The organism is Kitasatospora sp. NPDC049258, assembly GCF_040678895.1.
Classification (GTDB): Bacteria; Actinomycetota; Actinomycetes; order Streptomycetales; family Streptomycetaceae; genus Kitasatospora.
The window spans coordinates 114,525-226,969 of sequence record NZ_JBFAQT010000004.1; the positions used below are offsets into that span (position 1 = coordinate 114,525).

Below are 112,445 nucleotides of genomic sequence, written 5' to 3' on the forward strand. Positions count from 1 at the left end.
AGCTGCGCGGTGAGGCCGACCTGGTGATCGACACCTCCAACCTCAACGTTCACCAGCTGCGCGCCAAGCTGGACGCCCAGTTCGCCGACCACGACGAGCCCGAGCTGCGGGCCACCGTGATGTCCTTCGGCTTCAAGTACGGCCTGCCGGTCGACGCCGACCTGGTGGTGGACTGCCGGTTCCTGCCCAACCCGCACTGGGTGCCCGAGCTGCGGGCCCGCACCGGCACCGACCCCGATGTGGCCGAGTACGTCTTCCAGCAGGTCGGCGCCCAGGAGTTCCTGGACGGCTACACGGACCTGCTGCGGGTCATCACCGAAGGCTATCGCCGCGAGGGAAAGCGCTATATGACTCTTGCCGTAGGCTGCACCGGTGGCAAGCACCGGAGCGTCGCCATGTCGGAGCGGCTGGCCAAGCGTCTGATCGCGGACGGGGTCGAAACGGTGCTGGTCCACCGTGACATGGGCAGGGAGTGACCGGCCGGGAGTGACAGCAGCGCCCCGTCCGTCGCTCGGAGGAGCATGAGACAGGAACATGGGGTCGGTGTGACCGGGTACTCGCCAGCGCGGCAGCTCCAGCACAGGCCCTCCGAGCGGGCCCTGGCCACCGGGCCCGCCCAGGCGGGGCAGAAGTCACGTCCGGGCGCGCCCAGAATCACCGCCCTCGGTGGCGGCCAGGGCCTGTCCGCCTCGCTCTCCGCGCTGCGCCGGCTGACCAACGAACTGACCGCCGTGGTCACCGTCGCCGACGACGGCGGCTCCAGCGGCCGGCTCCGCAGCGAGCTGGGCGTGCTGCCGCCGGGCGACCTGCGCAAGGCACTGGCGGCGCTGTGCGGGGACGACGACTGGGGCCGGACCTGGTCCGAGGTGATCCAGCAGCGCTTCACCGGCAACGGCGGGCTCGGCGGGCACGCGGTCGGCAACCTGCTGATCGTGGCGCTCTGGGAGAAGCTCGGCGATCCGGTCGAGGCGCTCAACTGGGTCGGCCGGCTGCTGAACGTGCAGGGTCGGGTACTGCCGATGTCGGCCGTCCCGCTGGACATCGAGGCCCAGGTCCGCGGCCACGACCCGGCCCGCCCGGCCGAGGTCACCGCCGTCCGCGGCCAGGCCAGCGTCGCTGTCACCCCCGGCACGGTGCTCTCCATCAGCCTGCTGCCGGACGGCCCGCCGGCCGTCCCGGAGGCCGTCTCGGCGGTGCAGGAGGCGGACTGGGTGGTGCTCGGCCCCGGATCCTGGTTCACCAGCGTGCTGCCGCACCTGCTGGTGCCGGAGCTCGCCGCCGCCCTCACCGAGACCCGGGCCCGCCGCCTGCTCACCCTCAACCTGGCACCCCAGCCGGGCGAGACCGAGGGGTTCACCCCGCAGCGCCACCTGGAGGTGATCGCCGACCACGCCCCCGAGCTGGCCGTCGACGCGATCCTGGTGGACGAGCGCGCGGTCACCGGCGGGGCCTTCGGCCAGGCCGACCTGGCCGGCCTGGAGAAGGCGGCCGAGCGGATGGGCGCCGCACTGGTGCTCGACCGGGTCGCCCGGGCGGACGGCTCGCCGCGACACGACCCGGAGCTCTTGGCGGCTGCGTACGACCGGATTTTCCGGACACATGGAAGGATCGGCCCATGGCGATGACGGCAGCGGTCAAGGATGAAATCAGCCGGCTCCCCGTCACCCGTGCCTGCTGCCGTAAGGCGGAGGTCTCGGCGATCCTGCGTTTCGCGGGCGGACTGCACATCGTGAGCGGTCGCATCGTGATCGAGGCGGAGCTGGACACCGGCATTGCGGCGCGGCGGCTGCGCAAGGACCTGCTGGAGATCTTCGGGCACTCCTCGGATCTGGTGGTGATGGCCCCCGGCGGGCTGCGCCGCGGCAGCCGGTACGTGGTGCGGGTGGTGAAGGACGGCGAACTGCTGGCTCGGCAGACCGGGCTGGTGGACGGCAGGGGAAGGCCGATCAGGGGTCTGCCCCCGGCGGTGGTCTCGGGCGCGACCTGCGACGCGGAGGCCGCCTGGCGCGGCGCCTTCCTGGCGCACGGCTCGCTGACCGAGCCCGGCAGGTCCTCCTCCCTGGAGATCACCTGCCCCGGCTCCGAGGCGGCGCTGGCCCTGGTCGGCGCGGCCCGCCGGCTCGGCATCCCGGCCAAGGCCCGCGAGGTCCGCGGGGTGGACCGGGTGGTGATCCGGGACGGTGACGCGATCGGCGCCCTGCTCACCAGGCTCGGCGCGCACGAGTCGGTGCTGGCCTGGGAGGAGCGCCGGATGCGCCGCGAGGTGCGGGCCACGGCCAACCGGCTGGCCAACTTCGACGACGCCAACCTGCGCCGCTCGGCCCGGGCGGCGGTCGCGGCCGGCGCCCGGGTGCAGCGCGCGCTGGAGATCCTCGGCGAGGAGGTGCCCGAGCACCTGGCGGCCGCCGGCCAGCTGCGGATGCAGCACAAGCAGGCCTCGCTGGAGGAGCTCGGCGCACTGGCCGACCCGCCGCTCACCAAGGACGCGGTGGCCGGCCGGATCCGCCGTCTGCTGGCGATGGCGGACAAGCGGGCCGCGGAGCTGGGACTGCCCAACACGGAGGCCAACCTGACCGAGGAGATGGCCCTCAGCTAGGCGCCGCCGAGGCACCGGACGACCAGGGGCGCGCGCAGCCGCGCGACCCGCTCACCCGCCGTGGTGAGCGGCTCGCGGCAAGGCTTCGCGCGCCCCTTCGGGCGCTGTGGCGACGGAGAGGCGATGTGCCCGTGCAGCCCTTGGGGAGGTAGGGTCAGTGCTGGTCGGGGACATCCCATTTCCACCCCGTCGGGCTAGGTCCGGCGTACCTAACAAGGAGATCGGTTCGTGACGATCCGGGTAGGCATCAACGGATTCGGCCGCATTGGCCGCAACTTCTTCCGTGCGGTTCGGGCCCAGGCCGCAGACATCGAGATCGTCGGTGTCAACGACCTGACCGACACCAAGACCCTGGCGCACCTGCTCAAGTACGACTCGATCCTGGGCACCCTGCAGGCCGAGGTGTCCCACACCGCCGACAGCATCACCGTGGACGGCAAGACCTTCAAGGTCATCGCCGAGCGCGACCCGGCCAACCTCCCCTGGGGCGAGCTGGGTGTCGACGTCGTGATCGAGTCCACCGGCATCTTCACCAAGGCCGACCAGGCCAAGAAGCACGTGACGGCCGGTGCCAAGAAGGTCATCATCTCCGCCCCCGCGACCGACGAAGACGTCACCATCGTGATGGGTGTCAACGACGAGAAGTACGACCCGGCGAACCACACCGTCATCTCCAACGCCTCCTGCACCACCAACTGCGTGGCGCCGCTGGCGAAGGTGCTGAACGAGAACTTCGGCATCGTCAAGGGCCTGATGACGACGGTGCACGCGTTCACCAACGACCAGGTCACGCTGGACTTCCCGCACAAGGACCTGCGTCGCGCGCGCGCCGCCTCGCTGAACATCATCCCGACCTCGACGGGTGCCGCCAAGGCGACCGCCCTGGTGCTGCCCGAGCTCAAGGGCAAGCTGGACGGCACCTCGCTGCGCGTCCCGGTGCCGACCGGTTCGATCACCGACCTGGTCGTCACCCTGGAGCGCGAGGTCACCGTCGAGGAGGTCAACGCGGCCTTCCAGAAGGCCTCCGAGGGCTCCCTCAAGGGCATCCTGCAGTACACCGAGGACCCGATCGTCTCCTCCGACATCGTCAACTCGCCGTTCTCCACGATCTTCGACTCGCTGATGACCATGGTCCAGGGCAACCAGGTCAAGGTCTTCGGCTGGTACGACAACGAGTGGGGCTACTCCAACCGCCTCGTCAACCTGACCACCCTCGTCGGTGGACAGCTCTGACCCCAGCGGGCGCTGAAGTGACGTAAGGGGCAGGGCCCGGAAGGCACTTGAGCCGTCCGGGCCCTGCCGCTGCGCACCGCACCCTCACTCGAACTCGGCGGCCCGCCGCCGTGCCGCTGCCTCGCGCCACCTTCTCCCCAGGAGATTCGAAGACCGTGAAGACCATCGAAGACCTCGACGTCGCCGGTAAGCGCGTGTTCGTCCGCGCCGACCTGAACGTGCCGCTGTCCGACGGCAGGATCACCGACGACGGCCGGATCCGCGCCGTCGCCCCGACCATCGCCAAGCTGGTGCGGGCCGGCGCGAAGGTCGTCGTCGCCTCCCACCTGGGCCGCCCCAAGGGCGAGCCCGACCCGCAGTTCTCCCTCGCACCGGTGGCCGTCCGCCTCGGTGAGGTGCTCGGCACCCCGGTCGCGTTCGCGACCGACACGGTGGGCGAGAGCGCGAAGGCCACCGTCGCCGCCCTGGCCGACGGCGAGGTCACGCTGCTCGAGAACCTGCGCTTCAACGCCGGTGAGACGGCCAAGGACGACGCCGAGCGCGGCGCCTTCGCCGACCGGCTGGCCGAGCTGGCCGACCTCTACGTCGGTGACGGCTTCGGTGCGGTGCACCGCAAGCACGCCTCGGTCTACGACCTGCCGGCCCGCCTGCCGCACGCCGTCGGCGACCTGATCGCCACCGAGGTGGCCGTGCTCAAGCGGCTGACCGAGGAGGTCGAGCGCCCGTACGCGGTGGTGCTCGGCGGCTCGAAGGTCTCCGACAAGGTCGGCGTGATCGACAACCTGCTGGGCAAGGCCGACCGGATCCTGATCGGCGGCGGCATGGCGTACACCTTCCTCGCGGCCCTGGGCCACGAGGTCGGCATCTCGCTGCTGCAGAAGGACCAGATCCCGGTCGTCCTGGAGTACCTGGAGCGGGCGAAGGAGAACAACGTCGAGTTCGTCCTGCCGGTGGACATCGCGATCTCCGGGAGCTTCCCCGACACCAAGACCCACGCCCCGGTCACCGACTTCGCGGTCGTCGACGCGGATGGGATCCCCGCGGACAAGGAGGGCCTGGACATCGGCCCCAAGACCCGGGAGCTGTTCGCGGCCAAGCTGGCCGACGCGAAGACCGTGTTCTGGAACGGCCCGGTGGGCGTCTTCGAGCACCCCACCTTCGCCGAGGGCACCAAGGCCGTCGCGCAGGCGCTGCTGGACAGCGAAGCGTTCACCGTGGTCGGTGGCGGCGACTCCGCCGCGGCCGTCCGCATCCTGGGCTTCGACGAGACGAAGTTCGGGCACATCTCGACCGGCGGTGGCGCGAGCCTCGAGTACCTGGAGGGCAAGACCCTTCCCGGACTCGCCGCCCTGGAAGGCTGATCGCATGAGTGACCGTCTCCCGCTGATGGCGGGCAACTGGAAGATGAACCTCAACCACCTCGAGGCCATCCAGCACACCCAGAAGCTGGCCTTCGCGCTGGCCGACAAGGACTACGCGGCCGTCGAGGTCGCGATCCTGGTGCCCTTCACCGACCTCCGCTCGGTGCAGACCCTGGTCGACGGCGACAAGCTGAAGATCAAGTACGGCTCGCAGGACGTCTCGGCGCACGACTCCGGTGCCTACACCGGTGAGATCTCCGGCCCGATGCTCGCCAAGCTCAAGTGCAGCTACGCGGTGATCGGCCACTCCGAGCGCCGCCAGTACCACGGCGAGAACGAGGAGATCGTCAACGCCAAGGTGAAGGCGGCCTACCGCAACGGCATCACGCCGATCCTGTGCGTCGGCGAGCCGTTGGAGGTCCGCAAGGCCGGCACCCACGTCGAGCACACCCTGGCCCAGCTGGACGGCGCGCTGTCCGAGGTGCCGGCCGCGGACGCCGAGTCCGTCGTGGTCGCGTACGAGCCGGTGTGGGCGATCGGCACCGGCGAGGTGGCGACCCCCGAGGACGCCCAGGAGGTCTGCGCGGCGATCCGCGCCCGCCTGGCCGAGCTGTACTCGGCCGAGCTGGCCGGCAAGGTGCGGGTGCTGTACGGCGGTTCGGTCAAGTCCTCCAGCGCGGCCGGCCTGATGGCCAAGCCCGACGTGGACGGCGCCCTGATCGGCGGTGCCTCCCTGGACGCCGACGAGTTCGTCAAGATCGTGCGGTACCGTGACCAGGCAGTAGGCTAACGCCGCCGCAGCAACGTAGGCTTTGGGGCCGGACCGCTTCCACGCGGCCCGGCCCCTTCGCCGAAGATACGAGAGAGTTGGTCCCGTCGTGGTTCTCGGGTTCTCGATTGCCCTGATCATCCTGAGTCTGCTGATGATCCTCCTGGTGCTGCTGCACAAGGGGAAGGGCGGCGGCCTGTCCGACATGTTCGGCGGTGGCGCGATGTCGACCGGCGGCGGTTCGGCGGTGGCCGAGCGCAACCTGGACCGGATCACCATCCTGGTGGGCGGCGCCTGGTTCGCCTGCATCGTGGTCCTCGGCCTGGTGCTCAAGTACAAGAACTGAACCGGCTTCACCACGGATCTGACGGGGCGTCGCCCGGCCGCCTATCCTGGTGAGGCCCGGTGGCGGAGGCGGTGGTGGCAGATCCTTAACTCCCGCTTACACTAGGACGACTTCGCCACCGTCCGCAGGCCGCGGCCGGGCGGCAGTGGGTACCGGCCGCAGTCCCGGCCGGATCCCGGGCATCGGTCGAGGTCGCATCGCACCAGCACGCAGGGAGTCAGACCGTGGCAAGTGGCAACGCCATCCGAGGAAGCAGAGTCGGCGCCGGCCCGATGGGCGAGGCGGAGCGCGGCGAGTCCGCCCCCCGCAACCGGATCTCCTTCTGGTGCGCGAACAGGCACGAGACGCGCCCCAGCTTCGCGGCCGAAGCGGCCATCCCGGACACCTGGGACTGTCCCCGCTGCGGCTTCCCTGCCGGTCAGGACGAGGACAACCCCCCGGCCCCGGCCCGCAACGAGCCGTACAAGACCCACCTCGCCTACGTCCGCGAGCGTCGCACCGACGCCGACGGCGAGGCGATCCTCGCCGAGGCGCTGGCCAAGCTCCGCGGCGAGATCTGAGCAGACTTCTCCTCTGGAGAAGGGGCCGGGCCGATGGCCCGGCCCCTTCTCCCGTTCACCCCGGGCCCCACCGTCGCGGTTTGACGGTGGGGCCTCTCTTCCACCACTATTCCACTAACTACTTAGTGGAATAGTGGTGGAAGTGCTCGAGTACCGGATCGACCGCCGTAGCGGTGTGGCCACCTACCTCCAGATCGTCCAGCAGACCGAGCACGCCCTGCGGCTCGGCCACCTCCGGCCCGGGGACCGGCTGCCCACCGCCAAGGAGGTGGTGGCCGCCACGGCCGTCAATCCCAACACGGTCCTCAAGGCCTACCGCGAGCTGGAGCGGCGGGGCCTGGTCGCGCCGAGGCCCGGGCTCGGCACCTTCGTGCTGCGCTCGCTGGCCCGGGAGGAGTCCGCCGCCGGCTCCCCGCTCCGCACCGAGCTGGCCGCCTGGGCGGCCCGGGCGAGGGCGGCCGGGCTCGGCCGGGCCGATGTCGAGGCGCTGGTCGGATCGGTGGTCGACGAGGAGTTCACAGGTCGCCCGGAGGGCGCGGCCGAGGCACCGGAGGGGAACGGATGAACGGGCTGTATCCCGCCGGCACCGCGCAGAGCGGGCCGGCAGCACTGGAGGTCAGCGGCCTCGGCCGCCGCTACCGGAGCGGCTGGGCGCTGAAGGACTGCGGCTTCCGGCTCCCGGCCGGCCGGATCTGCGCGCTGGTCGGGCCGAACGGGGCGGGCAAGAGCACCCTGATGTCGCTCGTCGCGCAGCTGCTCGCGCCGACCGAGGGCACCGCCGAGGTCTTCGGGCGCCCGGCCGGCGACCCGGCCAACCACGGCCGGGTCGGCTTCGTCGCCCAGGACAAGCCGCTGTACCCGGGCTTCAGCGTGGCCGAGACCCTGCGGCTGGGCCGTGAGCTCAACCCCCGCTGGGACCAGGCCAAGGCCGAACTGGTGGTGGCCCAGGGCGGGATCCGGCCCACCGCGCGGATCGACACCCTCTCCGGCGGGCAGCGCACCCGGGTCTCGCTGGCCCTGGCCCTGGGGGCGCTGCCCGACCTGCTGGTCCTCGACGAGCCGATGTCCGACCTGGATCCGCTGGCCAGGCACCAGCTGATGGGCCTGCTGATGGCGGAGGCCGCCGAGCGCGGGATCACCGTGCTGATCTCCTCGCACGTCATCGCCGAGCTGGCGGAGTCCTGCGACTACCTGGTGCTGCTCTCCGGCGGCGGTGTGCTGCTGGCCGGTGACATCGACGAGCTCGTCGCCGGCCACCAGCTGCTGATCGGTGACGACGGCGCCGAGGCCCCGGAGCCCGGCCGGGTGGTCGAGATCAGCCGCACCGGCCGCCGGATCACCGCACTCATCCGCTCGGACGGCCCCGCGCCGGAGGGCTGGGAGGTCGCCGAACCCACCTTGGAGGAAGTCCTGCTGGCCCATCTGCGCACCCCCGGCGTGCCCGCCCTGCTCACCGCCGAGGCCCGGCCGGCCGAGCGGACGGTGGCGGCATGACCACCGTGGACACCGCCCGCCCCGCCGCCGGCCCCACGGCCCGCCGCCGGTTCGCCCCGACCGGCATCTGGTGGCTGATGTGGCGCCAGCAGCGCCTGTTGATCCTGATCGCTCTCGCCGCGGTGGTGACCGCGGCCGTGGTCTTCCCGATCCTGCGCGCCGCGATGACCGGGTACATCGACAGTCACCACATCGCCGGCTGCGCGGCGATCAGCCTCGACCCGGCCTGCCAGAGCGACGGCGTGCAGCGCGCGGTCGACGACTTCCGCGGCCGGTACGCCCCGATCCTGCAGGGTGTCGGCTACCTGCTGCTGATGCTCCCGGCCGCGGCCGGCGTCATGGTCGGCGGCCCGCTGTTCTCCCGCGAGTACGAGCAGGGCACCTGGCGCCTGGTGCTCGGGCAGTCCGTCAGCCGTACCCGCTGGCTGGCGGCGAAGCTCGCCACGGTCGGGGCGGTGGCGCTGCTCGGCTCGGCCGCGCTGATGGGCCTGTACCGCTGGATGTGGCTCCCGTCGGCCGACTTCGTCTCGGGCGTCGCCTGGTGCAGCAGCGCGTTCATCGTCTCCGGCGGCCCGGTGCTGGTGGCCACCACGCTGCTGGCGCTGGCGGTCGGTGCCACCGCGGGCAGCGTGACCCGCCGGGTGGTGCCGGCGATGGGGATCACCTTCGGTGTCGTCGTGCTGCTGCAGATCGCGCTGGCGAGCGTGCGGCCGTACCTGGTGCCGTGGCAGACCCGCTTCGGGTCGCGCTCCGAACTGCCCAACGACGTCTGGAGCTTCGGCCAGGGCTTCCTGACACCGGACGGCAAGCGGCTGCCGTACGACGTCTGCGTCGACTCCGACCGCTACACCTCCTGTCTGGCGGGCACCGACGGCGCCCGCGAGTACGCCGAGGTGCACAGCGCCGCGGACTACTGGCCGTTGCAGGGCGTCGAGTCCGCCCTGTGCCTGGTGCTGACCGCCGCCCTGGTCGTCCTCCTGTTCCGGCGGGACCGCCGCGCGGACTGAGACCGGACAGCCGAAAGGGGCGGGGTGGACGCGCATCGTGCGTCCACCCCGCCCCTGCGGGTCGGTGGGCCCTACGCCGCGCGGGCCTTCGCCGCGGCCGTCCGGTCGAGCAGCCACAGGGTGCGCTCGGTGCCGTACGCGCCGCAGGCCGGGGCCTGCTGCTCGCCCGGGTCGGTCAGGGCGAGGGCGACCGCGTCCGCCTTGTCCTCGCCGGCCGCCAGCAGCCAGACCTCGCGGGCCGCCCGGATCGCCGGGAGGGTGAGCGAGATCCGGGTGGGCGGCGGCTTCGGGGCCTCCCGCACACCGATCACGGTCAGCTCGGTCTCCCGCACGCCCGGGTGGTCGGGGAAGAGCGAGGCGACATGGGTGTCCGGGCCGACGCCGAGCAGCAGCACGTCGAACGCCGGCAGCTGCCGCCCCGGCTCCGCGGCCTTGGCCAGCTCCTCGGCGTAGCGGGCGGCGGCCGCGTCGAGGTCGGAGCCGTCCGGACCGTCGGAGGCGGGCATCTCGTGCACCCGCGCCGGGTCGAGCGGCACCTGTGCCAGCAGCTCGGCCCTGGCCTGGACGGCGTTGCGGTCCGGATCCGCGGCGGGGACGAAGCGCTCGTCGCCCCACCAGAGGTCCAGCCTGGCCCAGTCGACCGCGTCGCGCGCCGGGGAGGCGGCGATCGCGGCCAGCAGGGCGTTGCCGTTGCGGCCGCCGGTGAGCACCACCGAGGCGGTGCCGCGGGCGGCCTGGGCGTCCACGATCCGGGTGATCAGCCGGGCCGCGGTCGCCTGCGCCATCAGCTCCTTGTCGTGGTGGACGACGAGCTGCCGGCCGCCCGCCGTCATGAGCCGCTGCGCTTGCGCGGTGCGGACTTCTTCGCCACGGCCTTCTTCGCCGTGGACTTCGCCACCGACGGCTTCGCCGCGGTCTTCTTCGGCCCGGCCGCCTTGACGGCCGCCTGCTCGGTGGCGGGCGCCTCGGTGACCGGCACCTTGGCCGTCACCCGGGCGGGGGCGGCGACCGAGGCGGCCACCGGCTCCGCCGACGGCCGGGCGCCGGCGTCGGCCGGCTCCCGGAGCCGGTCGACCGGGGTGCGGACGGCCGCCGCGTAGATGTCGTCCGGGTCGAGCCGGCGCAGCTCCTCGGCGATCAGCTCGGCGGTGTCCCGGCGCTTGAGCGCGACCATCCGGTCCGGCGCGCCGGGCATGGCCAGCGTGCCGAGCAGGCCGTCGGGACGGTCGAGGGTGATGTCGCCCTCCTCCGCCCGCAGCCGGACGGCGGTGATCCCGGGGCCGGCCGTGACGACCCGCTCCACCGGGACCCGCAGCCGGGAGGTCAGCCACAGGCCGAGCAGCTCCACGCTGGGGTTGTAGGACTCGCCCTCGACCACCGCAGAGGTGATCTTCGCGGGCCGCTGGTCCAGCGCGGCGGCCAGCATCGAGCGCCAGCCGGTGATCCTGGTCCAGGCCAGGTCGGTGTCGCCCGGGGTGTAGCTGGCGGCGCGCTGGGCGAGCTGGGCGACCGGCGACTCGGCGGTGACCGCGTCGGTGATCCGGCGCTGGGCGAGGGCCCCGAGCGGATCGTGCGCCGGGTTCTCCGGCGCGTTCTCCGGCCACCAGACCACCACCGGGGCGTCCGGCAGCAGCAGCGGGAGCACCACCGACTGCGCGTGGCTGGCGAGCTCGCCGTGCATCCGGAGGATGACGGTCTCGCCCGGGCCGGCGTCGGAGCCGACCAGCAGCTCGGCGTCCAGCCGGGTCTCGGCGCGGGCCCGGGGGGAGCGCCCGGCCCGCTTGATGACCGCCAGGATCCGCGAGGGGTGCTCGCGGGAGGCGTCGTTGGCGGCCTTGAGCGCGTCGTAGGCGCTGCCCTCGTCGGTGACGATGACGAGGGTGAGCACCATCCCGGCGCCGCCGGCCCGGCGGGCGCCCATCAGGGCGGCGTTGATCTTGCTGGACGTGGTGTTCGTCAGGTCGATTTTCATGGCCGCCGCCAGCTCCTGCCGTCTCGTGCGAGCATCTCGTCCGCCTCGGCCGGCCCCCAGCCGCCCGCGGGGTACTGGGCGGGCTTGCCGTGGGTGTCCCAGTAGTTCTCGATCGGGTCGAGGATCCCCCAGGACAGCTCGACCTCCTGGTGGCGCGGGAAGAGGTTGGCGTCACCGAGCAGGACGTCCAGGATGAGCCGCTCGTACGCCTCGGGGCTGGACTCGGTGAAGGACTCGCCGTAGGCGAAGTCCATCGTGACGTCGCGGACCTCGAAGGAGGTGCCGGGCACCTTGGAGCCGAACCGCACCGTGACGCCCTCGTCCGGCTGCACCCGGATGACCAGGGCGTTCTGCCCCAGCTCCTCGGTCGCGTAGGAGTCGAACGGCAGGTACGGGGCGCGCTGGAAGACCACCGCGATCTCGGTCACCCGGCGGCCGAGCCGCTTGCCGGTGCGCAGGTAGAACGGGACGCCCGCCCAGCGGCGGTTGTTGATCTCCAGCTTGATGGCGGCGTAGGTGTCGGTCTTGGACTTGGGGTTGATGCCGTCCTCCTCCAGGTACCCGATCACCTCCTCGCCGCCCTGCCAGCCGGCCGCGTACTGGCCGCGCACGGTGTGCTTGCCCAGGTCCTCGGGGAGCTGGACGGCGCTGAGCACCTTGAGCTTCTCGGCGACCAGGGCCTTGGGGTGGAACGAGGCCGGCTCCTCGATGGCGGTGAGCGCCATCAGCTGGAGCAGGTGGTTCTGGATGACGTCCCGGGCGGAGCCGATGCCGTCGTAGTACCCGGCCCGGCCGCCGATGCCGATGTCCTCGGCCATGGTGATCTGCACGTGGTCCACGTAGGACCGGTTCCAGATCGGCTCGAACATGGTGTTGGCGAAGCGGAGCGCCAGGATGTTCTGGACGGTCTCCTTGCCCAGGTAGTGGTCGATCCGGAAGACCTCGTCCCGGGGGAAGACCTCGTGGACGATCCGGTTCAGCTCCTGGGCGCTCTCCAGGTTGTGGCCGAACGGCTTCTCGATCACCGCGCGGCGCCAGGAGCCGGCCGGCGGGTCGGTCAGCCCGTGCTTCTTGAGCTGCTGGACCACGATCGGGAAGGCCTTCGGCGGCACCGAGAGGTAGAAGGCGAAGTTGCCGCTGGTGCCCTGCGCCTGGTCCACCTCCTCGATGGTCTTGCGCAGGGTGTCGAAGGCGTCGTCGTCCTCGAAGGTGCCCTGGACGAACCGCATGCCCTTGGCCAGCTGCTGCCAGACCTCCTCGCGGAAAGGGGTCCTGGCGTGCTGCTTGACCGCCTCGTGGACCTCCTTGGCGAAGTCCTCGTCCTCCCACTCCCGTCGGGCGAACCCGATCAGTGAGAAGCCCGGGGGCAGCAGGCCGCGGTTGGCCAGGTCGTAGATGGCGGGCATGAGCTTCTTGCGCGACAGGTCACCGGTCACGCCGAAGATCACCAGGCCGGACGGCCCGGCGATCCTCGGCAGGCGCCGGTCGGCGGGGTCACGCAGCGGGTTGGCGGGGACGAGCGGGGCGTCGCCCTGCTCGGTGTCCGCCCCCTCGACGTCCGGGTACGGCTGGGTGTTGCTCACGTGGTGGGCTCCGCTTCCAGTGCGACGGTGGCGAGCGGGGTCACTTCTCGTTCGCGAACGAGGCCAGCGACGCCGTCACGGTGTCGAGCAGCTCGTTCCAGGAGGCCTCGAACTTCTCGACGCCCTCGTCCTCCAGCACCTGGACGACGTCGTCGTAGTCGACGCCGGCGGCGGCGATGGCCGCCATCACGGACGCGGCGTCGGCGTAGTTGCCGGTGATGGTGTCACCGGTGATCACGCCGTGGTCGTCGGTCGCGTCCAGGGTGCCCTCGGGCATCGTGTTGACGGTGCCGGGGGCGACCAGCTCGGTCACGTACAGGGTGTCCGGCAGGGCCGGGTCCTTGACGCCGGTGGAGGCCCACAGCGGGCGCTGCGGCTTGGCGCCGGCGGACTCCAGGGCCTTCCAGCGCTCGCTGCCGAAGACCTCCTCGTACGCCTGGTAGGCGAGGCGGGCGTTGGCCAGCGCGGCCTTGGAGCGGAGGTTCTTGGCGTCGCCGCCGATCTTCTCCAGGCGCTTGTCGATCTCGGTGTCCACCCGGGAGACGAAGAAGGAGGCGACCGACTCGATCGAGGACAGGTCCAGGCCGGTGGCCTTGGCCTTCTCCAGGCCGGAGAGGTAGGCGTCCATCACGGCGCGGTAGCGCTCCAGCGAGAAGATCAGCGTGACGTTGACGCTGATGCCCTTGCCGAGCACCTCGGTGATGGCGGGCAGGCCGGCCTTGGTGGCGGGGATCTTGATGAACACGTTCGGCCGGTCGACCAGCCACCACAGCTGCTTGGCCTCGGCCACGGTCGGCGCGGTCTCGTGCGCCAGGCGCGGGTCGACCTCGATGGAGACCCGGCCGTCGCGGCCGTTGGAGGCGTCGTAGACCGAGCGCAGCACGTCGGCCGCGTCCCGCACGTCGCAGGTGGTGATCATACGGACGGCCTCGTCCGTGGTGACCTTGCGGACGGCGAGGTCGCGCAGCTGGCCGTCGTACGCGGTGCTGCTGCCGCCGATGGCCTTCTGGAAGATGGTCGGGTTGGTGGTGACCCCCACGACGTGCTTGTTCTGCACCAGCTCGGCCAGGTTCCCGCTGTTCAGCCGGTCACGGCTGAGGTCGTCCAGCCAAATCGCCACGCCTTCGTCGCTGAGGCGCTTCAGTGCGTCAGTCATGGTGCTCAGTCCTCTTCTTTTCGTCTTCGTTCGTCTGCTGTGGGGTCGTCAGACGGGCCGGGGCACCCGATGTGCGGTCGGCTGCCCCGGCCCCGGTGGTGCTAGCGGGAGACGGCCTCGACCGTGCGCAGCGAGGCGCGGGCGGCGCCCGCGACCGCGTCGGCGGTCAGGCCGAACTCCTGGAAGAGCACCTTGTAGTCGGCGGAGGCGCCGAAGTGCTCCAGGCTGATGATCCGACCGGCGTCGCCGACCAGCTCGCGCCAGCCCTGGGCGATGCCGGCCTCGACCGAGACCCGGGCCCGGACGTTCGGCGGCAGCACGCTGTCGCGGTAGGCCTGGTCCTGCTCGTTGAACCACTCGATGGACGGCATCGAGACCACCCGGGTCGGGATGCCCTCGGCCTCCAGGGCCTCGCGGGCCTGGACGGCCAGCTGGACCTCGGAGCCGGTGCCGATCAGGATCACCTTCGGGGCGCCGTCGGAGGCCTCGGCCAGCACGTAGCCGCCCTTCGCGGTGCCCTCGGCGGAGCCGAAGACCTCGCGGTCGAAGGTCGGCACGTTCTGCCGGGTCAGGGCCAGGCCGACCGGGCCGGGGTGGCTGGTGTGCCGCTCCAGCACGGTGCGCCAGGCCACCGCGGTCTCGTTGGCGTCGGCCGGGCGGACCATGGCCAGGCCCGGGATGGCCCGCAGCGCGGCCAGGTGCTCGACCGGCTGGTGCGTCGGGCCGTCCTCGCCGAGGCCGATCGAGTCGTGCGTCCAGACGTAGGTGACCGGCAGCTTCATCAGCGCGGCGAGCCGGACGGCCGGGCGCATGTAGTCGGCGAAGACCAGGAAGGTGCCGCCGAACACCCGGGTGCGGCCGTGCAGCGCGATGCCGTTCATGGCCGAGCCCATGGCGTGCTCGCGGATGCCGAAGTGGATCGTGCGGCCGTAGGGGCTCGCGGACTTCAGCGGGTTGCCCTCGGGGAGGAAGGAGCTGTCCTCGTCGATCGTGGTGAGGTTGGACTCCGCGAGGTCGGCCGAGCCGCCCCACAGCTCCGGGATCACCGCGCCGAGCGCCTTGAGGGTCTCGCCGGAGGCCTTGCGGGTGGCCACCTCCTTGCCGGCCGGGAAGGTCGGCACGGCCTTCTCCCAGCCGGCCGGGAGCTCGCCGATCTGGATCCGGTCGAAGTCGGCGGCGCGCTGCGGGTTGGCGGCGTGCCAGGCGTGGAAGCCCTGCTCCCACTCGGTGCGGGTGGCCTTGCCGCGCTGGATCACGTGCCGGGCGTGCTCCAGGACCGCATCGGAGACCTCGAAGGTCTTCTCCGGCGAGAAGCCGAGGACCTTCTTGGTCGCGGCGATCTCGGCGTCGCCGAGCGCGGAGCCGTGCGCCTTGGCGGTGTTCTGGGCGTCCGGGGCCGGCCAGGCGATGATGGTGCGCATCGCGATCATCGACGGGCGCCCGGTCTCGGCCTTCGCGGCCTCCAGCGCCTCGGCGAGGGCGAAGACGTCGACGTCGCCGTCGGACTTCGGGGTGATCCGCTGGACGTGCCAGCCGTAGGCCTCGTAGCGGGCCAGGACGTCCTCGGAGAAGGCCGTCGCGGTGTCGCCCTCGATCGAGATGTGGTTGTCGTCGTACAGCGCGACCAGGTTGCCCAGCTTCTGGTGGCCGGCCAGCGAGGAGGCCTCCGCGGAGATGCCCTCCTCCAGGTCGCCGTCGGAGACGATGGCCCAGATGGTGTGGTCGAACGGGGACTCGCCGGCGGGGGCCTCGGGGTCGAACAGGCCGCGCTCGTAGCGGGCCGCCATCGCCATGCCGACCGCGTTCGCGATGCCCTGGCCGAGCGGGCCGGTGGTGGTCTCCACGCCCGCGGTGTGGCCGTGCTCCGGGTGGCCCGGGGTGCGGCTGCCGGCGACCCGGAACGCCTTCAGGTCGTCCAGCGAGAGGCCGTAGCCGGACAGGAAGAGCTGGGTGTAGAGCGTCAGCGAGGTGTGCCCCGGGGACAGCACGAAGCGGTCACGACCCACCCAGGACGGGTCCGTCGGGTCGTGGCGCAGGAAGCGCTGGAAGATCACGTAAGCCGCGGGGGCCAGGGACATCGCCGTGCCGGGGTGGCCGTTGCCCACCTTCTGCACGGCGTCCATGGCCAGGACCCGGGCGGTGTCCACCGCCCTCTGGTCCAGTTCGGTCCACTCGAATACGTTCGGCGTCGTGCTCACCCTGACTCAGGGCTCCTTCCATAGTGAAGTGTGACCCCGTGAAGGGGACCGGGTCGGCCACGTCGCTGTGGGCCTGACGCATCGATGGTGCCGGTCACGGAGGGTTGATCCCGCTTCTCTGTGCGAGCCTACCGCTCTGGGAGCCCCTCACCCTGCGTGGTGGGACAACCGGGGATCGCGGGGCCCCATTCCCGTGGCACTGTGTCAGCTCCTCTGTCCTACCTTCATGGAAATTCCCCCGTTTCGCCCGTCCGAGGGGCAAGACGGGGGAGTGGTGCAAATGGGGGCATCGACGGTCATATCTCCTGTCCGGTCTGCGGTGATTCACCCGGCGGTGTGCGGTTCGGCTCGCCGGGGTACCCCGGGGCCGGTCGGGAGATATGGAGCGTCTAAGGTGGCGTGGTACGCGCAGAGCGGACGTATCGGTACCCCAGGGGTCCGGTGGACGCCTGTGAAGGTTCATCGTGAGTTGGGGTGTTCGTGACCGCCGTCGAATCCCGCCCCGCCGGGGCGGTCGGAGCGACGCCTGCGCATCGGCCGTTCGGGGCCCGTGTCGGGGCCTTCGTCGCACTGACCAAGCCTCGGATCATCGAGCTGCTGCTGATCACCACCGTACCGGTGATGTTCCTGGCGCAGCGCGGTGTGCCGGATCCGCTGCTGGTGCTCTGGGTCGTGGTGGGCGGCTACCTGTCCGCGGGCGGTGCCAACGCTCTGAACATGTACATCGACCGCGACATCGACGCGGTGATGTCCCGCACCGAGCGCCGGCCGCTGGTCACCGGCATGGTCTCGCCACGCGAGGCGCTGGTCTTCGGCATCGCCCTCGCGGTCGGCTCGACCCTCTGGCTGGGCCTGCTGGTCAACGCGCTGGCCTCGGCGCTGGCGCTGGCCGCGCTGCTCTTCTACGTCTTCGTGTACACCCTGGGCCTCAAGCGCCGCACCGCGCAGAACATCGTCTGGGGCGGCATCGCCGGCTGCATGCCGGTCTTCGTCGGCTGGGCCGCCGTGACGAACTCGCTCTCCTGGTCGGCCCTGGTGCTGTTCCTGGTGATCTTCTTCTGGACGCCGCCGCACTACTGGCCGCTGTCGATGAAGGTCCGCGACGACTACGCCCGGGCCGGCGTGCCGATGCTCCCGGTGATCAAGGGCAACCTGGCGGTGGCCCGGCAGATCGTCGCGTACTCCTGGGTGATGGTGCTGGTCTCGCTGGCGCTGTGGCCGCTGGCGGACACCAGCTGGCTCTACCCGGTGGCCGCGGCGGTGCTGGGCGTGGCCTGGCTGAAGGAGGCGCACGGCCTGCACACCCGCGCCAAGGCCGGGATGGTGGGCGCCAAGCTCAAGGAGATGCGCCTGTTCCACTGGTCGATCACCTACCTGACCCTGCTGTTCGTGGTCATCGCGGTCGACCCCTTCGTCAAGTAGGCCCGGCTCCGCCCGAAGGGCCCCCACCGGTACGCCGGCGGGGGCCCTTCAGCGTGCCGGGAGCTCGCTCGGGCCGACGTGCGCGTCCAGCCAGTCCTTGAGCGGCTGCGAGACCCGCAGGAAGGCGGTGATCCGCCGGTACGCCTCGGGGGTGCCCAGCCAGTCGGCCGGCTCCCACTCCTGCCAGGCGACCAGGCCCTTGTTGCGCAGCAGGCCGATCCGCGGGTGGTCCTTGGGGTAGCCGCGCGGCGCGGTCTTCAGCGCGTCCCGGCCGGAGACCACCGGGCCGGCCTTGCCCACCCGGGCGATCACCCGCTCCAGCTCGGCCCCGCTGAGATCCTCGGCCACCGCCGCCCGGTACCGCTCCAGCTGGTCTGCGGCCAGCCGGTACATCCCGTTGCCGCAGGCCAGGCCGTCGGCGGAGAGCTGGATGTAGCCGCCGGCCGACAGGTAGCCGCCGATGTGGGTCTTGTAGGGGGCCTTGTCGGCGCTGAACCGGACGTCGCGGTTGGGCCGGAAGATCTTGCCGGGCCCGAACTCCGGCTCCAGCTGCTCCAGCAGCTCGGCCATCGGCTCGCGCACCGCGCGTTCGTACCGCTCCTTGTGGGCCGTCCAGAAGTCCTTGGAGTTGTCGGCCTCCAGCCGCTCGTAGAACTCCAGCGCCTCGTCCTGCCAGCCTCGGAAAGTCACCGGTCCAGGCTATCCGCCGCAGGTGTGGCCCGCCGCACACCGCGCCCCCGTCGCGGGCCGGTCTACCGATCGGTAGCATGCGGGCATGACCAGCGCAGAGAACGCCACCACCGCCGCGCCCGACGCCCGCGCCGAGCGGCGGGCCAAGCGCATCGCCAAGCACCTGACCCGCTTCGCCGCCCAGCACGGCGGCAGCGCCGAGGGCGTCGTCGAGTACGTCGGCGCCGTCGCCACCCGGATCGTCGTGGTGGGCGCGGACGGCGCCTGGGGCGACCAGGTCGCCCCGACCCACGCCGTCGGCCTTCGTGCCGCGGAGCTGGCCGGGGTGAAGGTGCACGACACCTTCGAGGGTGAGCTCGGGCTGAAGGTCAGGACCGGCGCCTACGAGTGGAAGCGGATGGCCGGGATCCAGATCGGCGGCTGATCCGCCCCGCGTACGACGAAGGGCCCCCGAGCAGCGCTCGGGGGCCCTTCGGTCCGCTTCGGCGCCGGCCTCAGACCGCGGCGGCCTGTGGGGCCTGCGCCGCCTCCGCCTGCGCCGCGGGTTCGGCGAGCTCGGCCCGCGCGCGCAGCGCGAACGGGATCCGCAGGGCGGCGATCCAGGTCAGCGCGGCCCCGAACATGTGCACGCCGACCATCACCTCGGGCGCGTCGGTGAAGTACTGGACGAAGCCCAGCAGCCCCTGCAGCAGCAGGACCGCCATCAGCTCGCGGACCCGGGCCCGGGCGGCCGGCGGCGCCTTCACGGCGGCGAACACGAAGACCACCGCGATGGTCAGGCCGACCGCGACGAAGGCCAGGTCCGCGTGGGCCTGGGCGAGCCGGTCGTAGTCCAGCATGATCCGCCGGACCGGCTTGTCCAGCGTGCCCGAGGAGCCCGGGTGGTGGCCCGCGCCGGTGACCAGGGTGCCGGCCAGCACCAGCAGGCCGACCACCAGCACCAGCACCCGCGACAGCCGCAGGATCGGCCCGGCGACCAGCGGCCGCGGCGCGCCGTCACCCTCCTTCGAGCGCTCCCACATCAGCACCGCGACCCAGACCAGGCCCATCGCCGCCACCATGTGCAGCGCGACCACGTACGGGTTCAGGTGGGTCAGCACGCTGAGGCCGCCGATCACGGCGTTGCTCACCACCAGCCAGAACTGCGCCCAGCCGAGCCGGGTGAGCTCACGCCGCCAGGGCCGGGCCGAGCGGGCCGCCAGGGTGGCCCAGGCGATCGCCGCGCACAGCACGTAGGTGAGCATCCGGTTGGTGAACTCGATGATGCCGTGCACGCCCATGGCGGGCGTCGGGGTCAGGCTCTCGCCGGTGCAGCTGGGCCAGGTGGTGCAGCCGAGGCCGGAGGCGGTGAGCCGGACGGCGCCGCCGGTGATCACGATGACCACGCTCATCACCAGCGCCGCGAGGGCGGCCCGCCGGACGGTCTCGGCGGTCGGGTGCCAGCGGTCGGCGAGGAGGGAGGTGGGGGTACGCACCCGTTCATCCTAGGTGGGCTTATGTCCGATCTTGGGGCGGGTCCGGCCCCCGCCGGCCGGCGTCGTGACCGGCGGGGGCCGGACTCACTCCCAGCGGAAGAAACGTGCCGCCAGGCCCAGGCCGAGCACCGACCAGCCGGCCAGCAGGCCCAGGTCGGACCACGGCACCGAGCCGCCGTACTGGAGCACCGAGCGCAGCCCGTCGGACAGCGCGCCGATCGGCAGCAGCTCCAGCGCCGGGCGGACGGCGGCGGGGAACCTCGACAGCGGGACCACCACGCCGCCGGCCAGCAGCAGCAGGATGAACACCAGGTTGGCGGCGGCCAGCGTGGCCTCCGCGCGCAGGGTGCCGGCCATCAGCAGGCCGAGCCCGGAGAAGGCGGCGGTGCCCAGCACCAGCAGGGCCACCACGCTGAACGGGTCGCCCTGCGGCGACCAGCCCAGGGCCAGCGCGATCGCCGACAGCAGCAGCACCTGGAGCACCTCGGTGACCAGCACGCAGCCGGTCTTCGCGGTGAGCAGCGCCCAGCGCGGCAGCGGCGTGGAGCCCAGCCGCTTGAGCACCCCGTAGCGGCGCTCGAAGCCGGTGGCGATCGCCTGGCCGGTGAAGGCGGTGGACATCACGGCCAGCGCCAGCAGGCCCGGTGCCAGGAAGTCGACCCGCTTGCCGGGGCCTTCCACCGCGACCACGTCCACGGCGCTGAACAGCACCAGCAGCACGGTCGGGATGATCACCGTCAGCAGCAGCTGCTCGCCGTTGCGCAGCAGCATCCTGGTCTCCAGCGCGGTCTGCGCCAGCAGCATCCGGCCGAGGGGCGCGGCGCCGGGCCGGGGTTCGTAGGTGGTCACGAGCGCAGGTCCCGTCCGGTGAGATCGAGGAAGACGTCTTCGAGGCTGCGCCGCTGCACGGCCAGCTTCTTGGGCATCACGCCGGCCTCCGCGCACCAGGCGGTGACGGTGGCCAGCAGCCGGGGGTCCATCGGCGCCTCGACGCGGTAGGAGCCGGGCACGGGCTCGGTGGCCTGCGCGCCCGAGGGCAGCACCTTCAGCAGGGCGGCCAGGTCCAGGCCGGGCGGGCCGTCGAAGCGCAGGCTGCTCTCGGCGCCGCCGCGGCAGAGCTGCTCGGGGCTGCCGGTGGCGATCACCCGTCCGTGGTCGACGATGGCGACCTCGTCGGCCAGCTGCTCGGCCTCGTCCATGTGGTGGGTGGTCACCACCACGGTGACACCGCTCTCCCGGAGCTCGCGGACCAGTTCCCAGGTGGCGCGGCGGGCCTGCGGGTCCAGGCCCGCGGTGGGCTCGTCCAGGAAGACCAGCTCGGGGCGGCCGACCACGGCCATCGCCAGCGCGAGGCGCTGCTGCTGGCCGCCGGAGAGCCGGCGGTAGGTGGTGCGGCCGCAGGAGCCGAGGCCGAGCCGCTCCACCAGCGGCTCGACCGGGAGCGGGTCGGCGTAGAGCCGGGCGGTGTGCCGGAGCATCTCGACCGCCCGCGCTCCCGCGTAGATGCCACCCGATTGGAGCATCACGCCGATGCGGGGTCGGAGCCGGGCCGCGTCGGCCACCGGGTCGAGCCCGAGCACCCGCACGGTGCCCGCGTCGGGGCGCCGGTAGCCCTCGCAGATCTCGATGGTGGTGGTCTTGCCGGCGCCGTTGGGCCCGAGCACGGCGGTCACCGTGCCGCGCGAGATGGCCAGGTCAAGACCGTCGACGGCGACGTCGGCGCCGTAGCGTTTGACCAGTCCGGCCACCTCGACCGCGGGTTCTGTCTGCATACCGGGGAGTCTAAGAGGGCCGGTCGGGGAGGCCGTGGGCGGCCTCCTTTGATCGTTTTCGCAGGTCAGGTAAGGCTTACCTGCGTGATTGAAGCCACGGATGAGGCCTGGATCACGGCTTGTCCTTCTCGAGGGAATTACGCAACAATCGTGTTGTGAAATACCTGCGCGAGCACGACCAGGAGCCGGAGGCCGAGCCGGCCGCCGCGCCGACGGTGCCCGCGCCGGCGGCCGAAGCCGTGGTGGACGGACATCGGGCGACCCGGGACCGGGTCGCCCGCTCGATCCTCGACCACGGCCCCTCCTCCGCCGCCGACCTGGCCAGCCGCCTCGGGCTGACCGCGGCCGCCGTCCGTCGGCACCTGGACTCGCTGGCCGTCGCCGGCCTGGTGGAGTCCCGGGAGCAGCGGGTCTACGGCAGCCGCGGCCGGGGCCGTCCGGCCAAGGTCTTCGCCCTGACCGAGTGCGGCCGGGACGCCTTCTACCAGGCGTACGACCAGCTCGCCGCCGACGCGTTGCGCTGGATCTCCGACGCGGTCGGCGGCGGCAAGGCGGGCGAGGAGGCGGTCGCCGCGTTCGCCCGGGCCCGCTTCCACCAGCAGGGTGAGAAGTACCAGCGGCTCCTGGCGCAGGCCGAGGACGGCATGCGCGCGGAGGCGCTCGCCCAGGCGCTGAGCGCCGACGGGTACGCTGCCACGGTGCGGCGGGTGCCCGCCGCGTCGGCGGCGAAGGCCCCGGTCGGAGCCCAGCTCTGCCAGCACCACTGCCCGGTCGCGCACATCGCCGAGCAGTTCCCGCAGCTCTGCGAGGCGGAGACCGAGGTCTTCTCGCAGCTGCTCGGCACCCATGTGCAAAGGCTGGCCACCATCGCCCACGGCGACGGGGTCTGCACCACCTATGTGCCGGCACCCGGTGCCGCACCGTCCTCCGCGTTGCGGGGGCCCGGTGCCGTGCCGACTGTCGGTACGTCCCGACACGAATCGGCTCGTCCGCGCGGAGGAACCTCGCATGACTGACATCGCACACCCGGAGCTCGAGGGCCTGGGCACCTACGAGTACGGCTGGTCGGACTCCGACGCCGCGGGTGCCGTCGCCAAGCGCGGCCTCAGCGAGGACGTCGTCCGGGACATCTCGGCGAAGAAGAACGAGTCCGAGTGGATGCTGAACCTGCGGCTCAAGGGCCTCAAGCTGTTCGGCAAGAAGCCCATGCCGACCTGGGGCTCGGACCTCAGCGGGATCGACTTCGACAACATCAAGTACTTCGTCCGCTCGACCGAGAAGCAGGCCGAGTCCTGGGAGGACCTGCCCGCCGACATCAAGGCGACGTACGACAAGCTGGGCATCCCGGAGGCGGAGAAGCAGCGCCTGGTCGCCGGTGTCGCCGCGCAGTACGAGTCCGAGGTCGTCTACCACCAGATCCGCGAGGACCTGGAGGAGCAGGGCGTCATCTTCCTGGACACCGACACCGCGCTCAAGGAGCACCCGGAGCTCTTCAAGGAGTACTTCGGCACCGTCATCCCGGTGGGTGACAACAAGTTCGCCTCGCTGAACACCGCGGTGTGGTCCGGCGGATCGTTCATCTACGTGCCGAAGGGCGTGCACGTCGACATCCCGCTGCAGGCCTACTTCCGGATCAACACCGAGAACATGGGCCAGTTCGAGCGGACGCTGATCATCGTCGACGAGGACGCCTACGTCCACTACGTCGAGGGCTGCACCGCGCCGATCTACTCCTCGGACTCGCTGCACAGCGCCGTGGTGGAGATCATCGTCAAGAAGGGCGGCCGCTGCCGCTACACGACCATCCAGAACTGGTCGAACAACGTCTACAACCTGGTCACCAAGCGCGCCGTGGCGTACGAGGGCGCGACCATGGAGTGGGTCGACGGCAACATCGGCTCCAAGGTGACGATGAAGTACCCGGCCGTCTACCTGATGGGCGAGCACGCCAAGGGCGAGACCCTGTCGATCGCCTTCGCGGGCGAGGGCCAGCACCAGGACGCCGGCGCCAAGATGGTGCACATGGCGCCGAACACCTCCTCCAACATCGTCTCCAAGTCGGTGGCGCGGGGCGGCGGCCGGACCTCCTACCGCGGCCTGATCGAGATCGGCGAGGGCTCCAAGGGCGCCAAGTCCAACGTGCTCTGCGACGCGCTGCTGGTCGACACCATCTCCCGCTCGGACACCTACCCGTACGTGGACGTCCGCGAGGACGACGTGTCGATGGGCCACGAGGCGACCGTCTCCAAGGTCAGCGAGGACCAGCTCTTCTACCTGATGAGCCGCGGCATGACCGAGTTCGAGGCGATGGCGATGATCGTCCGCGGCTTCGTCGAGCCGATCGCGCGCGAGCTGCCGATGGAGTACGCGCTGGAGCTGAACCGGCTGATCGAGCTGCAGATGGAGGGCTCCGTCGGCTGACGCGCAGCCGCACGCAGTCCAGTCCACACCCTTAGGAAGAGAGCACCACGACAGCCATGGCTGACGTCAACAACAGCACCGGCTCCACCACCGCCGGTTCGATCGAGGTCGGTACCGCGGGCGCCGGCGCGCAGCTGGCCGGTCCGGGCACCGGCCGGGCCACGGTCAAGCAGCCGATCGACGCCCGCGTCTCGGTCAAGCCCTCGTACGACGTGAACGACTTCCCCGTGCCGCACGGCCGCGAGGAGGACTGGCGGTTCACCCCGCTGCACCGGCTCGGCGGACTGCACGACGGCACCGCCGCCGAGGCCGTCCGGGGCGAGGACAAGGTCGACCTCGGCCTGCCCGAGGGCGTCAGCGCCTCGCTGGTCGGCCGGGACGACGAGCGGATCGGCAAGGCCGGCAAGCCGGTCGACCGGGTCGCCGCGCAGGCGTTCAGCTCCTTCGAGCAGGCGCTGGTGGTCACCGTCCCCAAGGAGACGGTGCTCACCGAGCCGGTCCGGATCGACGTGCACGCCGAGGGCGGGGTCCGCTTCGCCCACGTGGTGATCGACGTCAAGCCGTTCGCCGAGGCGGTCGTGGTGGTCAACCACACCGGCACCGGCACCCGGGCCGCCAACGTCGAGCTGCTGGTCGGCGAGGGCGCCAAGCTGACCTTCGTGTCGATCCAGGACTGGGAGCGGGACGCGGTGTACGCGGCGCAGCACACCGCGCTGGTCGGCCGGGACGCCTCGTTCAAGTCCGTGGTGGTCACCTTCGGCGGCGACCTGGTCCGGCTGCACCCGCGGGTCAACTACGCCGGCCCCGGCGGCGAGGCCGACCTGTTCGGCCTGTACTTCGCCGACGCCGGCCAGCACCTGGAGCACCGGCTGGTCATCGACCACGACACGCCGCACTGCCGGTCCAACGTGGCCTACAAGGGTGCGCTGCAGGGCCAGGACGCGCACGCGGTCTGGGTCGGCGACGTGCTGATCCGCGCCGCCGCCGAGGGCACCGACACCTACGAGCTCAACCGGAACCTGGTGCTGACCGACGGCGCCCGGGTGGACTCGATCCCGAACCTGGAGATCGAGACCGGCGAGATCACCGGCGCCGGCCACGCCTCGGCGACCGGCCGCTTCGACGACGAGCAGCTGTTCTACCTGCAGGCCCGCGGCATCCCGGCCGACGACGCCCGCCGCCTGGTGGTCCGCGGCTTCTTCGCCGAACTGGTCCAGCAGATCGGTGTCACGGAGATCCAGGACCGCCTGATGGAGAAGATCGAAGCGGAGCTGGAAGAGAACGTCGCATGAGCTTTCTCCGCGCCTGCGCGCTGACCGACCTCGCGGAGGACGAGCCCAAGCGGGTCGAGCTCAACGGGGTGCCGGTCGCGCTGGTCCGCACCGAGGGCGAGGTGTTCGCGATCAACGACACCTGCTCGCACGCCAACGTCTCGCTCGCCGAGGGCGAGGTCGAGGACTGCATGATCGAGTGCTGGCTGCACGGCTCCAGCTTCGACCTGCGCACCGGCAAGCCCTCCGGTCTGCCCGCCACCAGGCCGGTCCCCGTCTACCCCGTCAAGATCGAAGGGGACGATGTGCTCGTCTCCGTCAACCAGGAGTCCTGAGTACCCATGGCAACCCTTGAAATCCGCGACCTGCACGTCTCCGTCGAGGCCGAGAACGGCCCCCGCGAGATCCTCCGCGGCGTCGACCTGACCGTGAAGCAGGGCGAGACCCACGCCATCATGGGCCCCAACGGCTCCGGCAAGTCGACCCTGGCGTACTCGCTGGCCGGCCACCCCAAGTACACCGTCACCGGTGGCGAGGTGCTGCTGGACGGCGAGGACGTGCTCGCGATGTCGGTCGACGAGCGTGCCCGCGCCGGCGTCTTCCTGGCGATGCAGTACCCGGTCGAGGTCCCCGGTGTCTCGGTCTCCAACTTCCTGCGCACCGCCGCCACCGCCGTCCGCGGCGAGGCCCCCAAGCTGCGGCTGTGGGTCAAGGAGGTCAAGGAGGCGATGGCCGGCCTGCAGATGGACCCGGCGTTCGCCGAGCGCAACGTGAACGAGGGCTTCTCCGGCGGCGAGAAGAAGCGCCACGAGATCCTCCAGCTGGAGCTGCTCAAGCCGAGGATCGCGATCCTCGACGAGACCGACTCGGGCCTGGACGTGGACGCGCTGCGGGTGGTCTCCGAGGGCATCAACCGGGTCCGCTCGACCGGTGAGGTGGGCACCCTGCTGGTCACCCACTACACCCGGATCCTGCGGTACATCAAGCCCGACCACGTCCACGTCTTCGCGGCCGGCCGGATCGTCGAGTCCGGCGGTGCGGAGCTGGCCGACAAGCTGGAGAACGAGGGCTACGAGTCCTACGTGAAGGGCGGCGCTTCCGAGTGACAACCCATCCCGGCTCGGCGCTCGCCGGGCTCCTGGCCGAGGCGCAGGGCTTCGGCGACGCGATCCGCAAGGACTTCCCGATCCTGCAGCGGGTGCTGCACGACGGCAAGCCGCTGGTCTACCTGGACAACGCGGCGACCTCGCAGAAGCCGCGCCAGGTGCTGGAGGCGCTGAACGCCTACTACGAGCAGCACAACGCCAACGTCCACCGCGGCGTGCACGTGCTGGCCGAGGAGGCCACGGCGCTGTACGAGGGCGCCCGTGACAAGGTCGCGGCGTTCATCAACGCGCCGAGCCGGGACGAGGTGATCTTCACCAAGAACGCCTCGGAGTCGCTCAACCTGGTCGCCAACATGCTCGGTTGGGCCGACGAGCCGTACCGCGTGGACGCGGACGCGGAGATCGTCATCACCGAGATGGAGCATCACTCCAACATCGTCCCGTGGCAGCTGCTCGCGCAGCGCACCGGCGCGAAGCTGAAGTGGTTCGGCCTGACCGACGACGGCCGGCTCGACCTGTCGAACATCGACGAGCTGATCACCGAGAAGACGAAGATCGTCTCGTTCACGCTGGTCTCCAACCTGCTGGGCACGGTCAACCCGGTCGAGGCGATCGTCCGCAAGGCCCAGTCGGTCGGTGCGCTGGTGCTGATCGACGCCTCGCAGGCCGCCCCGCACATGGTGCTGGACGTGCAGGCGCTGGAGGCCGACTTCGTCGCCTTCACCGGCCACAAGATGCTGGCCCCGACCGGGATCGGCGTGCTCTGGGGCCGGCAGGAGCTGCTGGAGGACCTCCCGCCGTTCCTGGGCGGCGGCGAGATGATCGAGACCGTCACCATGGGCGCGTCCACCTACGCCCCGGCGCCGCACAAGTTCGAGGCGGGCACCCCGCCGATCGCCCAGGCGGTCGGTCTCGGTGCGGCCGTCGACTACCTGTCGGCGATCGGCATGGACCGGATCGCCGCGCACGAGCACGCGATCACCGAGTACGCGGTGGAGCGCCTGCTGGAGGTCCCCGACCTGCGGATCATCGGTCCGCGCACGGCCGTGGACCGCGGTGCGGCGATCTCCTTCGTGCTCGGCGACATCCACCCGCACGACGTGGGGCAGGTGCTGGACGAGCAGGGCATCGCGGTCCGGGTCGGCCACCACTGCGCGCGGCCGGTCTGCCTTCGGTACGGAATTCCGGCGACCACCAGGGCGTCGTTCTACCTGTACTCCACGCCGGCCGAGGTCGATGCCCTGATCGACGGCCTGCACCACGTCCGCAACTTCTTCGGCTGAGGAGACGGGGCCCGCGATGAAGCTCGACTCCATGTACCAGGAGATCATCCTGGACCACTACCGCAACCCGCACGGCAAGGGGCTGCGGGACGGTGACGCGGAGGTGCACCACGTCAACCCCACCTGCGGTGACGAGATCACCCTGCGGGTGCGGCTGGACGGCTCCACCGTCGCCGACGTCTCCTACGAGTCGCAGGGCTGCTCGATCAGCCAGGCCAGCGCCTCGGTGCTGAACGACCTGGTGGTCGGCCGGTCCGTGGGCGACGCGCAGGCGATCCAGGAGGCCTTCCTGGAGCTGATGCAGAGCAAGGGCCAGGGCGAGGGCGACGAGGAGGTGCTGGAGGACGCGGTCGCGTTCGCCGGCGTCTCCAAGTACCCGGCCCGGGTCAAGTGCGCGCTGCTGAGCTGGATGGCCTGGAAGGACGCCACCGCCAAGGCCCTGGCCGAGCAGCCCGCCATCAACGACTGACGTGCCCGAGGAGGGCGTACACATGAGCGACACCGAGAGCGGCAGCCCCGCCGAGGCCACCCAGGCCGCCGAGGGCCCCACCGTGATCGTCGGCACCACGGCCGGCACCGTGTCCGTCGAGGACCTCACCGAGGCCCTGATGGACGTCGTCGACCCCGAGCTGGGGATCGACGTGGTGAACCTGGGCCTGATCTACGGCATCCACATCGACGAGTCCGACGTGGCGACCATCGACATGACGCTCACCTCGGCGGCCTGCCCGCTGACCGACGTCATCGAGGACCAGGCGAAGACGGCCACCGACGGCCTGGTCAAGGACCTGCGGATCAACTGGGTCTGGATGCCGCCGTGGGGCCCGGACAAGATCACCGACGACGGCCGCGACCAGCTCCGCGCGCTCGGCTTCAACGTCTGAGACCCGCTTTCGAGATCTGGGCCCCGCAACGCACCGCACCCCCGCAGCAGGATCGCTCCTGCGGCGGGGGTGCGGTGCGTTCCGGGGCCCTCGGCCGCGGTCAGCCGGGGCGGCGCAGCACCGCCGCGGCCAGCGCCAGGCAGGCCACGGCGGCCAGGCCGACGAAGCCGCTGACGGCGGGCAGCAGGCCGAACCGCTGGGTGAGCGCGCCGACCGCGACCACCGGGGCGGAGCTGCCCAGGTAGACGATCACCCAGAGGGCGGAGAGCTCGCTGCCGCGGCGCTCCGGGTCCATCGCCGCGGAGGCGGTGGTGAACAGCGAGCGGAACGCCACGCCCTGGCAGGCGCCGCCGAGGACGCTGCCGATGAAGAGCAGCGCAGGGGTCCCGGTGTACTGGGCGGCGACCACCAGGGCCAGCCCGGCCGCCAGGCCGGCCATCCCGAGGGCGATCACCAGGCGGTCCGAGGTCGGCGGCACCAGCAGCTGCGCGGCGGCCGAGGAGCCGAGCAGCAGGGCGGCCACCACGGCGCCGGTCATCCGGGAGGGGGAGTGCAGCAGCTGTGCGGAGAAGGACGGGGCCAGGCTGAGGTAGGTGCCGAAGACCGCGTACGAGGTGAACCCGGCCGCCGCCGCGAGCAGGAACTCCCGGCGGCCCCGGCGCGGCAGCCGCAGCCGCTGCGGCCGCAGGTGGGCGGGGGTGGTGATGCGCGGCGGGGAGGCCGGCGGGCGCTCCCGGCCGGGCATCCGCGGGTGCACCACGGCCAGCGGGACGCAGAGCGCGAGCAGCGCCAGGGCGTGCAGCAGAAAGGGGGTGAGCAGCGGGTGGGCGCCACCGGAGAGCGAGGCGCCGACGATCGGGCCGAGCGCGACACCGCCGGCCGAGCAGGCCAGGGTGAGCTTGGCGGCCAGGGTCGGGTGGCCGGGCAGCAGGTCGCCGAGCGCGGCGCCGGCGGCGCCGGTGGACAGGCCCACCGCGATGCCCTGGACGGCGCGGCCGACGGCCAGCTGCCAGAAGCTCCCGGCGGTGGCGAAGAGCGCGTCACCGGCCGCGGCGAGCGCGATCGCGGGCAGGATCAGCGCGCGCCGGCCGAGGTGGTCGGACCAGTGGCCGACCGCGGCGAGCACCGGGATCAGCGCGAAGACGTAGACCGTGAACAGCCCGGTGACGGCGATCGGGGTGAGCCCGAGCCGGTCCGCGAGCACCGGGTAGATCGGGGTGGCCAGGTTGGCCCCGATCAGCAGGAGCAGCAGGGCGGCGGCGACCAGGCCGACGCGGATGCCGCGCAGCGCGTTCCAGCGGCTGATCGCGGCGAGCCGGAGCTGGGTACGGGGGGCGAGCTCCGGGGGGAGGAGGGCCTCCGACAGTCGGCGTCCGGGGAACCGGGTGGCTCCGGAGGCGACGCGGGAGAGGTCCGCCATGGCAGGGATCTCCTGTGGCCGGGCACCACCGGGCCGGGCCGGGCCCGGGGTGGTGGCACGGCGGAGGAGCCCGGTTGGGGCGAGGTGTGCAGAACGGGGGGTGGGCTTCGTCGCCCGGGGGGCTCGCGCGGGGTGTGCACGGCGCCCAGCGAAGGATACGTGCTCCCGAAGGCTGGTCGGCGCCGTGCCCCCGGTAGGCCGGGCATCGGCTGTGCCCGCCCGATACGCTGGGTGGACGGACCGACACACAGCGATCGGTCCGGCAGTGCCCACCGTCACCACGGGAGATCGCGCAACGATGGCCGGACGAAGCCGCAACACCCCTGAACACCCGTCCGCCGCCGCCGGCGGTGAGCCCGGCGAGGGCCTGCTGCCCGCGGACTTCGAGCTGGCCGACCTGTACGGCGCGCGGGGCGGCGACGAGGAGGACCTGGACGACTCGGCGGTGCTGGTCCCGCCGATCACCCTGCCGCCGGACTCCGAGCTGGTGGCGGCCGCGCTGGCGGTGCCGCTGATCGCGCACGCCGTCGCGCTGGCCCGCTGGACGCTGCCGCACCGCGCGGTGGACGAGTTCGGCGACCTCACCGACGGGGACCGGGAGGCCGCGGCCCGGCTGCTCGGCCTCGCCCCCGCCGAGGGCGAGGTGTCCGAGGAGGCGGTGGTGGAGGCGATGCGGGCCTGGGCGCTGGCCTGTGACCTGGACCTGGTGGAGACCGGCACCACCACCGAGGGCGAGCACGCGGCGATCCCCGGGCCGGATCTGGAGGCGGCGGAGCAGGGCGACCCGTCCGTCGTCCTCGGCCTGTGGCTGGACGCCGCCGGGATCATGCGGGAGCTGGCCGCCGAGGCCGACTCGCTGGCTCCCGAGGGGGAGGGCGAGGAGGACGAGGAGGACGCGCCGGAGGACGAGCTGGCCGACGTGGAGCAGGCCCGGGAGGCCGCCGCCGACCTGCTCGACGAGGCGCTGCAGGTGCTGTACGAGATGACGGCCTTCGCCGAGCCGGGCGAGGAGACCGTGCCGCTCGGGGTGCTCGCGGCCCTGCTGGTGGTGCCGGAGGGTGAGGAGCCGGACGAGGAGATGCTCGGTGACATCACCGACCTGATGGTCACCCTCGACCCGATGCTCGGCGACCTCGCGGAGCTGGGGCTGCTGGAGCACCGGCCGATCGACCCCGACCTGTTCGAGGAGGAGGACGCCGAGGGCGGGGCGCAGACCGAGGGCGGGGCCCGGGCCGAGGCCCCGGCCCAGGGGGATCCGGACGAGCAGGAGGCGGCCCGGTTCGGGACGGTGCGGCTGACCCCGCTCGGCCAGTACGCGGTGCGCGAGTGGCTGATGGAGCAGGGCTACGACGCCCCGCTGGTCGGCGAGCTCGCGGAGGGCGACGCCGAGACGCTGCTGCGTGGCATCACCGAGTCCACCAACGTCCTGCCCGACCAGGAGCTGCTGGCCTGGCTGGAGGGGCGGGAGCCCGAGGGCGCGGCCCGGGAGCTGCTGGCGGCGGCGCGCGGCCGGGACGCCCAGGGCCCGGTCCGCCGGATGCTCTGCGTGGTGGCGCTGGACGAGCTGGGCGGGCCGGCCCGGCCGGCCGTGCACGAGGTGGTGGACGACCCGGAGCTGGGCGGCGCGGCCCGGGCCTGGCTGCGTGCCCAGGGCGAGGAGGTCGCCGCGCCGGAGCGGTCGGTGGCGCTGTGGACGGCGGTGGACTCCTTCGCGGCCGTGCTGCTGACCAGCGAGGGCGACGCCGGGCGGCTGCGCGAGCTGGTCGCGGGCCTGCCGGTCACCGACAACCCGGCGAGCTACTTCGGCGAGCTGTGGCGGGTCGATCACCCGTACACGGCGCAGGTGCTGGAGATCGTGGGAGAGCTGCACCTGGACCGGGCGGTGGCCAAGGAGGCCCGGAAGGCCGCCTTCAGGGCCAGGTCGCAGCAGCGGTAGCGCGGACGGGGGCTCGGTCGAGCGGCAACCCGGGAGCGGGCTGCCGGGGCGCGTCCTACGGCAGGTCGAGCTGGCCCGCGGCGGTGAACGGGAAGAACGGGTTGTGGGCCAGCTCCCACAGGTGGCCGTCCGGGTCCTCGAAGTAGCCGGAGTACCCGCCCCAGGAGGTCGCGGCCGGCGGCTTGACCACCGTCGCGCCGGCCTGGACGGCGGTGGCGAGCGCGGCGTCGACCCGCTCCTGGGACTCCAGGTTGACCGCCAGGGTGACGCCGCGGAAGCTCGGCTCACCGGCGGCCGGCAGACCGGCGTCGGCCGCCAACTCCTCGGTGGGGAAGAGCCCGAGCACCGAGTCGGCGGTGCGGAACCAGACGATCTCCGGGCTGGAGGCGGCCGAGCGGTGCCAGCCGAGCGCCTCGTAGAAGGCCGTGCTGCGGGACAGGTCCGAGACGCCGAGGGTGACGATGCTGATCCGGGCGGGGAAGTCGGTGGTTGCTGTCATGGCGCTCAGCGTAGGCAAGGTTACTGACATCGGCGCCCGGGCGTGGCCGAGCCGCTGATCCGGTAACCGTACGGGGGAAGCTGATGGCTCAGCAGGTGGCTGGGCCGTATGGTGGGGCGGACGCGGTGCGGGCGGCGGGGCGGAGCCCGGCCGGCGGCCCGTGGACCACAGGCGAGGCGAGGACGCGGGGGTGCGGCAGAGGATGAAGAGGCAGCGCACGAGCGGGCCCCAGGATCCCGAGGACTTCTACGCGGACCACGAGGCCTACAACCGCGGGGTGCTGGCCGCCGTGGACTTCCCGGTGTACGGCGTGGAGCGGGTGGTGCCCGACAGCACCCAGGCGCGCGTCGACGGTGGCGCGCCCCCGAGTGCCGCTCCCGCCCCGGAGTTGGACGGCGAGGCCCGCGACGCCCTCGCCGAGTACGAGCTCTGCAACGGCGAGCTGGGCTGGGTCGAGATCCGCTCCGGCGACTGGAGTTCCCCCGAGGGGCCGTACGTCACCGTGCGCACCTACCGGCCTGGGGCCGAGCGCGGGCTGCTGCTGCCCGAGCTGGAGGACGTGGTCGAGGACGAGCGCGACCGGGTCTACGACCAGTTGGGCATCGACGAGGGCGACGGGCCGGGCCGGGTCCGGGCGATGCGCGAGTGGATCACCGTCGAGGGCGAGCCGCGCGCGGTGCAGATCCACGAGGACCGGCGGCCGGACGCCGAGGCCCGGCCGGTCTGGGCCGGCCGGCTGCACCTGGACGGCGTCACCGTGACGATCACCGGCCGGGGCGTGCCGCCCGGCGGGGTCGAGCTGCGCCGGATCGGCGACTTCGAGCGCTACGTGCTCGGTCGCACGGCGCTGCTGCGGCGACTGGCGGAGCGTCAGCGAGCCGCGGACGTACCGGTCCAGGAGCGGGAGCTGCCGCCGGTCAGCGGTCTGGAGGCGCACCGCGCGGTGGTCGAGCACAGCGTCAGCGAAGTGGTGGTGATGGAGGCCCAGATGCGCTCCCGGCGGGCGCCCAGGCTGCCGCGCCGGCTGCGCGGGGAGGCGGGCACGCTGCGCTGGGAGGCCGCCGTGCGGCAGCAGATGAGGCTCGCCTCGGAGAGCCGGGACGAGGCGGGCGAGGCGGTGGGCGCGATGGTCAACCAGCTGACCAGGCTGGCGCAGAACACCGACTGGCTGGTGGGCACCGCGGAGGGGCGGGCGGCGGTCGAGGAGGTCATCCGGTACACCGTGTTCGCCAGCGAGGTGGCGAGCCTGCCGGCCCAACGCGCCTGGGACCGGCTCTGGTCGGGCGGCCCCGCCGAGGGGTCGGCGGGCACCGAGGAGGCCTGGCTCGCGGCCTGGGAGCAGTGGCGGCTGGAGCGGGCCCAGCGCTGAGGGCCGTCGGTGGCCCCGGTCGGGCAGCGTACCCGGCCGCGTGGGGGCGGTAAAGGCCAGGTCATGGAATTGAATACGGTTGGCAAATGACCACGCTGACGCCGGGTCGGATTCACCCGGGGTTCACCCTGCGGGCCCAGCCTGCTGGGCGTCGACGGTCTCCGTCGAAGACCCCTCAAGCCGCAGCAACGGGGCGTGCCCCGGCGGCGGCCATCCCACAGGAGTGACCGATATGCCGCTGTCCCGTCGGGACTTCGTCAACCGTTCCACGCTTCTCGGCGCCGGCGTGCTGGTGGCCGGCAGCGCCGAGGTGCTGGCCACCGCGCCCGGCGCGATCGCCGCCCCCACCGGCGGCGAGGCCCCGGCGGCCGAGTCGGTGGAGGCCGCCCGCCGGGCCACCGGCTACGGCGAGCTGCTCAAGGACCCGGCCGGGATCCTGGCCCTGCCGCACGGCTTCACCTACCAGGTCATCACCTACACCGGGAAGACCAAGCTGGTCACCGGCGAGTCCACGCCGAGCAACCACGACGGCACCGCCGCCTTCCCGGGCAAGCACGGTGGCACCCTGCTGGTCAACAACCACGAGCTGGCCGGCGCCCGCAGCAGCTGGCCGCACCCGGTGCCGCTGCTGGAGGGCCACGTCTACGACCCGGGTGCGGCCGGCGGCTGCACCGTCGTCGAGGTGCGCCAGGGCGGCAGGAAGGTCACCGAGTGGGTCGGCATCGCCGGCACCGCCACCAACTGCGCCGGTGGCGCCACCCCGTGGGGCACCTGGCTGTCCGGCGAGGAGACCGAGGACAAGGCCGGCAAGAACGGCTTCACCAAGGACCACGGCTACATCTTCGAGGTGGACCCGTACGACCAGGCGGCCAACCGCGACCCGCAGCCGATCAAGGCGCTGGGCCGCTACGCCCACGAGGCGGTCGTCGTCGACCAGCGGCGCGGCCACCTCTACCTGACCGAGGACGCCTCCAACCCGAACGGCCTGCTGTTCCGCTGGACCCCGCCGGCCGGCTTCCACCACGGCAAGGGCAAGCTCCGCAAGCTCGCCGCCGACGCGGGCAAGCTGGAGGCCTTCAAGGTCTTCGACTCGCACGGCACCTTCGTCGACGACCTCTCCCGGGCCGTCAAGGTCGGCACCACCTACGGCGTGGACTGGGTGAACGTCCCGGACCGCGACGCCAGGACGGTCTCCGTCCGCAAGCAGTTCACCGACGGCCAGGTCACCCGGGCCCGCAAGCTGGAGGGCATGTGGTGGGGTGACGGCGGCTTCTACTTCGTCTCCAGCTTCGCCCGCACCGAGAGCCCGGTCCAGCACGACGGCCAGGTCTGGTTCTACAACCCGGCCCGCCGCACCATCACCCTCAAGGTGCTGCTCGGCGTCAACACCGACGTGATGGGCGACCACGGCAACTACGACGGCCCGGACAACATCACCGTCTCCCCGTACGGCGGCCTGGTCATCGCCGAGGACGGCGAGGGCCAGTCGCACCTCTTCGGCACCACCGAGGACGGCCGCACCTACCCGATCGCCCGCAACGACCTGAACATCGGCACCGCCGAGAAGCCCGAGTTCAGCGAGTTCACCGGTGTGACCTTCTCGGACGACGGCGAGACCCTGTTCGCCAACATCCAGGTCCCCGGCATCATGGTCGCGATCACCGGCCCGTGGTGGCGCCTGCAGCACCGCCGCGGCCACGGCTACGACTACTGAGCCGACCGCCCGCACCGCCGGTACCGCCCGTCGAGGGTCCGCACGGGACCTTCGGCGGGCGGTCCGCGTGGTGCGGGTGACGGCCCGCCGGGGTTTCGTCACCGCCGGGGCGCCGTGCGCGGGTGCCCGCGGCCGGGGCCGGGCCGCGACCGGCGGGTCGGGTGACGCTAGCCGGTGGATTCGTCACGTCCCGCGGCCGGCTCCGGCGCCCGGCGGGTGCGGTAGGCCCGGGTGCGGCAGCGCGCCGAGCAGTACCGGGCCGGCCGCCCGCCGCGGCGGGTGCCGGCGGCCGGGGCGGGCAGCGGCGCGCCGCACTGGGAGCACGGCGCGGCGGCCGGGCCGTCCGGCGCGTCCTCGGCCAGGAAGTCGGTCAGCCCCAGGCGCTCGGCGATGGCACCCGCCTGGAACCGGCTGGTGGCGCCCAGGGTGTCCAGCAGCTCGGACACGTGGCGGCGGCAGGTGCGCAGCGAGATGCCGAGCCGGCGGGCGATCGACTCGTCCTTGAGCCCCTTGGCGAGCAGCACCAGGATGGTCTGCTTCAGGGTCTCGGACACCTCGTGGGCGGCCTGCGGGCCGGTGGTGAACGGGGAGGCCTGCTGCCAGTCGCGCTCGAACACGGCCAGCAGGAAGGCCAGCAGGGACGGCTCGCGGACCAGCAGCGCGCCGTGCGACTCCGGGCGGGCCGGCAGGAAGGCCAGCCGGCCGTCCACGACGATCATCTGCGGCAGGACCTCGGGCAGCGTCCGGATCTGCGCCCCGGCCGCGATCAGCTGCTCGGCGTGCACCCGGGTGGGCCGGTCGAAGCGGGTGGTGTGCTGGTACAGGCTGCGCATCCGGACGCCCCTGGCCAGCAGCTCCAGGTCGCGGGGGCGGGCCTCGGCCAGCGCCCGGGCCGGGAAGGACCCGCCCGGCTTGCTGATCAGCACCTCCCGCCGGCAGTGCTGCACGGTCTCGGTGAGCACGGCGCGCACCGCGTGCTTGTCGGCCAGCAGGTCCACCGCCGCCTCCGGGCGGGCCTGCTCGCGGCCCTCCAGGTACGCCGGCATCAGGGCGGAGAAGAAGTCCCGCAGCTCGTGCACCTGCTCGCGGCGGGTCCGCAGTTCGGCCTCCCGGACCCGTAGCGCCTGCTCCTGCCCGGCCAGCACCTGGGCGCCGGCCGCCTCCGGACTGACCGCCCGCCAGCCGGATCCGAGCGGGTCGCAGGGCTCGTCCGCGCCGTCCGGCCGCAGCAGCCCGGCCGCCACCAGCGCCGCCACCGCCGCGGACCAGCCGGCCTCGTCCAGACCGGTCTGCGCCATCGCCCGCCGCCGCACCGCAGGGCCGAGCCCCTCGTGCCGGACGGCCCAGCGGTAGAGCGACAGGGTGCCCTCGTCCAGGGCCGGCCGGGCCGGGACCGGGCCGTCCTGACCGTCCATCGGGATGCCTCCTGTAGCTGCAGTGCACGGAGTTGACCGCGATGGCCCCTCGTGGACCGGCCACCCTCCTGGCAGGGTCGTGACCAGCACGAGGCAGGGCGCCGCGAACCGGTGCCCCCGTGCGCCGTTCGTCACAGCACAGTGGGGGATCTGATGAAGCGAATGTTCGCATACCTGCTGGTCGCCGCGGTTTTCGGGGCACTCGCCCAGACCGCGTCCGGGCCGGCCACCGCCGTCGCCCCGGGGTCGGTGCGCGCGGGCCTCGGGCCGGCCGGGTGGGGCCGGGTGGGCCTGGGGCCGACGGACCCCTCGGACCAGCGGTGCGAGGGCATCGTGCCGGTCACCACCGCCTGGGGCGACTGCCACCGCCCGCACTACAGCTGATCGGTCGCCGGCCCGTCCGCCACCTCGGGAGACCCCTGCCATGGACGACCGCTACGAGCGGCACTGCCTTGCCGATCCGCTCTTCTACGACGAGCCCGGCCGGGCCGAGCCGGCCGCCGACCGCTACCCGGCCGCGGCCGCCGACCCCGCGCCCGGCTGGCGCAGGATCGAGCACGGCCCCTGGGTCGACCACCTGCCCCCGCGGGAACTGCCGGAGCAGGGGTGGAAGATCCATGTCTCCGCGGTGCCCGCCGAGGCGCCACGGGTGATCGAGCTGGTGCTGGAGCACTGCCGGGCGGCCGGCCTGGCGGTCAAGTTCCTCCGCTCGCCGCAGGCCCTGCTGCGGGCCAACGGCAAGTACGCGGACCGGCGCTCCAGCGGCAAGCTGCTCACCGTGTACCCGCCGGACGAGGCGGCCCTGCGCACCGCACTGGAGGAGCTGTCCGGCCGGCTCGAGGGCGTGCCCGGTCCGTACGTGCTCAGCGACCTGCGCTGGGGCGAGGGCCCGCTGTACCTGCGCTACGGCTCGTTCACCGAGCGCTGGTGCACCGATCCGTCCGGCGCCCGGGTGCTGGCGCTGCGGGGGCCGGACGGCACGCTGGTCCCCGATCTGCGCGGCACCGTCTTCGAGCTGCCGGCCTGGGTCCGGCCGCCGGACTTCGTCGCGGAGGAGATCGACCGGGCCGCGCGCCGGGGCGCCGGGGAGGCGTTCCCGTTCACCGTCGAGCGCGCCCTGCACTTCTCCAACGGCGGCGGCGTCTACCTGGCCACCGACCGGCGCGACGGCCGCCGGGTGGTGCTCCGGGAGGCCCGCCCGCACGCCGGTCTCGACCAGGACGGGCGGGACGCGGTCGAGCGGCTGCTGCACGAGCGGGACGTGCTCCGCGCCCTGGCGGGCCTGGACTTCGTCCCCGAGCTCCACGAACACCTGCGCGTCTGGGAGCACCACTACCTGGTCGAGGAGTACATCGAGGGCGAGCCGCTGGAAGTCGCCTTCACCCGCCGGTGCCCGCTGGCCAAGCCCGAGCCGAGCGCCGCCGACCTGGCCGAGCACACCCGCTGGGCGCTGGACGTGCTCGACCAACTGGAGCGGATGCTGGCGCGGTTGCACGAGCGCGGGCTGGCCTTCGGCGACCTGCACCCCGGCAACGTGCTGATCCGCCCCGACGGCCGGTGCGCCCTGGTGGACTTCGAAGTGGCCTTCCCGCTCGACGCGCCGGACGGACCGACCCTGGGCGCGCCGGGCTTCGTCTCGCAGGCCGCCCGGCGCGGCCCGGCGGTGGACGCCTACGCCCTGGCGGCGCTGCGGCTCTACCTCTTCCTCCCGCTGAACATGCTGGTCCCGCTGGACTCCGGCAAGGCCGCGCTGGCCGCCCGGGAGATCTCCCGGCTCTACCCGGTACCGGCCGGATTCGAGCGCGGCGCCCTGGACGCCTTCGACCGGGCGGTCGGCGGCCGGCCGCCCGGCGGCGCCGTCCAGCGGGCCGGCGGTCCGCCCGCCCCGGCGTGGCCGCAGGCGCCGGCCGCCGACACCGCGGCCTGGCGGGCGGCGATGGACTCGCTCGCGGCGGGGATCCTGGCCGCCGCCACGCCCGAGCGGGCGGACCGGCTCTTCCCGGGGGACGTGGCCCAGTTCGACCCCGGCCCGCAGGCACTCGGCCTCGCCCACGGCACGGCGGGCGTGCTGTACGCCCTGCACGCCTGCGGGTACCCGGTGCCCGACGAGCACCTGGACCGGCTGCACACGGCGGCCCTGCGGACCCCGGAGCCGGCGCCCGGCCTCTACCACGGCCTGACCGGCGTGGCCTGGGCACTGCGCCGGCTCGGCCGCCCGCAGCAGGCCGCCGACCTGATGACCCGGGTGCTGGCCACCGACCCCCCGGACGGCCCGGGGCTGGCGGCCGGCCGGGCCGGCCTCGCGGTCGGCCTGCTCGACCTCGCCGAGGCCACCGGCGACCGGGCCTTCGCCGACCGCGCCTTCGACCTGGCCCGCACGCTGGCCGCGGGGGCCGACCGCGGCCGGCCGGCCCGCGGGCTGCTGGCCGGCGGCACCGGGCTCGCCGCGCTCTTCCTGCGGTTGTACGAGCACACCGGCGAGGAGCACTGGCTCGCCGCGGCCGAGCGCGCCCTGCACGCCGAAGTGCGCGACGCCGCCACCACCGACGGCATGCTGGCGCTCAGGGAGGAGGGCGGCAACCGCCTGCTGCCGTACCTGGGCGCGGGCGGGGTCGGCACCGGTCTGGTGATCGCGGCGAACCCGGCGCTGCGCGCCGAGCCCGCCCTCGCCGCCGCCCTGGCCGCCGCCGACCGGGCCTGCCGGCCCAGGCTGGTCGCCGCCCCGGGCCTGTTCGAGGGCCGGGCCGGCCTGATCCTGCACCTGGCCCGGCGCGCCGGCGACCCGGCCGCCCGGGCCGTCCTCGACCGTCAACTGGCGGAGCTGTCATGGCAGTTGGTCGGCCTGCGCGGGCAGTACGCCGTGCCCGGGCGACGGCTGCATCGGCTCTCCACCGACCTCGCCACCGGCGCCGCGGGCGTGCTGCTCGCGGTGCACGAGGCCACCGCCGGGCCCGTCCCGCTGCCCGGGATCACCGACTTCCCGCGGTACTGACGCCGCGGGAGCACCGACGTCCCGCGGTACCGACGCCGCGGGAGCACCACCCCTCACCGGAAGAGAGGCACCACCATGTCCGAGATCCTCGCCCTGCAGGGCCTGACCGCCGACACCGACACCGCCGCCGAGGCGGGCCTGGGCAGCCACTGGAGCAGCGTCGCGCACTACCGGGCCAACCAGCCCGTCGACGACCAGGCCTGAGCCGGCCGCGCCGCCCGCCGAGGACCCGTCAGGCGTCCTCGGCGGGCAGCCGCAGTTGCAGCATCGCCAGCAGCCGCTGCTGCGGCTGCGCCAGGTCGATCCCGGTCAACTGCTCGGCCCGGCGCACCCGGTAGCGCAGGGTGTTGGGGTGGATGTGCAGGGCGTCCGCCGCGAGGCGGACCTCGCCCAGGGCGTCCAGCCAGGCCAGTACCGACTCGGCCAGCCGGGTGCCGTGCCGCCGGTCGTACTCGGCGAGCGCCGTCAGCCGCGGGTCGCGCAGCCCGGCGCGCTCCTGCAGCAGCGCCAGCACCTCGCTGACCAGCACCTCGGCCTGGACGTCGAGCAGCGCCGCCACCTCCAGGTCGACCCCGCCGCGGCCCATCGCGTCCAGGATCCGGTCGGCCTGGGCCCGGGACTCCGGCACCGCCGCCAGACCGTCCACGGTGGAGCCGATCGCCGCCCGCAGCTCCACCCCGAGGTGTTCCCGGGCCGCGGCCACCACCTCCTGCGCCCAGCTGCGCAGGGTGGCCAGCGGCAGCGCCGGCGGCAGCTCCGGCAGCAGCACGTAGACCCGGTCCTCGATCGGGGCGAGCAGGGCGCCGCGGTGCCGGGCGGCGGTGTGCACCGAGATCAGACCGGTCACCTCGGCCCTGGTCAGCTCCCGCTCCGGGCCCTGGCCGGCCGCGTACGCCAGCACGGTGGCCGGGCGCCGCAGGCCGAGGCCGAGGTGGGTGGCCAGCGACTGCGGGCCGGTGGAGCCCTCCAGCAGACCGGTCAGCAGGGTCCTGGTCAGCCGGACGTCCGCCGACAGCTCCCGCCGCCGGCGGATCAGCTGCGCGGCCGCCACCCGGGCCGCGCCGACCAGCGCCTGCTCGGCCAGCGGGGCCAGCGGCCGGGCGCCCTCCTGCACCCAGATGGTGCCCAGCGGCTGGACCCCCGCCCGGATGCCGATCGCCAGCCGACGCCGGATGCCCAGCTCCGGGTGGGCGTCGATCTCGATCACACTGTCCGAGCTGCGCAGATGCTGGAAGATGCCCCACTCGCGGAGCTTGGACAGGTACGGCTCGGGGCCCTGCCAGCCGAGGATGGACAGCCGCCGCAGGTCGTCCACCTCGTCGGTGTCCGAGGAGCGGGAGTAGGCCAGCACCCGGCTGGAGGTGTCCTCGATCGAGACGATCCCGCCGGTCAGCACGGCCACCGTCTGGGCCAGCGAGAACAGGTCACCCGCGTTCGGCTCGGCCGACACCGGTGCGTCCGGCCCCGCGATGATCGCCCGGGCGAGCGAGTCCAGGTGCTCCCAGCGGGTCTCCCGGCGCACCGACAGCAGGGCCACCCCGGCCTCGGCGGCCGCTTCGCGCAGCGCGTCCGCCTGCCCCGGGGCGTCCAGCTTCACCGCCACCGCCGCGGCGCCGGCCCGGCCGGCGGCCCGCAGTGCGGGCAGGGCGGCGCGGCCGCGGGCGCCGATCGCCAGGACCAGCTCACCGGCGGAGGCGGTGGCCGGGTCCTCCGGGTCCAGGATCGCCACGTCCCGGACCGGCACGTCCAGGCCGGCCGGGGCGGCCTGCAGCTCGACCAGCGGCTCGCCCAGGGACATCAGCAGCTGGCGCAGCGGGATGCCGCCGGCGGGGGCGGGGGCGGTCACGGGCCTCCTTCATCCGGTCGGACAACTCCGTCCGGATGACTTTAGCCGCCAGGCCAATCATGTGGCCTGTCCGGCGGGCTTAGCGTTCGTCCATGGCCGCCGTGTGACCCGCGTCGGCTCCCCGCCCACGACTCGAAGGAGAGCGCGCCCCATGGATGCTGTGACCCAGGTCCCCGCGCCGGTGAACGAGCCGGTCCGCAGCTACGCCCCCGGCAGCCCGGAACGGGCCCGCCTGGAGGCCAAGCTGAAGGAGCTGGGCGGCCAGGAGCCGATCCAGCTGACCATGACGATCAACGGGGAGCGCCGGATGGGCGCCGGCTCCGAGATCCACGTTGTTCAGCCGCACAACCACGCGGCACGGCTCGGCACGCTGCGCAACGCCACCCAGGACGACGCGCGCGACGCCATTGACGCTGCCCTGGCCGCCGCCCCGGCCTGGCAGGCGCTCTCCTTCGACTCGCGGGCCGCGATCTTCCTCAAGGCCGCGGACCTGCTGGCCGGCCCCTGGCGCGAGACGCTGGCGGCCGCCACCATGCTCAACCAGTCGAAGACGGCCCAGCAGGCGGAGATCGACTCCTCCTGCGAGCTGATCGACTTCCTGCGCTTCAACGTGCACTTCGCCCGGCAGATCATCGCCGAGCAGCCGATCTCCTCGGACGGCGTGTGGAACCGCAGCGACCACCGCGCGCTGGAGGGCTTCGTCTACGCGATCACGCCCTTCAACTTCACCGCCATCGCGGGCAACCTGCCCACCGCCCCGGCCCTGATGGGCAACGTGGTGCTGTGGAAGCCCTCCCCGACCCAGCAGTACTCCGCGCACCTGCTGATGCAGCTGCTGGAGGCGGCCGGCCTGCCCAAGGGCGTCATCAACATGGTCACCGGTGACGGCCTGGCCGTCTCCGAGGTCGCCCTCAAGCACCCGGACCTGGCCGGCATCCACTTCACCGGCTCCACCGCCACCTTCCAGCACCTGTGGCGCGAGGTCGGCAACAACATCGCCGGCTACCGCACCTACCCGCGGATCGTCGGCGAGACCGGCGGCAAGGACTTCCTGGTCGCCCACCCGTCCGCCGACCGCGCCGTGCTGAAGACCGCGATGACCCGCGGCGCCTTCGAGTTCCAGGGCCAGAAGTGTTCGGCGCTGTCCCGCGCCTACGTCCCGGCCTCGATCTGGGCCGAGATCAAGGACGACTTCCGCTCCGAGGTCGACTGGCTGACCATGGGTGACGTCACCGACCTGTCGAACTTCATGAGCGCGGTGATCGACGAGCGCTCGTTCGCCAAGAACAAGGCCGCGATCGACCGCGCCAAGGCCGACCCGAAGGTCGAGATCCTGGCCGGCGGCAGCTACGACGACTCGGTCGGCTACTTCGTCCGCCCGACCGTGCTGGTCTGCCAGGACCCGGCGAGCGAGTACTTCCGCGACGAGTACTTCGGCCCGATCCTCGCCGTGCACGTCTACGAGGACGAGAAGTACGACGAGATGCTGGCCCAGATGGAGTCGGTCTCCAGCTACGGTCTGACCGGCGCGATCATCGCCCAGGACCGCGCGGCCGTCGAGCACGCCATGCGGGTGCTGCGCCACGCGGCCGGCAACTTCTACATCAACGACAAGCCGACCGGCGCCGTGGTCGGCCAGCAGCCCTTCGGTGGCGGCCGGGCCTCGGGCACCAACGACAAGGCCGGCGCCAAGCAGAACCTGATGCGGTGGACCTCGACCAGGTCCATCAAGGAGACGTTCGTCCCGCCGACGGACTACCGCTACCCGCACATGGGCTGACCGGCCCAGGTGCCTCCCCGGGGCGGCGGTGCCCACCCTCACGCCGCCGCCCCGCCCCCTTCTCCCTGCTGAACCATCTCCAGGAGTACCGATGCTCCGTTCCGCCCTCCTCGCCGCGTCCCGCTCCCCGCAGGTGCGCACCCTGGTCGAGAAGTTCCCGCCCACCCACGCGATAGTCGAGCGCTTCGTCGCCGGCGAGCTGCTCGACCAGGGGATCGCGGCCACCGACGAACTGGTCGCCACCGGCCGCAAGGTGACGCTCGACCACCTCGGCGAGGACACCAAGGACGCCGCCCAGGCGGCGGGCACCGCCGAGGCGTACGAGCACCTGCTCGCCGCCCTCGGGGAGACCGGCCTCGCGGCGAACGCCGAGGTCTCGGTCAAGCTGTCGGCGGTCGGCCAGTTCCTGCCGGCCGACGGTGAGAAGATCGCGCTGGAGAACGCCCGGCGGATCTGCGAGGCGGCCGCGGCGGTCGGCACCACGGTCACCCTGGACATGGAGGACCACACCACCACCGACTCCACCCTGTCCATCGCCCGCGAGCTGCGGGTGGACTTCCCGTGGCTGGGCGTCGTGCTCCAGGCCTACCTGCGGCGCACCGAGGCGGACTGCCGCGAGTTCGCCGCCGCGGGCTCCCGGGTGCGGCTGTGCAAGGGCGCCTACAAGGAGCCGGAGTCGGTCGCCTTCCAGGGCAAGCGCGAGGTCGACCTGGCGTACGTCCGGGCGCTCAAGGTGCTGATGGCCGGCGAGGGTTACCCGATGATCGCCTCGCACGACCCCAACATGATCAAGATCGCCGGGCAGCTGGCCGAGTGGAACGGGCGCTCGCGGGACAGCTTCGAGTACCAGATGCTGCTCGGGATCCGGCCGGAGGAGCAGCTGCGGCTGGCCGAGGCGGGCAACACCATGCGGGTGTACCTGCCGTACGGGCAGGAGTGGTACGGCTACTTCATGCGGCGCCTCGCGGAGCGCCCGGCCAACCTCACCTTCTTCCTGCGCGCGATGGCCACCCGGGGCTGACCGGTACGCGCCCTCGCGGGGCGGGTCGCACCCCGGTGCGGCCCGCCCGGCCGGCGTACCCGGCCCACCCGTCAGAGGAACGGCTTGCTGTCCACCTCGAAGTCGAACGGCGCCGGGAGCACCAGCGGATGCCCGAAGGGGGCGTGCCGGACCTCGGTGTACTCGTCCCGGTGCGGCGTGGCGAACAGCGTCAGCCGCGACCGCTCGCGGTCGACCAGCAGGTAGAGCGGGATCTCCGCGCGGGCGTAGCAGTGCCGTTTGGCCACCCGGTCCTGGGCGGGCTTGCCGGAGGTGACCTCGACGACCATCGCCACACCGGCCGGATCCATCCACGGCGGGGCGCCGCGGAACAGGCGGAGTTCCTCCGGTGCGAACGTCAGATCCGGGATCACGTGGTTCCGGGGGCAGAGCCCTCCGCTCACGAGCCTGAGCCCCTTGTAGCCGGAGACGCTCATGTCCACCGCGGATTGGCGGATCACCTGCCTCACCAGCTGGTTGACGCAGTCCTCGTGATCCCCGTCCGTGGGTGGTGCCACGACGATCTCTCCCTCGATGAGCTCGGCCCGGAAGCCCTCGGGGGTGTGCAGGCCGAGGAAGCCCTCCAGCAGGATGTCCTCCTGCGTCGGCGCGTCCTGGGCCGGTAGCTCATGTGCCATGGCACTCATGATGCCCCTCCTCTGGGTGCAGGTCACGCTACGAGGACACGAGCGCCGTCGGGACGCATACGGTGGATGTTCGCCCGATCGGATGAGGGTGTCCGGGATTCAGCCGGCGGGCTCGTCCCACAGGTCGGTGCGGTGGGCGGCGACCTGGGCGGCGATCCGGGACAGGGCCTCGGCGGCGGGGCGGGGGTCGAGGCGGCGGCCGTCCCGCAGGCGCAGGGCGACCTCGCCGGCCGCGGCCTCCCGGGGGCCGATCACCGCCTGGTACGGGACGAGGCGGGCCTCGCGGATGCGGGCGCCGAGGGAGCCGCGGTAGGGCTCGGCGAGGTCCGCGCGCAGACCCCGGTCGAGGCAGTCGGCCACCAGGCCCCGGGCGGCGGGCAGTTCGGCCTCGGAGACCGGCAGGACCACCAGCTGGGTGGGCGCCAGCCAGGCCGGGAAGGCGCCGCCGTACAGCTCGATCAGGTGCGCGACGAGCCGCTCCACGCTGCCGATGACGCTGCGGTGGACCATCACCGGCCGGTGCTTGGCGCCGTCCGCGCCGATGTAGTGCAGGTCGAACCGCTCCGGCTGGTGGAAGTCGATCTGGACGGTGGACAGGGTGGCCTCGCGCCCGGCCGGGTCGGCGATCTGCACGTCGATCTTGGGCCCGTAGAAGGCCGCCTCGCCCTCGGCCTCCTCGTAGCCGATCCCCGCGCCGTCGAGGACCTCCACCAGCAGGGCCGAGGCGCGCTCCCACAGCGCCGGGTCGGCCACGTACTTCCCGCCCGGCCCCGGCAGCGACAGCCGGTGGCGGACCGGGCGGATGCCGAGCGCGGCGTACGCCTCGCCGATCAGCTCCAGCGCCGCCCGGGCCTCGGCGGCGGCCTGCTCCAGGGTGCAGAAGATGTGCGCGTCGTTCAGCTGGATCGCCCGGACCCTGGTCAGCCCGCCCAGCACGCCGGACCGCTCGGCGCGGTACATGCCGCCCAGCTCGGCCATCCGCAGCGGCAGCTCCCGGTAGCTGTGCGGGCGGGAGCGGTAGATCAGCGCGTGGTGCGGACACAGGCTCGGCCGCAGCACCACCTGCTCCCCGCCCAGCTCCATGGGCGGGAACATGTCCTCGCGGTAGTGCGACCAGTGGCCCGAGATCTCGTACAACTCCCGCTTGCCGAGCGGCGGCGAGTACACGTGCCGGTAGCCCGCCCGGACCTCGGCGCCCCGGACGTACTCCTCCAGGGCGTGCCGCACGGCGGCGCCGTCGGGCAGCCAGTACGGCAGCCCGGCGCCCATCAGCGGGTCGGTGTCGAACAGGTCCAGCTCTCGGCCGAGCTTGCGGTGGTCGTGCATCGCGGTCTCCTCGCGGGTACAGGGGGCGAGTGGACACGCGGCGAAGCCCCGGGGCACTCGCCCCGGGGCTTCGACAGCAGGCAGTCGTCAGCGCGCCGGGACACTCTCCGGCGTCGTCGTCACGACTGCGGCACGCTTCATGCCGGCCACGCTAGCAGGGGCCGGGCCCCGGACGGGAGCCGGTTTTCCGAGCCGCAGCCCGAGCCGCAGTCCGAGCCGCCGAACGGGCCGCTGCCACCCGGGTCGCCCGGCGGCGCCCGGGCGGTCAAGGTGGAGGGAGGAGCACGACCCCAGCGTCCAGGAGGCGATCATGGCCGACGTCGACGTGCTGGTGGTGGGAGCCGGTCCGGTCGGCCTCACCGCCGCGCTGGAGCTGGGCCGCCGCGGTGTCCGGTGCCGCATCGTCGACCGGCTCGCCGCCGCCCAGCCGTACGCCAAGGCGGTCGGCATCCAGCCCAGGACCCTGGAGATCTGGGACGCCATGGGCCTGGTCCGCGAGGCGTTGGACGCGGCCGTGCCGATGCGCGGCCAGCTGATGTTCGTCAACGGGCGGCAGGTGGCGCGGGTCGACCTGGAGCTGCCCGCCGACATCCCGTACCGCTTCGCGGCGCTCCCGCAGTACGCCACCGAGCGGCTGCTGGCGGACCGGCTGGCCGGCCACGGGATCGGCATCGAGCGGGAGACCGAGCTGCTCTCCTTCGAGCAGGACGCCGAGGAGGTGCGGGCGCTGCTGCGGCTGCCCGACGGGAGCGAGCAGCAGGTGCGGGCCGGGTACCTGGTCGGCTGCGACGGCGCCCACAGCGCCGTCCGCAAGGGCCTCGGACTGAGCTTCGAGGGCGACGCCTTCCCCGAGCAGTACATGCTGGGGGACGTGGAGGTGGACTGGGACCTGCCCCCCGGCTTCGGCATCCGCTCCACGCACACCGACGACCGCGGCGCCACCGACGACCTGCTGGTCTGCATCCCGCTGCCCGGCCACTGCCGCTACCGGGTGTCCATGCTCGTCCCGCCCGAACTGGCCACCGACGGCAGCCCGGACGGCGTGGCGCACGGGCTGGACGGCCACCGCGCGCCCGAGCTGCACCACATCCAGGCGGTGCTCGACCGGCTCTCGCCGCGCCGCACCACCGCCTCCACGCTGCGCTGGGCCTCGGTCTTCCGGATCAGCCACCGCCTGGTGGACCGCTACCGGGTGGGCCGGGCGTTCGTGGCCGGGGACGCCGCGCACATCCACCCGCCGACCGGTGCCCAGGGCATGAACACCGGGATCCAGGACGCCTACAACCTGGCCTGGAAGCTGGCCCTGGTGATCGGCGCGGGCGCCGGGCCCGGCCTGCTCGACAGCTACCACGCCGAGCGCCACCCGGTCGGCGAGGAGGTGGTGGGCCGTACCGTGCGGCACGCCCGGGCCGGCATCGACGGGGACGGCGACGACCTCCCCACCGTGCTGCGCCGGGAGGCCCAGCTGCTGGTCGGCTACCCCGACAGCCCGATCGTCGGCCCGGCCGACCCCACCCTCGTCGGCCCGGCCCCCGGCGACCGCGCGCCGGACTGCGCCGGCCTCGCGCGCGACCTCGCGACCTACCCGCTGCGCCTGTTCGACCTGATCCGGGGGCCGAACCACACCCTCCTGCTGTACGCGAACCAGACCACCGCGCCGGCCGAGCTGCACGCCTGCGCGGCGGCGGCCCGGGAGGCCGCCCACGGCCGGCTCGACGCGTACGCGGTGCTCACGCCCGACGCGGACCTGCGCGGGCTGCTGCTGCCGGCCGTGCACGACACCGCGGGCGCCTTCCGGGAGGCCTACGCCGCCCGCCGCGACGAGGCCTTCCTGATCCGCCCGGACGGCTACCTCGGCCACCGCACGCAACCGGCCGATCCGGCCGCCCTCGCCGCGCACCTGTACCGCACCTTCGGGTAGCGCGCCGGCCGGCGGAGCCCGATCAGAGCATCGCGGCGGCCGGCTTCACCATGCTGCGGGCGGTCTTGGCGTCGACGTACTCGCCGAGGGCGGTCATCACCCACTCGCCGGAGAACTGGCGGACCAGCTTGCACATCGCCACGCCGGTGTGCGGCTCGGACTGGGCCAGCTCGAAGCGGACCAGCTCCTGGCCGCTGCCGGCGTCGACCAGGCGGCAGTAGGCGTTCTTGATGTCGGTGAACTTCTGGCCGGAGAAGGAGTTGACCACGAAGACCAGGCCGCAGACCTCGGCGGGCAGGCCCTCCAGGTGCACGGTGATCGCCTCGTCGTCCCCGGCGCCCTCACCGGTGAGGTTGTCACCGGAGTGCGCGATGGCGCCGTTGAAGATCGAGAGCTTCATGAACCAGGCCGTCTCGATCTTCTTGCGCTGGGCGTCGAAGGCGATGCAGGAGGCGTCCAGGTCGATGTTCCGGCCCTGGCCCGCCGGCTCCCAGCCGAGGCCCATCCGGACCGAGGAGAGGAACGGCTTGCCGCCCTTCTCCAGCGAGACCGAACCGCCCTTGACCAGGTTGACCCGGCCCTTGTCCAGCGTGATCTTGCCGACCGAGGGCGGGCCGTTGGGCCGCGGCGGGGCGGCCGGTGGCGCGGGCGGTCCGGTGGGCCGGGCCGCGGCCGGGGCGGGCGAGGCGGCCGGGGCGGCCGGGGCGTCGTCCACCGAGACGCCGAAGTCGGTGGCGATGCCGGCCAGTCCGTCGGCGTACCCCTGGCCGACCGCGCGGATCTTCCACTCGCTGCCGCGCCGGTAGACCTCGACCACCACCAGCGCCGTCTCCCGGCCCAGCCGGGGCGGGGTGAAGGTGGCCAGCACCCGGCCGGTGGCGGTGTCACGGACCGTCGCGGTCGGCTCGGTGCCGGCGAAGGTGGCGCCCGCGTCGTCCAGGCTGGCCGTGATGACCACCTTGTCGATGCCGGCCGGCACCGCGGTGGTGTCCACCGTGATCGCGTCCGGCTTGCCGCCGGTGGCGGGGCGGTGGGTGACCCCGGGGCCGTTCGGCGCGTTGAAGAAGACGAAGTCGGCGTCCGAGCGGACCTTGCCGGCCTCCGTCAGCAGCAGGCCGGAGACGTCCAGCGCTTTGGGCGCCGTCACCTCGACCGTCACCCGGGTGGCGGCGAGCGGCGCGTTGCCGCCCTGGGTCAGGACCGTGGTCACAGGTCTCCTCCTCGACGGCTCGGACAGGCATGGCAGGACCGCCCCCACCCTAACCACACAGCCGGCCTGACAGGCCGTGACTCGGCTGGCAGCGGAATCACTTGTCGTGCCCCGGCGGGCTGGGCAAGCATGCAGGGATGTCAGCTCTTCAACGCTCCGAGGCACTCGAGCGTGCCCGCCTGCTGGAGATCCACTCCTACGACCTCGACCTGGACCTGACCCGGGGCGACCGGACGTTCACCAGCACCACGGTGATCCACTTCGGTTGCGCCGAGCCCGGCGCGGACACCTTCCTCGACCTGGAGGCGGTCGAGCTGCGCCGTGCCGTGCTGAACGGCCGCCCGCTGGAGCCGGCCGCCTTCGACGGGAGCCGGCTCGCCCTGACCTCGCTCGCCGCGGAGAACGAGCTGCTGGTCGAGGCCGAGCTGCTCTACTCGAACACCGGCGAGGGCCTGCACCGGTTCACCGACCCGGCCGACGGCGCCGCCTACGTGTACGCCACCCTCGGCCCGGACCAGGCGCCCCGGCTGTTCGCCTGCTTCGACCAGCCCGACCTCAAGGCCCCCTGCGCGCTCGCGGTGACCGCCCCGGCCGACTGGAAGGTGGTCGGCAACGGCGCGCTCGCCGAGGCCGCCGACGGCCGCTGGCGGTTCCACCCGACCCGGCCGATCAGCACCTACCTGGTCACCGTGGTGGCCGGCCCGCTGCACTCCGTGCACGCCGAGCACGACGGCATCCCGCTCGCCCTGCATGCCCGCCGTTCGCTCGCCGCCGAGCTGGACCGGGAGGCCGAGGAGCTGTTCGAGGTCACCCGCAACTCGCTCGACCGGCTGCACGAACTCTTCGACCTGCGCTACCCGTTCGGGGAGTACCAGCAGGCCTTCGTGCCCGAATTCAACTGGGGTGCGATGGAGAACCCGGGCTGCGTGGTGTTCCGCGACGAGCTGCTGTTCCGCTCCACGCCCACCGACGCCGACCGCGAGCTGCGGGCCATGATCGTCTGCCATGAGATGGCCCACATGTGGTTCGGCGACCTGGTCACCATGCGCTGGTGGGACGACCTGTGGCTGAACGAGTCGTTCGCCGAGATGCTCGGCTACCGGGTGGCCGCCGAGTCCACCCGCTTCACCGGGGCCTGGACCGGCTTCGCCGCCCGTCGCAAGGGCTGGGGCTACGACGCCGACCAGCGCGCCTCCACCCACCCGGTCGCGGGCAACGGCACCCGCAGCGTCGCCGAGGCGATGGGCAACTTCGACGGCATCTCGTACGCCAAGGGCGCCTCCGTGCTGCGCCAGCTGGTGGTCTGGCTGGGCGACGAGGCCTTCTTCGCCGGCGTCAACCGGTACTTCGAGCGGCACGCGTACGGCAACGCCGAGCTCGCCGACTTCCTCGCCGCGCTCGGCGAGGCCAGCGGTCGGGACGTGTCGTCCTGGGCCGAGCGCTGGCTGCGCACCAGCGGGGTCGACACGCTCCGGACGGAGGTCCGGTACGAGGGCGACCGGATCGCCGCCGTCGGGATCGTCAACGAGGGCAGCCGGCCGCACCGGATCCGGCTCGGTGTCCACGACCGGTCCCCCGACGGGGTGGTGCGGCGCGCGGACATCGAGGTCGAGCTCGCACCCGGCGGCCGCACCGAGGTGCCCGAGCTGGCCGGGGCCGCCCGCCCCGCGCTGCTGCTGCCCAACGACGGCGACCTCAGCTGGGCCAAGATCCGGCTGGACCAGGACTCCTGGCGCACCGTCGCCGAGTCGCTCTCCCGGATCGACGACGAGCTGACCCGGGCGGTGCTCTGGGAGCACGCCCGGGACCTGGTCCGGGACGGCGAGCTGGCGCCGCTCGCCTACCTGGAGCTGGTGGCCGCCCACCTGCCCGCCGAGACCGCCGTCGCCGCCGTGGAGGGGGTGCTCGCGTTCGCCCGCACCGAGGCGGTCGACCGCTACCTCGCCCCCGAGCAGCGGCCCGCCGCCCTCGCACTGCTCGGCCGCGCGGCCGAGCAGCTGCTCGCCCGCCCGGGCGCCGGGCAGAGCCTGCGGCTGGCCGCCCTGCGCGGGGTGGTGGAGAGCGCCGACTCGCCCGCCGACCTGGCACGGCTGCGGTCCTGGCTGGCCGGCGAGGCGCTGCCGCAGGGCCTGGAGCTCAGCCCCGACCGCCGCTGGTCCGCGCTGGTCACGCTGGCCGCCAAGGGCGCCGTGGACGAGGCGGCGATCGAGGCCGAACTCGCCCGCAGCCCCAGCGACGCCGCGCAGCAGGGCGCGGCCAGGGCCCGGGCCGCGCTGCCCGGGGCGGCCGCGAAGGCCCGGGCCTGGGCGGCCCTGTTCGAGGGCGAGCTGTCCAACCGGCTGCTGGCGGCCACGGCGGAGGGCTTCTGGCGGTCCGGCACCGAGGAGCTGCTCGACGACTACCAGCGCCGCTACTTCGAGGCGGTGCCGGCCGGCGGCGAGCGCGGCGACCGGGTGGCCGGCGTGCTGGGCCACTCGCTGTTCCCCCGCGACCGGGCGACCGCCGCCGTGGTGGCGGCCACCGAGGCCTGCCTGGCCCGGCCGGAGCCCACACCGGGGCTGCGCCGCAGCCTGCTCGACGAGCTGGACGACCTGCGCCGGGCGGTCCACGTCCGGGCTGTGGGCGGCCGCGACTGACGGCGCCGGCGGGTGGTCCGGGCCCGGCCCGGACCACCGTCAGGAGGGGTCGAAGCCGCCCCGGGCCGCGACCGCGCGCGGCGTGCCGAGGGCGAAGGCCGAGGCGCTCCAGCTCTCCGAGGCCGGCACCGTCACCGTCCGGGCGGTGCCGGAGGCGGAGGCGGTGGGCGGGGGGACGGCGCTGCCGGTCACCGTGAAGCCGTACGCGCCCGGGGCGACGTCGAGGCCGGGCGGCAGGGTGAAGCGGTAGACCAGGCTGTCGTGGTCCAGCGACACGGTGGCCACCGCCCCCGGCAGGTCGGTCCAGGGCGTGGTGCCGGGCAGCACGTCGGGCCGGTGCAGCCGGAGCTCGACCTGCAGGGCGGTGAGCGGCTCGCCGACCGCCAGGGCCAGGGTGTGCCGGGTGCCCGAGCGGCCGAGCGGCGTGACCTCGGCGTTGCCCTTGAGCGCGTGGTCGGTGGCGAGCTCGGTCGGGGTGGCCGGGGTGGGCTCCGCCGCCGGCCCGGTCGGCGCGGGGGAGGTGGAGGGCGACGGCGTGGTGCCGGTCGGCCCCTGGCCCGGGCCGCCGGTGGCGGCCGGGGGCCGGGACGGGGTGCCGCTGGGGCGGGCCGTCACCGGGTGGGCCGTGCTGGTGCCGGCCTGGCGGGCGCCGGGCAGCGCGGTGGCGGCCAGCGCGGGAGCGGCGGTCAGGGCGGGCTCCGCCGTGACGGGGACGGCCTCGGCGGGCGGCGGCGCGAGCGGGGTCGCGGCCTCGGGGCTGGGCAGCGGCGGGCTGGCGCCGACCGACAGTCCGGGCCGGCGGCCGACCTGCTGCTGCTCGTTGAGCAGCCAGGTGGTGAGGAGGCTGATCCCGACCACGGTCGACATCGCCATCGCGGCCCCGGAGAACCTGAGCGTGGGCATCCGGAACCGGCCGCCCACCGGCTTCGGCCGGCCGTGCCGGCGCACCGGCCGGAGCGTCCTGCTGTCCTCGCGGAGCACCACCGGGCTCCCCTCCCTCTCCGCCTCGCACGGGCGCCGGCCGCTGCGGCGGGGCCACGAGACTACCAGCGGCCGGTACACCCTCCGCCACCCCTCGGGCGGCATCATCGCATGCATTCTAGTGACCCACGGTGCGGGCGAGTTGACGGAGTGTCCGGTAATCGCCCGGAGCCGGGCCTGCAACCCCGTTGCAACTCTTGCCGACCGGCCCCGGGTGCCGCACGCTGGCCTCTAACCCAGCCGCCCCGGAGAGACCGTCTATGCCGCGCGACCCGCTGTCCGCCCCCTCGAACCAGCCACTCGCCGCCACCCCCACGGGCGGCGAACCCGGCCGGGTCGTCGCCGTCCCGCCGGTGGTGGAGGAGGTGCTGACGCTGCGGATCGCGTTGGACCAGGATCTGGTGGGTGAGGTGCGCACCAGGTTCCGCTACGAGGCCGAGCGCCCGTTCGAGGTGCGGCTCACCTTCCACCTGGGACGTCCCGACGAGGCGGACTGGGTCTTCTCGCGCGAGCTCCTGCGCGACGGACTGGCCTCGCTCAGCGGTCAGGGGGACATCAAGCTCTGGCCCGCCTACTGTCCCTGTCACGGCTCCACGCTGCACCTCGCGCTGGACTCCCCGCACGGCAGCGCGCTGCTGGAGGCCTCCAAGCCCAAGGTCAAGGCCTGGCTGGACCGGACCTACGCCTGCGTCTCGGCCGAGGCCGAGGCGGTCTCGGGCCCCACCGACGAACAGCTCGCCGCGCTGCTGGCCGGCGGCTGAGGCCGCACCCGGTTCGGCCTCGGCCTCGGCCGAGCCGCAGGAGCCCGGTTCAGTCGGTGGGCAGCCGCAGGCGCCCGGCCGCCAGGCCCGCCCGCAGCTCGCGCACGCCCGGTGCGTTGGAGCCGGGCAGCAGGTCGTAGGGTTCGGCCGGGGCCTGGACGGACACCCGCGCCGCGCCCGCGAGCCGGTAGGGCCGGTGCTCCAGCAGGCCGCCCAGGTGGCGGCGCAGCCGGGAGAGCTCGGCGCGGACCGTGACGGTACGGCTCCGGTCGCCGAACAGCGCCTGAGCCAGCCCGGCCGCGCTCAGGCCCTCGCGGTGGACGGCGAGCAGCAGCAGGAGTTCGACGTGCCGGGGGCTCGGCGCGTACGACCAGCCGCCGGCGGCGCCGGAGACCCGGAGCACGGGGCGGTCGGCGCGGGTCAGGTCGAGCCGGATCCGGGCGCCGTCGGTCAGCTCGGCGAGGTCGGCCTGTGCGGTGGCCGGGCCGGAGACCGGGCGCACCAGCCAGCCGTCGGCCAGCGGTTCGACCGCGCACTCGCCGAGGCCGGCCAGCCGGTGCAGGGTGCCGGCGCCCCAGCCGTCGGCGGGCAGTTGGAGGCGGGGCAGGTCGGGCATGCCGCTGGCGGCGGCCGTCCAGCCGGCGCTGTCCACCACCAGCGCCGGCCCGGCGAAGCGGGCCAGCAGCGGGGCGGCGACGGTGCGCAGCCGGTGCAGCGACTCCAGGTGCCGGGCGCGCAGCTCGGTCTCGGCCAGCCTGGCCGCGGTGATGGTGAGTTGGAGCAGGTACGGGGCGCCGGAGTGGGCCGGTCCGCTGAGGTCGATCACGCCGGCGAGCCGGCCGGTGCGCGGATCGCGGACCGGGGCGGCGACGCAGGTCCAGGTGTGGTGGCTGCGCAGGTAGTGCTCGGCGGAGTGCACCTCGGTGGCGCGCCCGGTCCGGACGGCCAGCCCGATGCCGTTGGTGCCGACCTCGTCCTCGGCCCAGCGGGCGCCGTGGTCGAAGCCGATGCTGTCGGCGCTGCGCAGCAGCGGGCGGCTGCCGTCCAGCCAGAGCACATGGCCCTCGGCGTCGGCGATGGCCATCAGCAGCGGGGTGCCGCCGTCCGACGGCAGCAGCGAGGAGCGGAGCACCGGCAGCACCTGGTCGAGCCCGTTGGCGCGGCGCCGGTGCTCCAGCTCGGCGGCGGCGATCCGGCGCGCGTTGCGGCCGCGGTCCGGGTCGAGGCCGAGCCGGCGCAGCCGGGCCCAGGAGTCGCCGATCTCGGGGCGCTGTGCGTCCACCGGGCGTCCGTCCTCGGGAAGTTCACCGCTCATGGCGCGGTCGTACTCCCGGGTGAGGGCTGCGGTGGCGCCCTGGGCGCGGCGGCCGTGGGTGGGCCGATGGCTCCGGTGCACTTCGTCCCCCTGATCGAGCCGCAGTCGTTGGCACACAGGGTACGACTGACTGGCCGGGACATGCCGAGTGCGGGTGAACGGCCCTGCCGGGCCGGGGTGCTCGGGCAGACTGGTCCGTTTGCCCCGGCGCCCGGGGGCGCGGGCCCGGCGGCCGGGGTGAGGCCCCTTGTGCCGGGCCGCCGGGCGGGGAGAGCATGTGGGCGGGGGCGAGGGCGGCGTCCTCGCCGGGCTCACCGTTTTCCCGCAGCAGTACGGAAGCAGTACGGAGGGACGCGCCATGCCGTACCGGCTCGATGTCACCCAGGGCGACTGGCCCGCGGCCGAGCTCGGCAAGGGGGTGGAGGGGATCCTCGCGGAGAGTACGGTGCTCACCCTGGCCACGGCCGGCCACGAGCGGGGGCCGCACGCCAATCTCGCCTTCTTCGCCTACGACCAGGACCTGGTGCTCTACTTCGTGAGCGAGCGCTCCACCCGGCACAGCCTGCACCTGGCGGAGGAGGCCAGGGCCGCCGCGACCGTCTTCCTGCCGCCGCCGGCCTTCGGCGAGCAACTGCGCGGGGTCCAGCTGAGCGGCAGTGCGGGGGAGGCCTGGGGGCTGCACGCCGAGGCGGCCTTCGCCGCCTACCAGGCGCGGTACCCGTCCTTCGGGCAGGATCCGCAGGTGCGGGAGCAGTTCCTGGCCGGGCGGGGCGCGGCGGCGCTCTACCGCTTCCAGGTCGAGGAGTTGACGGCCGTGGACGAGCCGCAGTTCGGGCGCCGGAACTACCTCCGGGCCCGGGTGCTGCGCTGACCGGGCGGCCGCCGGGCCGTCCGCGTGGCGGCGCGGACGGCCGCGGGTGGGCGGCGTGCGCACCGCGGGTCAGGCGACCGCCCCGCGCGAGCGCAGCCGGCGCACCCGCCGGTGCAGCCGCTGGAGGGCGACGAACTCGTGCATCCGGTTCGCCAGCGTCAGCCGGTACTTGACGCGCAACTGGGCGCCCAGCGGGTCGATCTGCTCGACGCCGATGGCCCGCAGCAGCCGGCCGACGTGCTGCTGGTAGGCCGCGCGGTAGGTCCGGTCGCCGTCCGGGACGGACCAGAAGAACATCGGGATCTCCTCGACCAGCGAGTTCCGGTCGTAGCTGCGCAGGTGGTCGCGGAAGCGCGGCTCCGGGCGGGCCAGCAGCCACTCGCGGACCAGCTCCATCGAGCGGACCCGGTCGATCAGGCCGCGGGGGTCGGTCTTCTTCTGGGTGATCGACAGATCGCCGTCCTCGCGTACCCGCCAGTGGTAGACCGGCTCGGAGAGGACGTCCACGCTGGCGGCGAGGAAGTGGTGCGGCACGCTGACCGGGGCGTCCTCGTACAGGATGCCCTCGGGGTAGAGCACCCCGGCCCCGTCGAAGAAGCTGCGGCGGTAGACCTTGTTCCACGCGGTGCGGTCGGTGACCAGGGCGGGGATCTCGGTCACATGGGTCCGCAGCCGGGTCTCCCGGAACGGCTTGCGGTGGGCGTGGGAGGGCGAGTAGCCGGTGGTGCGCAGGCGCAGCGCGTTGCCGGTCGCGAAGTCCGAGCCGGTCCCGTCCAGGGTGGCGACCATCAACGCGTAGGCGCCGGGCGGCAGGGTGTCGTCGCTGTCCACGAAGGCCAGGTACTCGCTGCCCGCGTCGAGGTGGCGCCAGCCGGTGTTGCGGGCCGCGCCCAGGCCCTTGTTCTGCTGCCGGACCAGGCGGAAGCGCTGGTCCCGGGCGGCGTGGGCCGCGGCGATGTCCGCACTCCCGTCGGTGGAGCCGTCGTCGACCATCACGCACTCGAAGTCGCCGAAGGTCTGCGCGGCAATCGAGTCGAGGCACTCCGGAAGGTAGCGCTCGACGTTGTAGATCGGGACGACGACGGAGAGTCGAGGGGCCATCGGCTCCGCGAGCCTTTCGATCAGGGGCGTGCTGCCCACGCCTGCGGTCGGTCACCGGGAGTGACCGGGCAGATACTAGCGGCAGTCGTGATGGGCCCGCCGTCCGCCGGACCACGATGGGGTGAACTCTTGGTGGCCGTCGAACCGGCCTCGCCGGGCGGGGATTTGGCGCTCCGGCGCCGATCCGGGGATCCGTGGGGGATCTGCCGGGGGTCGGCCTCATGTTGTCTGTACAACTTTTGCCAGGCGGTTCATCTCCGGGACCCCGGCTGGACCACCTCCCGTCACCTGGCCGCCGGAGCCTGTCCGTATGAGAGTCATCGTGGTAGGAGCAGGCGTGCTGGGCACCATGCACGCCTGGCAGGCCGTCGAGCGCGGCCATGAGGTGGTCCACATCGAGCGCGAGGCCGAGGCGCGTGGCGCCTCGGTGCGCAACTTCGGCCTGGTCTGGGTCAGCGGCCGGGCCGGTGGCGAGGAGCTCGCCACCGCGCTGCGCGCCCGGGAGCTGTGGGAGACGATCGGGGAGCGGGTCCCCGGGCTGCACTTCCGCGCCAACGGCTCGCTCACCCTGGTCCGCAGCCAGGAGGAACTCGCCGTCGCCGAACAGGCGTTGAAGCTCCCGGACGCCGCCGAGCGCGGCTATCGGCTGCTCGGCGCCGACGAGGTGCGGGCGGCCAACCCCGCGCTGCGCGGCGACTTCCTGGGCGGCCTGTGGTGTGAGCGGGACGCGGCGGTCGAGCCCCGGCTCGCCCAGCCCGCGCTGCGGGCCGAGCTGGCGGCCTCCGGCCGGTACACCTTCCTGCCCGGGCGCGAGGTCCGTGAGGTGGTCGGCTCCAGCGCGGTGCGCGACGACCACGGGCAGCTGCACCAGGGCGACCTGGTGATCCTCTGCACCGGCGCCTGGCTCGGCGGCCTGGTCCGCGAGCTGGCCCCCGAGCTGCCGGTCCGCCGGGTGCGACTGCAGATGATGCAGACCGACCCGCTGGACGAGCCGCTCACCACCTCGGTCGCCGACGGCGACAGCTTCCGCTACTACCCCGCCTTCGCCGGCCCCGCGCTGGAGGCGCTCAAGGCCGCCCGGCCGCAGCTGCCGGTCGCCGCCGAGCACAAGATGCAGCTGCTGATGGTCCAGCGCGAGCACGGCGGCCTGACCATCGGCGACACCCACGAGTACGACCAGCCGTTCGGCTTCGACGTCGACGAGGAGCCGTACGAGCACCTCACCGCCGTCGCCGAGGAACTGCTCGGCCGTCCGCTGCCGCGGATCCGCCGCCGCTGGGCCGGGGTGTACGCGCAGTGCACCGACACCACCCGGGTGGTGCACCGCGAGCAGCTGAGCGACGCCGTCTGGCTGGTCACCGGCCCCGGCGGCCGCGGCATGACCTGTTCCCCGGCGATCGCCGAGACCACCGCACAACTCGCCAACCTGTAAGGGCAATCCACATGAGCAACGACATCCGCCTGGTCGTCCTGGACATGGCCGGCACCACCGTGGCCGACGACGGCCTGGTCGAGCGGGCCTTCGACGCCGCCGCGGCCGCGCTGGGCGTGGAGTCCGGCACCCCGGAGCACGGCCGCATGCTGGAGCACGTCCGGGTCACCATGGGCGAGTCCAAGATCTCCGTCTTCCGGCACCTGTTCGGTGAGGAGGCCAAGGCCCAGCAGGCCAACCTGGCCTTCGAGGCGGCCTACCACGACCTGGTCGACGCGGGTCACTGCGCCGCCCTGCCCGGCGCCGCCGAGGCGATCGAGCAACTCCGCTCGGCCGGTCGCAAGGTCGTACTGACCACCGGCTTCTCCCGGTCCACCCAGGACCGGATCCTGGCGGCCCTCGGCTGGCAGGGCATCGCCGACCTGACCCTGTGCCCCGCCGAGGCCGGCCGCGGCCGTCCCTACCCGGACCTCGCGCTGACCGCGCTGCTGCGCACCGGCACGGACTCGGTCCGCCAGATCGCGGTGGCCGGTGACACCGGCTACGACATGCTCACGGGCACCCGGGCCGGGGCCCCGGTGGTGGCGGGCGTGCTCACCGGCGCCCACGGTGCGGACCGCCTGCGGGCCGACGGGGCCACCCACGTGCTCGCTTCGATCGCCGAGCTGCCGGCCCTGCTGGGCTGAGGCCGGCCGGCCCGTCGCGGGCCGGCCGCCGCCGCGACCTCCGACCGCCGCCCCGGTCGACCGCCCTTCCCGGGCCGTCGGCCGGGGCGCGGCCGTTCCCGGCGGCTACCCGGGTGCCGGCCCGGTGCCCCCTCGTGCGGCGGTCGGCCAGCCCCGTTCGAGCAGCTCGAAGACGCGCTCGACGGCCTGCCGCGGATCGGCCGTGCTCCGGGCCAGGCTGGGCGCTTCGAGGGCGAACCGTGCGAGCGCCGCACAGGTCACGTCGTCCTCGGGCGCGCCGATGTCGGCGGCGATCGCGTGCGCCAGGGCCGTCTGGTGGCGCATCCACATCCGGTGGGCGTACTCCCGCAGGGCCGGCGTGCTCTCGGTCAGCCGGAGGAACCGGGGGAAGCGGGGGTCGCTGTCGCGGGCCCGGGTGTCCAGGTCCAGCAGGTGGTCGCGCAGCGCGGCCGGGACGGACGTGCCGGCCGGGCGCTCGCGCACTGCCGCGACCAGGGCGGTCTCCTGGTCGGCGTCCTCGTCGAAGACCAGCGCCTCCTTGCCGGAGAAGTGCTTGAACAGCGTCGTGGTGGAGACGTCGGCGGCCTCCGCGACGTCCTTGACGCTGACCTGGTCGTAGCCGCGCTCCAGGAACAGCTCCAGGGCCGCATCGGCCAGCGCCTGGCGGGTGGCGGCCTTCTTGCGCTCCCGGCGCCCCGTCGTCTCACTCATGGGCATCACTCTAGCGCTGGATTGACTCGATTAAAAAGGTGAGTCGTTGCACTTTTGTATCGAGTGTGCTCTTCTGGGTCTGCCGGGCCCGGCGCCGCCGCCGCGCCTGGCGCCACCGACCGCAGAATCGAACGGAAGTGCACCCATGCCCACCGCCACCACCGCCACGCCCCGCACCGCCGCGCCCCGCATCGCCGTCGTCGGCGCCGGCCCCGGCGGTCTGACCTGTGCCCGCGTGCTCCAGCGGTACGGCCTCCCGGTCACCGTCTTCGACCGGGACGGCTCGCCCGACGCCCGCACCCAGGGCGGCACCCTGGACATGCAGGCCGACTCCGGACAGGCCGCACTGCGCGCGGCCGGCCTGCTGGAGCGCTTCCTCGAACTCTCCCGCCCCGAGGGGCAGCAGATGCGCCTGCTCGGTCGTGACGCCGCCCTGCTGTTCGATCTCGTTCCCGAGCCCGAGGAGGCCTACAAGCCCGAGATCGACCGGGGCCTGCTGCGCGGCCTGCTGCTGGACTCCCTCGCCCCCGGCACCGTCCACTGGGGCCACCACCTCACGGCCGTCGTCCCGCTCGGCGACGGCACCCACCGACTGTGCTTCGCCAACGGCGCCACGAGCACCGCCGACCTCGTCATCGGGGCCGACGGGGCCTGGTCACGGGTGCGCGCCCTGCTGTCGGACGCCGTCCCCGCCTACACCGGAGTGACCTTCGTCGAAGCCTGGCTCGACGACGCCGACACGCGCCACCCCGAGCTCTCCGCCCTCGTCGGCGAGGGCACCATGATGGCGCTGGCCGACAGCAAGGGCCTGCTGGCCCAGCGCAACGGCAACCGCCGCATCCGCCTCCACATCGGCCTGCGCGCGGACCGCAGCCGGTTCGAGCACCTCGACCTGGCGGACGCCCGGGCCGTCCGTGCGGCGCTGGTCCGGGAGTTCGCCGGGTGGGACCCGGTCCTGCTGCGCCTGATCACCGACAACGACGGCCGGTTCGTCGACCGGCCGCTGTTCGCCCTGCCGGTCCCGCACACCTGGACGACCACGCCGGGCGTCACCCTGCTCGGCGACGCCGCCCACCTGATGTCACCGTTCTCCGGCATGGGGGCCAACCTGGCCATGCTGGACGCCGCCGACCTCGCCGGGCGCATCGCCACCGAGGACACGCTCGACACGGCCGTCCGGGCCTACGAGGCCACCATGCTGCCCCGGGCCGCCGAAGCTGCCGAAGGAGCTGCCGAGGGGCTCGCCGGGGCCTTCTCCCCCGACTCCACGGCCCACACCCTGCAGCACCTCGCGGCCTTCGCGGAAGCGCTCCGACCGGGGGAGGCCGGGGTGGCCGCGCGCTGATCCGACGCGAACCGTCGGGCACGGCCTAGCGTGGGAGGCCGTGGCGACGAGCCGGGAGCGGATGTGACGGACGGTCAGGAGTCGGCGCCCGGCGGCCGGCAGTGGGCGGACGCCCGGGTGCTCTGGGAGTACCTCAGGCTGGGGCACCCGGCACGGCGGTGCGACGCGGCGGTGGTGCTCGGCAGTCACGACCTCGGGGTGGCCGACCGGGCGGCGCAGCTGTACCGGGCGGGGCTGTTCCCGGTCGCGGTGTTCAGCGGGGGCGCCAACCGGACCTGGCCGGAGCGGTTCCCGGAGGGGGAGGCCGCCGGCTTCGGGGCGCGGGCGCGGATGCTCGGGATGCCCGCCGAGGCCGTCCTGCTGGAGCCGGCCGCCCGCCACACCGGGGAGAACCTCACGCTGTCCCGGCGGGTGCTGGCCGAGGCCGGGGTGCCGGTGCGGTCGCTGATGCTGGTCTCGATGCCGTACATGGAGCGGCGGGCCTACGCGACCTGCCGGCTACGCTGGCCCGAGGTCGAGCCGGTCTGCGCGTCGGCCCCGGTCGGGCTGGACGCCTACGCGGCGGGCATCGGCGACCCGCGACTGGTGGTGGAGAAGCTGGTCGGCACCCTGCAGCGGGTGATCGAGTACCCGCGCCGCGGCTTCGCCGTCGAGCAGCAGGTGCCGGATCGGGTGCACCAGGCGTACCGGAGGCTGGTCGCCGACGGCTTCCGGGGCTGGCTGGTGGGCGCGCGGGTGTGAGGGGATGCCGATCATCAACATCGCTGTACGGCAAAGGATATGACCGGCCATCCGATTGTCTCCCAGCGGTGCCGTAGGCTCGGCCCATGGGAGAACGGATACCGCGCTGGGGCTGGTGGGCGCTCGGGATCACCGCCGCACTGCTCTACCTGGCGTCGAACTGGGCCGACGGGGTGCCGGAGGACGAGACCGGAGAGGACGCGCTGGGCTGGTACGAGAACACCCCGTGACCGCGCGCGGCGGCGGCCGCATCCGGACCGTCCCGGATTAGCCTGGAGACGATCTTCCGGCCTGACGGAGCAGAAGGGAGCGGCCGTGTCCTCGCGCGTCCTGGGGGTGGCCGTCGGTCTGGCGCTGCTGCTCTCCGCCTGCTCCTCCGCCCCGCCCACGGCGGCCGGACCGTCCCCGGCGCCCGCCACTCCGACCCCGTCGCCCTCGGTGGAGAGCCCGACGCCCACCGCCACGCCCAGCCCGCCGGCCAGCCCGAGCCCGGAGGCGACGGCGAGCCCGACCCCGGCGGCGACAGCGCCGGCGCAGAGCGCCGAGCAGCTCGCCGGGCGGCGCGTCATCTACTCCTACCCCGGCCTGACCCCGCCCGAGTCGCTGCTGCGCGCGATCCGCGCCGGCCAGGCCGCCGGGGTGGTGTTCTTCGGCGAGAACGTCTCCGGCCCGGCTCAGCTCACAGCGGTCGTCGACCAGCTCCGGGCGGCCCAGCGGCAGAGCCCGGTGAAGGAGCCTCTGCTGCTGATGACGGACCAGGAGGGCGGCAAGATCAAGCGGCTGCCCGGCGCACCGGTGCCCTCGGCCAAGCAGATCGGCCACTCGCCCGACCCGACCGCCGCGGCGAGCACCGCGGGCACCGGCGCCGGCAAGAACCTCACCGGCCTCGGGCTGAACGTCAACCTGGCCCCGGTCCTCGACGTGTACGACAAGCCGGGCAACTTCATCGACGCCACCCAGCGCTCGTACAGCAGCAACCCGAGGACCGTCGCCAACCTCGGCACGGCCTTCATCAAGGCCCAGCAGAAGGCCGGGGTGGCGGCCACCGCCAAGCACTTCCCCGGGCTCGGCTCGGCACCCGCCGGGCAGAACACCGACCTCGGCCCGGTCACCCTGCCGCTGTCCCTGACCATGCTGCGCACCGTGGACGAGGTGCCGTACCCGCCCGCGATCGCCGCCGGGGTGCGGATGATCATGCTCTCCTGGGCGATCTATCCGGCGCTGGACCCGAAGAACCCGGCCGGGCTGTCGCCCACCGTCGTCCAGCAGGAGCTGCGCGGGCGGCTCGGGTACCAGGGCGTCACCATCACCGACGCGATCGAGGCCGGTGCGCTGAACGCCTACGGCAACGCCGGCCAGCGCTCGGTGCTGGCCGCCGCCGCGGGCATGGACCTGCTGCTCTGTTCCGCCCGCGACACCGCCCAGGGCGACCAGGCGGTCACGGCCCTCGCCGCGGCGCTGGACGCCGGGACCCTCGACCGGCCCGGATTCACCGCGGCCGCCGACCGGGTCACCGCCCTGCGCGCCGGTCTGCACTGAGGCGCCGGCCGCCTGAGGCGCCGGCTGCTCGAGGTGGCGGGTGGGCGGCGGCGCGGCCCACCCGCCCGGTGGGTCAGTGCAGGGTGCCCGCGTAGCGGCGGGTGAACCGGGTGCCGTTGCCGCCCGTCACGATGACGTCGTAACGCCCCTGGTCGAGCGGCCAGCTGAGGGTGGTGCGGCTGCCCGGGGCGACCCAGACGGTCTGTGCCGTGCCGGCGAAGTCGTTCGGGGTGGCGGTGAAGAAGGTCTCCGTCCCACCGTCGTTGACCAGTTGGAGGGTGAGCGAGGAGCTGCCCGGGGCGGCCGTCACCGTGGGGACGGGGGTGTCGTCCTGGCCGGTGCGGGTGATGGTGCCGGCGAAGCGGCGCACGAAGCCGTCGGGGCCGTGGACGGTGAAGTCGTAGCGGCCGTCGGTGGTGGCGGCGTCCCAGGTGTAGGTCTGGGCGGTGCCCGCGGCGACGGTGAACGGCGTACCCGCGAAGGCGAAGACGATGTTCGGGTACACGGTGTAAGGGAACGCCACCGTACCGGAGTTGGTCATGGTGCAGGTGACGGTGCCGGTGCTCCGGTCCACCGCCACGTCCGCCCAGGGTCGGTAGGGGAGTTTGCGGTGGGGGCGGGTGCCGGGTTCTTGGGGTGGGAGGGCTTGGGTGCCGGTGGTGGGGAGTTTGACGGCGGGGAGGTTGGTGTTGGCGTCGGCTTTGGCCATGAGGGCGTTGGTGTCGGGGAGGGTGGGGATGGTGTAGTCGGGTTTGGTGAAGTCGAAGCAGCTGGTGAGGTCGCCGCAGGTGGTGCGGCGCCAGGTGCTGATGTTGGGTTCTTGGACTCCGGTGACGATTTCGAGGAATCGCAGGACGGAGGTGTGGTCGAAGACTTGGGAGTTGGTCCAGCCGCCGCGGGACCAGGGGGAGGCGACCCAGAGGGGGACGCGGTTGCCGAGGCCGATGGGGCGGCCTTGGGTGAATTCTTCGGGGGTGCCGGGTTCGGGGGTGGGGGGGATCATGTGGTCGAAGTAGCCGTCGTTCTCGTCGTACATGACGAGGAAGACGGTGTGTTGCCAGATGTCGGGGTTGGACATGAGGGATTGGAGGGCGGTGTTGACCCAGTGGGCGCCGTAGGCGGGGCCGGCGTTGGGGTGTTCGGAGAAGAGGTAGGGGGCGACGAGCCAGGAGACGGTGGGGAGGGTGCCGTCCTTGCAGTGTCGGTCGAAGGTGGTGGGGTCGAATGTGGTCATGGCGTTGATGTAGCGGGGGTCGGTGGTGGGGTAGTTGTGGAATTGTTTGAAGTAGGAGAGGGCGTTGTCGTCGTAGTCGCCGGTGCGGTCGTCCTTGCTGGGGTTGTGGTAGACGCGCCAGGTGATGCCGGCGTTGTGGAGGCGTTCGGCGTAGGTGGTCCAGTCGGCGACGGGGTTGTCGGTGACGGGGGTGTTGTCGATCCAGGGGCCGGTGGTGCCGTCGCGGCCGGGGCCGCTGGTGCCGGTCCAGAGGTAGAGGCGGTTGGGGTCGGTGGGTCCGGCGAGTGAGCAGAAGTAGGCGTCGCAGAGGGTGAAGGCGTCGGCGAGGGCGTATTGGTAGGGGATGTCTTCGCGGTTGAAGTAGCCCATGGTGCGTTCGCCTTTGGCGGCGATCCATTTGTTCATGGCGCTGTTGTTGATGGCTTGGTGGCCGGTGGCCCAGTCGTGGGCGAGGCCGCCGGCGTTCTGGGCGTTGTATTTGGTGGTGTCCATGCGGTAGGGGAGCATGGCGGCGCCGTCGGTGCGGCTCGGGTCGGGTTGGCGGAAGACGTCGGTGCCGTCGGGGAATTGCAGGGCTTGTTTGTCGGCGAATCCGCGGACGCCGGCCAGGGTGCCGAAGTAGTGGTCGAAGGAGCGGTTCTCCTGCATGAGGATCACCACGTGCTTCACATCGGCCACGGTGCCCGAGGCGGCGGTGCCGGGGGTGCCGGCGGGAGCGGCGGAGGCGGCGGCGGACGGCAGGCCGACGACGGCGGCGGCGCCGGCCGCCGCGGTGGCGCCGACGAAGGTGCGGCGGGAGAGATCGGACATCGGGGAGGCCTCTCGGTGGGGGAGGTTCAGAGGGTGAAGGTGGCGACGGCGGCGGCGGTGTCCGAGGGCCAGCCGTTGGCGGCGGTGTTGGGGTCGGCCTGCGGCCAGCCGGTGGCCAGGGTGTGGGCCTCGACGAGGGTGATCGGGCCGCCGAACTGCACCTGGTCGATCCGGTCCTGCGGCTCGGGCTTGCTGCCCCGCACCTTGCGGGTCGGCGACCAGGTGTTGCCGGGCGCGGCGGCCGGATCCGGGTGGGCCAGGCGGAAGGCGTCGGTCAGCCCGGCGTTCTGCAGGGCCACCGTCACCGGCCAGCTGACCGGGCCGACCCCGCTGTGCGCGGCGGCGGTGGCGGCCGTCCAGTCCAGGTGGGAGGGCGAGGCCAGACCCGCGGCCAGCACGAGGCCGGTGCCGGTGTCCAGGTCGGCCCGGACGGCGGTCGCCAGCGCCTTGGCCTGCTGGAGCCGGACGGAGGCGTTCTCGGCCGCCTCGACCTGGGCGGCGGTCGAGCCGTCCTGGGCGGCGTACGGGCCGTAGCCGGTCTCGCTCAGGTGCGCGGCCCACAGCCGGACCCGGCGGCCGCCGGGCAGTTGGAGGGTGGCCGCGGCGGCGGGCAGCGAGGCGCTGACCGGCGTGACGGCGGTCAGCGGGTAGCGGCTGAGGATGCCCACGCTGCCCGCGCTCTGGTAGGCGTACCAGCCGAGCGCGTCGGCCAGTGCCTGGGCGCCGGTGCCGGCGGTCTCCTGCAGCGCGAGCGCGTCCAGCCCCTGGGTGAGCACCACCCGCAGCTGCTTCTCCAGCGCGTCGGTGATGTGGATGCCGGCGTCCCAGAGGTTCCAGGCCGCGACCTTGAGGCGCAGCGGAGCGGTCGGGGCGATGACCGGCACCTGGACGACCACGGTGTCGGTGGCGCCCGCGCTGTCCTTGACGCCCACGGTGACCAGGGCCGGGTGGGCGAGCGGGGCGGCGGGGGCGGTGCCGGTGACCGTCCCGTCCGCGGCGACCGAGAGCCAGGAGTCGCCGCCGATCCGGCGGAAGGTGGGGCTGCCGGCCGGGTTGCCCGCCGGGCGGATCCAGAGCCGGCCGAGCTTCACGCTCACCGCCGCACCGGGGGTCACCGGGGTGGCGGCGAGCACGTCGACCACCGCGTGCGGGCGGGCGACGGCGGGCTTCGGCCGGAAGGTGAACGGCGCGCTCCGGGCCAGGATGCCGTAGCCGTCCTTGGCGAGCAGGTAGGCGGTGTACGGGCCGCCGGTCAGCGCCGAGGTGTCCAGCTGGACGTCGCCCGAGGTGCCCGGGGTGTACTTCCACAGCAGCGAGGAGCCGGTGCCCGGCTGCCTGCTCCCGTCGTAGATGCCGACCCAGTTCTTGGCGTCGGGCGCGTCGGTGGTCCAGTGGAAGGTGAGTTTGTCGCCCTCGGTGGGACTTCCGGTGGAGCTGAGGGCGAGCGTGCTGCCTGTGGCCACGGGGTTCCTTCAGGGTCAAGTTGGTCGTACAACTGGAGGACCATTGACCCTAAGGGCCGCGTACGGGGCGTGAACAGGGCATGACCGGCCGTCGTGGAGATCGGTAACTCCCTTGCAGGGCAAGCCGGGTGGCGCCGCCCGGGGCGATTGTCGGAGCCGGCTGCCAAGCTGGTGCGATGACCGATCCGAACCCCGCCGCCATCGCCGACTACTGGGACGCCGCCGCGCCGACGTTCGACGAGGAGCCCGATCACGGCCTGCGGGCCGAGCCGACCAGGGCCGCCTGGGCCCGGCTGCTGGCGGCCTGGGCACCGGCCGCGCCGGCGGACGTGCTCGACGTCGGCTGCGGGACAGGCTCGCTCTCGCTGCTGCTGGCCGGATCCGGCCACCGGGTGACCGGGGTGGACCTGGCGCCGCGGATGGTGGAGCGGGCGCGCGGCAAGCTGGCGGCGGCCGGTCTGGCGGGGCGCTTCCTGGTCGGCGACGCGGCCGCGCCGCCGACCGGGGAGGAGCGGTTCGACCTGGTCCTGTGCCGGCACCTGGTGTGGACCTTGCCCGATCCCCGTCTCGCCCTGCGGGCCTGGGTCGACCGGCTCCGACCGGGGGGTCGGCTGGTGCTGGTCGAGGGGCGCTGGCGGGAGTCGGGGCAGGCCGGCGTCCCGTACGTGGCCGGGGCGGAGGCGCTGCCGTGGCAGGGCGGTGTACGGGCGGAGGAACTGGCCGGGGCCGTCCGGCCGTTGGTCCGGGAGGTGCGGATCGAGCCGTTGAGCGGGCTGGCGGAGCTGTGGGGCGGTCCGGTCCCGGACGAGCGGTACGCCCTGCTGGCCCGCCGCTGATCTCAGGCCGGGACGAGCCGGGGCACCAGGCGGACGTACGCGACCATGCCGAGCACCTCGACCAGGGTCTGGGCGACCACCGCGGCGGCGGCCGCCGAGAGGCCCGGGGGCAGGGCGAGGGCGAGCGGCAGGACCACCAGCGAGTTGCGGGTGGCGCCGGTGAAGACGATGGCGCGGGCCGCGGGGGCGCCGAGGCGGAGCAGCCGGGCCACCGCGCGGCCGGCGAAGGCCATCACCACCAGGAACAGCAGATAGACCGGGATCACGGCGCCGATCCGGGAGAGGCTGTCGCCGAGCCGGGGTAGCTGCGAGGCGACCACGACCAGCAAGGTGGCGGCCATCAGCGGGACCATCGCGGCGCCGGCCACGGCGGCGGCGCGGCGGCCCGCGGCGCGGCGGGCGGCCCAGGCCTGGGTGGCCCAGGCGAGCGCGAGCGGGGTGACGATCAGGAAGGCGAAGGCCCGCAGGAACGGGCCGACCGCCACCACCTCGCCGAGCCCGCCGCCCAGGAACAGCAGCAGGTAGACCGGCAGCAGCAGCATCTGGACGATCAGCAGCACCGGGGTCGCGGCCAGCAGCCGGCGGCTGTCGCCGCCCGCCAGGCCGCTGAAGACGATCACATAGTCGACGCAGGGGCAGAGCAGCACCAGCAGCACCCCGAGCCGCACCGCCCGGTCGTCCGGCAGGAAGGGGAACATCGCGGCCACCACCAGCGGCACGACGGCGAAGTTCACCACCAGCGCCGCCGACAGGAAGCGGCCGCCGCGCAGCGAGCGGAGCAGCGCCGCGGCGGGCACCTGGAGGAAGGTCACGTACAGCAGGGCGCCGAGCACCGGGTTGACCGCCCGCTCCAGCCCCGGCCCGGCGGCCGGGAAGGCCGTGCCCAGCACCGCGCCGAGGGCCATCGCGGCCAGGTAGACGGCGACCTGGTGGTGCTCCATCCGCTCGACCGGGCCGCTGGTCATCGCGCCGGATCCTGCGCCCGGGTGCCGCCCATCGCCGTGCCTCCGTCGTCCGTCCGATCTGCGGCGATCATACGGCGCAAGGGCGCGGGGCCCCGCCGGCGGCCGGCCGGCGGGGCCCCGGTGCGGGGTGGCCCGGGTCAGTGCACCGTGCCCGCGTAGCGGCGGGCGAAGCGGGTGCCGGTGGCAGCGGTCACCGTCACGTCGTAGCGGCCGTTGTCGAGCGGCCAGTTGACGGTGGCCTGCTTGTTCGCGGCCACCCACACGGTCTGTGCCGTGCCGGCGAAGTCGTTCGGGCTGATGGTGAACGACACCTCCGTGCCGCCGTCGTTGTGCAGGTGCAGCGCGACCTTGTTGCGGTTGACGATCGCCTCGACCGTGGGGACGGGGGTGTCGTCCTGGCCGGTGCGGGTGATGGTGCCGGCGAAGCGGCGCACGAAGCCGTCCGGGCCGTGGACGGTGAAGTCGTAGCGGCCGTCGGTGGTGGCGGCGTCCCAGGTGTAGGTCTTGCTGGCGGCCGGGGCGACGGTGAACGGGGTGCCGGCGAACGGGAAGGCGATGTTCGGGTAGACCGTGTACGGGAAACCCGCGGTGCCCGTGTTGGTCATGGTGCAGGTGACCACGCCGCTGGTGCGGTCGACGGTGATCTCGGCGCCGGGGCCGTAGGGGAGTTTGCGGTGGGGGCGGGTGCCGGGTTCTTGGGGTGGGAGGGCTTGGGTGCCGGTGGTGGGGAGTTTGACGGCGGGGAGGTTGGTGTTGGCGTCGGCTTTGGCCATGAGGGCGTTGGTGTCGGGGAGGGTGGGGATGGTGTAGTCGGGTTTGGTGAAGTCGAAGCAGCTGGTGAGGTCGCCGCAGGTGGTGCGGCGCCAGGTGCTGATGTTGGGTTCTTGGACTCCGGTGACGATTTCGAGGAATCGCAGGACGGAGGTGTGGTCGAAGACTTGGGAGTTGGTCCAGCCGCCGCGGGACCAGGGGGAGGCGACCCAGAGGGGGACGCGGTTGCCGAGGCCGATGGGGCGGCCTTGGGTGAATTCTTCGGGGGTGCCGGGTTCGGGGGTGGGGGGGATCATGTGGTCGAAGTAGCCGTCGTTCTCGTCGTACATGACGAGGAAGACGGTGTGTTGCCAGATGTCGGGGTTGGACATGAGGGATTGGAGGGCGGTGTTGACCCAGTGGGCGCCGTAGGCGGGGCCGGCGTTGGGGTGTTCGGAGAAGAGGTAGGGGGCGACGAGCCAGGAGACGGTGGGGAGGGTGCCGTCCTTGCAGTGTCGGTCGAAGGTGGTGGGGTCGAATGTGGTCATGGCGTTGATGTAGCGGGGGTCGGTGGTGGGGTAGTTGTGGAATTGTTTGAAGTAGGAGAGGGCGTTGTCGTCGTAGTCGCCGGTGCGGTCGTCCTTGCTGGGGTTGTGGTAGACGCGCCAGGTGATGCCGGCGTTGTGGAGGCGTTCGGCGTAGGTGGTCCAGTCGGCGACGGGGTTGTCGGTGACGGGGGTGTTGTCGATCCAGGGGCCGGTGGTGCCGTCGCGGCCGGGGCCGCTGGTGCCGGTCCAGAGGTAGAGGCGGTTGGGGTCGGTGGGTCCGGCGAGTGAGCAGAAGTAGGCGTCGCAGAGGGTGAAGGCGTCGGCGAGGGCGTATTGGTAGGGGATGTCTTCGCGGTTGAAGTAGCCCATGGTGCGTTCGCCTTTGGCGGCGATCCATTTGTTCATGGCGCTGTTGTTGATGGCTTGGTGGCCGGTGGCCCAGTCGTGGGCGAGGCCGCCGGCGTTCTGGGCGTTGTATTTGGTGGTGTCCATGCGGTAGGGGAGCATGGCGGCGCCGTCGGTGCGGCTCGGGTCGGGTTGGCGGAAGACGTCGGTGCCGTCGGGGAATTGCAGGGCTTGTTTGTCGGCGAATCCGCGGACGCCGGCCAGGGTGCCGAAGTAGTGGTCGAAGGAGCGGTTCTCCTGCATGAGGATCACCACGTGCTTCACATCGGCCACGGTGCCGGACCTGGGCTTGGTCTTGGCCTCGGCCTCGGGGGCGCCGGACAGGCCGACCACGGTGGCCGCACCCGCGGCGGCGGTGGCCGAGACGAAGGTACGTCGGCTGAGCTGGGGAGTCATCGGTCGGCCTCTCAGATCGTGAAGGTGGCGACGGCGGCGGCGGTGTCCGAGGGCCAGCCGTTGGCGGCCGCGCCAGGCTCCGGCTGCGGCCAGCCGGTGGCCAGGGTGTGGGCCTCGACGAGGGTGAGCTTCCCGGCGAAGTGCACCTGGTCGATCCGGTCCTGCGGCTCGGGCTTGCCGCCGCGCAGGGTGCGGGTGACGGACCAGGTGTTGCCGGGCGCGGCGGCCGGATCCGGGTGGGCCAGGCGGAAGGCGTCGGTCAGCCCGGCGTTCTGCAGGGCCACCGTGACCGGCCAGTTGAGCGCGATCACGCCGCTGTGCGCGGCCGCGGTGGCGGGCGTCCAGTCCAGGTGGGAGGGCGAGGCCAGACCCGCGGCGAGGACGACGGGCTTGCGGGCGGCGAGGTCGGCCTTGACCAGCGCGGCCAGGGCGAGGGCCTGCCTGCCGCGGGCGGAGGCACTCTCGCTCGCCACGGTGGCCCCGGCGGTGCGGCCGTCCTGAACGGCGTACGGGCCGTAGTCGGCCTCGTCCAGGTGGGCCGCCCAGAAGCGCAGGCTGCGGTTGCCCGGCAGCTGCACGGTGGCGCCGGCGGCGGGCAGGTCGGCGGTGGCCGCGGTGATCTCGGTCAGCGGGTAGCGGCTGAGGATGCCCACGCTGGCGGCGCTCTGGTAGGCGTACCAGCCGAGCGCGTCGGCGAGCGCCTGGGCGCCGGTGCCGGCGGTCTCCTGCAGGGCGACCAGGTCCAGCCCCTGGGTGAGCACCACCCGCAGCTGCTTCTCCAGCGCGTCCTCGACGTCGGCGCCGGCCTTCCAGAGGTTCAGGGTGGCGGTCTTCAGCTGCGGCTTGCGGGCGTTGACCGGCACCTGCACGGTGATGGTGTCGGTGGCGCCCGCCGGGTCCTTGACCCCGACGGTCAGCACGGCCGGCCGGGCCAGGGCCGCGTTCGGGGCGGTGCCGGTCACGGTGCCGTCGGCGGCGACGGACAGCCAGGAGTCACCGCTGATCTTGCGGAACACCGGGGCGCCGGTGCCGCGCATCCACAGGCCGCCGAGCTTGATCCGGAAGGCGGCGGACGGCGCCACGGTGGTGGCGGTCAGCGCGTCCACCGCGCTGTGCGGGCGGGGGGCGATCGGCCGCGGCTTGAAGCTGAACGGCGCGCTCTGCGCCAGGATGCCGTAGCCGTCCTTGGCGAGCAGGTACGCGGTGTACGGGCCGCCGGTCAGCGCCGAGGTGTCCAGCTGGACGTCGCCCGAGGCGGCGGGGGTGTACTTCCACAGCAGCGAGGAGCCGGTGCCCGGCTGGCGGCTGCCGTCGTAGATGCCGACCCAGTTCTTGGCGTCGGGTGCGTCGGTGGTCCAGTGGAAGGTGAGCCGGTCGCCTTCGGTGGGGCCGGAGGGTGTGGAGAGGACGAGGGAGGATCCTGTCGCCACGGGGGTCCTGTCCGCCGCACCGGGGTCGCGCGGCTGAGTCGAGTTGGCTGTACAACTGGGCCAATTCAGTCGGGACCTGGCGGACTGCGGATGAACGGGACGTGACGCCCCGTCGGGCGTCCCCGGAACTAACGGCCGGTAACAAGCGGCCGGGCGGGGCGCCCCGAAGGGCACCCCGCCCGGAGGACGGTCAGTGGCCGCCGCGCAGATTGAGGACGACCACGCCGACGACGATCAGGGCGATGCCCGCCCACTGGGCCCGGCCCAGGACCTCGCCGAACGCGAGCACGCCGATGGCGGCGACCGCGGCGGTGCCGGCGCCGGACCAGACCGCGTACGCGATCGAGACCGGGATGTGCTTCAGCGCCCGGCCGAGCAGCAGGAACGACAAGGCGTAGCCGACGCCCACGCCCAGGCTCGGCCACAGCCGGCTGAAGCCCTCGGTGAGCTTCAGGCAGCTGGTGGCGCAGACCTCGCTGGCGATCGCCAGCGCGAGCAGCAGGTACGGCATCAGGCGACGGTGGCGGTCAGCCGTCCGAGCAGGGCCAGGTCGGCCTGCTCGAGGCTCTCCAGCAGGGTCACCCGCTCGGCGGCCGGGATCGGGACGGTGGAGGGCACCGCGAGCACCGCGCAGCCGGCCGCCTGCGCGGAGGCGACGCCGGTCGGGGTGTCCTCGACGGCCACGCAGGCCGCCGGGTCCAGGCCGAGCCGCTCGGCGGCGGCCAGGTACGGCGCCGGGTCGGGCTTGGTGCGCTCGGTGTCCTCGGCGGCCAGGGTCACGGTGAACCACTGGCGGCCGATGCTGCTCAGCACCAGCTCGACCACCCGGCGCGGGGAGGCGGAGACCAGGGCGGTGGGCACCTCGGCGTCCCGCAGCGCGGCCAGCAGCGCGAGCGCGCCGGGCCGCGGCACCACCTCGGCGGCGACCTTGCCGCTGAAGGACTCGTTGAGCAGCTCGACCAGCTCCTGCTCGGCCCGCGCGGTGCCACTGGCACGGTGCAGGTGGGCGGCGGTGTGCTCGACGGCGCGGCCGAGCACCTCCGGCAGGTCCCGGTCGGTCAGGACGAGGTCGAGTTCGGCGGCGAGCTCGGCGGCGCACTGCCACCAGAGGTGCTCGGTGTCGACCAGGGTGCCGTCCATGTCGAACAGGACGGCGGCGGGGCTGGGGGTCGGGCGGGCAGGCATGGCGGTACCTTCGGTGGAGATCGGAGGAGTCAGGACGCGCGGCGGTCGACGAGTACCGGGCGGTCCGGCAGGGCGATGTCGGCGGTCGAGCCTATCGGCAGGCCGGCGGCGAGCTCGGTGGCGAGGTCGGCCTTGACCGCGGTCCCGTCGGCCAGCCGGACGGTGAGCCGGGTGACCGCGCCCAGGAAGGACGCGCCGACCACCTGGGCGCGGCCGTGCGCGGCCGGCACCAGGGTGACGTTCTCCGGTCGCACCAGGACGTCCAGCTGCCCGTCGGCGGGCACGGCGCCGTCCACCTGGTGGCGGCGGCCGAGCACCTCGACGCCGTCGAGCGCCCGGACGGCCGGGATCCGGCTCATGGTGCCGACGAACTCCGCGACGAAGGCGGTGGTCGGGCGCGCGTACAGCTCGGACGGGGTGGCGCACTGCTCCAGGCGGCCCGAGCGCAGCACGGCGACCCGGTCGGCCATCGACAGCGCCTCCTCCTGGTCGTGGGTCACGAACAGGGTGGTGATGCCGAGCTCCTGCTGCAGCCGGCGGATCTCCTCGCGGAGGTTGAGCCGGACCTTGGCGTCCAGCGCGGACAGCGGCTCGTCCAGCAGCAGCACCCGGGGCCGCAGGGCCAGCGCACGGGCCAGCGCGATCCGCTGCTGCTGGCCGCCGGACATCTGGTGCGGGTAGCGGTCGGCGTGCTGCGGCAGGCCGACCAGCTCCAGCAGCTCCTTGGCGCGCTTGCGCCGCTCGGCCTTGCCGGTGCCGCGCATCCGCAGGCCGAAGGCGACGTTGTCGGCCGCGGTGAGGTGCGGGAAGAGGCTGTACGACTGGAAGACCATGCCCGCGTCGCGGCGGTGCGCCGGGATCCGGGTGATGTCCTCGCCGTCGACCAGGACCTGGCCGGAGTCGTGCTGCTCGAAGCCGGCCAGGATCCGCAGTGCGGTGGTCTTGCCGCAGCCGGACGGGCCGAGCAGCGCCAGCAACTCGCCGGGGTGGACCGTGAGGTCCAGCCCGTCCAGCGCGGTGGTCGCGCCGAACGAGCGGCGCAGCGAACGGAATTCGACGGTCGCGCTGTCGGGTGCGAGCGGCACGCCGGCAACGGGGGCGGTAACCGTGGTCATGGGGGTTTCTCCGCTGGTGGTTCAGGAGTGGGCAGGCTTGTGGCGGCGCTCGCGGCCGGCCGCGGCCAGCAGGAGCAGCAGCACCCAGGTGATCAGCAGGCTGAGCACCGAGACCGCGACGGACATCTGGCCCTGGCTGTTGCCGACGGCGTAGATCCAGACCGGGAAGGGCTGGTAGCCGAGGATCGAGGCGGCGGTGAACTCTCCGAGCACCAGCGCCAGGGTCAGGAAGGAGGCGTTGAGCAGCGCGCCGCGCAGGTTGGGCAGGATCACCGTGAAGACCGAGCGGGGCCAGCTGGCGCCGCAGTTGCGGGCGGCCTCGACCAGGGTGCGGACGTCCACCGAGCGCAGCCCGGCGTCCAGGGCGCGGTACGCCAGCGGCAGGGCCATCAGCACGTACGCGAGCACCAGCACGATCGGGAACTCGGGCTGCTGGACGAACACGAAGGTCTGGAAGAACGGCGTGTCCATCAGGTAGTCCGGGCCCCAGCGCAGCACGCCGATCATGCCGGCGGTGAGCGCCACCGGCGGCACCACCAGCGGCAGGGTGCAGAGCACCTCCAGGATCGTGCGCAGCCGGGGCGAGCCCAGCCGGGCGGCGATCATCGCCGGCACCAGCAGCAGCAGGAGCAGCACCACGGTGGCCAGCGCCAGCTTCAGGGTCAGCCAGAGGCTGTCGGTGAAGCCCTCGGCGCCGAGCAGGCCGGTGTAGGCCTGGAAGCCGATGCCGTTGTTGTCGCTGATGGAGAACCAGATCGAGGCACCCATCGGGATCAGGAAGTACAGCGCGGCCACCAGCAGCACGAGGCCGCGGCCGAGCCGCGGTCGGCGCATCGGGGAGCGGGAGGTCAGCTGAGCCATCGGGCGCTCCGGCGCTGGAGGGGCAGGTAGATCGCCATCACCACGACGGCGACGATGATCATGTCGAGGCTGAGGGCGAGCGCGAGGTTGCCCTGGCCGACCAGCACGTTGCCGGACAGCGCGTCGGCGATCTGGCGGCTGATCAGGGGCACGGTCGCGCCGACCATGGCGGCGGCGGTCGCGTACGCCGCGAAGGCGCTGCCGAACAGCAGGACGAAGCCGCCCAGCAGCGAGGGCAGCAGGATCGGCAGCGCGACGAAGCGCCAGTACTGCAGCCCGGTGGCCCGGTTGTTCTGGGCCGCCTCCCGCCACTGCAGCCGCAGGCCGTCCAGCGCGGGGGTGATGGTGAGGACCATCAGCGGGATCAGGAAGTACAGGTAGGCGACGCTCAGGCCGCTGAAGCTGTACAGCGTCCAGCCGTGGTCCGTCAGGTGGAACAGCTTGGTCAGCTCGCCGGCGTTGCCCAGGGTCGCCACGAAGGCGAAGGCGAGCGGCAGGCCGCCGAAGTTGGCGAGCACGCCGGAGGCGGTCAGCACCGCCTCGCGCAGCATCCGGAACCGGGAGGTGACCACCGCCTGGGCGATCGGCAGGCCCACCAGGGTGCCGATCAGGGCGGTGAGGGCGGAGAGCTTGAGGCTGCTCAGCAGGGCGGTCCAGTACGCGCCGGAGACCGAGTCGGTCAGGTTGGCGGTGGTGAAGCTGCCGGCGCCGGTCTCGGCGTCGCTGGAGACCGTGAAGGCGCCGATCACGATGGCGACGGCCGGGAGGCCGAAGGCGATCACGAAGAAGGCGAACAGCGGGAGCGTGGCCATCCAGGAACCGCCGCGCGGGGCGCGGCGCTTGGCGTGGGAGCGGGCGGGGGCGGGGGATGCGGTGCCGGACACCCCGGGGCCGCCACTGAACTCGTCAGTGGCGGCCGGGGTCGGCACCGGGGTGGGAGCCGTGGTCATGTCTGTGATCAGCCCGCGATCGCCTTGGCCCAGTTCTCGGTCACGACCTTCTTCGCGGCCGTGATCTGGTCCTGGGTCGGGAACGTGGTGAAGGGCTTCTCGACGGCCGGCAGCTTGGCGGCGGCCGCGGTGTCGAGGGTGCCGTCCTTCTTCAGCGCGTCGAACAGCGACGGGGTGGCGTAGCCGCCCAGGAAGAGGTTCTGGCCCTCGGCGCTGAAGAGGTACTCCTGCCACAGGCGGGCGGCCGCCGGGTGCGGGGCCATCTTGTTGATGGCCTGGTTGTAGTACTGGGCGTAGGAGCCGTCGGCGGGGACGGCGACCTGCCAGTCGATGCCCTTGCCCTTGAACTCGTCGGTGTAGCCCGCGTTCAGGTAGGACCAGTCGATCGAGATCGGGGTCTCGCCCTTCTCGACGGTGGCCGGGGTGGACTCGACCGGCACGAAGTTGCCGCTCTGCTTCAGCTTCGCGAAGAAGTCGATGCCGGGCTGGATGTTGTCCAGCGAACCGCCGTTGGCCAGGGCCGCGGCGTAGACGCCGCCGAAGGCCGAGCCGGACTTGGTCGGGTTGCCGTTCAGCGCGACCTTGCCCTTGTACTCGGGCTTGAGCAGGTCGGCGAAGGTCTTCGGGCAGACCGGGATCGCCTTGGCGTCGCAGCCGATCGAGATGTAGCCGCCGTAGTCGTTGACCGTGAGGCCGGTGGCCTCCTTCATGGTGGCCGGGACCTTGTCGAAGTTGGCCACCTTGTAGGGGGCGAGCAGGCCGTCCTTGGCCGCGGACACCGCGAAGGCGCTGCCCAGGTCGACCACGTCGGGGGCGCGGTCCTGGCCCTTGCGCGACGTGATCGCGTTGATCTCGTCCTGGCTGGAGCCGTCCGGGTTCTCGTCCTCGATCTCGATGCCGTACTTGGCCTTGAACGAGTCCATGATCTTGCCGTAGTTCGCCCAGTCCTTGGGCAGCGTGATGACGTGCAGCTTGCCCTCCTTCTTGGCGGCGGCGACCAGGGCGTCCATGCCGCCGAGGTCCGCGGCCGAGGTGGCGTCCTTGGCCTCCTTCTTCGCGCCGGCGGCGGTGTCACCGGACTTGGCGGAGGTCCCCGCCGAGCCGCAGGCGGTCAGGGAGAGGGCGGCGGCGGTCAGCACGGCCGCGAGGGCGGCGGCACGAGGGCGGTACACGGTCACGGGTGGTTCTCCTGAATGAGGTGAACAGGCGGGGAGAGTTCGCGAAGGTGGGGTCAGCTGACGCTGAGCCAAGTTGGCTGGCCAACTTGTGCTGACGGGGGTAAGTACGCCCCAGTCCGGTGACGGGAAGGTGAACGGACGCCCCAGAACAGGGGGCGGCTGCTGGAACGGTCGAATCCCGTCCGTCCACGGAGATCCGCAGCGGCTACAGTCGGTGGCGTCCCGCGCGACACCACTGCCCGGGCCGCCGCCCCAGGAGGGACCTTGACTGACGTGGCACTGGACCAGGACCGCGCCGCCGGCTCGCTGTACCGCAAGGTGGCCGCCGACCTGCGCGAAGCGATCACCTCCGGCAGCTTCGGAGAGGCCGGCCGGCTGCCGGCCGAAGGCGCGCTGGCCGAGCAGTACGGGGTCTCCCGGGGCACCGTCCGGCAGGCCCTGGCGATGCTCAGGGCCGACGGCCTGGTCACCTCGCGTCGCGGCACCCGCCGGGTGGTGCTCGGCACCGCGCGGGTGCAGAGCTTCTCGGAGCTGCTCAGCTTCACCCACTGGGCCCGCTCCATGGGGGAGGAGCCCGGCGGCCGGCTGGAGTCGCTGATCCGCCGCCCGGCCGACGCCGCCGAGCGCGAGCACCTGCGGCTGGAGCCGGGCACCGAGGTGTACGTGACGCTCCGGCTGCGCACCCTGTCCGGCACCCCGGTGATGGTCGAGCGCACCGTGTACCCGCCCCGGGTCGGCGAGTTGGTGGCCGAACTGCCCGCCGACGTGGTCTCGCACACCGAGCCGCTGCGGGAGCACGGCATCCTGTTCACCGACGCCGACCACACCATCGACGTGGTCGCCGCCAACGCCGACGACGCCCGGCTGCTGGGCTGCCGCCGCGGCAGCCCGCTGCTGCGCGAGCGCCGCCGCACCACCGACCCGACCGGCACCCCGGTGGAGTGGTCCCAGGACCGCTACCTGCCCGGCACGGTGGCCTTCAGCGTGCACAACTCGCTGGCGGCCTCGGCACTCTCCCGCCACGCCCGGGAGAGCGACTGACCCGGCGGGTGTCTGCGTGCACGATCGGGCGGGCGCGGCCGGCCGGTGTTCCGGTGCGGTGGCGTTAGGCTGACGGTCAGTCTGATGATCTGCCTTTAGGGGATGCCGCCATGACGTCACGTCAGGATGAGTCCGACCAGCACGCGAGCGAGCAGGGCGAGTGGGCGCGCCTGGGTGTCGACACCGGCGCACCCCACTCGGCCCGGGTGTACGACTACTGGCTGGGCGGGAAGACCAACTTCGCCCCCGACCGGGCGATGGGGCAGGCCTTCGAGGAGGCCATCCCGAGCATCCGGGCGATGGCCAAGGAGAACCGGGCCTTCCAGGGCCGCGCCGTGCGCTACCTGGCCCAGGAGCTCGGCATCCGCCAGTTCCTCGACCTCGGCACCGGCATCCCGACCTCGCCCAACACCCACGACATCGCCGAGGCCGTCAGCCCCGGCACCCGCGTGGTGTACGTCGACAACGACCCGATCGTGCTGGCCCACGCCCGGGCGCTGATGGTGAGCACCGAGGGCAGCCGCACCACCTACATCCACGCCGACCTGCGCAAGCCGGCCGAGCTGCTGGCCGACCCGGAGCTGACCTCCACGCTCGACCTCGACCGGCCGGTCGGCCTGCTGCTGATCGCCGTGCTGATGCTGGTCGCCGACGAGGACGACCCCTGGGGCAAGGTGGCCGAGCTGCGCGACGCGCTCCCGTCCGGCAGCTGCATCGCGCTCACCCACCCCACCCAGGACTTCGACCCGGCGACCGTGGCCACGGTGGCCGAGGCCGCCACCCGGGGCGGGATGACGCTGGTGCCGCGCACCCGCGAGGAGGTCACCCGGTTCTTCGACGGCTGGGAGCTGCTGGAGCCCGGCGTCTCCCCGGTGATGGCCTGGCGCCCGGACGGCGAGCCGCCGGCCGATCCGACCGCCGCCTACTACTGGGGCGCGGTCGCCCGCAAGAAGTAGCCGCCGGGCTTCCCCCGTCGCGGGTCAGCGCATCAACTCGGCCAGCAGTGGCCGGAAGTGGGCGAACGGCGGGGTGTCGGCGTCGGCCTCCTTCGCCTGCTCGTCCCAGCGGCGGACCGCCACCGCGTCCAGCGCCCCGGGGCCGGCCGCGAACCGGGCCGCCTCCGGCTCGTCCATCGGGCCGCCCTGGACCTGCAGGGTGTACTCGGAGGCCTCCGACAGCCGCTCGCGGTACCCGGGCTCCACCGCGCACAGGTAGCGCTTGGCCGCCACGTGCAGCCGGACCGGCTCGGTGACCTCCGGGCCGAACCACCGGGCCAGCCACTCGGCGCCGGTGTGGCTGTGCCGGTTGTCCCGGCCCTGCATCAGCTCCAGACCCGAGCCGTTGAAGTGGCCCACGTCGTGCAGCAGTGCGGCCGCGACCAGGTGCGGCGGCGCCCCGGCGGCCTCGGCCAGCCTGCCTGCCTGCAGCATGTGCTGGGCCATGGTGACCGCCTCGCCCAGGTACTCGGCGGCGCCCTCACCCTCGAACAGCTGCTCGAGGGTGTCCAGGGCCTCGGTGTGCCGGTGCAGCACGGCGAGGGTGCTGGCCAGCGAGTCCAGGTCGGCGTAGCAGCCCTGGAGGTGGCGGTGGCCGTCCTGCTCGAAGGCCGTCCGGGCGTGCAGCAGCCGGGTGTTGTCGAAGACCAGGCAGTCGCCGGGGCCGAGCCGGAAGGTCAGCTGGAGCTCGGGCCGCAGGGTGATCGCGGCGAACCGGCGGTAGGCCGCGTAGAAGGCGTCCAGCTCGGCCGCGGGCAGCCGCAGGGTGCCGATCGAGCGGTTGTTGAAGCGCACCTCGCGGATCCGCCCGCGCGGGTCGGTCTCGATCAGCGGCCGCTCGGCGCGCAGCTCGGTCCGGCGGTCGCGGAAGACGAACGGGACCGGGGTGGCGGCGAGCCGGGCGAAGTCCTCCGGGTGCTCGGTGCGCAGCAGGTCGGCCGCGCGGAAGCCGTCCACCAGGCCGGAGTCGCCGCCGGTGGCGTCGTTGCGCAGGCAGTGCAGCAGCTGGAGGGTCGGCACCGGGTCCCGGTAGGGGTTGTCGGTGTGCGGGGCGATGGCGGCGCTGGTGAAGGCGAGGTTGTTGGGGTCCGGCTCGACCCGGACGTCGAACAGCGACCCGTAGTTGGTCTCCCGGACGTAGCCGAAGCTGCGGGCCACCTCCAGCACCTGCCCGTCCTGCTCCGGCACCCCGCGCAGCACCGCGAAGCCCAGGTGCCGCACCGCCCCCAGCACCGCCGCCCGCTCGGCCGGATCCGCCAGGTAGGCCGCCCAGTCCGCCTCCGGGATGCCGCGGTCGAACTCCGCCGCGGCCCAGAGCCGCTTGCCCTGCTCGGTCCGCCCGTCGCCCTCGCCCGGCGCGGCCAGCCAGCCGAGCGGGTACGAGGAGCGGTGGCCGTCCGACCACACCACGTGCAGCGCCCCGCCCACCTCGGCCTCCTGCATGGCGGCCAGGCCCTCGGGCAACTCGCCGATCTGGAACAGCTTCTGCCCGTTGCGCGGGTCACGGCACTCGGTGCACGGGCAGTTGTCGCGCAGCCAGTACGGGGACAGGGTCATCGTCTCTCGACTCCTCACGGTGCATCAGTTGTACAGACAACTTTTCTGCACCCCGACCCTGCCGAAGGACGGTGATCCCGACGGGTCCGGCAGATGTCCGGCAGGCGAACAGCAGCCGCTGGGGGCGGTAACGATCCGGCGCGAGGATTGCAGACGATTCTCCGCATGGCAGGCACCCGGCCCCGGAGCTGCGGTCGCCGGCGGAGCGGCCGCTCTCACCGCCGGGCGCCCGCGGGCTCGTCCGCCGTCAGGCCGAGACGGTCCGCCAGGCCGCCCGGGCGTCGGTCAGGGCCGGGGCCGGGTCCGTGTCGAGGGCGGTGGCCAGGGCCGACAGGGTGGCCAGGACGGTGTCCAGGGCGGCGGCCGGGCCGTGGTGGTTGACCCGGAGCAGGGTGGCCGCGAGGGGGCCGCCGCCGCTCTGGAGCGGGACGGACGGGTCCACCCGGAGGGCGGCGGTGGCGAGTTCGGCCGCGTGCAGGGTGGGCGGGGTGCGCAGGGTGGTGGCCACCGGGGCGGCGTCCCGGTCGCGCGGGACGTACGGGGCCAGCGGGGCGAGGGCCCGGGCACCGGCCCGGGTGGCGGCGGCCGCCGCGCGGTGGCGGGCGATGGTCGCGGCCAGGCCTTCGGCGTCGATCCGCTCCAGGCAGGCCTCCAGGGCCAGCATCTCCAACTGCGCCGGGGCGTGCGGGAGTACGGTGCGCCCGGCGTCCGTCCAGCGCTCCTTCCAGTCCAGCAGCGAGAGGTACGAGCGGCGCGGCGCGGCCGGGTTGGCGCAGATCCGCTGCCAGGCCCGCGGGCTGACCGAGACGGCCGAGACGCCGGCGGGGCCGCCCATCGCCTTCTGGCCGCCGATCACGCACAGGTCGATGCCCCACGCGTCGGTGAGCAGCGGCTCGGCGCCCACCGAGGCGACCGCGTCCAGCATCAGCAGGGCGCCGTGCCGGTGCACCTCGGCGGCGATGTCCGCCACCGGGTTGGTGTTGCCGGTGGCGGCCTCGGCGTGCACCAGCGAGACGAAGTCCGTCCCGGGGTGCGCGTGCAGGGCCTCGGCGACCTGCTCGGCGGTGACCGCGGTGTCGTACGGCACCGCGAGGTCGACCACCTTCGCGCCGCAGTCCCGCAGCCAGCCCCCGAAGGTCTGGCCGTACGGGCCGGTGACGATGTTCAGCGCGGTCGAGCCGGGATGCGCGGCGCCGCGGATCGCGGCCTCCAGCGGCAGCAGGGCCTCGCCCTGGGTCACGATCACGTCGCAGGAGGTGTGCAGCAGCGCGGCCACCCGGTCCTCGATCGCGGCGAACCGGGCCGCGCCCAGCGGCGGGAGGTCGAGGTACGGGCTCATGGCGACGGCCTTTCGGGTACGGACGGCTACCCGGGCCAGTCTGCCGCATCGCACCCTGCCGCCGGGCGGAGCCCTCTCGGTAGAGTGCGGCGCATGAGCGACGGTGCGGTGCTGCACATCAAGGGCCGGGTGCTGGTCGGGCCGCAGGAGGTCCGGGACGAGCTGTGGGTGCTCGACGGGCGGGTGACCTTCGACCGGCCCGCGCTCGCGGACGACGTCCGGACCGCCACCGGCTGGGTGCTGCCGGGCCTGGTGGACGCGCACTGCCACGTCGGCCTGGACGCGCACGGGGCGGTGGACGCCGCGACCAGCGAGAAGCAGGCGCTCACCGACCGGGACGCCGGCACCCTGCTGATCCGGGACGCGGGCTCGGCCGCCGACACCCGCTGGGTCGACGACCGCGAGGACCTGCCCCGGATCATCCGGGCCGGCCGGCACATCGCCCGCACCCGGCGCTACATCCGCAACTACGCGCACGAGATCGAGCCCGGCGACCTCGCCGCGTACGTCCGCCAGGAGGCCCGGCGCGGCGACGGCTGGGTGAAGCTGGTCGGCGACTGGATCGACCGGGACCGCGGCGACCTGGCGGCCTGCTGGCCCGGTGACGCGCTGAAGGAGGCGATCGCGGCGGCGCACGCCGAGGGCGCGCGGGTGACGGCGCACTGCTTCGCGGCCGAGTCGCTGCCGGACCTGCTGGCGGCCGGGATCGACTGCGTGGAGCACGCCACCGGCCTGACCGAGGAGTTGATCCCGCAGTTCGCCGAGCGGCAGGTCGCGATCGTGCCGACCCTGGTCAACATCGCCACCTTCCCCGGCCTCGCGGCCGGTGGCGAGAGCAAGTTCCCGGCCTGGTCGGCGCACATGCGGCGGCTGCACGAGCGCCGCTACCGGACGGTCGGCGCGGCCCGGGACGCGGGGATCCCGATCTTCGTCGGCACCGACGCCGGCGGCTCGCTCGCGCACGGCCTGGTCGCCGAGGAGGCGGCCGAGCTGGTGAAGGCCGGTCTCTCGGCCACCGAGGCGCTGGCGGCGGCCAGTTGGCAGGCCCGCGCATGGCTGGGCCGGGAGGGGCTGACCGAGGGCGCCCCGGCCGACCTGGTGGTGTACGCCGAGGACCCGCGGGCGGACATCCGGGTGCTGGCCGATCCCCGGCTGGTGGTGCTCCGCGGGCGGATCGTCGGCTGAGGTTGGGCCGATAGGGTGGCGGGCATGGCACCGCGTCCCCTCCACGAGATCGTCGAACCCGGCTGGGCCAAGGCCCTGGAGCCCGTCTCCGGGCAGGTGGCCGCCATGGGCGACTTCCTGCGCGCCGAGCTGGCGGCCGGCCGCACCTACCTGCCGTCCGGGCCGAACGTGCTGCGCGCGTTCCAGCAGCCCTTCGACCAGGTCCGGGTCCTGATCATGGGTCAGGACCCGTACCCGACACCGGGCCACGCGGTGGGCCTGAGCTTCTCGGTGGCGCCGCAGGTACGCCCGATCCCCGGCAGCCTGGTGAACATCTTCCAGGAGTACGGCCGCGACCTGGGCTTCCCGCCGCCCGCCAACGGCGACCTGACGCCGTGGACCGAGCAGGGCGTGCTGCTGCTCAACCGGGCGCTGACCACCGCGCCGGGCAAGCCGGCAGCGCACCGCGGCAAGGGCTGGGAGGAGGTCACCGAGCAGGCGATCCGGGCGCTGGTGGCGCGGGGCGGGCCGCTGGTGGCGATCCTCTGGGGGCGTGACGCCCGCAACCTGCGCCCCCTGCTGGGCCAGGTGCCGTCGGTGGAGTCCGCGCACCCCAGCCCGATGTCGGCCGACCGCGGCTTCTTCGGTTCCCGCCCGTTCAGCCGGGCCAACGACCTGCTGGCCCGGCAGGGCGCGCAGCCCGTGGACTGGCGCCTGCCGTAGCCCCGCGGGCCGAACGGCCCGCGAGGCCACGAGGGGCCCAACGGCGCGCTACGGCAGCGGGACCTGGGCCAGCGGCCGCGGGGCGGTGCCCTTGAGCGCGGCGCCGATCGCGTCCCGCCAGATCGGGCCGGCCACCGTGCCGCCGGAGGCCGAGCCGACCGGCTTGCCGCCGATCTTCCGGCCGTTCAGCGAGGCCTGGTTGTCGGTGTCGCCGACCACGGTCGCCGCCGCCAGCTCGGCGGTGTAGCCGACGAACCAGACCTGCTTGGAGCCGTTGGTGGTACCGGTCTTGCCGGCGCTGTCCCGGTCGTCCAGGCCGGCCCTGGTGCCGGTGCCGTCCTGCACCACGCCCTTGAGCATGGTGGTCAGGGCGTCGGCGGTGGCCGCCGACAGGGCGGCCCCGCACTCGGCCTTCGGCACGGTCAGTGCCTTGCCGTCCGCGGTGCTCACGGACGCGATCGCGACCGGCCGGCAGTAGGTGCCGTGCGCGGCGAAGGCGGCGTAGGCGCTCGCCATGTCCAGCGGGCTGAGGCTGTTGCTGCCGAGGGCCATCGACGGCACCGCGTCCAGCTTCGTGCCGCCGGCCTGCTGGGCGATCCCCAGCCGGTCGGCGGTCTGCACCACGGTGCACAGGCCGACCTCGCCCTCCAGCGCGGCGAAGTAGGTGTTCACCGACTTGGCCATCGCCGGGGCCATGGTGAACGGCCCGACCAGGTCGCTCTCGTCGTTGTGTACCTCGCCGCCCTGCGGGTAGCGGCCGCCCTCGCAGTTCTTCATGGCCGGCCAGGGAATGCTGTAGGGCGAGAGGTAGGACTGCGCCGGGGTGAACCCGTTCTCCAGCGCGGCGGCCGCCACGATCGGCTTGAAGGTCGACCCGGTCGGGAAGCCCATCCCGCCGCCCATCGCCTTGCCCACGTTGAGGTTGATCAGGGTCTGGTCGGCGCCCAGGCCGTACGGGCGGCTCTGCCCCATCGCGAGGATCTTCCCCGTCCCCGGCTGCACCACGGTCATCGCACCGGCGGCCTTGTCGGTGGCGTAGACGTGGTCGGTGACGGACTTCTGCACCGCCCGCTGCGTCCCGGGGTCGAGGGTGGTGTGGATCTGCAACCCGCCGCGGGCCCAGAGGGCTTGGCGCTCGGCCGCGGTGGCGCCGAAGGCCGGGTCGCCGGTGATCACCTTGTGCACGTAGTCGCAGAAGAAGCCCTGGCCGTCCTTGGCGGTGATGCAGCCCTGCCGGGGGCGGCTGACGTTCAGCGTGACCGGGGAGGCGATCGCCTCGTCCGCCTGGGCCCGGGTCACCGAGCCGTACTCGGCCATCTTGTCCAGCACCGTGTCGCGGCGCTCCTTGGCCGCCCGCGGGTTGACCACCGGGTCGTAGCCGGTGGGCGACTGCACCAGGCCGGCCAGCAGGGCGGCCTGGGGGAGGGTGAGGTCCTTGGCGTGCACGCTGAAGTACCGCTGCGCGGCGGCCTCCACGCCGTACGCCTGCTCGCCGAAGAAGGTGATGTTGAGGTAGTTGGTGAGGATCTGGTCCTTGCTGAGGGTCTCCTCCAGCTTGATCGCGTACTTCATCTCCTTGACCTTGCGACCGAGGGTCTGGGCCTGCGCGGCCTGGACGGCCTTCGGGTCGTCGCCGGCCTGGTCCACGAAGACGTTCTTCACGTACTGCTGGGTGAGCGTGGAGGCGCCCTCCGAGATCTCGCCGCTGGCCGCGTTCTTGTTGATCGCGCGCAGCACGCCCTTGAGGTCGACCGCGCCGTGCTGGTAGAAGCGGTTGTCCTCGATGTCCACCAGGGCGGCCTTCAGCAGCGGGGAGATCTGGTCGCCCGGCACCACCGTGCGGTCCCGCTCGTAGACGGTGGCGATCACGCCGCCGTCCGCGTCGTACACGGTGGAGGCCTGCGAGAGCGGGGGCGCGGTGAAGTCGCCCGGCAGGTTGTCGAAGTCGGAGACAGCTCCCTTGGCCGCGAGTCCGACGCTGCCGAGCGCCGGCAGGGCGAGTCCGGCGGTGAGGACGCCGGCGACGGAGCTGGCGGCGACCAGCCGGACGGCGAGACCGGCGGCGCGGCCGGTCCGCCGTATGGAGGAGCGAGAGCGTGGCGAGGGCATGGATCCGAGCGTAGACAGAGGAAATGAGAGCAACGGCCCGATCGGGGGCCGGTGTTCGTCACAGGACTGCGACAGAATGCGGAGGGTCGGCTTCCCTTCCGGCTCGGGCGGGCGGGGTAGCGGCATCGCGGGGCAACCTCACTCGAATGAGTGAAAGCACGTTCTGTGTGACTCGTGTGACTGATCGTTCGAAGAGACTGGCGGGCAGTCGAGAGCGCAAGCCCCCGCCCCCGGTCCGCCGCGGTGTGATCCCGCGCGGGGTGAGTCCGGAGCGCGCTCTGCCACATCCGCCACCCGTGGGGGTACCGCCATGTCCTCAACCCTGTCCGCGCCGCGTACCGCACTGCGCGCCGCCGCCGCGGCCGCACTCACCGCCTCGGCGCTCGCCGTCACCCTGCCGCCGACCGCCGCGCAGGCGGCGGGGCCGGCCGGCAGCCCCGGTCGGGCCAGTGCCGTGACCGCGGAGCTCGCCCTGGACGTCCGCCTGCTCAACCAGGTCTCGGTGCCGGTCGACGTCGCGCTCAACAAGGTGCAGAGCCCCGCCCGGATGGACGGGGCGATGCTCACCGCCAAGGTCGACGGCGTCGACCAGGGCCGCCCGGTCACCCTGCTCAAGGCCGACCTCGGCAAGTCCACCACCAGCGCCGACGAGCACGGCGCCGCCGCCTCCGTCCGGCTGGTCGACGCCGACCTGCACGCCCCCGGCCTGCCCGGCACCGCGCTGCTCGGGCTGGAGGCGCTCAGTGCCGAGGTGACCTGTCCGGTCGACGGGCCGCCCACCGCCGACGTGGTCGCCCCGGCCAGGGTGACCGTGCTCGGCAAGTCGGTCACCGTCGGGCTGAACGGGCCGAGCCACGTGGTGGTGCCCGGCGTCGGCACGGTCGACGTCCAGTTCTCCCGGCGCGCCACCACCTCCGCGACGGCCGCCGCCTCCGCCCTGGAGGCCACCGTCGACGTCAACCCGCTGAACCTGAACGTCGCCCACGTGAGTGGCCGGATCACCATCGCCTCGGTCAGCTGCGAGAAGCCGGTCCCGGCGCCCGCCGGCTCCGCCGCACCCGTCACCTCGGCCCCGCCCACCACCACGGCGGCCCGCGCCGTCCCGTCCCCGGACCAGGCCCTGGCCTCCACCGGCGGTGGCGGCGCCACCCTGCCGGTGCTGGCCGGCGCCGGAACGCTGCTGGTCACCGGCTCCGCGGCGCTCTGGCTGACCCGCCGCCGGCGGAGCCACGCCCGCCGGCACTGACCGCGGCCGGACCGCGGCCGGCGCTCGCGGCCGGTCCGGCGGCACGCCCACAGGGTGGGACTGGCACTCCCCGAGTGTGAGCGTGCCGTTTCGGACCGTTGGTTCACATGGGCGTTACATAGGAGGAACAACCGGGAAACGGCGGCTTGCGACGCTACGCGGGCACCCACCACCCAAGCAGTGAGGTTCACCGCAATGGCAATCAAGGCCGAGTACATCTGGATCGACGGCACCCAGCCGACCGCCAAGCTCCGTTCCAAGACTCGGATCCTGGCCAACGCGGACAAGCTGCCGACCTGGGGCTTCGACGGCTCGTCGACCAACCAGGCCGAGGGCCACGCCTCGGACCGCGTACTCGAGCCGGTCGCCTCCTTCCCGGACCCGATCCGCGGCGGTGACAACATCCTGGTGCTGTGCGAGGTCAACGAGACCGACGGCACCCCGCACGTCTCCAACACCCGCGCCCTGCTGCGCCCGATCGCCGAGCAGTTCGCCGCTCAGGAGTCGATCTTCGGCATCGAGCAGGAGTACACCTTCTTCAAGGGCTCGCGCCCGCTCGGCTTCCCCGAGGGCGGCTTCCCGGCCCCGCAGGGCGGCTACTACTGCGGCGTCGGCGCCGAGGAGGTCTTCGGCCGCGAGATCGTCGAGCTGCACCTGGACCGCTGCATCGAGGCCGGCCTGGCCATCTGCGGCATCAACGCCGAGGTCATGCCCGGCCAGTGGGAGTTCCAGATCGGCCCGGTCGACGCGCTGACCGTCTCCGACCACCTGTGGGTGGCCCGCTACCTGCTCTACCGCACCGCCGAGGAGTTCGGCATCGACGCCACCCTGGACGCCAAGCCCGTGCGCGGCGACTGGAACGGCGCCGGCGCCCACACCAACTTCTCCACCAAGGCCATGCGTGAGGGCTACGACGCCATCATCACCGCCTGCGAGTCGCTCGGCACCTCGCAGGAGAAGGTCCTGGAGCACGTCAAGCAGTACGGCTTCGGCATCGAGTCCCGCCTGACCGGTCTGCACGAGACCGCCCCGTGGAACGTCTACTCCTACGGCGTGTCCGACCGCGGTGCCTCGGTCCGCATCCCGTGGCAGGTCGAGGTCGAGCAGAAGGGCTACATCGAGGACCGTCGCCCGAACGCCAACGTCGACCCGTACGTGGTGACCCGCCTGCTGGTCAACACCTGCTGCTCCGCCCTGGAGAAGGCCGGCCAGGTCTGATCCGAGGCCCCCAGCGCCCGACGCGCCCGCCGTCCCCCTCCCACCCCCGTGGGGAGAGGAACGGCGGGCGCGCGCCGGTGTGCCCGCCGTCGGCCCTCGGCCGTCAGCCGGCTCGCCCGCGCACCGCACCGGCCAGCCACAGACCGGTCAGCGCCCCGGCGACGCCGGTCAGCGCCGCGCCCCACCAGAGCACCGCCGGGCCGAGGCCCGCGTAGACCGCGGCCCCGCCGCCGAGGGCGGCGAACCGGGCCAGCCCGCGGGACCAGTTGAGCGCCCCCTGGAAGCGGCCCTGCGCGCCCGCCGGGGCGAGGTCCGCCGCGATCGAGGTGACGATGCCGCCGACGCACACCTCGGCAGCGCTCCACACCACCACGGTCAGCGCGAACTCACCGGTGGTGTCCGCCAGTCCGGTCAGACCCACTCCCACCGCCGCCAGCACCGAGGCGAACGACCACACCCGCAGCCGGTCGAAGCGGGCCAGCCAGACCGAGGCGAACGGCTGCAGGGTGACCACCAGCAGGGCGTTCACCACGGCCGCCAGCCCGAACGTGGTGGCCGGCAGCCCGTGGTCCCGGACGGCCAGCGGCAGGGTGAACTCGGTCTGGGCGTAGACCGCCTCCGCGACCGCGCTCAGCGAGATCAGCAGCAGCATCGGACGGTCCCGCAGCACCACCCGGTAGCCGCCGTCGCCCGAGCGGCGCCGCAGCGGGCCGGCGGCCTCCCGCGGCAGCCGCGCGGCGACCAGCGCGGCGTACGCCAGGCAGGTCACCGCGTCCAGCGCGAACAGCAGCCCGTAGCCGTGCACCACCAGGAAGCCGCCGAGGGCGCCCGCCACGGCGGTGCCCACGTTGATCGCCCAGTGCAGCACCGCGTAGCCGACCTGGCGGCGGCCGGGCGCCACCGCACCGGCGATCACCGCGCCGGCCGCCGGCGGGTAGACCGAACCCGCCGCGCCGAGCAGGGCGGCCGCCACCGTGAGGGTGGCCAGGCCCGGCGCCGCGAACAGCAGCCCCTGGCCGGCCGCCGTGGCCAGCAGTCCGGCCAGCAGGGTCGGCCGGGTGCCGAAACGGTCGGTCAGCAGCCCGCCGAGCACCGGCCCGACCAGCCCGCCGGCCCCCAGCGCGGCCAGCACGTACGGCACGCGGTCGGTGGCGATGCCGCGCGATCCGAGGAAGAACACCAGGAACGGGAGCACCATGTTCCCGACCCGGTTCATGGCGGTTCCGCCGATCACCACCCAGAACGGCCCGCCGAAGCCGCCGAAGCGCCCGGCGAGGAGGGTGCGGACCCGGCCGACGGCGGGTGGTGGAGCGGGGACGGGTGGGCGAGAATGCAGGGTCGGCGAGGTCATGGGGGAATCCTGCGTCCGTGCTCCTCGTTGCCACCATTCATTCGGTCAGGACTGAATCATTGGGGGTACGCATGCTGGAACTCGCCTTCTCCGCCCGGGACCTGGCCCGTACCCGGCTGGCCGTCTCGCCGCTCTGGGAGCTGGTCACCAGCCTGCGGGTGCTGCAGTCCGAGCGGATCCGCCCGCTGCACCTGCGCTGGGCCGCCCGGACCAGGCCGCAGCTGCGCGACCTCGCCCTGCTCACCGCGCTCGTCCCGGCGCACGGCTACATCCCGGACTTCCTCAACCCGCCGGCCGCCTCCGCCGTACCGTCCTTCGAGACCGAACTCGCCACCTTGGCCCGCACCGGCCCCGCGCGGATCCGGGCCGACCTCGCCCGGCTGGCCCGCTGGACCCCGGAGGTCCAGGCCTTCGCCGACGACCCGGCGGCCGGGCTGACCAGGCTCACCGCCGAGCTGGGCCGTTATTGGGAGGTCGCGCTCGCGCCGCACTGGCCCCGGCTGCGGGCCGTCCTGGAGGCCGACGTGCTGCACCAGTCGCGGCGGTTCGCGGCCGAGGGCGCGGCCGCGGTGCTGCGCGAGCTGAACCCGCACGTGGAGTGGGGCGAGGAGGTGCTGATCATCCCGAAGTCGCTCTGCGGCAGCTCCGGCAGCCTGGCCGGGCGCGGGCTGCTGCTGGTGCCGTCCGCGTTCGTCGGCCCGTCGGTGCTGATCGTCAACGCCCCGCCGGAGACGGTGCAGATGTGCTACCCGACCCGGGGCGTCGGGACGCTCTGGGAGCAGGCCCCCGCCCAGGTGCCGGACGCCGTCGCGGCGGTGCTCGGCAAGTCCCGCGCACTGCTGCTGACCGAGCTCGCCGAACCCGCCTCCACCACCGAACTCTCCCGCCGCACCGGCCTGTCCGCCGCCGGCGTCTCCCAGCACCTCGGCGCGCTGCGGGCGGCCGGCATCGTCACCTCGCACCGGGCCGGCCGCTCGGTGCTCTACCAGCGGACGGCGGTCGCCGACACCCTGCTGGCCGCCGCAGCCGGCTGACCCGGCCCGCGCCCTGGGGCCTGTCTTCAACCCCCGCCCGCCCGCGCCCCCCGGCACGCACTCCCGCCGCACCGGGCGCCGCAGGGCCGCCCTTCGGGCGACGACGGGGGTGTGAAGACAGGCCCTAGGGTGGCCCCATGGACGACTTCTCGCCGGAAGAGGTGGCCCGGGGCCGCGAGCTGAGGCGGGCCCAGGTGCCCTGGCTGCTCGGCGGCCGGCTGGCGGGGCTGCTGCTCACCCTGGTGCTCGGTCTCACCCCGGCCGGCGCCGCGCTGGTGACCGCGGTGGGCGATCTGTTCGGCGGCTCGCGCACGGCGCAGGTGCTGGCCGGCGCCGCCGCGCTGGTGCTGCTCGGACAGCTGGTCGCGCTGCCGTTCGGCGCCCGGGTCCGGGTGGTGCGCAGCCGGTACGGCCTGGTCACCCAGGGCTGGGGCGGCTGGGCGGTGGACGCGCTGCGCGGGCTCGGCCTGACCCTGCTGCTCGGGCTGCCGCTGGCGTACGGGCTGTACGCGCTGACCGCGTGGTCGCCCGAGCGCTGGTGGCTGCCGGCCGCCGGGGCGGCGGCGCTGCTCACGGTGGCCCTGTCCTTCCTCCACCCGCTGCTGTTCGAGCCGCTGTTCAACCGCTTCACCCCGATGGAGCGCGGCCCGCTGCGGGACGCCCTGCTCGCCCTCGCCGAGCGGGACGGCGTCCCCGTCGGCGAGGTGCTGGTCGCGGACGCCTCCCGCCGGACCACCGCGCTCAACGCCTACGTCTCCGGCTTCGGCGCCACCCGCCGGATCGTCGCCTACGACACCCTGCTGACCAGCGCCGAGCCCCGTGAGGTCGAGCTGGTGGTCGCCCATGAACTCGGCCACGTCAAGCACCGCGACGTGCTCACCGGCACGGCGCTCGGCGCGGTCGGCGCCGCGGTCGCGGTGGCCGTGCTGGGCCTGCTGCTCTCCTGGCCGCCGCTGCTGTCGGCCGCCGGCGCGACCGACGCCGCCGACCCGCGCTCGCTGCCGCTGCTGGCCGCCTGCGCCGCGCTGATCGGCGCCGCCAGCGGCCCGCTCCAGTGCGCCGTCAGCCGCCGGATCGAGGCCCGCGCCGACCGGCACGCCCTCGAACTCACCGCCGACCCCGACCGGTTCATCGCCATGCAACGCCGCCTCGCCGTCACCAACATCTCCGACGTCGACCCGCCCCGCCTGCTGGAACTGCTCTTCGCCACCCACCCCAGCGCCACCCGCCGAATCGCCGCCGCCCGCGCCTGGCAGCAGGCCTGACCCGCCCGCCGCGGCCGGACGCTGCGCCGGATCCGCCGCCCGGCGGCGAATATCGGTGGCGCGCGGGGCCACCGGGAGCCGAGAATCCGAGCCTGATCGGAGAGGGGGTGGAGGGTGCGGCCGCTGCTGCTGCTCGATGTCGACGGACCGCTCAACCCGTACACGGCCAAGCCGCACCGCCGCCCGGAGGGCTACCTGACGCATCGGGTGCGGCCGGACTCCTGGGCCGCCCGGCAGCAGGAGCACGGCCTGCGGCGCGCCAGGTCGCTGCGGCTGTGGCTGCACCCCGGGCACGGGCCGGCGCTGCGCGCGCTGCCGTACGACCTGGTCTGGTGCACCACGTGGAAGGGCGAGGCCAACGAGCATGTCGGCCGGCTCCTCGGGCTGCCCGAACTCCCCTACATCGACTGGCCGTCCATGCACCACGGCGACCCGGACGGACTGCACTGGAAGACCAGGTACCTGGTCGAGTGGGCGGCCGGCCGGCCGTTCGCCTGGGTGGACGACGAGGTGGAGCCGCAGGACACCGCGTGGATCGCCGAGCACCACCCGGCCCCGGCGCTGACGCTGGCGATCGACCACCGGGTCGGGCTGCGGAGCGCCGACTTCGCCGCCCTCGACCGGTGGGCCGCCCGGTGAGTCTCGGTGTGGTCGGCTCCGTGCACCGGTACCCGGTGAAGTCCATGCTGGGGGAGGAGTTGGCGCAGGCCGAGGTGACCGGACGCGGCGTGGCCGGCGACCGGGTGCTCGCCCTGCTCGACCGGGAGAGCGGCCGGATCGCCAGCGCCAAGCAGCCGCGCCTGTGGCAGGACCTGCTCGGCTACACCGCCGCACGGACGGGCAGCGAGGTGCGGATCACCGCACCCGACGGCAGGCCGCTGCGGAGCACCGCCGCCACGATCGACGAGGAGCTGTCGGCCGGGCTCGGCCGCGCCGTCACCCTGATCGACTCGCCGCCGGCCGGCGCCGTACTCGCCCGGGCCGTCCCGGAGGAGGTGCTGGCCCACGGCAGCCGCGCCGAGGTCGCCTGCACGGTGTCGGAGCTGGGCCGGGCCGCACCACCGGGCACCTTCTTCGACTTCGCCCCGCTGCACCTGCTGACCACCGCCTCGCTGGCCCGGATCGCCCGGCTGAGCCCGCGGGGCGCGGTGGAGGCGGCCCGGTACCGGCCCAATCTGGTGATCGACACCGGGGAGGCGGAGGGCTTCACCGAGAACGGCTGGGTCGGCCGCGAACTGCTGATCGGCGCCGAGCTGCGGCTGAAGGTGCTGGTGGCGACGCCGCGCTGCGCCGTCCCCACGCTCGCCCACGGCGCCCTGCCCGGCGACCGGGAGGCGCTGCGGGTGCCGGCCCGGCACAACCGGGTGGAGCCGCTGCCGGGCCTGGGGCTCCACCCGTGCGCCGGGGTGTACGCGACGGTGCTGCGGCCCGGCGCGATCAGCCGCGGGGACCGGGTACGGCTCGGCTGAGCGCGGCCAGGAAGCGGTCGGTGGTCTCCCGGTCCCGGACCGCGATCCGCAGCCAGTCCGGCCCCAGACCCGGGAAGGTGTCGCCGCGCCGGACGGCGAACCCGGCGGCCCGCAGCCGTTCGCGGACCTCGGCCGCCCCGGCGAGCTCGATCAGGACGAAGGAGGCGGCCGGCACGCCGTGCACCCGCACCCCGGGCACCGCCGCCAGCCCGGCCAGCAGGTGCGCGCGGTCCGCCGCGGTGCTGACGGCGGCGGCCTCGGCCTCGGCCAGCGCCGCCGGCCCGCTGCACAGTTCGGCGGCGGCCAGCGCCGGCGTGGAGACCGGCCAGAGCGGCTGCGCGGCGGCGAGCCGGGCGATCAGCTCGGCCGGGCCGAGGACGTAGCCGATCCGCAGCCCGGCCAGGCCCCAGGTCTTGGTCAGGCTGCGCAGCACCACCACCTGCCCGGGCAGCCCCCGCAGTGCGGCCAGCGACTCGCGCTCGCCGGGGTCGGTGTCCATGAACGCCTCGTCGACCACCAGGGTGCGCCCGGGCCGGGCCAGCGCGGTCAGCACGGCGGCGGGGTGCAGCACCGAGGTCGGGTTGGTCGGGTTGCCGACCACCACCAGATCGGCCTGCTCGGGGACGGCGCCCGGCCGCAGCCGGAAGCCGTCGGCGGCCGTGAGCAGCACCCGGTGCACGGTGTGCCCGGCGTCCCGCAGCGCGGCCTCGGGCTCGGTGAACTGCGGGTGCACCACGACCACATGGCGGGCGGCCAGGACCCGGGCGAGCAGCACGAAGGCCTCGGCGGCCCCGGCGGTGAGCAGCACCTCCTCGGCCGGACGGCCGTGCCGGGCGGCCACCGCCGCGCGGGCGGCGGACTGCTCCGGGTAGCCGGCGAGCCCGGTGAGGGTGTCGGCGAGGTGCTCGCGCAGCCAGCGCGGCGGGGTGCCGGTGCGGACGTTGACGGCCAGGTCGACCAGCCCGGGGGCGCCGACCTCGGTGTCCCCGTGGTGCCTCAGATCGGGTTCGAGGGCGATCGCCACGGTGGCCCGGGCCGAGCTGCGCCGGGGCACCAGCAGCGCGCCGCCCGAACCCAGCAGCGCCGCCGCCTCCGCGACGCTCGGGGTGCCGACGGCGGCCAGCGCCCGGCCGGACGGGTTCGGCACCGGGACGGCGGCCAGCGCCTGCGCGGCGTGGCCGGTCAGCGGGAGGCCGAGCTCGGCGGCGGCCGAGCGCAGTCCGGGCTCGTCGAGCCTGGCGTCCAGGGTGGCCAACCGGCCGATCTCGGCCCGGCTACGGCCGGCCTCGGCCAGCGCAGCGTCGACCAGGGCGAGCACCTCGGCGGCGTCCACCCCGCGGCTCGCGCCGACCCCGATGCTCAGCGAGGGTCCGTGCACCGGGCCCACCCTTCTCGAAAACGACCTGGTCATCGGCGTCGAAATCCCACCACGGCGCCGATCACCGGGTCAATCGGCCGGGCTGTGAGCTTGGCCGCCCGCACCCCGCACCCCGCACCCGTACCCGCACCCCGCACCTGCACCCCGTACCCGCGCCCCGTACCCGCGCCCGACCGGTCTTGTCGTGGACCTGGCCGAATCTGTTCCCCGGCGGGAGAATCGGGGGGCCAGCGTTCGCCTGTTCTTCACCTGCGAAGCGCGGCCGAGTCCACCGCCGCGCTCCTAGGGTTGCCGCGCCCCAACCCCGTCGCACGCCCGTCACTTCTGTCCGGAGGACAGTCATGACCGCCGCTCAGGCCCCCAAGCGCAACCGCCGCTCGCTCACCGCACTGGCCGGGGCCGTCGCCCTCGCCGCCACCTCCGCCGGCCTCTGGGCCGCGACCGGCACCACCGCGCAGGCCGCCGCCCTGCCGGCGCCCGACCACGTGGTCGTCGTCGTGATGGAGAACCACGCCTACAGCCAGGTGATCGGGAGCTCCAGCGCCCCGTACCTGAACAACACCCTCAAGGCCGGTGGGGCGAGCCTCACCCAGTCCTTCGGCCTGACCCACCCCAGCGAGCCCAACTACTACATGCTGTTCTCGGGCTCCAACCAGGGCCGCACCGACGACAGTTGTGTGGGTGTCGGCTCGATCTCCGCGGCCAACCTGGCCTCCGAGCTGATCGCCGCCGGCAAGACCTGGGGCAGCTACAACGAGAGCCTGCCCAGCCAGGGTTCGACCACCTGCAGCAGCGGCAAGTACGCGCAGAAGCACAACCCGTGGTTCGGCTTCTCCAACGTGCCCACCAACACGGCCAGGACCATGACGCAGTTCCCGACCGACTACACCACGCTGCCCAAGGTCTCCTTCGTGGTGCCGAACCTGTGCAGCGACATGCACGACTGCTCGGTCTCCACCGGTGACACCTGGATCAAGAACAACCTGGGCGCCTACGCCACCTGGGCCAAGACCCACAACAGCATCCTGGTCGTCACCTTCGACGAGGACAACAAGCTCTCCGGCAACCGCATCCCGACCGTGCTGTACGGCCAGCACGTCACCCCGGGCAGCTCCACCAGCACCACGTACAACCACTACAACGTGCTGCGCACCCTGGAGGACCTGGCCGGCCTGTCCGCACACGCGGGCAACGCCGCCTCCGCCTCCGACATCACCGGCATCTGGAACTGACACCCGTGTACCTCGCGGACTCCCGCAGCACCAAGCCGGCCGCCGCCCCGGGTACCCGCCCGGGGCGGCGGGCGGCCGCCGTGCCCGGCACGGTGGTCGCGCTCGGCGCGGTCAGCCTGATCACCGACATCTCCTCGGAGATGGTCACCGCCGTCCTCCCCCTCTACGTCGTGGCCACCCTCGGCCTGTCCCCGCTCGGCTTCGGCCTGCTGGACGGCATCAACAACGGGGTCGGCGCACTGGTCCGGCTGACCGGCGGCCACCTGGCCGACCGCGGCGGCCGGCGGCACAAGATGGTGGCCGCCGCCGGCTACGGGCTCTCCGCCCTGTGCAAGCCGCTGCTGCTGCTCGCCCACGGACTGCCCGCGATCAGCGCCGTGCTGGCGGTCGACCGCACCGGCAAGGGCCTGCGCACCGCGCCCCGGGACGCGATGATCTCGCTGGCCACCCGGCCCGAGCACCGCGGGCGGGCGTTCGGCGTGCACCGTGCGATGGACACCACCGGGGCGCTGCTCGGTCCGCTGGCGGCCTTCGCCGTGCTGCGGGTCGCGGGCGGGCCCCTGCTCGGCGAAGGGGGTGCGGCGGGCGGCTACGGCGCGGTGTTCGCGGTCAGCGGCTGCGTCGCCGCGCTCGGCGTGCTGGTGCTGGTGCTCTTCGTGCCGCCCCGGATCACCCGGGCCGAGGCGCCCGGCGCCGACCGGGGCACGGCCGCCACCACCGACACCGGACCGCGGCCCACCCTGCGCGACTCGCTCGCCCTGCTGCGCCGTCCGCGGCTGCGCCGGCTCACCCTGTGCGCCGCGCTGCTGGGCCTGACCACCGTCAGCGACTCCTTCCTGTACCTGCTGCTCCAGCGCGAACTGCGGCTGCCCGCGCACCTGTTCCCGCTGCTGCCGCTGGGCACCGCCGCCGCCTTCCTGCTGCTCGCGGTGCCGCTGGGTGCGCTGGCCGACCGGGCCGGCCGGCGGCGGCTCTTCCTGGCCGGGCACGGTCTCCTGCTGCTCGGTTACGCCCTGCTGCTGTCGCCGCTGCCCGGGACGCTGGTGCTGCCCGCCGTCCTGCTGCTGCACGGCGCCTTCTACGCGGCCACCGACGGGGTGCTCGCCGCGGCCACCGCCGGAGCCGTGCCGGCCGAGCACCAGGGCGCCGGGCAGGCCCTGGTGGGGACGGGGCAGGCGCTGGCGAGGTTCGCCTGCTCGATCGCGTTCGGCTCCGCCTGGAGCCTGTGGGGCGGCCGTGGCGCGCTCACCGCCGCCGCCGTCTCCCTGGCCGCCGCCGCGGTGGTGGCCGGCTTCGTGCTCCGGACCGCGGACGAGGTGCCCGCATGACCGGGAACCGCGCCCGCCTGGTGATCCTGCTGCTCGCCGTGGTGCTGCTCGGCGCGGCCGGCACGGCTGCGGTGCGCTACGCCGCCGACCGGTCCGGCAAGCGCGACCAGGAGCAGGCCGGCGGCCCGCCCGTGCACCCCGGTACCGTCTCGCTGCGGCCGGGCGGCCGCCAACTGGTGGTCCGCAACCTGGTCTGGGGGCCGCACCGCGACGAACTCGCCACCGTCCCGGCCGACCGGCCGGACGGCCCGCGCACCGTCTCCGGCGTCAAGTGCCTGCGCTTCCACGCCGCGGCCGGCACCGGGGTGTGTCTGCAGGCCGAGCAGGGCGTGCTGGAGGACACCTACCGCGCGGTGGTGCTCGACTCCCAGTTGCACGAGCTCCGGCACTTCCCGGCCGCCGGCATCCCGACCAGGGCCCGGGTCTCGCCCTCCGGCCACCTGGTGGCCTGGACGGTCTTCGTCTCCGGCGACTCCTACGCCGGCACCGACTTCTCCACCCGCACGGCGATCGTGGACACCCGCGACTGGAGCCTGGACGACAACCTGGAGAGCTTCGCCGTCACCAAGGACGGCAAGCCGTACCGGGCCTCGGACCTCAACATCTGGGGCGTCACCTTCGCCGACGACAACCGCTTCTACGCCACCCTGGCCACCGGCGGCCAGACCTACCTGGTGCAGGGCGACGTCACCGCCCGCACCCTCACCACCCTGCACCAGAACGTCGAATGCCCCTCGCTGTCGCCGGACGGCACCCGGGTCGCGTACAAGAAGCGGGTGGCCGGCGCCTCGCCCGACGCACCCTGGCGGCTGTACGTGCTCGACCTCGCCACGATGACCGAGACCGCCACCGCCGAGCAGCGCAACATCGACGACCAGGCGCTCTGGGCGGACGGGGGCACCCTGGTCTACGCCCTGCCCGGCGACTACGGCTCCGACCTGTGGGCCGTCCCCGCCGACGGCAGCGGGGAGGCGCGCCGCCTGATGCCCTCCGCGGTGGCCCCCGCCTACCTGGGGTGACCGCCCCCGCCCGTCCAGCCGCCCGGCCGCTCAGCCCGGGTCAGTGGCTCTCCCGGGCCAGGGAACGGGGGCGGAGGCGATCGGAGGCGCCGGGTCCGGGGTGAACGTCACGGGCCCGGATCGCCCGCCGCCGCCGGGCACCGTGATGCTGCTGCTCAGGGCCGGACCGAGACCGTTGGCTCGTGCCGCACCGGGAAGTTGACCGAGTTCGCGATGAAGCAGGAGCGGTGCGCCCGCTCGTGCAGGGCGAGCGCCCGCCCGGTCATCCCGGCCTCCGCGACCTCGATCCGCGGCCGCAGCACCGCCTCGGTGAAGTGCCCGCCGGTCGCCGTCTCGGCCATGGTGCCCTCGGCCCGGTCCAGGTAGGAGGTGACCACGACTCCCTCGACCGCGCAGAAGTGCAAGTACCAGAGCATGTGGCACTGGGAGACCGAGGCGAGCAGCAACTGCTCCGGGTTCCAGCGCGCGGGATCGCCCCGGAAGGCCGGGTCGGAGCTGCCCGCGATCGCCGGGCGACCCTCGGCGGTGACCTCGTGCGCCCGCTCGTAGGAGCGGTAACCGCTCGTCCCGGTACCGAGGTTGCCGCTCCAGGTGACGGTGGTGGTGTAGGTGTGCAGCTTGCTCATGCGCGTGCTCCGTCCGGGTCGGTGGGGTGGTGGCGGGCCGAGCACTGCTCGGGGCATTCGAGCACCCGCCCGATGGGGTTGGTTCCGTGAACGATCCGTCGGCTATATTCGCGCAGCCGTCGGAGGTTCTCGACGGCAGTCCTGCGCCCGAGGGGGATCCAGCCATTCCGTCCGACCAGCACCAGCACCAGCCGAGCGGCTCCGACTCCGACTCCGACTCCGACTCCGACACCGCGGCCGGCCCGGCCGCCGAGGACGCGCTGCTCAAGGCATTCGCCCCGCCCGCGCCGACCGCTGACGCACCGCCGCCCCCGGCTCCGCAGCAACAGCCCTTCCCCCAGCCGTACCCGTACCCGTATCCGGGCTGGGCGGCCCAGCCGCCGGGCGGCTGGAGCGGCTTCGCCATCACCTCGCTGGTGCTCGGCATCATCGGCGTCGCCTGCTGCCTGTGGGCCGGCGCCATCGGCTTCGGGATCGCGGCGCTGCGCACCATCCCCGTGCGCAACCAGCGCGGCCGCGGGATGGCCGTCGCCGGCCTGGTGCTGGGCTGCCTGTGGGGACTTCTGGTGATCGCCGGCGCCACCGTCGCGGCGCTGAACCGCAGCGAGGACGGCGGCGTCCGCAGGCCCGACAGCCAGGCCTTCAGGCCCGGCACGGTGAGCGTGGACCAGCTGCACCCGGGCGACTGCTTCGCCCGGCCGAAGGACCTGGACCGGGCCACCAAGCTGGCCGTGCTGCCCTGTTCGGCCGCCCACTACGGCGAGGTCTTCGCCACCGCCGAGCTTCCGGGAGGCGACTACCCGGGGGAGCGGAAGGTCGCCGACGAGGCCGAGAAGCTGTGCTCCGCCGGCCGCGAGCAGTACACGATGGACACCCTCGCCGTCCCCGACGACGTGGACGTCTTCTCCTCCTACCCGCAGAAGGCCGGCTGGACCTGGGCCGACGACCACGGGGTGACCTGCGTCTACACCGTCGCGGGCGCCGAGCGGACGGGCTCGCTGCGCCGGGACGCCGGCAACCTGACGGCCGAGCAGCTGACCTACCTGAAGGCCGTCCGGGCGTTCAACGCGGCCGAGGACCACAGCCCGGACGAGGAGGAGCCCGCCGACGACCCGGCCGCCTTCCAGGCCTGGGCCAAGGAACTCGCCGACGGCGCCGACGCCGAGCTGGCCGCCCTGGAAGCCGGCACCTGGAACTCCCGCGCCCGCCAGCCGGTCGCCGAACTCGCCGCCGCCGTACGGGAGGAGGCCGCCCACCTGCGGGCCGCGGCAGCCGCCGCCGACCCGGTGGTGATCGACCGCGAGCTGGTCGCCGCCCGACGCGGCGCGGTGGCGCTCAAGGCGATGGCCGTCCGCTCGGCGCTCGGCCTCGCGACCGTCTTCGACGGCCATGGATCCGGCGGTGCGGGCACGGGCGGTGCGGGATCCGGCAGCGGCCCGGCCCCGGTCGGCTACCGCGGCTAGCGCCGGTCGTTCAGCCCCTACCTGCCCCGCGACCGCCGCACCAGGCTCCCGATCATGACGGCCCCGGGGGCCGGGCCGCGCCGGCACACGCCGGCGGACGTACCCGAGGACCGGCAGGTGATCCCCGGCCTGCTGCTCCAGCAGCCGCGCCGGCGACGGTCGGGTCAGGCGCGCTCCGCCGCCCGCGCGGCCGCCGCCCGGACCAGCCGCTCGGCCGCCTGCGGCACCCCGGCCCAGTGCAGGTGCAGGTAGGAGGCGTGCACCGAGCCCTGGACGAAGCCCTCGGCGCGCGGGCCGGCCGGCGTCCGCCAGGCCCAGGCGGGCTGCTCGCCGTTGCCCGGCTCGCAGACCGTCCGGTGGAACTCGTGCCCCCGCACCCGGGTGCCGGCCTGCGCCAGCGGGCTGTCGCCGAGGGCGACGGCCTCCCGGTAGCCGAGGGTGAGGCGTTCGGTCATCCGGGCGGTGGTGTCGAGCAGCCCGCACATCGGCCGACCGTCCAACTCCCGCCCCAGGTAGAGCAGTCCGGCGCACTCGGCGGCGATCGGCACGCCCTCGGCGGCGAGCGAGGCGACCGCTGCCCGCAGCCGCGCGTTCTCGCTCAACTCGCCGACGTACAGCTCCGGGAAGCCGCCGCCGATCACCAACCCGGCGGTGCCCGCCGGCAGTTCGGTGTCGTGCAGCGGGTCGAAGCCCACCACCTCGGCGCCGGCCGCGGCCAGCAGCTCGGAGTTCTCCGCGTACGAGAAGGAGAACGCCGCTCCGCCCGCGACCGCGATCCGCGGGCGGCCCGGCACCGGCGCCACCTCGGCCGCCGGGTCCCACGGCTCGGCCGTCAGCGGCGGGGCGCTGCGGGCCAGGGCCAGCACCGCGTCCAGGTCGACCGAGCCGGCGACCAGCTCGCCCATCTCCCGGACGGCCGCCACGGCCTGCGCGGAGCGCTCCACCGCCGGGATCAGCCCGAGGTGCCGGGACGGGGTGGCGACCGCGGCCGCCCGCCGCACCGAGCCGAGCACCGGCACGCCCGAGCCCTCCTCCAGCGCCTCGCGCAGCAGGTGCTCGTGCCGGTCGGAGGCCACCCGGTTGAGGATCACCCCGGCCAGCCGCACCTGCGGGTCCCAGGAGGCGAAGCCGTGCACCAGCGCGGCCACCGAGCGGGACTGCGAGGAGGCGTCCACCACCAGGACCACCGGTGCGGTGAGCAGCTTGGCGACGTGCGCCGTCGAGGACAGCTCGCCCTGCCCGGCGGCGCCGTCGTACAGCCCCATCACGCCCTCGACCACCGCGACGTCCGCCCCGGCCGCCCCGTGCAGGAACAGCGGGGCGACCCGGTCGGCCCCGCACATGTAGGCGTCCAGGTTGCGGCCCGGCCGGCCGGCGGCCAGCGCGTGGTAGCCGGGGTCGATGTAGTCCGGGCCGACCTTGTGCGGGGAGACGGCCAGGCCGCGCGCGCTGAGCGCGGCCATCAGGCCGGTGGCGACGGTGGTCTTGCCCGCGCCCGAGGAGGGCGCGGCGACGACGAGACGGGGGATGTTCAACGGACTACCACTCGATCCCGCGCTGGCCCTTGCGGCCGGCGTCCATGGGGTGCTTCACCTTGGTCATCTCGGTGACCAGGTCGGCGAGTTCGGTCAGCGGCTCCTTGGCGTACCGGCCGGTGATCACCACATGCTGGCTGCCCGGGCGCTCCCGCAGCACCGCGACCACCTCGTCCACGTCCACCCACCCCCAGTGCATCGGGTAGGTGAACTCGTCCAGCACGTAGAACCGGTAGGTCTCGGCGGCCAGGTCGCGCTTGACCTGCTCCCAGCCCTCCTTGGCGGCCTCCTCGCTGGACTGCTCCATCTCGGCCGAGCGCTGGACCCAGGACCAGCCCTCGCCCATCTTGTGCCAGGCCACCGTGCCGCCCTGGCCGGAGGCGCCGAGCACGCGCAGCGCGTTCTCCTCGCCGACCTTCCACTTGGCGGACTTGACGAACTGGAACACCCCGATCGGCCAGCCCTGGTTCCAGGCCCGCAGCGCCATGCCGAAGGCGGCGGTGGACTTGCCCTTGCCGGGGCCGGTGTGCACGGCGGTGATCGGCAGGGTGCGGCGCTGGCGGGTGGTCAGGCCGTCGGCGGGGACGGTCTCGGGTACGCCCTTGGGCATGGGATCACGCGGCCTTTCGGTCGTGGTCGGCGGTGCGGTGGGCGTGCACCAGGGCGGCCACGCCCTCGGCGCGCAGCTCGTCCAGGGACACGGCGGCGGCGCCCAGTCGGGCGGCCAGGGTGTGCGCGAGGCCGAGCCGGACGGGGCCGGACTCGCAGTCCAGCACCACCGCGGCCAGGCCCTGGGCGGCCAGCAGGTCGGCCGCCCGGCCCGCCTGGGCGAGCGCGTCCTTGCCGCCGGTGGCCCGGCCGTCGGTGACCAGGACCAGCAGCGGACGGCGGTCGGGATCGCGCATCCGCTCGACCCGGAGCACCTCGTGGGCCCGCAGCAGCCCGGCGGCCAGCGGGGTGCGGCCGCCGGTCGGCAGCTGCTCCAGCCGGGCCGCGCCGACCTCCACCGAGGAGGTCGGCGGCAGCACCAGCTCGGCGCCCGAGCCGCGGAAGGTGATCATGCCGATCTTGTCCCGCCGCTGGTAGGCGTCCATCAGCAGGGAGAGCACGGCGCCCTTGACGGCGGTCATCCGCTGCCGGGCCGCCATCGACCCGGAGGCGTCCACCACGAACAGCACCAGGTTGGACTCCCGGCCCCGGCGCACCTGCTCCCGGAAGTCGTCCTTGTGCAGCACCAGCGCCCGGGCGGCCCGCCCGCGCGCCACCTGGTACGGCGCGGCGGCCTGCAGGGTGGCGGCCAGGTGCAGCCGGCTGAGCCGGCCCCGGGGCCGGCGGGCCCTGATGGTGTGCCCGCTGTCGGTCTCGGCGGGGGAGCGGCGGCCCTGGGCGCCCTTCCCGGTGCCCGGCACCTTGAACAGCCTGGTCCGGTACGGCTCGCCGGCGGCCACCGGGGTGGACTCCCGGCCGCCGCCGGGCGCCGGCTGCGGCACCGGGGCGCCCTGCTGGTCCCGCTCGTCCTGCTCCGGCGCCGGGGCCGCGCTGCCGTCCTGGGGCGGGCCGGCCGGTTCGGGGGCGCCACCGCCGTCCGGCCCGCCACCGTCCGGCCCGTCGCCGTCGCCGTCCCCGTCGCCGTCCCCGTCGTTGTCCGGGCCGTGCCCGTCGGGGTCCTGCGGCTGCTCGGGCTGCTCGGCGTGCTCCTCCAGGGTCCGCTCCAGCTGCTCCTCGTCCAGCCCGGGGGCGTCGAAGGGGTTGCGGCGGCGCCGGTGCGGCAGCGCCAGCCGGGCGGCCTGCCGGACGTCCTCCTCCAGCACCTCGGTGCGGCCCGCCCAGGCGGCCAGCGCCACGGCGGTGCGGGCCATCACGATGTCCGCCCGCAGGCCGTCCACCTCGAAGGCGGCGCAGACGGCGGTGATCTGGCGCAGCGCCGGATCACCCAGCTCGACCTCGGGCAGCAACTCCCGCGCGGTGGTGATCCGTTCGGCCAGCTCCTGCTCCTGGCCGGCGAACCGGGCGGCGAAGCCCGCCGGGTCGGCGTCGTAGGCGAGCCGGCGCCGGACCACCTCGGCCCGCTCGGCCGCGTCCCGGGTGGCCGCGATCTCCACGGTGAGCCCGAACCGGTCGAGCAGCTGCGGCCGCAGCTCCCCCTCCTCCGGGTTCATCGTGCCGACCAGCAGGAACCGGGCCGCGTGCCGGACGGAGACGCCCTCGCGCTCCACGTACGAGCGGCCCATCGCGGCGGCGTCCAGCAGCAGGTCCACCAGGTGGTCCTGGAGCAGGTTGACCTCGTCGATGTAGAGCACGCCGCGGTGCGCCTTGGCCAGCAGCCCGGGCTCGTAGGCCTTGACGCCCTCGGCGAGGGCCCGCTCCAGGTCCAGCGAGCCGACGATCCGGTCCTCGGAGACGCCGACCGGCAGCTCCACCAGGTGGGCCGGGCGCAGCTCGGTGCCGGGCGCGGTGTGCGGGGCGTCCGGGCACTGCTGGTCCGGCGCGGCCGGGTCGCAGGCGAACCGGCAGGCCTCGACGGTCGCGATCGAGGGCAGCAGCCCGGCCAGCGCGCGCACCATGGTGGACTTGGCGGTGCCCTTCTCACCGCGCACCAGCACCCCGCCGACCGCCGGTGAGACCGCGTTGAGCAGCAGCCCGAGCCGCAGGTCGGCCATGCCGACGATCGCGGTGAACGGGTATCGGACGTCACTCATCAGTCGTGCCACTCTCCAGACTTGTCACGGTGCCCCCGGCGGGACGAACGGCAGGGTGCCCGCGGCGGGCACCCCGCCCTCGATCAGCTTCCACAGCGCGTCGGTGTCCGCGTGCTCCTCGATCAGGTCGCCCAGGCGGTCCAGTCGCTCCTCGCGGGCGGCGGCGAAGGAGGTGTCCGGTGCGGGGACGAACGCCCGGCCGGCCAGCGCCGCCACCTCGCGCAGCAGTGCCCGGCGGAAGGCGTCGTTCTCCAGCACGCCGTGCCAGGTGGTGCCCCACACCGAGCCGAGGCGGCAGCCGTCCATGGCCTGCCCGGCGCCGTCGGAGACGAACGCCTCCCCGCCCGCCACGTCCACCACCCCGTGGTGGATCTCGTACCCCTCGACCCGCTCGCCGTACGCCTCGCCGACCGGCCGGGCCAGCACCTTCTCGGCGCCGAACACCACCCGGGTGGGCAGCAGGCCGAGCGCCTCGACCGTGCCCGCCTTCGACTCCACCTCGTCGGTGATCTCGCGGCCCAGCATCTGGTAGCCGCCGCAGACCCCGAGCACCGGCTGCCCCGCGGCCGCACGGGCCCTCAGCGGGGCCTCCAGGCCACGCTCGCGCAGCCAGGCCAGGTCGGCCACGGTGGCCCGGGTGCCGGGCAGCACCACCAGGTCCGCGTCGGCCAGCTCCTCGGGCCGGGTGGCCCAGCGGACCAGCACGCCCGGCTCCTGGGCGAGCGCGTCCAGGTCGGTGAAGTTGGACAGCCGGGGGAAGCGCACCACGGCCACCCGCAGCACGTCCGCCCCGAGCGGCCCGCCGGACGCCTTCTGCTCGACCACGGTGGTCAGGTCCAGCGAGTCCTCGGCGTCCAGCCACAGGCCGGCCAGCATCGGCAGGGTGCCGAGCACCGGACGGCCGGTCAGCCGGTGCAGCATGTCGAGGCCGGGCGCGAGCAGCCGGGCGTCGCCGCGGAACTTGTTGACGAACCAGCCGGCCACGTGCCGCTGGTCCTCGGCCGAGAGCAGCGCCAGGGTGCCGTACATGGCGGCGAACACCCCGCCGCGGTCGATGTCGCCGACCACCACGGTCGGCAGCCCGGCGGCGGTGGCCAGGCCCATGTTGGCGATGTCCCGGTCCCGCAGGTTGATCTCGGCGGGGGAGCCGGCGCCCTCGCAGACCACCACGTCGTACCGGCGGCGCAGGTCGGCCAGGCACTCCAGCGCGCGCTCCAGCAGGACGGGCTTGCGCTCCCGGTAGTCCAGCGCCCCGACCTCGGCCACCGCCCGGCCGAGCAGCACCACCTGGCTGCGGCCGTTCGCACCCGGCTTCAGCAGCACCGGGTTCATCGCGGCCGCCGGCTCGACCCGGGCGGCGGCGGCCTGCATCGCCTGGGCCCGGCCGATCTCGGCGCCGTCCGCGGTGACGAAGGAGTTGAGCGACATGTTCTGCGCCTTGAACGGCGCCACCCGCACGCCCTGCCGCACCAGCCACCGGCAGATCCCCGCCGTGACCACGCTCTTCCCCGCATCCGAGGTCGTCCCGGCCACCAACAGCGCGTTACCCATGCCCGCCTCCCATCCGTCGTCCCGCACCCCTGCTCCGCACCCGCACACCCTCAGGGCCACCGCTCCTTGGCACCCGGGCACCGCTCCTTGGCACTCGGGCACCCTCAGGGGCGCGAGGATCTGCGCGCTGCGGCAGGTGCGGCGCCGTCACGTCCGATCTCGCGCGGTTCCCCGCGCCCCCGGTGGTTGCCCGCCCGCGCAGAGCGCCCTTCATGAGCGGCGCCGCTTCAGCAACGCCACCCCCGACGTCACCACCAGCGCCAGCACGCCGACCCGCCGCGAGAGCACGCAGGCCCGCTCGATGTCGTCCACCGAGACCGGCCGCAGCTCCGCCCCCAGCACCGGCCGGTGCTCGGTCCGCGGCCCGTACTGCAGGGTGCCTCCGAGCCGTACGCCCAGGGCGCCCGCGAAGGCCGACTCGGCCTGCCCCGCGTTGGGGCTGGGGTGGGCGGAGCCGTCCCGCCGCCAGATCCGCCAGGCCCGCCGGGGCTCCGGCGAGGCGGCCACCGCGAGCAGCGCGGTGAGCCGCGCGCCCGGCCAGCCGGCCACGTCGTCCAGCCGGGCCGAGGCCCAGCCGAACCGGGCGTACCGGGCCGACCGGTGGCCGACCATCGCGTCGAGGGTGTTGACGGCCCGGAAGGCCAGCAGCCCCGGGGCGCCCGCCAGCGCGCCCCAGACCAGGGCGTTCACCACGGCGTCGGCGGTGTTCTCGGCGACCGACTCGACCACGGCCCGGGCCAGCTGCTGCTCGTCCAGGCCGCTCGGGTCGCGCCCGCACAGGTGCGGCAGCCGCTCCCGAGCCGCCGTCAGGTCGCCGGCCCGGAGCGCGCCGGCGACGGTCCTGGCCTCCCGGGTCAGCGAGGTGCCGCCGAGCACCGTCCAGGTGGCGGCGGCGGCCAGCGCGGTCCGGCCCAGCGGGGAGCGCCGCAGCGCCCGTCCGGCCAGTGCGGTGCCGGCCGCCACGCCGCCCACGCAGACGGCGGTGTAGGCGGCGCCGGCGCCCCGGTGGTCGCGCCACAGGGCCCGCTCCAGCCGTCCGGCGGCCGAGCCGAACAGGGCGACCGGGTGGCCGCGCCGCGGGTCGCCGTACCGGGCGTCCGCGAGGTGGCCGACGACGGCGCCGAGCAGATAGGGGGCGGCCGGGCTCAGCCGGCGCACGGCGCAGCGAGCGAAGCTCGGTTCGGGGCAGCCTGCATGGCTCGCGTGTCCTCACTCAGGGTCCGCGCCCTGGATCGACGAACGGCGGCGAGAGTCTCCTGGCTTCCGGGGCGGACGCGCTCCCGCGTCCCGGCCGAAGCGGCCGGGCCGAGCGTGCTCCCCGGTGACAGTGGCGGGACCGCGCCGGACTCGCACCGGCTTCCTCTCCATGCCTCCGTATGGCCCAAGGATCCCACCACGGGCTTCGACCGGGAGTCAACCGGCCCGCCGGAGGGTTTGATCACATGCCATCGCCCCAGCTCACCGGGGCCCTTGGCGGGTGGTCACCCGGGCCCGGGGCAGCCCGGTGCGCTACCCGCGTAGCTTGCGCTCCGCCCGGGCCGCCGTCACTACCTCCGAGTAGTCCGGCCGTTCGGCGGCCCCGGGCTGTGCGATCGACCAGGCCACTGTCCGACCGTCCAACCGGGGTTCGTGTGTTCGGCGGGTACAGCGTGCGCGGCCCCGCCCCTAGTTTCGTGCCATGCGACGAAGACAGCCCGACCCCACCCCGGTGCCGTTCTCCCCGGCGGCCGCCCGGGCCCACCGCGCCGGGCTCGGCCTGACCCCGGAACAGGTGGTCGAGGGCATGGCCGCGCACGGGGTGCGGCTGCTGCCGGCCCATGTGATCGGCTGGGAGAGCGGCGGGATCCGGCCGTCCGAGGAGGAGTTCATCGCGCTCGCCCGCGCCCTGTGGTGTCCGCCGGGCCAGCTGATGGGCGCCCCGCCGGCCGGCCTGCGCGACTTCCGGGTGGCCCGGGAGCTGAGCCAGGAGCAGGCGGCCCGCCGGATCGGCGTCACCGAGCAGGCCTATCGGAAGGCGGAGGACGCCGGCCGGTGGACCGGGGACGAGGAGCAGACCCGCGCGCTGGCCCACGTGCTCGGCCTCGGCCTGCGCGCCCTGGTGCGGATCACCGACCATCAGGACGACCTGGACCAGCGGCTGCGCCAGGTGGTGCAGGGCCGCTGGCAGGCCCAGCTGAAGCCGGTCGCCCGGCTGGTGCCGGTCGGCCGGGAGGTGCTCGCGCAGGTGCTGGCGGACCTTCAGGGCGAGTACCAGGTGCCGATGCACTGGGGCGCCGCCACCCCGGCCGCCGAGGAGCAGCCGCGCAAGCCGCCGACCGTCCGGTTCTGGGAACTGCTCGCCCGGCGCCCCACCGAGATCCCGGTCTGAGGGCGGCGCCCCTGGCCCGAACCCCTCGCCCGTGCCCCTGGCCCGAACCCCTCGCCCGCGCCCCTCGAACGGCCGCTTCCGGTGGCTGCGCCCCGGCCCGGGCGGTGGACTGGGATCGAACCGCGTCCGAATCCGCGACCAGCACCCGGGGAGCAGTATGCGTTGGGGTACCGCCGCCATCGTGGCAGCCGCCGCCGTCGGGGCCGGGGCGGCGGCCCTGCTGCTCGGCCGCAAGGTCTCCGACCGGGTGCTGCGGCCCGGCATCGCACCCGGCGGCGGTCGGCCCGCCCTGCGGGTGCACGCCCTCGCCCCCGGCCTGGTCACCCTCAGCCGGACCCCTGACTCGGTCCGGCCGGGCCGGTACGCCCTGGAGTGGGGCGAGGGCGGCCACGCGGTGGTCGGCGAGGTGGTCGGCACCGGCGTGCAGACCGTCACCCGCCGGCTGGAGCGGGCCGAACTGGGCACCCTGGTCGCCGGGACGGAGGTCCGGATGACCCCTCGGGTGTACGTCGGCGACCCGCTCGGCGCGCTCGGCATCGAGTACACCGACACCACGGTGACCGGCGAGCTCGGGCCGCTCCCGGCCTGGTACGTCCCGGCGGTCCGCGGGACCTGGGTGATCCTGGTGCACGGCCCGGCGGCCGACCGGACCCAGGCGCTGCCGGTCCTCCCGCTGCTGCGCTCGCTCCGGCTGCCCACCCTCACCGTCACCTACCGGGGCGACCAGGGCGCCCCGGCCTCCCCCGACGGCCTCGGGCACTTCGGGGAGACCGAGTGGCTCGACGTCGAGGCGGCGGTCCGCACCGCGCTGGCCTCCGGCGCGGGCCGGGTGGTGCTGTACGGCTGGTCGCTGGGCGCCACCATCGCGCTCCAGGCGGCGGCCCGGTCGGACTGGCGGGAGTCGGTCAGCGGGCTGGTGCTGGACTCCCCGATGCTGGACTGGCCGGCCACGGTCCGCCGGGTGGCCTCCCGCACCGGCGCGCCGGCCGCGGTGGCCGAGCTGGGCGCGCTGGCCGCCCAGGGCCGTTCCGGGGTGGACCTGGCCGACTTCGCCCGGCTCGCGGACGGCAGCGACCTGCACGTCCCGGTGCTGCTGATGCACAGCCCGGACGACGCCGTGGCCCCGTGGGCCGCCGCCGAGCGGCTGGCCCGCCGGCGGGAGAACCTGGTGAGCCTCTACAGCGTCCCCGAAGCGGGGCACGCGGCGCTGTGGAACGCCGATCCGGACCGTTACACCGAGAACCTCCGGCGCTGGCTCACCCCGCTGCTCTGAGCCGGAGCGGCCGCGGCGGCCCCGATTTTGTTGTCGTGTACGGGGCGGATGTCAAGTGGGCTCGGCCCGGTTTGCGGGCCCTTGCCCGAATCCGGGACCGGCCCGGGGCCGTCCGCCGCAAAGACGCGCCGCACCCGATGTGACAGAACGCCCGTACAAGGGGAAGACTGCACGGCGTGACGTCTCGGAACCCGCGCGACCGTGATGCCCCGCTACCGCCGACGATCCGTACCGGTGCGACGGTGACCCGTCTGCCGGGCACGGTCCGCCGTGCCGACAGCGCAATCCAGGGCAGCCCCGCCGCAGCCCGCCGCCGTACCCCCCAGCCCAAGCCCGGGCGTGGCAGGGTACCCGTACCCGACGGCTTCCCCGCCCCCGCGGAGCTGGCCCCGCTCGCCCGGCGCATGCTCGCCGACGCGGTCCGGATCGCCCGCTGGGCGGGCGAGCTCGGCGAGGTCGACAAGCGCGGGGAGCTGCTGCCCGACGATGCCCGGGCGGCCGGGCTGGCCCTCGCCATGACCGTCGGCGCCGCCGCCAAGGCCTGGGGCCAGGCCCTGCAGATCGGCCTGGTCGAGCTCCGCGACAACGGCGCCGGCCCCGGCTGGCGGCTGCACGCCTGGGAGCACGACGACGAGGCCGTGGTCCGCGGCTGGTCGGCGCTGTTCGACGCCTGGACGCTGCTCGCCCCGGTGCCGCCCGCCGCGATGCGCGGCGTCTTCGCGGTGCTCGCCGGGCAGGCCGTCGACCAGGCGCCCCAGCTGCTCTCCTTCCTGCACCTGGTGGACGGCCCGGTCCCCGACAGCGAGCTGCTGGAGCTGCTGCGGCGCGGCCTCGACGAGCGCCGGGTCGGGGTCGCCGTCGGCGCGGGCCCGCTCTCGCCCGTGCCGCACGCGGCCTCCGCGGTCTCCGCGGTCCGCGGCACCTGCCGCGAGCCGCAGATCGACACCCTGCCGGCCTCCGGCGACGTCGCCGCGGTCCTGGACTGGATGCTGGACGGCCTGGCCGCCGTCGGCGCACTGACCCGCAGCGACGAGGCGGCCGAGCTGTCGCCGCTCGGGCACTGGGCGGTCCGGGCCAAGCTGGAGGAGATCTGCACGGTGGCGCAGACCGCCGCCGGGCACATCGAGCAGAGCGCACCCGAGCTGCTCAGCGCCTGCGCCGACTACTCGCCGGGCCCCGCCCGCGCCGAGTACCGGGCCTGGGTCGCCGCCCGCCCCGCCGACCGGGCCGTCGCCGAGCTGCTGGACGCCGCCCGCGGCGAGGACGCGTTGGTCCGGGGCCTGGCCTTCGAGGCGCTCCGGGTGGCCGGCCGGACGGCCGAGGCGGCGGTGCGCGGCGCGGTCGAGGAAGCGGTGCTGCGCCCGTACGCGCTGCTCTGGCTGGCCGAGCAGCTGGACGAGGGCGGGGTCTCCCCGGCCGACGTGCTGGGCGCGGAGGACGCGGCCTGGCTCTGGGTGGACACCGCGGCCGCCGTGCTCGACCACGGCGAGACCGGCCTGCTGGT

General features: G+C 73.9%; 99 protein-coding genes and 1 riboswitch (2 of these 100 cut by a window edge). Of the genes, 57 read left to right on the top strand and 42 right to left on the bottom strand.

Annotation, left to right across the window (positions count from 1 at the left end; all coding sequences use genetic code 11):
- The 11 genes from rapZ to AB0K43_RS05330 form a co-directional block, all read left to right on the top strand.
- Positions 1 to 476: the 3' portion of an RNase adapter RapZ gene (gene rapZ, locus AB0K43_RS05280; protein ID WP_363636274.1), read on the top strand. It extends 403 nt beyond the left edge of the window; 476 of the gene's 879 nt are visible here — the last part of the coding sequence; the start codon falls outside the window, past its left edge; the stop codon is at positions 474 to 476.
- Between the two features lie 45 nt (positions 477 to 521).
- Positions 522 to 1,625, top strand: coding sequence for a uridine diphosphate-N-acetylglucosamine-binding protein YvcK (yvcK, locus tag AB0K43_RS05285; RefSeq protein WP_363635970.1), 1,104 nt, complete (start codon positions 522 to 524; stop codon positions 1,623 to 1,625).
- Positions 1,616 to 2,596: a DNA-binding protein WhiA gene (gene whiA / locus AB0K43_RS05290; RefSeq protein ID WP_253794268.1), complete on the top strand. Its 981-nt coding sequence runs from the start codon at positions 1,616 to 1,618 to the stop codon at positions 2,594 to 2,596. Before yvcK ends, whiA begins: the two co-directional genes overlap by 10 nt.
- Positions 2,597 to 2,824: 228 nt before the next feature.
- Positions 2,825 to 3,829 carry a type I glyceraldehyde-3-phosphate dehydrogenase gene (gap, locus tag AB0K43_RS05295; protein WP_363635972.1) on the top strand — a complete coding sequence of 335 codons (1,005 nt, stop codon included), beginning with the start codon at positions 2,825 to 2,827 and terminating at the stop codon, positions 3,827 to 3,829.
- 155 nt (positions 3,830 to 3,984) lie between these two features.
- Positions 3,985 to 5,190, top strand: a complete 1,206-nt coding sequence (locus AB0K43_RS05300; RefSeq protein WP_363635974.1) for a phosphoglycerate kinase — start codon at positions 3,985 to 3,987, stop codon at positions 5,188 to 5,190.
- A gap of 4 nt (positions 5,191 to 5,194) precedes the next feature.
- A complete protein-coding gene (tpiA, locus tag AB0K43_RS05305) occupies positions 5,195 to 5,980 on the top strand; it encodes a triose-phosphate isomerase (RefSeq protein WP_363635976.1) in 786 nt (261 codons plus the stop codon).
- A gap of 88 nt (positions 5,981 to 6,068) precedes the next feature.
- On the top strand, positions 6,069 to 6,305 hold the full coding sequence (gene secG / locus AB0K43_RS05310) for a preprotein translocase subunit SecG (RefSeq protein WP_363635978.1): 237 nt from the start codon (positions 6,069 to 6,071) through the stop codon (positions 6,303 to 6,305).
- 224 nt (positions 6,306 to 6,529) lie between these two features.
- Positions 6,530 to 6,865, top strand: a complete 336-nt coding sequence (locus AB0K43_RS05315; RefSeq protein ID WP_082526474.1) for an RNA polymerase-binding protein RbpA — start codon at positions 6,530 to 6,532, stop codon at positions 6,863 to 6,865.
- 142 nt (positions 6,866 to 7,007) lie between these two features.
- Complete coding sequence (locus AB0K43_RS05320) at positions 7,008 to 7,430, top strand: GntR family transcriptional regulator (protein WP_363636276.1); 423 nt, start codon at positions 7,008 to 7,010, stop codon at positions 7,428 to 7,430.
- Positions 7,427 to 8,359, top strand: a complete 933-nt coding sequence (locus AB0K43_RS05325) for an ABC transporter ATP-binding protein (RefSeq protein WP_363635979.1) — start codon at positions 7,427 to 7,429, stop codon at positions 8,357 to 8,359. The genes AB0K43_RS05320 and AB0K43_RS05325 overlap by 4 nt, the downstream gene beginning before the upstream one ends.
- Positions 8,356 to 9,366, top strand: a complete 1,011-nt coding sequence (locus AB0K43_RS05330; protein ID WP_363635981.1) for an ABC transporter permease subunit — start codon at positions 8,356 to 8,358, stop codon at positions 9,364 to 9,366. The genes AB0K43_RS05325 and AB0K43_RS05330 overlap by 4 nt, the downstream gene beginning before the upstream one ends.
- A 71-nt stretch (positions 9,367 to 9,437) precedes the next feature.
- Here the strand turns inward: AB0K43_RS05330 and pgl are convergent, their stop codons facing one another.
- The 5 genes from pgl to tkt form a co-directional block, all read right to left on the bottom strand.
- On the bottom strand, positions 9,438 to 10,199 hold the full coding sequence (gene pgl / locus AB0K43_RS05335; protein ID WP_363635983.1) for a 6-phosphogluconolactonase: 762 nt from the start codon (positions 10,197 to 10,199) through the stop codon (positions 9,438 to 9,440).
- Entirely contained in the window at positions 10,196 to 11,338 is a 1,143-nt protein-coding gene (opcA, locus tag AB0K43_RS05340) for a glucose-6-phosphate dehydrogenase assembly protein OpcA (protein ID WP_363635985.1), read from the bottom strand. Before opcA ends, pgl begins: the two co-directional genes overlap by 4 nt.
- The gene (gene zwf, locus AB0K43_RS05345) at positions 11,335 to 12,840 is read right to left on the bottom strand and encodes a glucose-6-phosphate dehydrogenase (RefSeq protein WP_363636278.1); all 1,506 of its coding nucleotides are present in this window, start codon (positions 12,838 to 12,840) and stop codon (positions 11,335 to 11,337) included. The genes opcA and zwf overlap by 4 nt, the downstream gene beginning before the upstream one ends.
- Positions 12,841 to 12,961: 121 nt before the next feature.
- Positions 12,962 to 14,077 carry a transaldolase gene (tal, locus tag AB0K43_RS05350; RefSeq protein WP_363635987.1) on the bottom strand — a complete coding sequence of 372 codons (1,116 nt, stop codon included), beginning with the start codon at positions 14,075 to 14,077 and terminating at the stop codon, positions 12,962 to 12,964.
- Positions 14,078 to 14,178: 101 nt separating this feature from the next.
- Complete coding sequence (gene tkt, locus AB0K43_RS05355; protein WP_363635989.1) at positions 14,179 to 16,275, bottom strand: transketolase; 2,097 nt, start codon at positions 16,273 to 16,275, stop codon at positions 14,179 to 14,181.
- A gap of 480 nt (positions 16,276 to 16,755) precedes the next feature.
- Here tkt and AB0K43_RS05360 point away from each other — a divergent pair, with 480 nt between their 5' ends.
- Positions 16,756 to 17,697 (top strand): heme o synthase, encoded by a 942-nt coding sequence (locus tag AB0K43_RS05360; RefSeq protein ID WP_363635991.1) that lies wholly within the window; start codon positions 16,756 to 16,758, stop codon positions 17,695 to 17,697.
- A 48-nt stretch (positions 17,698 to 17,745) separates the two neighbouring features.
- Here AB0K43_RS05360 and AB0K43_RS05365 read toward each other — a convergent pair whose 3' ends face one another.
- Complete coding sequence (locus AB0K43_RS05365; protein ID WP_363635993.1) at positions 17,746 to 18,387, bottom strand: DUF2461 domain-containing protein; 642 nt, start codon at positions 18,385 to 18,387, stop codon at positions 17,746 to 17,748.
- Between the two features lie 85 nt (positions 18,388 to 18,472).
- Between AB0K43_RS05365 and AB0K43_RS05370 the strand changes: the two genes are divergently transcribed.
- Entirely contained in the window at positions 18,473 to 18,811 is a 339-nt protein-coding gene (locus tag AB0K43_RS05370) for a hypothetical protein (protein ID WP_363635995.1), read from the top strand.
- 70 nt (positions 18,812 to 18,881) lie between these two features.
- Here the strand turns inward: AB0K43_RS05370 and AB0K43_RS05375 are convergent, their stop codons facing one another.
- From AB0K43_RS05375 to AB0K43_RS05385, 3 genes are all read right to left on the bottom strand, one after another.
- On the bottom strand, positions 18,882 to 19,862 hold the full coding sequence (locus AB0K43_RS05375; protein ID WP_363635997.1) for a COX15/CtaA family protein: 981 nt from the start codon (positions 19,860 to 19,862) through the stop codon (positions 18,882 to 18,884).
- Positions 19,863 to 19,946: 84 nt separating this feature from the next.
- On the bottom strand, positions 19,947 to 20,666 hold the full coding sequence (locus AB0K43_RS05380; protein WP_363636280.1) for an ABC transporter permease: 720 nt from the start codon (positions 20,664 to 20,666) through the stop codon (positions 19,947 to 19,949).
- Positions 20,667 to 20,707: 41 nt separating this feature from the next.
- Positions 20,708 to 21,634, bottom strand: coding sequence for an ABC transporter ATP-binding protein (locus AB0K43_RS05385; RefSeq protein WP_363635999.1), 927 nt, complete (start codon positions 21,632 to 21,634; stop codon positions 20,708 to 20,710).
- 215 nt (positions 21,635 to 21,849) lie between these two features.
- On the opposite strand from AB0K43_RS05385, the gene AB0K43_RS05390 reads away from it, so the two are divergent.
- Genes AB0K43_RS05390 through AB0K43_RS05425 form a run of 8 tightly spaced genes read left to right on the top strand, consistent with a single transcriptional unit; the run spans position 21,850 to position 28,599 of the window.
- Positions 21,850 to 22,650, top strand: coding sequence for a MarR family transcriptional regulator (locus AB0K43_RS05390; protein ID WP_363636282.1), 801 nt, complete (start codon positions 21,850 to 21,852; stop codon positions 22,648 to 22,650).
- Entirely contained in the window at positions 22,643 to 24,055 is a 1,413-nt protein-coding gene (gene sufB, locus AB0K43_RS05395; RefSeq protein ID WP_363636001.1) for a Fe-S cluster assembly protein SufB, read from the top strand. The genes AB0K43_RS05390 and sufB overlap by 8 nt, the downstream gene beginning before the upstream one ends.
- Before the next feature lie 56 nt (positions 24,056 to 24,111).
- Positions 24,112 to 25,347 carry a Fe-S cluster assembly protein SufD gene (gene sufD / locus AB0K43_RS05400; RefSeq protein ID WP_363636003.1) on the top strand — a complete coding sequence of 412 codons (1,236 nt, stop codon included), beginning with the start codon at positions 24,112 to 24,114 and terminating at the stop codon, positions 25,345 to 25,347.
- The gene (locus AB0K43_RS05405; RefSeq protein WP_363636005.1) at positions 25,344 to 25,661 is read left to right on the top strand and encodes a bifunctional 3-phenylpropionate/cinnamic acid dioxygenase ferredoxin subunit; all 318 of its coding nucleotides are present in this window, start codon (positions 25,344 to 25,346) and stop codon (positions 25,659 to 25,661) included. Before sufD ends, AB0K43_RS05405 begins: the two co-directional genes overlap by 4 nt.
- 6 nt (positions 25,662 to 25,667) lie before the next feature.
- Positions 25,668 to 26,432 (top strand): Fe-S cluster assembly ATPase SufC, encoded by a 765-nt coding sequence (sufC, locus tag AB0K43_RS05410; protein ID WP_363636007.1) that lies wholly within the window; start codon positions 25,668 to 25,670, stop codon positions 26,430 to 26,432.
- A 32-nt stretch (positions 26,433 to 26,464) separates the two neighbouring features.
- On the top strand, positions 26,465 to 27,715 hold the full coding sequence (locus AB0K43_RS05415; RefSeq protein ID WP_363636284.1) for a cysteine desulfurase: 1,251 nt from the start codon (positions 26,465 to 26,467) through the stop codon (positions 27,713 to 27,715).
- A gap of 16 nt (positions 27,716 to 27,731) precedes the next feature.
- Positions 27,732 to 28,184, top strand: coding sequence for a Fe-S cluster assembly sulfur transfer protein SufU (gene sufU, locus AB0K43_RS05420; RefSeq protein WP_363636009.1), 453 nt, complete (start codon positions 27,732 to 27,734; stop codon positions 28,182 to 28,184).
- A gap of 22 nt (positions 28,185 to 28,206) precedes the next feature.
- The gene (locus AB0K43_RS05425; RefSeq protein ID WP_363636011.1) at positions 28,207 to 28,599 is read left to right on the top strand and encodes a metal-sulfur cluster assembly factor; all 393 of its coding nucleotides are present in this window, start codon (positions 28,207 to 28,209) and stop codon (positions 28,597 to 28,599) included.
- A gap of 100 nt (positions 28,600 to 28,699) precedes the next feature.
- Here the strand turns inward: AB0K43_RS05425 and AB0K43_RS05430 are convergent, their stop codons facing one another.
- Positions 28,700 to 30,019: an MFS transporter gene (locus tag AB0K43_RS05430; RefSeq protein WP_363636013.1), complete on the bottom strand. Its 1,320-nt coding sequence runs from the start codon at positions 30,017 to 30,019 to the stop codon at positions 28,700 to 28,702.
- 298 nt (positions 30,020 to 30,317) lie between these two features.
- On the opposite strand from AB0K43_RS05430, the gene AB0K43_RS05435 reads away from it, so the two are divergent.
- Positions 30,318 to 31,955 carry a hypothetical protein gene (locus AB0K43_RS05435; protein ID WP_363636015.1) on the top strand — a complete coding sequence of 546 codons (1,638 nt, stop codon included), beginning with the start codon at positions 30,318 to 30,320 and terminating at the stop codon, positions 31,953 to 31,955.
- Between the two features lie 55 nt (positions 31,956 to 32,010).
- Here AB0K43_RS05435 and AB0K43_RS05440 read toward each other — a convergent pair whose 3' ends face one another.
- Positions 32,011 to 32,454, bottom strand: a complete 444-nt coding sequence (locus tag AB0K43_RS05440; protein ID WP_363636017.1) for a VOC family protein — start codon at positions 32,452 to 32,454, stop codon at positions 32,011 to 32,013.
- Between the two features lie 202 nt (positions 32,455 to 32,656).
- Between AB0K43_RS05440 and AB0K43_RS05445 the strand changes: the two genes are divergently transcribed.
- Together AB0K43_RS05445 and AB0K43_RS05450 are read left to right on the top strand one after the other, a co-directional pair.
- Positions 32,657 to 33,823: a hypothetical protein gene (locus AB0K43_RS05445; protein ID WP_363636019.1), complete on the top strand. Its 1,167-nt coding sequence runs from the start codon at positions 32,657 to 32,659 to the stop codon at positions 33,821 to 33,823.
- Between the two features lie 232 nt (positions 33,824 to 34,055).
- Positions 34,056 to 35,537 (top strand): alkaline phosphatase PhoX, encoded by a 1,482-nt coding sequence (locus AB0K43_RS05450; RefSeq protein ID WP_363636021.1) that lies wholly within the window; start codon positions 34,056 to 34,058, stop codon positions 35,535 to 35,537.
- Positions 35,538 to 35,704: 167 nt separating this feature from the next.
- Here AB0K43_RS05450 and AB0K43_RS05455 read toward each other — a convergent pair whose 3' ends face one another.
- Positions 35,705 to 36,952, bottom strand: coding sequence for a LuxR C-terminal-related transcriptional regulator (locus AB0K43_RS05455; protein ID WP_363636023.1), 1,248 nt, complete (start codon positions 36,950 to 36,952; stop codon positions 35,705 to 35,707).
- A gap of 153 nt (positions 36,953 to 37,105) precedes the next feature.
- On the opposite strand from AB0K43_RS05455, the gene AB0K43_RS05460 reads away from it, so the two are divergent.
- The 3 genes from AB0K43_RS05460 to AB0K43_RS05470 all read left to right on the top strand — a co-directional run bounded on the left by AB0K43_RS05460 (position 37,106) and on the right by AB0K43_RS05470 (position 40,148).
- A complete protein-coding gene (locus tag AB0K43_RS05460) occupies positions 37,106 to 37,336 on the top strand; it encodes a hypothetical protein (protein ID WP_363636024.1) in 231 nt (76 codons plus the stop codon).
- Positions 37,337 to 37,376: 40 nt separating this feature from the next.
- The gene (lanKC, locus tag AB0K43_RS05465; RefSeq protein ID WP_363636026.1) at positions 37,377 to 39,944 is read left to right on the top strand and encodes a class III lanthionine synthetase LanKC; all 2,568 of its coding nucleotides are present in this window, start codon (positions 37,377 to 37,379) and stop codon (positions 39,942 to 39,944) included.
- A gap of 75 nt (positions 39,945 to 40,019) precedes the next feature.
- A complete protein-coding gene (locus AB0K43_RS05470; protein WP_363636028.1) occupies positions 40,020 to 40,148 on the top strand; it encodes a hypothetical protein in 129 nt (42 codons plus the stop codon).
- A gap of 28 nt (positions 40,149 to 40,176) precedes the next feature.
- Here AB0K43_RS05470 and AB0K43_RS05475 read toward each other — a convergent pair whose 3' ends face one another.
- Positions 40,177 to 41,790: a helix-turn-helix domain-containing protein gene (locus tag AB0K43_RS05475; protein ID WP_363636030.1), complete on the bottom strand. Its 1,614-nt coding sequence runs from the start codon at positions 41,788 to 41,790 to the stop codon at positions 40,177 to 40,179.
- 151 nt (positions 41,791 to 41,941) lie between these two features.
- Between AB0K43_RS05475 and pruA the strand changes: the two genes are divergently transcribed.
- Together pruA and AB0K43_RS05485 are read left to right on the top strand one after the other, a co-directional pair.
- Positions 41,942 to 43,570, top strand: a complete 1,629-nt coding sequence (pruA, locus tag AB0K43_RS05480; protein ID WP_363636032.1) for an L-glutamate gamma-semialdehyde dehydrogenase — start codon at positions 41,942 to 41,944, stop codon at positions 43,568 to 43,570.
- A gap of 91 nt (positions 43,571 to 43,661) precedes the next feature.
- Positions 43,662 to 44,591, top strand: a complete 930-nt coding sequence (locus tag AB0K43_RS05485; RefSeq protein WP_363636034.1) for a proline dehydrogenase family protein — start codon at positions 43,662 to 43,664, stop codon at positions 44,589 to 44,591.
- A gap of 71 nt (positions 44,592 to 44,662) precedes the next feature.
- Here AB0K43_RS05485 and AB0K43_RS05490 read toward each other — a convergent pair whose 3' ends face one another.
- Together AB0K43_RS05490 and thrS are read right to left on the bottom strand one after the other, a co-directional pair.
- The gene (locus AB0K43_RS05490; protein ID WP_363636036.1) at positions 44,663 to 45,256 is read right to left on the bottom strand and encodes a Uma2 family endonuclease; all 594 of its coding nucleotides are present in this window, start codon (positions 45,254 to 45,256) and stop codon (positions 44,663 to 44,665) included.
- A gap of 99 nt (positions 45,257 to 45,355) precedes the next feature.
- Positions 45,356 to 46,639, bottom strand: a complete 1,284-nt coding sequence (thrS, locus tag AB0K43_RS05495) for a threonine--tRNA ligase (RefSeq protein ID WP_363636038.1) — start codon at positions 46,637 to 46,639, stop codon at positions 45,356 to 45,358.
- A 253-nt stretch (positions 46,640 to 46,892) separates the two neighbouring features.
- Here thrS and AB0K43_RS05500 point away from each other — a divergent pair, with 253 nt between their 5' ends.
- On the top strand, positions 46,893 to 48,503 hold the full coding sequence (locus AB0K43_RS05500; protein WP_363636040.1) for an FAD-dependent monooxygenase: 1,611 nt from the start codon (positions 46,893 to 46,895) through the stop codon (positions 48,501 to 48,503).
- Positions 48,504 to 48,525: 22 nt separating this feature from the next.
- Here the strand turns inward: AB0K43_RS05500 and AB0K43_RS05505 are convergent, their stop codons facing one another.
- Entirely contained in the window at positions 48,526 to 49,701 is a 1,176-nt protein-coding gene (locus tag AB0K43_RS05505) for a TerD family protein (protein WP_363636286.1), read from the bottom strand.
- Positions 49,702 to 49,850: 149 nt separating this feature from the next.
- On the opposite strand from AB0K43_RS05505, the gene pepN reads away from it, so the two are divergent.
- The gene (gene pepN / locus AB0K43_RS05510) at positions 49,851 to 52,349 is read left to right on the top strand and encodes an aminopeptidase N (protein ID WP_363636042.1); all 2,499 of its coding nucleotides are present in this window, start codon (positions 49,851 to 49,853) and stop codon (positions 52,347 to 52,349) included.
- 39 nt (positions 52,350 to 52,388) lie between these two features.
- Here pepN and AB0K43_RS05515 read toward each other — a convergent pair whose 3' ends face one another.
- On the bottom strand, positions 52,389 to 53,333 hold the full coding sequence (locus AB0K43_RS05515) for a hypothetical protein (protein ID WP_363636044.1): 945 nt from the start codon (positions 53,331 to 53,333) through the stop codon (positions 52,389 to 52,391).
- A gap of 257 nt (positions 53,334 to 53,590) precedes the next feature.
- Here AB0K43_RS05515 and AB0K43_RS05520 point away from each other — a divergent pair, with 257 nt between their 5' ends.
- Positions 53,591 to 54,091: an SsgA family sporulation/cell division regulator gene (locus AB0K43_RS05520; RefSeq protein WP_363636046.1), complete on the top strand. Its 501-nt coding sequence runs from the start codon at positions 53,591 to 53,593 to the stop codon at positions 54,089 to 54,091.
- Between the two features lie 49 nt (positions 54,092 to 54,140).
- Here the strand turns inward: AB0K43_RS05520 and AB0K43_RS05525 are convergent, their stop codons facing one another.
- On the bottom strand, positions 54,141 to 55,487 hold the full coding sequence (locus tag AB0K43_RS05525) for a GAF domain-containing protein (RefSeq protein ID WP_363636048.1): 1,347 nt from the start codon (positions 55,485 to 55,487) through the stop codon (positions 54,141 to 54,143).
- A gap of 277 nt (positions 55,488 to 55,764) precedes the next feature.
- Here AB0K43_RS05525 and AB0K43_RS05530 point away from each other — a divergent pair, with 277 nt between their 5' ends.
- A complete protein-coding gene (locus AB0K43_RS05530) occupies positions 55,765 to 56,277 on the top strand; it encodes a pyridoxamine 5'-phosphate oxidase family protein (RefSeq protein WP_363636050.1) in 513 nt (170 codons plus the stop codon).
- Between the two features lie 69 nt (positions 56,278 to 56,346).
- Here AB0K43_RS05530 and AB0K43_RS05535 read toward each other — a convergent pair whose 3' ends face one another.
- Positions 56,347 to 57,378: a glycosyltransferase family 2 protein gene (locus tag AB0K43_RS05535; protein ID WP_363636052.1), complete on the bottom strand. Its 1,032-nt coding sequence runs from the start codon at positions 57,376 to 57,378 to the stop codon at positions 56,347 to 56,349.
- Positions 57,379 to 57,688: 310 nt separating this feature from the next.
- On the opposite strand from AB0K43_RS05535, the gene AB0K43_RS05540 reads away from it, so the two are divergent.
- Together AB0K43_RS05540 and AB0K43_RS05545 are read left to right on the top strand one after the other, a co-directional pair.
- Positions 57,689 to 58,810 carry a TIGR03364 family FAD-dependent oxidoreductase gene (locus tag AB0K43_RS05540; RefSeq protein WP_363636054.1) on the top strand — a complete coding sequence of 374 codons (1,122 nt, stop codon included), beginning with the start codon at positions 57,689 to 57,691 and terminating at the stop codon, positions 58,808 to 58,810.
- A gap of 11 nt (positions 58,811 to 58,821) precedes the next feature.
- Positions 58,822 to 59,496, top strand: a complete 675-nt coding sequence (locus AB0K43_RS05545) for a phosphonatase-like hydrolase (protein WP_363636056.1) — start codon at positions 58,822 to 58,824, stop codon at positions 59,494 to 59,496.
- Between the two features lie 105 nt (positions 59,497 to 59,601).
- Here the strand turns inward: AB0K43_RS05545 and AB0K43_RS05550 are convergent, their stop codons facing one another.
- The gene (locus AB0K43_RS05550; protein ID WP_363636058.1) at positions 59,602 to 60,207 is read right to left on the bottom strand and encodes a TetR family transcriptional regulator; all 606 of its coding nucleotides are present in this window, start codon (positions 60,205 to 60,207) and stop codon (positions 59,602 to 59,604) included.
- 145 nt (positions 60,208 to 60,352) lie between these two features.
- On the opposite strand from AB0K43_RS05550, the gene AB0K43_RS05555 reads away from it, so the two are divergent.
- From AB0K43_RS05555 to AB0K43_RS05570, 4 genes are all read left to right on the top strand, one after another.
- Positions 60,353 to 61,552, top strand: coding sequence for an NAD(P)/FAD-dependent oxidoreductase (locus AB0K43_RS05555; RefSeq protein ID WP_363636060.1), 1,200 nt, complete (start codon positions 60,353 to 60,355; stop codon positions 61,550 to 61,552).
- Between the two features lie 63 nt (positions 61,553 to 61,615).
- Complete coding sequence (locus AB0K43_RS05560) at positions 61,616 to 62,293, top strand: YdcF family protein (protein ID WP_363636062.1); 678 nt, start codon at positions 61,616 to 61,618, stop codon at positions 62,291 to 62,293.
- 86 nt (positions 62,294 to 62,379) lie between these two features.
- Positions 62,380 to 62,523 carry a hypothetical protein gene (locus AB0K43_RS05565; protein ID WP_363636064.1) on the top strand — a complete coding sequence of 48 codons (144 nt, stop codon included), beginning with the start codon at positions 62,380 to 62,382 and terminating at the stop codon, positions 62,521 to 62,523.
- An 85-nt stretch (positions 62,524 to 62,608) separates the two neighbouring features.
- Entirely contained in the window at positions 62,609 to 63,832 is a 1,224-nt protein-coding gene (locus AB0K43_RS05570; protein WP_363636066.1) for a glycoside hydrolase family 3 N-terminal domain-containing protein, read from the top strand.
- Between the two features lie 73 nt (positions 63,833 to 63,905).
- On the opposite strand, the gene AB0K43_RS05575 is transcribed toward AB0K43_RS05570, so the two are convergent.
- Entirely contained in the window at positions 63,906 to 65,876 is a 1,971-nt protein-coding gene (locus AB0K43_RS05575; protein ID WP_363636068.1) for a phosphocholine-specific phospholipase C, read from the bottom strand.
- A 26-nt stretch (positions 65,877 to 65,902) separates the two neighbouring features.
- The gene (locus tag AB0K43_RS05580) at positions 65,903 to 67,339 is read right to left on the bottom strand and encodes a hypothetical protein (RefSeq protein ID WP_363636070.1); all 1,437 of its coding nucleotides are present in this window, start codon (positions 67,337 to 67,339) and stop codon (positions 65,903 to 65,905) included.
- Positions 67,340 to 67,515: 176 nt separating this feature from the next.
- Between AB0K43_RS05580 and AB0K43_RS05585 the strand changes: the two genes are divergently transcribed.
- Positions 67,516 to 68,175 carry a class I SAM-dependent methyltransferase gene (locus AB0K43_RS05585; RefSeq protein WP_363636072.1) on the top strand — a complete coding sequence of 220 codons (660 nt, stop codon included), beginning with the start codon at positions 67,516 to 67,518 and terminating at the stop codon, positions 68,173 to 68,175.
- Positions 68,176 to 68,177: 2 nt separating this feature from the next.
- Here the strand turns inward: AB0K43_RS05585 and AB0K43_RS05590 are convergent, their stop codons facing one another.
- The 9 genes from AB0K43_RS05590 to AB0K43_RS05630 all read right to left on the bottom strand — a co-directional run bounded on the left by AB0K43_RS05590 (position 68,178) and on the right by AB0K43_RS05630 (position 77,958).
- Positions 68,178 to 69,140: a bile acid:sodium symporter gene (locus AB0K43_RS05590; protein ID WP_363636074.1), complete on the bottom strand. Its 963-nt coding sequence runs from the start codon at positions 69,138 to 69,140 to the stop codon at positions 68,178 to 68,180.
- A 137-nt stretch (positions 69,141 to 69,277) separates the two neighbouring features.
- Positions 69,278 to 71,239, bottom strand: coding sequence for a phosphocholine-specific phospholipase C (locus tag AB0K43_RS05595; RefSeq protein ID WP_363636075.1), 1,962 nt, complete (start codon positions 71,237 to 71,239; stop codon positions 69,278 to 69,280).
- A gap of 11 nt (positions 71,240 to 71,250) precedes the next feature.
- The gene (locus AB0K43_RS05600) at positions 71,251 to 72,669 is read right to left on the bottom strand and encodes an endonuclease/exonuclease/phosphatase family protein (RefSeq protein WP_363636077.1); all 1,419 of its coding nucleotides are present in this window, start codon (positions 72,667 to 72,669) and stop codon (positions 71,251 to 71,253) included.
- 190 nt (positions 72,670 to 72,859) lie between these two features.
- Positions 72,860 to 73,180 (bottom strand): multidrug efflux SMR transporter, encoded by a 321-nt coding sequence (locus AB0K43_RS05605; RefSeq protein ID WP_363636079.1) that lies wholly within the window; start codon positions 73,178 to 73,180, stop codon positions 72,860 to 72,862.
- Positions 73,180 to 73,854, bottom strand: coding sequence for an HAD family phosphatase (locus tag AB0K43_RS05610; RefSeq protein ID WP_363636081.1), 675 nt, complete (start codon positions 73,852 to 73,854; stop codon positions 73,180 to 73,182). The genes AB0K43_RS05605 and AB0K43_RS05610 overlap by 1 nt, the downstream gene beginning before the upstream one ends.
- 29 nt (positions 73,855 to 73,883) lie before the next feature.
- Positions 73,884 to 74,969, bottom strand: a complete 1,086-nt coding sequence (locus AB0K43_RS05615; protein ID WP_363636083.1) for an ABC transporter ATP-binding protein — start codon at positions 74,967 to 74,969, stop codon at positions 73,884 to 73,886.
- Between the two features lie 21 nt (positions 74,970 to 74,990).
- Positions 74,991 to 75,803, bottom strand: a complete 813-nt coding sequence (locus AB0K43_RS05620) for an ABC transporter permease subunit (protein ID WP_363636288.1) — start codon at positions 75,801 to 75,803, stop codon at positions 74,991 to 74,993.
- 14 nt (positions 75,804 to 75,817) lie between these two features.
- Entirely contained in the window at positions 75,818 to 76,642 is an 825-nt protein-coding gene (locus tag AB0K43_RS05625; RefSeq protein ID WP_363636290.1) for an ABC transporter permease, read from the bottom strand.
- A gap of 146 nt (positions 76,643 to 76,788) precedes the next feature.
- Positions 76,789 to 77,958, bottom strand: a complete 1,170-nt coding sequence (locus AB0K43_RS05630; RefSeq protein ID WP_363636085.1) for an ABC transporter substrate-binding protein — start codon at positions 77,956 to 77,958, stop codon at positions 76,789 to 76,791.
- Between the two features lie 273 nt (positions 77,959 to 78,231).
- Between AB0K43_RS05630 and AB0K43_RS05635 the strand changes: the two genes are divergently transcribed.
- Positions 78,232 to 78,999 (top strand): GntR family transcriptional regulator, encoded by a 768-nt coding sequence (locus AB0K43_RS05635; RefSeq protein ID WP_363636292.1) that lies wholly within the window; start codon positions 78,232 to 78,234, stop codon positions 78,997 to 78,999.
- A 110-nt stretch (positions 79,000 to 79,109) separates the two neighbouring features.
- Positions 79,110 to 79,955 (top strand): SAM-dependent methyltransferase, encoded by an 846-nt coding sequence (locus AB0K43_RS05640; protein ID WP_363636087.1) that lies wholly within the window; start codon positions 79,110 to 79,112, stop codon positions 79,953 to 79,955.
- 24 nt (positions 79,956 to 79,979) lie between these two features.
- Here the strand turns inward: AB0K43_RS05640 and AB0K43_RS05645 are convergent, their stop codons facing one another.
- Together AB0K43_RS05645 and AB0K43_RS05650 are read right to left on the bottom strand one after the other, a co-directional pair.
- A complete protein-coding gene (locus tag AB0K43_RS05645) occupies positions 79,980 to 81,551 on the bottom strand; it encodes a TauD/TfdA family dioxygenase (RefSeq protein WP_363636089.1) in 1,572 nt (523 codons plus the stop codon).
- Positions 81,552 to 81,798: 247 nt separating this feature from the next.
- Positions 81,799 to 82,890: an aminotransferase class V-fold PLP-dependent enzyme gene (locus AB0K43_RS05650; protein WP_363636091.1), complete on the bottom strand. Its 1,092-nt coding sequence runs from the start codon at positions 82,888 to 82,890 to the stop codon at positions 81,799 to 81,801.
- A 93-nt stretch (positions 82,891 to 82,983) separates the two neighbouring features.
- On the opposite strand from AB0K43_RS05650, the gene AB0K43_RS05655 reads away from it, so the two are divergent.
- Together AB0K43_RS05655 and AB0K43_RS05660 are read left to right on the top strand one after the other, a co-directional pair.
- The gene (locus tag AB0K43_RS05655; protein ID WP_363636092.1) at positions 82,984 to 84,075 is read left to right on the top strand and encodes an amidohydrolase family protein; all 1,092 of its coding nucleotides are present in this window, start codon (positions 82,984 to 82,986) and stop codon (positions 84,073 to 84,075) included.
- A 24-nt stretch (positions 84,076 to 84,099) separates the two neighbouring features.
- A complete protein-coding gene (locus tag AB0K43_RS05660; RefSeq protein WP_363636094.1) occupies positions 84,100 to 84,777 on the top strand; it encodes a uracil-DNA glycosylase in 678 nt (225 codons plus the stop codon).
- 48 nt (positions 84,778 to 84,825) lie between these two features.
- On the opposite strand, the gene AB0K43_RS05665 is transcribed toward AB0K43_RS05660, so the two are convergent.
- Positions 84,826 to 86,886 (bottom strand): transglycosylase domain-containing protein, encoded by a 2,061-nt coding sequence (locus tag AB0K43_RS05665; RefSeq protein WP_363636096.1) that lies wholly within the window; start codon positions 86,884 to 86,886, stop codon positions 84,826 to 84,828.
- A gap of 310 nt (positions 86,887 to 87,196) precedes the next feature.
- Between AB0K43_RS05665 and AB0K43_RS05670 the strand changes: the two genes are divergently transcribed.
- On the top strand, positions 87,197 to 88,132 hold the full coding sequence (locus AB0K43_RS05670; RefSeq protein WP_363636098.1) for an SCO1860 family LAETG-anchored protein: 936 nt from the start codon (positions 87,197 to 87,199) through the stop codon (positions 88,130 to 88,132).
- A 195-nt stretch (positions 88,133 to 88,327) separates the two neighbouring features.
- Positions 88,328 to 89,350 (top strand): glutamine synthetase, encoded by a 1,023-nt coding sequence (gene glnII, locus AB0K43_RS05675; RefSeq protein WP_033819721.1) that lies wholly within the window; start codon positions 88,328 to 88,330, stop codon positions 89,348 to 89,350.
- 103 nt (positions 89,351 to 89,453) lie between these two features.
- On the opposite strand, the gene AB0K43_RS05680 is transcribed toward glnII, so the two are convergent.
- The gene (locus tag AB0K43_RS05680) at positions 89,454 to 90,701 is read right to left on the bottom strand and encodes an MFS transporter (protein ID WP_363636100.1); all 1,248 of its coding nucleotides are present in this window, start codon (positions 90,699 to 90,701) and stop codon (positions 89,454 to 89,456) included.
- A 71-nt stretch (positions 90,702 to 90,772) separates the two neighbouring features.
- Here AB0K43_RS05680 and AB0K43_RS05685 point away from each other — a divergent pair, with 71 nt between their 5' ends.
- The 4 genes from AB0K43_RS05685 to AB0K43_RS05700 all read left to right on the top strand — a co-directional run bounded on the left by AB0K43_RS05685 (position 90,773) and on the right by AB0K43_RS05700 (position 94,469).
- A complete protein-coding gene (locus tag AB0K43_RS05685; protein ID WP_363636102.1) occupies positions 90,773 to 91,735 on the top strand; it encodes a DUF5937 family protein in 963 nt (320 codons plus the stop codon).
- A 137-nt stretch (positions 91,736 to 91,872) separates the two neighbouring features.
- On the top strand, positions 91,873 to 93,000 hold the full coding sequence (locus AB0K43_RS05690) for a M48 family metalloprotease (protein WP_363636104.1): 1,128 nt from the start codon (positions 91,873 to 91,875) through the stop codon (positions 92,998 to 93,000).
- Between the two features lie 114 nt (positions 93,001 to 93,114).
- Positions 93,115 to 93,639, top strand: a complete 525-nt coding sequence (locus AB0K43_RS05695; protein ID WP_363636106.1) for a hypothetical protein — start codon at positions 93,115 to 93,117, stop codon at positions 93,637 to 93,639.
- 20 nt (positions 93,640 to 93,659) lie between these two features.
- On the top strand, positions 93,660 to 94,469 hold the full coding sequence (locus tag AB0K43_RS05700) for an MOSC domain-containing protein (protein WP_363636108.1): 810 nt from the start codon (positions 93,660 to 93,662) through the stop codon (positions 94,467 to 94,469).
- On the opposite strand, the gene cobC is transcribed toward AB0K43_RS05700, so the two are convergent.
- Positions 94,438 to 95,880, bottom strand: coding sequence for an Rv2231c family pyridoxal phosphate-dependent protein CobC (gene cobC, locus AB0K43_RS05705; RefSeq protein ID WP_363636110.1), 1,443 nt, complete (start codon positions 95,878 to 95,880; stop codon positions 94,438 to 94,440). The genes AB0K43_RS05700 and cobC overlap by 32 nt on opposite strands.
- 308 nt (positions 95,881 to 96,188) lie before the next feature.
- On the opposite strand from cobC, the gene AB0K43_RS05710 reads away from it, so the two are divergent.
- From AB0K43_RS05710 to AB0K43_RS05720, 3 genes are read left to right on the top strand one after another with little or no spacing between them, the layout of a single operon-like run.
- Entirely contained in the window at positions 96,189 to 97,079 is an 891-nt protein-coding gene (locus AB0K43_RS05710; RefSeq protein ID WP_363636112.1) for an alkaline phosphatase family protein, read from the top strand.
- A gap of 5 nt (positions 97,080 to 97,084) precedes the next feature.
- Entirely contained in the window at positions 97,085 to 98,407 is a 1,323-nt protein-coding gene (locus AB0K43_RS05715; protein ID WP_363636114.1) for an MFS transporter, read from the top strand.
- Complete coding sequence (locus AB0K43_RS05720; protein WP_363636116.1) at positions 98,404 to 99,426, top strand: TolB-like translocation protein; 1,023 nt, start codon at positions 98,404 to 98,406, stop codon at positions 99,424 to 99,426. Before AB0K43_RS05715 ends, AB0K43_RS05720 begins: the two co-directional genes overlap by 4 nt.
- Before the next feature lie 155 nt (positions 99,427 to 99,581).
- Here the strand turns inward: AB0K43_RS05720 and AB0K43_RS05725 are convergent, their stop codons facing one another.
- Positions 99,582 to 100,052, bottom strand: coding sequence for an OsmC family protein (locus AB0K43_RS05725; RefSeq protein WP_363636118.1), 471 nt, complete (start codon positions 100,050 to 100,052; stop codon positions 99,582 to 99,584).
- An 86-nt stretch (positions 100,053 to 100,138) separates the two neighbouring features.
- Between AB0K43_RS05725 and AB0K43_RS05730 the strand changes: the two genes are divergently transcribed.
- On the top strand, positions 100,139 to 101,515 hold the full coding sequence (locus AB0K43_RS05730) for a DUF4190 domain-containing protein (RefSeq protein WP_363636120.1): 1,377 nt from the start codon (positions 100,139 to 100,141) through the stop codon (positions 101,513 to 101,515).
- A gap of 164 nt (positions 101,516 to 101,679) precedes the next feature.
- Here the strand turns inward: AB0K43_RS05730 and AB0K43_RS05735 are convergent, their stop codons facing one another.
- From AB0K43_RS05735 to AB0K43_RS05755, 5 genes are all read right to left on the bottom strand, one after another.
- Entirely contained in the window at positions 101,680 to 103,050 is a 1,371-nt protein-coding gene (locus AB0K43_RS05735) for a cobyrinate a,c-diamide synthase (protein WP_363636122.1), read from the bottom strand.
- 4 nt (positions 103,051 to 103,054) lie between these two features.
- Positions 103,055 to 103,660 (bottom strand): cob(I)yrinic acid a,c-diamide adenosyltransferase, encoded by a 606-nt coding sequence (cobO, locus tag AB0K43_RS05740; protein ID WP_363636124.1) that lies wholly within the window; start codon positions 103,658 to 103,660, stop codon positions 103,055 to 103,057.
- A gap of 4 nt (positions 103,661 to 103,664) precedes the next feature.
- A complete protein-coding gene (locus AB0K43_RS05745; protein ID WP_363636126.1) occupies positions 103,665 to 105,749 on the bottom strand; it encodes a putative cobaltochelatase in 2,085 nt (694 codons plus the stop codon).
- Between the two features lie 24 nt (positions 105,750 to 105,773).
- On the bottom strand, positions 105,774 to 107,300 hold the full coding sequence (locus tag AB0K43_RS05750; protein ID WP_363636128.1) for a cobyric acid synthase: 1,527 nt from the start codon (positions 107,298 to 107,300) through the stop codon (positions 105,774 to 105,776).
- 210 nt (positions 107,301 to 107,510) lie between these two features.
- Positions 107,511 to 108,428 (bottom strand): cobalamin biosynthesis protein, encoded by a 918-nt coding sequence (locus AB0K43_RS05755; protein ID WP_363636294.1) that lies wholly within the window; start codon positions 108,426 to 108,428, stop codon positions 107,511 to 107,513.
- Positions 108,429 to 108,528: 100 nt separating this feature from the next.
- Positions 108,529 to 108,702, bottom strand: a riboswitch (cobalamin riboswitch).
- A 276-nt stretch (positions 108,703 to 108,978) separates the two neighbouring features.
- Here AB0K43_RS05755 and AB0K43_RS05760 point away from each other — a divergent pair.
- The 3 genes from AB0K43_RS05760 to AB0K43_RS05770 all read left to right on the top strand — a co-directional run.
- Positions 108,979 to 109,668, top strand: a complete 690-nt coding sequence (locus AB0K43_RS05760; RefSeq protein ID WP_363636130.1) for an XRE family transcriptional regulator — start codon at positions 108,979 to 108,981, stop codon at positions 109,666 to 109,668.
- Between the two features lie 157 nt (positions 109,669 to 109,825).
- Positions 109,826 to 110,941, top strand: coding sequence for an alpha/beta fold hydrolase (locus AB0K43_RS05765; RefSeq protein ID WP_363636132.1), 1,116 nt, complete (start codon positions 109,826 to 109,828; stop codon positions 110,939 to 110,941).
- Positions 110,942 to 111,183: 242 nt separating this feature from the next.
- Positions 111,184 to 112,445 carry the 5' portion of a hypothetical protein gene (locus AB0K43_RS05770; RefSeq protein ID WP_363636134.1) on the top strand. The gene runs 178 nt beyond the window's last position, so the window shows 1,262 of its 1,440 coding nt (coding positions 1-1,262); it begins with the start codon at positions 111,184 to 111,186; the stop codon falls past the right edge of the window.

What these genes read in the sequence shown, in the direction of transcription:
- AB0K43_RS05650 (WP_363636091.1), bottom strand. Translation starts at nt 82,890, where the DNA reads ATGAGCCCGTACCTCGACCTCCCGCCGCTGGGCGCGGCCCGGTTCGCC.
- AB0K43_RS05555 (WP_363636060.1), top strand. Translation starts at nt 60,353, where the DNA reads ATGCCCACCGCCACCACCGCCACGCCCCGCACCGCCGCGCCCCGCATC.
- AB0K43_RS05485 (WP_363636034.1), top strand. Translation starts at nt 43,662, where the DNA reads ATGCTCCGTTCCGCCCTCCTCGCCGCGTCCCGCTCCCCGCAGGTGCGC.
- AB0K43_RS05380 (WP_363636280.1), bottom strand. Translation starts at nt 20,666, where the DNA reads ATGCTGCTGGCGCAGACCGCGCTGGAGACCAGGATGCTGCTGCGCAAC.
- AB0K43_RS05670 (WP_363636098.1), top strand. Translation starts at nt 87,197, where the DNA reads ATGTCCTCAACCCTGTCCGCGCCGCGTACCGCACTGCGCGCCGCCGCC.
- sufD (WP_363636003.1), top strand. Translation starts at nt 24,112, where the DNA reads ATGGCTGACGTCAACAACAGCACCGGCTCCACCACCGCCGGTTCGATC.
- AB0K43_RS05725 (WP_363636118.1), bottom strand. Translation starts at nt 100,052, where the DNA reads ATGAGCAAGCTGCACACCTACACCACCACCGTCACCTGGAGCGGCAAC.
- AB0K43_RS05615 (WP_363636083.1), bottom strand. Translation starts at nt 74,969, where the DNA reads ATGACCACGGTTACCGCCCCCGTTGCCGGCGTGCCGCTCGCACCCGAC.
- glnII (WP_033819721.1), top strand. Translation starts at nt 88,328, where the DNA reads ATGGCAATCAAGGCCGAGTACATCTGGATCGACGGCACCCAGCCGACC.
- AB0K43_RS05565 (WP_363636064.1), top strand. Translation starts at nt 62,380, where the DNA reads ATGGGAGAACGGATACCGCGCTGGGGCTGGTGGGCGCTCGGGATCACC.
- AB0K43_RS05455 (WP_363636023.1), bottom strand. Translation starts at nt 36,952, where the DNA reads ATGGACGGTCAGGACGGCCCGGTCCCGGCCCGGCCGGCCCTGGACGAG.
- sufB (WP_363636001.1), top strand. Translation starts at nt 22,643, where the DNA reads ATGACTGACATCGCACACCCGGAGCTCGAGGGCCTGGGCACCTACGAG.
- yvcK (WP_363635970.1), top strand. Translation starts at nt 522, where the DNA reads ATGAGACAGGAACATGGGGTCGGTGTGACCGGGTACTCGCCAGCGCGG.
- AB0K43_RS05490 (WP_363636036.1), bottom strand. Translation starts at nt 45,256, where the DNA reads ATGAGTGCCATGGCACATGAGCTACCGGCCCAGGACGCGCCGACGCAG.
- AB0K43_RS05610 (WP_363636081.1), bottom strand. Translation starts at nt 73,854, where the DNA reads ATGCCTGCCCGCCCGACCCCCAGCCCCGCCGCCGTCCTGTTCGACATG.
- cobC (WP_363636110.1), bottom strand. Translation starts at nt 95,880, where the DNA reads ATGACCAGGTCGTTTTCGAGAAGGGTGGGCCCGGTGCACGGACCCTCG.
- AB0K43_RS05595 (WP_363636075.1), bottom strand. Translation starts at nt 71,239, where the DNA reads ATGACTCCCCAGCTCAGCCGACGTACCTTCGTCTCGGCCACCGCCGCC.
- AB0K43_RS05620 (WP_363636288.1), bottom strand. Translation starts at nt 75,803, where the DNA reads ATGCGCCGACCGCGGCTCGGCCGCGGCCTCGTGCTGCTGGTGGCCGCG.
- AB0K43_RS05530 (WP_363636050.1), top strand. Translation starts at nt 55,765, where the DNA reads ATGCCGTACCGGCTCGATGTCACCCAGGGCGACTGGCCCGCGGCCGAG.
- AB0K43_RS05690 (WP_363636104.1), top strand. Translation starts at nt 91,873, where the DNA reads ATGGACGACTTCTCGCCGGAAGAGGTGGCCCGGGGCCGCGAGCTGAGG.
- AB0K43_RS05405 (WP_363636005.1), top strand. Translation starts at nt 25,344, where the DNA reads ATGAGCTTTCTCCGCGCCTGCGCGCTGACCGACCTCGCGGAGGACGAG.
- AB0K43_RS05470 (WP_363636028.1), top strand. Translation starts at nt 40,020, where the DNA reads ATGTCCGAGATCCTCGCCCTGCAGGGCCTGACCGCCGACACCGACACC.
- AB0K43_RS05435 (WP_363636015.1), top strand. Translation starts at nt 30,318, where the DNA reads ATGGCCGGACGAAGCCGCAACACCCCTGAACACCCGTCCGCCGCCGCC.
- AB0K43_RS05450 (WP_363636021.1), top strand. Translation starts at nt 34,056, where the DNA reads ATGCCGCTGTCCCGTCGGGACTTCGTCAACCGTTCCACGCTTCTCGGC.
- AB0K43_RS05710 (WP_363636112.1), top strand. Translation starts at nt 96,189, where the DNA reads ATGACCGCCGCTCAGGCCCCCAAGCGCAACCGCCGCTCGCTCACCGCA.
- tal (WP_363635987.1), bottom strand. Translation starts at nt 14,077, where the DNA reads ATGACTGACGCACTGAAGCGCCTCAGCGACGAAGGCGTGGCGATTTGG.
- lanKC (WP_363636026.1), top strand. Translation starts at nt 37,377, where the DNA reads ATGGACGACCGCTACGAGCGGCACTGCCTTGCCGATCCGCTCTTCTAC.
- pepN (WP_363636042.1), top strand. Translation starts at nt 49,851, where the DNA reads ATGTCAGCTCTTCAACGCTCCGAGGCACTCGAGCGTGCCCGCCTGCTG.
- AB0K43_RS05760 (WP_363636130.1), top strand. Translation starts at nt 108,979, where the DNA reads ATGCGACGAAGACAGCCCGACCCCACCCCGGTGCCGTTCTCCCCGGCG.
- AB0K43_RS05325 (WP_363635979.1), top strand. Translation starts at nt 7,427, where the DNA reads ATGAACGGGCTGTATCCCGCCGGCACCGCGCAGAGCGGGCCGGCAGCA.
- AB0K43_RS05665 (WP_363636096.1), bottom strand. Translation starts at nt 86,886, where the DNA reads ATGCCCTCGCCACGCTCTCGCTCCTCCATACGGCGGACCGGCCGCGCC.
- AB0K43_RS05370 (WP_363635995.1), top strand. Translation starts at nt 18,473, where the DNA reads ATGACCAGCGCAGAGAACGCCACCACCGCCGCGCCCGACGCCCGCGCC.
- AB0K43_RS05640 (WP_363636087.1), top strand. Translation starts at nt 79,110, where the DNA reads ATGACGTCACGTCAGGATGAGTCCGACCAGCACGCGAGCGAGCAGGGC.
- AB0K43_RS05625 (WP_363636290.1), bottom strand. Translation starts at nt 76,642, where the DNA reads ATGGCCACGCTCCCGCTGTTCGCCTTCTTCGTGATCGCCTTCGGCCTC.
- AB0K43_RS05575 (WP_363636068.1), bottom strand. Translation starts at nt 65,876, where the DNA reads ATGTCCGATCTCTCCCGCCGCACCTTCGTCGGCGCCACCGCGGCGGCC.
- AB0K43_RS05535 (WP_363636052.1), bottom strand. Translation starts at nt 57,378, where the DNA reads ATGGCCCCTCGACTCTCCGTCGTCGTCCCGATCTACAACGTCGAGCGC.
- AB0K43_RS05590 (WP_363636074.1), bottom strand. Translation starts at nt 69,140, where the DNA reads ATGACCAGCGGCCCGGTCGAGCGGATGGAGCACCACCAGGTCGCCGTC.
- AB0K43_RS05445 (WP_363636019.1), top strand. Translation starts at nt 32,657, where the DNA reads ATGAAGAGGCAGCGCACGAGCGGGCCCCAGGATCCCGAGGACTTCTAC.
- sufU (WP_363636009.1), top strand. Translation starts at nt 27,732, where the DNA reads ATGAAGCTCGACTCCATGTACCAGGAGATCATCCTGGACCACTACCGC.
- AB0K43_RS05685 (WP_363636102.1), top strand. Translation starts at nt 90,773, where the DNA reads ATGCTGGAACTCGCCTTCTCCGCCCGGGACCTGGCCCGTACCCGGCTG.
- AB0K43_RS05745 (WP_363636126.1), bottom strand. Translation starts at nt 105,749, where the DNA reads ATGAGTGACGTCCGATACCCGTTCACCGCGATCGTCGGCATGGCCGAC.
- opcA (WP_363635985.1), bottom strand. Translation starts at nt 11,338, where the DNA reads ATGAAAATCGACCTGACGAACACCACGTCCAGCAAGATCAACGCCGCC.
- AB0K43_RS05500 (WP_363636040.1), top strand. Translation starts at nt 46,893, where the DNA reads ATGGCCGACGTCGACGTGCTGGTGGTGGGAGCCGGTCCGGTCGGCCTC.
- AB0K43_RS05605 (WP_363636079.1), bottom strand. Translation starts at nt 73,180, where the DNA reads ATGCCGTACCTGCTGCTCGCGCTGGCGATCGCCAGCGAGGTCTGCGCC.
- AB0K43_RS05680 (WP_363636100.1), bottom strand. Translation starts at nt 90,701, where the DNA reads ATGACCTCGCCGACCCTGCATTCTCGCCCACCCGTCCCCGCTCCACCA.
- AB0K43_RS05440 (WP_363636017.1), bottom strand. Translation starts at nt 32,454, where the DNA reads ATGACAGCAACCACCGACTTCCCCGCCCGGATCAGCATCGTCACCCTC.
- sufC (WP_363636007.1), top strand. Translation starts at nt 25,668, where the DNA reads ATGGCAACCCTTGAAATCCGCGACCTGCACGTCTCCGTCGAGGCCGAG.
- AB0K43_RS05720 (WP_363636116.1), top strand. Translation starts at nt 98,404, where the DNA reads ATGACCGGGAACCGCGCCCGCCTGGTGATCCTGCTGCTCGCCGTGGTG.
- AB0K43_RS05655 (WP_363636092.1), top strand. Translation starts at nt 82,984, where the DNA reads ATGAGCGACGGTGCGGTGCTGCACATCAAGGGCCGGGTGCTGGTCGGG.
- pgl (WP_363635983.1), bottom strand. Translation starts at nt 10,199, where the DNA reads ATGACGGCGGGCGGCCGGCAGCTCGTCGTCCACCACGACAAGGAGCTG.
- AB0K43_RS05585 (WP_363636072.1), top strand. Translation starts at nt 67,516, where the DNA reads ATGACCGATCCGAACCCCGCCGCCATCGCCGACTACTGGGACGCCGCC.
- AB0K43_RS05425 (WP_363636011.1), top strand. Translation starts at nt 28,207, where the DNA reads ATGAGCGACACCGAGAGCGGCAGCCCCGCCGAGGCCACCCAGGCCGCC.
- AB0K43_RS05550 (WP_363636058.1), bottom strand. Translation starts at nt 60,207, where the DNA reads ATGAGTGAGACGACGGGGCGCCGGGAGCGCAAGAAGGCCGCCACCCGC.
- AB0K43_RS05460 (WP_363636024.1), top strand. Translation starts at nt 37,106, where the DNA reads ATGAAGCGAATGTTCGCATACCTGCTGGTCGCCGCGGTTTTCGGGGCA.
- pruA (WP_363636032.1), top strand. Translation starts at nt 41,942, where the DNA reads ATGGATGCTGTGACCCAGGTCCCCGCGCCGGTGAACGAGCCGGTCCGC.
- AB0K43_RS05330 (WP_363635981.1), top strand. Translation starts at nt 8,356, where the DNA reads ATGACCACCGTGGACACCGCCCGCCCCGCCGCCGGCCCCACGGCCCGC.
- AB0K43_RS05660 (WP_363636094.1), top strand. Translation starts at nt 84,100, where the DNA reads ATGGCACCGCGTCCCCTCCACGAGATCGTCGAACCCGGCTGGGCCAAG.
- AB0K43_RS05645 (WP_363636089.1), bottom strand. Translation starts at nt 81,551, where the DNA reads ATGACCCTGTCCCCGTACTGGCTGCGCGACAACTGCCCGTGCACCGAG.
- AB0K43_RS05385 (WP_363635999.1), bottom strand. Translation starts at nt 21,634, where the DNA reads ATGCAGACAGAACCCGCGGTCGAGGTGGCCGGACTGGTCAAACGCTAC.
- AB0K43_RS05545 (WP_363636056.1), top strand. Translation starts at nt 58,822, where the DNA reads ATGAGCAACGACATCCGCCTGGTCGTCCTGGACATGGCCGGCACCACC.
- AB0K43_RS05520 (WP_363636046.1), top strand. Translation starts at nt 53,591, where the DNA reads ATGCCGCGCGACCCGCTGTCCGCCCCCTCGAACCAGCCACTCGCCGCC.
- cobO (WP_363636124.1), bottom strand. Translation starts at nt 103,660, where the DNA reads ATGCCCAAGGGCGTACCCGAGACCGTCCCCGCCGACGGCCTGACCACC.
- AB0K43_RS05765 (WP_363636132.1), top strand. Translation starts at nt 109,826, where the DNA reads ATGCGTTGGGGTACCGCCGCCATCGTGGCAGCCGCCGCCGTCGGGGCC.
- AB0K43_RS05540 (WP_363636054.1), top strand. Translation starts at nt 57,689, where the DNA reads ATGAGAGTCATCGTGGTAGGAGCAGGCGTGCTGGGCACCATGCACGCC.
- AB0K43_RS05430 (WP_363636013.1), bottom strand. Translation starts at nt 30,019, where the DNA reads ATGGCGGACCTCTCCCGCGTCGCCTCCGGAGCCACCCGGTTCCCCGGA.
- tpiA (WP_363635976.1), top strand. Translation starts at nt 5,195, where the DNA reads ATGAGTGACCGTCTCCCGCTGATGGCGGGCAACTGGAAGATGAACCTC.
- whiA (WP_253794268.1), top strand. Translation starts at nt 1,616, where the DNA reads ATGGCGATGACGGCAGCGGTCAAGGATGAAATCAGCCGGCTCCCCGTC.
- AB0K43_RS05750 (WP_363636128.1), bottom strand. Translation starts at nt 107,300, where the DNA reads ATGGGTAACGCGCTGTTGGTGGCCGGGACGACCTCGGATGCGGGGAAG.